General features: G+C 59.8%; 119 protein-coding genes, 1 tRNA gene and 1 rRNA gene (1 of these 121 only partly in view). 31 read left to right on the top strand and 90 right to left on the bottom strand.

Annotation, left to right across the window (positions count from 1 at the left end):
* The 17 genes from DK870_RS20965 to DK870_RS20890 form a co-directional block, all read right to left on the bottom strand.
* Positions 1-702, bottom strand: the 5' portion of a protein-coding gene (locus tag DK870_RS20965; RefSeq protein WP_161549569.1) for a baseplate J/gp47 family protein. It extends 471 nt beyond the left edge of the window; the window shows 702 of its 1,173 coding nt (coding positions 1-702); the start codon lies at positions 700-702; the stop codon falls past the left edge of the window.
* Positions 699-1,016: a DUF2590 family protein gene (locus tag DK870_RS20960; protein WP_161549568.1), complete on the bottom strand. Its 318-nt coding sequence runs from the start codon at positions 1,014-1,016 to the stop codon at positions 699-701. The genes DK870_RS20965 and DK870_RS20960 overlap by 4 nt, the downstream gene beginning before the upstream one ends.
* On the bottom strand, positions 1,013-3,331 hold the full coding sequence (locus DK870_RS20955) for a phage tail tape measure protein (RefSeq protein WP_161549567.1): 2,319 nt from the start codon (positions 3,329-3,331) through the stop codon (positions 1,013-1,015). Before DK870_RS20955 ends, DK870_RS20960 begins: the two co-directional genes overlap by 4 nt.
* Positions 3,332-3,337: 6 nt before the next feature.
* On the bottom strand, positions 3,338-3,481 hold the full coding sequence (locus tag DK870_RS29405; RefSeq protein WP_032862709.1) for a hypothetical protein: 144 nt from the start codon (positions 3,479-3,481) through the stop codon (positions 3,338-3,340).
* A gap of 20 nt (positions 3,482-3,501) precedes the next feature.
* Complete coding sequence (locus DK870_RS20950) at positions 3,502-3,789, bottom strand: putative phage tail assembly chaperone (RefSeq protein ID WP_161549566.1); 288 nt, start codon at positions 3,787-3,789, stop codon at positions 3,502-3,504.
* Positions 3,790-3,820: 31 nt separating this feature from the next.
* Positions 3,821-4,279: a lysis system i-spanin subunit Rz gene (locus DK870_RS20945; protein WP_161549565.1), complete on the bottom strand. Its 459-nt coding sequence runs from the start codon at positions 4,277-4,279 to the stop codon at positions 3,821-3,823.
* Complete coding sequence (locus tag DK870_RS20940) at positions 4,279-4,812, bottom strand: lysozyme (RefSeq protein WP_161549564.1); 534 nt, start codon at positions 4,810-4,812, stop codon at positions 4,279-4,281. Before DK870_RS20940 ends, DK870_RS20945 begins: the two co-directional genes overlap by 1 nt.
* The gene (locus DK870_RS20935) at positions 4,809-5,015 is read right to left on the bottom strand and encodes a hypothetical protein (protein WP_090369211.1); all 207 of its coding nucleotides are present in this window, start codon (positions 5,013-5,015) and stop codon (positions 4,809-4,811) included. Before DK870_RS20935 ends, DK870_RS20940 begins: the two co-directional genes overlap by 4 nt.
* On the bottom strand, positions 5,012-5,230 hold the full coding sequence (locus DK870_RS20930) for a TraR/DksA C4-type zinc finger protein (protein WP_161549563.1): 219 nt from the start codon (positions 5,228-5,230) through the stop codon (positions 5,012-5,014). The genes DK870_RS20935 and DK870_RS20930 overlap by 4 nt, the downstream gene beginning before the upstream one ends.
* Positions 5,230-5,679 (bottom strand): phage protein, encoded by a 450-nt coding sequence (locus DK870_RS20925; RefSeq protein WP_090369206.1) that lies wholly within the window; start codon positions 5,677-5,679, stop codon positions 5,230-5,232. The genes DK870_RS20930 and DK870_RS20925 overlap by 1 nt, the downstream gene beginning before the upstream one ends.
* 6 nt (positions 5,680-5,685) lie before the next feature.
* Positions 5,686-6,807 carry a DUF2586 domain-containing protein gene (locus DK870_RS20920; RefSeq protein ID WP_161549562.1) on the bottom strand — a complete coding sequence of 374 codons (1,122 nt, stop codon included), beginning with the start codon at positions 6,805-6,807 and terminating at the stop codon, positions 5,686-5,688.
* An 11-nt stretch (positions 6,808-6,818) separates the two neighbouring features.
* Positions 6,819-7,499, bottom strand: a complete 681-nt coding sequence (locus DK870_RS20915) for a virion morphogenesis protein (protein ID WP_161549561.1) — start codon at positions 7,497-7,499, stop codon at positions 6,819-6,821.
* Positions 7,489-7,938, bottom strand: a complete 450-nt coding sequence (locus DK870_RS20910; protein ID WP_161549560.1) for a phage tail protein — start codon at positions 7,936-7,938, stop codon at positions 7,489-7,491. Before DK870_RS20910 ends, DK870_RS20915 begins: the two co-directional genes overlap by 11 nt.
* On the bottom strand, positions 7,935-8,405 hold the full coding sequence (locus DK870_RS20905; RefSeq protein ID WP_134657046.1) for a head completion/stabilization protein: 471 nt from the start codon (positions 8,403-8,405) through the stop codon (positions 7,935-7,937). The genes DK870_RS20910 and DK870_RS20905 overlap by 4 nt, the downstream gene beginning before the upstream one ends.
* Before the next feature lie 99 nt (positions 8,406-8,504).
* On the bottom strand, positions 8,505-9,230 hold the full coding sequence (gene gpM, locus DK870_RS20900; RefSeq protein WP_161549559.1) for a phage terminase small subunit: 726 nt from the start codon (positions 9,228-9,230) through the stop codon (positions 8,505-8,507).
* Complete coding sequence (locus DK870_RS20895) at positions 9,227-10,246, bottom strand: phage major capsid protein, P2 family (RefSeq protein ID WP_161549558.1); 1,020 nt, start codon at positions 10,244-10,246, stop codon at positions 9,227-9,229. The genes gpM and DK870_RS20895 overlap by 4 nt, the downstream gene beginning before the upstream one ends.
* Position 10,247: 1 nt before the next feature.
* Positions 10,248-11,168: a GPO family capsid scaffolding protein gene (locus tag DK870_RS20890; protein WP_161549557.1), complete on the bottom strand. Its 921-nt coding sequence runs from the start codon at positions 11,166-11,168 to the stop codon at positions 10,248-10,250.
* A 161-nt stretch (positions 11,169-11,329) separates the two neighbouring features.
* On the opposite strand from DK870_RS20890, the gene DK870_RS20885 reads away from it, so the two are divergent.
* From DK870_RS20885 to DK870_RS20875, 3 genes are all read left to right on the top strand, one after another.
* Positions 11,330-13,381 carry a terminase large subunit domain-containing protein gene (locus tag DK870_RS20885; RefSeq protein ID WP_161549556.1) on the top strand — a complete coding sequence of 684 codons (2,052 nt, stop codon included), beginning with the start codon at positions 11,330-11,332 and terminating at the stop codon, positions 13,379-13,381.
* A complete protein-coding gene (locus DK870_RS20880) occupies positions 13,293-14,171 on the top strand; it encodes a phage portal protein (RefSeq protein ID WP_178126891.1) in 879 nt (292 codons plus the stop codon). Before DK870_RS20885 ends, DK870_RS20880 begins: the two co-directional genes overlap by 89 nt.
* Before the next feature lie 65 nt (positions 14,172-14,236).
* Entirely contained in the window at positions 14,237-14,485 is a 249-nt protein-coding gene (locus tag DK870_RS20875; RefSeq protein WP_161549554.1) for an ogr/Delta-like zinc finger family protein, read from the top strand.
* A 61-nt stretch (positions 14,486-14,546) separates the two neighbouring features.
* On the opposite strand, the gene DK870_RS29400 is transcribed toward DK870_RS20875, so the two are convergent.
* The gene (locus DK870_RS29400; RefSeq protein ID WP_178126888.1) at positions 14,547-14,723 is read right to left on the bottom strand and encodes a hypothetical protein; all 177 of its coding nucleotides are present in this window, start codon (positions 14,721-14,723) and stop codon (positions 14,547-14,549) included.
* Positions 14,724-14,823: 100 nt separating this feature from the next.
* On the bottom strand, positions 14,824-15,171 hold the full coding sequence (locus DK870_RS20870) for a helix-turn-helix domain-containing protein (RefSeq protein ID WP_161549609.1): 348 nt from the start codon (positions 15,169-15,171) through the stop codon (positions 14,824-14,826).
* A gap of 92 nt (positions 15,172-15,263) precedes the next feature.
* Between DK870_RS20870 and DK870_RS20865 the strand changes: the two genes are divergently transcribed.
* From DK870_RS20865 to DK870_RS20830, 9 genes are all read left to right on the top strand, one after another.
* The gene (locus DK870_RS20865) at positions 15,264-15,464 is read left to right on the top strand and encodes a DNA-binding protein (protein ID WP_161549608.1); all 201 of its coding nucleotides are present in this window, start codon (positions 15,264-15,266) and stop codon (positions 15,462-15,464) included.
* Between the two features lie 29 nt (positions 15,465-15,493).
* A complete protein-coding gene (locus tag DK870_RS20860) occupies positions 15,494-15,973 on the top strand; it encodes a YmfL family putative regulatory protein (protein ID WP_305987605.1) in 480 nt (159 codons plus the stop codon).
* The gene (locus DK870_RS20855; RefSeq protein ID WP_161549552.1) at positions 15,970-16,206 is read left to right on the top strand and encodes a hypothetical protein; all 237 of its coding nucleotides are present in this window, start codon (positions 15,970-15,972) and stop codon (positions 16,204-16,206) included. Before DK870_RS20860 ends, DK870_RS20855 begins: the two co-directional genes overlap by 4 nt.
* A gap of 74 nt (positions 16,207-16,280) precedes the next feature.
* On the top strand, positions 16,281-16,514 hold the full coding sequence (locus DK870_RS20850) for a hypothetical protein (RefSeq protein ID WP_038451200.1): 234 nt from the start codon (positions 16,281-16,283) through the stop codon (positions 16,512-16,514).
* Between the two features lie 4 nt (positions 16,515-16,518).
* Positions 16,519-19,317: a toprim domain-containing protein gene (locus DK870_RS20845; RefSeq protein WP_161549551.1), complete on the top strand. Its 2,799-nt coding sequence runs from the start codon at positions 16,519-16,521 to the stop codon at positions 19,315-19,317.
* Positions 19,318-19,332: 15 nt separating this feature from the next.
* On the top strand, positions 19,333-19,626 hold the full coding sequence (locus DK870_RS20840; RefSeq protein ID WP_161549550.1) for a hypothetical protein: 294 nt from the start codon (positions 19,333-19,335) through the stop codon (positions 19,624-19,626).
* A gap of 65 nt (positions 19,627-19,691) precedes the next feature.
* Positions 19,692-19,940 carry a hypothetical protein gene (locus DK870_RS20835; protein WP_104994561.1) on the top strand — a complete coding sequence of 83 codons (249 nt, stop codon included), beginning with the start codon at positions 19,692-19,694 and terminating at the stop codon, positions 19,938-19,940.
* Positions 19,933-20,103: a hypothetical protein gene (locus DK870_RS29395; RefSeq protein WP_178126887.1), complete on the top strand. Its 171-nt coding sequence runs from the start codon at positions 19,933-19,935 to the stop codon at positions 20,101-20,103. Before DK870_RS20835 ends, DK870_RS29395 begins: the two co-directional genes overlap by 8 nt.
* 106 nt (positions 20,104-20,209) lie before the next feature.
* Positions 20,210-21,373, top strand: a complete 1,164-nt coding sequence (locus DK870_RS20830) for an Arm DNA-binding domain-containing protein (RefSeq protein ID WP_161549549.1) — start codon at positions 20,210-20,212, stop codon at positions 21,371-21,373.
* 409 nt (positions 21,374-21,782) lie between these two features.
* On the opposite strand, the gene DK870_RS20825 is transcribed toward DK870_RS20830, so the two are convergent.
* Positions 21,783-22,112, bottom strand: coding sequence for a hypothetical protein (locus tag DK870_RS20825; RefSeq protein WP_161549548.1), 330 nt, complete (start codon positions 22,110-22,112; stop codon positions 21,783-21,785).
* Positions 22,113-22,962: 850 nt separating this feature from the next.
* Positions 22,963-23,052 (bottom strand) — tRNA-Ser (locus tag DK870_RS20820).
* A 336-nt stretch (positions 23,053-23,388) separates the two neighbouring features.
* On the opposite strand from DK870_RS20820, the gene DK870_RS20815 reads away from it, so the two are divergent.
* From DK870_RS20815 to DK870_RS20805, 3 genes are all read left to right on the top strand, one after another.
* Positions 23,389-24,075 (top strand): crotonase/enoyl-CoA hydratase family protein, encoded by a 687-nt coding sequence (locus tag DK870_RS20815; RefSeq protein WP_161549547.1) that lies wholly within the window; start codon positions 23,389-23,391, stop codon positions 24,073-24,075.
* A 217-nt stretch (positions 24,076-24,292) separates the two neighbouring features.
* Positions 24,293-25,015, top strand: coding sequence for a 1-acylglycerol-3-phosphate O-acyltransferase (locus tag DK870_RS20810; RefSeq protein ID WP_090369161.1), 723 nt, complete (start codon positions 24,293-24,295; stop codon positions 25,013-25,015).
* Positions 25,016-25,157: 142 nt separating this feature from the next.
* Complete coding sequence (locus tag DK870_RS20805; RefSeq protein WP_060756258.1) at positions 25,158-26,129, top strand: magnesium and cobalt transport protein CorA; 972 nt, start codon at positions 25,158-25,160, stop codon at positions 26,127-26,129.
* On the opposite strand, the gene DK870_RS20800 is transcribed toward DK870_RS20805, so the two are convergent.
* The 3 genes from DK870_RS20800 to DK870_RS20790 all read right to left on the bottom strand — a co-directional run bounded on the left by DK870_RS20800 (position 26,126) and on the right by DK870_RS20790 (position 30,395).
* Positions 26,126-26,851 carry an amidotransferase gene (locus DK870_RS20800; protein ID WP_161549546.1) on the bottom strand — a complete coding sequence of 242 codons (726 nt, stop codon included), beginning with the start codon at positions 26,849-26,851 and terminating at the stop codon, positions 26,126-26,128. The two genes, DK870_RS20805 and DK870_RS20800, sit on opposite strands and share 4 nt — an antisense overlap.
* 171 nt (positions 26,852-27,022) lie before the next feature.
* Positions 27,023-29,170 (bottom strand): 3-hydroxyacyl-CoA dehydrogenase NAD-binding domain-containing protein, encoded by a 2,148-nt coding sequence (locus DK870_RS20795; protein WP_161549545.1) that lies wholly within the window; start codon positions 29,168-29,170, stop codon positions 27,023-27,025.
* 16 nt (positions 29,171-29,186) lie between these two features.
* Positions 29,187-30,395, bottom strand: a complete 1,209-nt coding sequence (locus tag DK870_RS20790) for an acetyl-CoA C-acetyltransferase (RefSeq protein ID WP_060756261.1) — start codon at positions 30,393-30,395, stop codon at positions 29,187-29,189.
* A 646-nt stretch (positions 30,396-31,041) separates the two neighbouring features.
* Between DK870_RS20790 and DK870_RS20785 the strand changes: the two genes are divergently transcribed.
* Complete coding sequence (locus DK870_RS20785) at positions 31,042-31,848, top strand: cytochrome c (RefSeq protein ID WP_161549544.1); 807 nt, start codon at positions 31,042-31,044, stop codon at positions 31,846-31,848.
* A 111-nt stretch (positions 31,849-31,959) separates the two neighbouring features.
* On the opposite strand, the gene DK870_RS20780 is transcribed toward DK870_RS20785, so the two are convergent.
* The 14 genes from DK870_RS20780 to DK870_RS20715 all read right to left on the bottom strand — a co-directional run bounded on the left by DK870_RS20780 (position 31,960) and on the right by DK870_RS20715 (position 43,443).
* A complete protein-coding gene (locus DK870_RS20780; RefSeq protein ID WP_060756263.1) occupies positions 31,960-32,766 on the bottom strand; it encodes a transglutaminase family protein in 807 nt (268 codons plus the stop codon).
* Positions 32,763-33,713 (bottom strand): alpha-E domain-containing protein, encoded by a 951-nt coding sequence (locus DK870_RS20775; RefSeq protein ID WP_104994570.1) that lies wholly within the window; start codon positions 33,711-33,713, stop codon positions 32,763-32,765. Before DK870_RS20775 ends, DK870_RS20780 begins: the two co-directional genes overlap by 4 nt.
* Positions 33,714-33,717: 4 nt before the next feature.
* Positions 33,718-35,127, bottom strand: coding sequence for a circularly permuted type 2 ATP-grasp protein (locus DK870_RS20770; protein WP_060756265.1), 1,410 nt, complete (start codon positions 35,125-35,127; stop codon positions 33,718-33,720).
* A 394-nt stretch (positions 35,128-35,521) separates the two neighbouring features.
* On the bottom strand, positions 35,522-35,863 hold the full coding sequence (locus tag DK870_RS20765) for a ribonuclease E inhibitor RraB (protein WP_060756266.1): 342 nt from the start codon (positions 35,861-35,863) through the stop codon (positions 35,522-35,524).
* Between the two features lie 213 nt (positions 35,864-36,076).
* The gene (locus tag DK870_RS20760; protein ID WP_060756338.1) at positions 36,077-36,313 is read right to left on the bottom strand and encodes a hypothetical protein; all 237 of its coding nucleotides are present in this window, start codon (positions 36,311-36,313) and stop codon (positions 36,077-36,079) included.
* Positions 36,314-36,416: 103 nt separating this feature from the next.
* Positions 36,417-37,022 carry an START domain-containing protein gene (locus DK870_RS20755; RefSeq protein WP_060756267.1) on the bottom strand — a complete coding sequence of 202 codons (606 nt, stop codon included), beginning with the start codon at positions 37,020-37,022 and terminating at the stop codon, positions 36,417-36,419.
* 41 nt (positions 37,023-37,063) lie between these two features.
* Complete coding sequence (locus tag DK870_RS20750) at positions 37,064-37,318, bottom strand: YkgJ family cysteine cluster protein (RefSeq protein ID WP_060756268.1); 255 nt, start codon at positions 37,316-37,318, stop codon at positions 37,064-37,066.
* Between the two features lie 162 nt (positions 37,319-37,480).
* Entirely contained in the window at positions 37,481-37,954 is a 474-nt protein-coding gene (locus DK870_RS20745) for a translation initiation factor 2 (RefSeq protein ID WP_161549543.1), read from the bottom strand.
* Between the two features lie 104 nt (positions 37,955-38,058).
* Positions 38,059-39,498 (bottom strand): PLP-dependent aminotransferase family protein, encoded by a 1,440-nt coding sequence (locus DK870_RS20740; RefSeq protein ID WP_060756270.1) that lies wholly within the window; start codon positions 39,496-39,498, stop codon positions 38,059-38,061.
* Between the two features lie 184 nt (positions 39,499-39,682).
* Entirely contained in the window at positions 39,683-40,495 is an 813-nt protein-coding gene (locus tag DK870_RS20735; RefSeq protein WP_090369149.1) for an OmpA family protein, read from the bottom strand.
* Entirely contained in the window at positions 40,492-40,854 is a 363-nt protein-coding gene (locus DK870_RS20730) for a DUF4398 domain-containing protein (RefSeq protein WP_104994573.1), read from the bottom strand. The genes DK870_RS20735 and DK870_RS20730 overlap by 4 nt, the downstream gene beginning before the upstream one ends.
* 9 nt (positions 40,855-40,863) lie before the next feature.
* Complete coding sequence (locus DK870_RS20725) at positions 40,864-41,688, bottom strand: ABC transporter substrate-binding protein (protein WP_161549542.1); 825 nt, start codon at positions 41,686-41,688, stop codon at positions 40,864-40,866.
* Between the two features lie 73 nt (positions 41,689-41,761).
* Entirely contained in the window at positions 41,762-42,691 is a 930-nt protein-coding gene (locus tag DK870_RS20720) for an electron transfer flavoprotein subunit alpha/FixB family protein (protein ID WP_161549541.1), read from the bottom strand.
* Positions 42,692-42,693: 2 nt separating this feature from the next.
* Positions 42,694-43,443: an electron transfer flavoprotein subunit beta/FixA family protein gene (locus DK870_RS20715; protein ID WP_014719538.1), complete on the bottom strand. Its 750-nt coding sequence runs from the start codon at positions 43,441-43,443 to the stop codon at positions 42,694-42,696.
* 506 nt (positions 43,444-43,949) lie between these two features.
* Here DK870_RS20715 and DK870_RS20710 point away from each other — a divergent pair.
* The gene (locus DK870_RS20710) at positions 43,950-45,614 is read left to right on the top strand and encodes an electron transfer flavoprotein-ubiquinone oxidoreductase (protein WP_060756274.1); all 1,665 of its coding nucleotides are present in this window, start codon (positions 43,950-43,952) and stop codon (positions 45,612-45,614) included.
* Between the two features lie 63 nt (positions 45,615-45,677).
* Here DK870_RS20710 and glyA read toward each other — a convergent pair whose 3' ends face one another.
* The 5 genes from glyA to DK870_RS20685 all read right to left on the bottom strand — a co-directional run bounded on the left by glyA (position 45,678) and on the right by DK870_RS20685 (position 51,105).
* Complete coding sequence (gene glyA, locus DK870_RS20705; protein ID WP_090369146.1) at positions 45,678-46,916, bottom strand: serine hydroxymethyltransferase; 1,239 nt, start codon at positions 46,914-46,916, stop codon at positions 45,678-45,680.
* A gap of 11 nt (positions 46,917-46,927) precedes the next feature.
* Positions 46,928-48,181 carry a threonine synthase gene (thrC, locus tag DK870_RS20700; protein WP_161549540.1) on the bottom strand — a complete coding sequence of 418 codons (1,254 nt, stop codon included), beginning with the start codon at positions 48,179-48,181 and terminating at the stop codon, positions 46,928-46,930.
* An 88-nt stretch (positions 48,182-48,269) separates the two neighbouring features.
* Positions 48,270-48,701, bottom strand: a complete 432-nt coding sequence (locus DK870_RS20695; RefSeq protein WP_090369141.1) for a Rid family detoxifying hydrolase — start codon at positions 48,699-48,701, stop codon at positions 48,270-48,272.
* 29 nt (positions 48,702-48,730) lie between these two features.
* Complete coding sequence (locus tag DK870_RS20690; protein WP_161549539.1) at positions 48,731-49,903, bottom strand: FAD-binding oxidoreductase; 1,173 nt, start codon at positions 49,901-49,903, stop codon at positions 48,731-48,733.
* Positions 49,900-51,105 (bottom strand): benzoate/H(+) symporter BenE family transporter, encoded by a 1,206-nt coding sequence (locus DK870_RS20685; protein ID WP_161549538.1) that lies wholly within the window; start codon positions 51,103-51,105, stop codon positions 49,900-49,902. The genes DK870_RS20690 and DK870_RS20685 overlap by 4 nt, the downstream gene beginning before the upstream one ends.
* Before the next feature lie 350 nt (positions 51,106-51,455).
* Between DK870_RS20685 and DK870_RS20680 the strand changes: the two genes are divergently transcribed.
* The gene (locus tag DK870_RS20680; RefSeq protein ID WP_090369135.1) at positions 51,456-52,844 is read left to right on the top strand and encodes a PLP-dependent aminotransferase family protein; all 1,389 of its coding nucleotides are present in this window, start codon (positions 51,456-51,458) and stop codon (positions 52,842-52,844) included.
* On the opposite strand, the gene DK870_RS20675 is transcribed toward DK870_RS20680, so the two are convergent.
* Positions 52,841-53,734: an AraC family transcriptional regulator gene (locus DK870_RS20675; protein WP_060756281.1), complete on the bottom strand. Its 894-nt coding sequence runs from the start codon at positions 53,732-53,734 to the stop codon at positions 52,841-52,843. The two genes, DK870_RS20680 and DK870_RS20675, sit on opposite strands and share 4 nt — an antisense overlap.
* Positions 53,735-53,956: 222 nt before the next feature.
* Between DK870_RS20675 and DK870_RS20670 the strand changes: the two genes are divergently transcribed.
* On the top strand, positions 53,957-55,009 hold the full coding sequence (locus DK870_RS20670) for an NAD(P)-dependent alcohol dehydrogenase (RefSeq protein WP_161549537.1): 1,053 nt from the start codon (positions 53,957-53,959) through the stop codon (positions 55,007-55,009).
* Here the strand turns inward: DK870_RS20670 and DK870_RS20665 are convergent, their stop codons facing one another.
* From DK870_RS20665 to DK870_RS20640, 6 genes are all read right to left on the bottom strand, one after another.
* Positions 55,010-55,807 carry an IclR family transcriptional regulator gene (locus DK870_RS20665; protein WP_161549607.1) on the bottom strand — a complete coding sequence of 266 codons (798 nt, stop codon included), beginning with the start codon at positions 55,805-55,807 and terminating at the stop codon, positions 55,010-55,012. It lies immediately after the preceding gene.
* A gap of 96 nt (positions 55,808-55,903) precedes the next feature.
* Positions 55,904-56,869 (bottom strand): L-arabinose ABC transporter permease AraH, encoded by a 966-nt coding sequence (araH, locus tag DK870_RS20660; RefSeq protein ID WP_060756340.1) that lies wholly within the window; start codon positions 56,867-56,869, stop codon positions 55,904-55,906.
* A 17-nt stretch (positions 56,870-56,886) separates the two neighbouring features.
* Positions 56,887-58,386, bottom strand: coding sequence for an L-arabinose ABC transporter ATP-binding protein AraG (araG, locus tag DK870_RS20655; RefSeq protein WP_161549606.1), 1,500 nt, complete (start codon positions 58,384-58,386; stop codon positions 56,887-56,889).
* Positions 58,383-59,363 carry a substrate-binding domain-containing protein gene (locus DK870_RS20650; RefSeq protein ID WP_161549536.1) on the bottom strand — a complete coding sequence of 327 codons (981 nt, stop codon included), beginning with the start codon at positions 59,361-59,363 and terminating at the stop codon, positions 58,383-58,385. The genes araG and DK870_RS20650 overlap by 4 nt, the downstream gene beginning before the upstream one ends.
* A 32-nt stretch (positions 59,364-59,395) precedes the next feature.
* Positions 59,396-60,217 (bottom strand): SDR family oxidoreductase, encoded by an 822-nt coding sequence (locus DK870_RS20645; RefSeq protein ID WP_161549535.1) that lies wholly within the window; start codon positions 60,215-60,217, stop codon positions 59,396-59,398.
* 344 nt (positions 60,218-60,561) lie between these two features.
* Positions 60,562-61,041: a GNAT family N-acetyltransferase gene (locus DK870_RS20640; protein WP_060756287.1), complete on the bottom strand. Its 480-nt coding sequence runs from the start codon at positions 61,039-61,041 to the stop codon at positions 60,562-60,564.
* 188 nt (positions 61,042-61,229) lie between these two features.
* Between DK870_RS20640 and DK870_RS20635 the strand changes: the two genes are divergently transcribed.
* The 3 genes from DK870_RS20635 to DK870_RS20625 are packed head-to-tail and all read left to right on the top strand — an operon-like array spanning position 61,230 to position 62,309.
* Positions 61,230-61,562: a hypothetical protein gene (locus tag DK870_RS20635; protein ID WP_060756288.1), complete on the top strand. Its 333-nt coding sequence runs from the start codon at positions 61,230-61,232 to the stop codon at positions 61,560-61,562.
* A 49-nt stretch (positions 61,563-61,611) separates the two neighbouring features.
* A complete protein-coding gene (locus tag DK870_RS20630) occupies positions 61,612-61,878 on the top strand; it encodes a hypothetical protein (protein ID WP_161549534.1) in 267 nt (88 codons plus the stop codon).
* A 50-nt stretch (positions 61,879-61,928) separates the two neighbouring features.
* On the top strand, positions 61,929-62,309 hold the full coding sequence (locus tag DK870_RS20625) for a Rho termination factor N-terminal domain-containing protein (RefSeq protein ID WP_161549533.1): 381 nt from the start codon (positions 61,929-61,931) through the stop codon (positions 62,307-62,309).
* A 52-nt stretch (positions 62,310-62,361) separates the two neighbouring features.
* On the opposite strand, the gene DK870_RS20620 is transcribed toward DK870_RS20625, so the two are convergent.
* From DK870_RS20620 to DK870_RS20525, 20 genes are all read right to left on the bottom strand, one after another.
* A complete protein-coding gene (locus tag DK870_RS20620; RefSeq protein WP_161549532.1) occupies positions 62,362-63,279 on the bottom strand; it encodes a PfkB family carbohydrate kinase in 918 nt (305 codons plus the stop codon).
* Positions 63,272-64,741, bottom strand: a complete 1,470-nt coding sequence (locus DK870_RS20615) for a cytosine permease (RefSeq protein WP_161549531.1) — start codon at positions 64,739-64,741, stop codon at positions 63,272-63,274. The genes DK870_RS20620 and DK870_RS20615 overlap by 8 nt, the downstream gene beginning before the upstream one ends.
* A gap of 148 nt (positions 64,742-64,889) precedes the next feature.
* Positions 64,890-65,891, bottom strand: coding sequence for an ADP-ribosylglycohydrolase family protein (locus DK870_RS20610; RefSeq protein WP_161549530.1), 1,002 nt, complete (start codon positions 65,889-65,891; stop codon positions 64,890-64,892).
* Entirely contained in the window at positions 65,888-66,601 is a 714-nt protein-coding gene (locus tag DK870_RS20605) for a GntR family transcriptional regulator (RefSeq protein ID WP_090369118.1), read from the bottom strand. The genes DK870_RS20610 and DK870_RS20605 overlap by 4 nt, the downstream gene beginning before the upstream one ends.
* A 70-nt stretch (positions 66,602-66,671) precedes the next feature.
* Positions 66,672-67,232: a DUF1285 domain-containing protein gene (locus DK870_RS20600; protein WP_161549529.1), complete on the bottom strand. Its 561-nt coding sequence runs from the start codon at positions 67,230-67,232 to the stop codon at positions 66,672-66,674.
* Between the two features lie 15 nt (positions 67,233-67,247).
* Positions 67,248-67,853: a DUF4823 domain-containing protein gene (locus tag DK870_RS20595; RefSeq protein WP_060756296.1), complete on the bottom strand. Its 606-nt coding sequence runs from the start codon at positions 67,851-67,853 to the stop codon at positions 67,248-67,250.
* Positions 67,854-68,072: 219 nt separating this feature from the next.
* Positions 68,073-69,041 carry a GTP 3',8-cyclase MoaA gene (locus tag DK870_RS20590; RefSeq protein WP_060756297.1) on the bottom strand — a complete coding sequence of 323 codons (969 nt, stop codon included), beginning with the start codon at positions 69,039-69,041 and terminating at the stop codon, positions 68,073-68,075.
* Positions 69,042-69,155: 114 nt separating this feature from the next.
* Entirely contained in the window at positions 69,156-69,797 is a 642-nt protein-coding gene (locus DK870_RS20585) for a TetR/AcrR family transcriptional regulator (RefSeq protein ID WP_090369111.1), read from the bottom strand.
* A gap of 443 nt (positions 69,798-70,240) precedes the next feature.
* Positions 70,241-71,026, bottom strand: a complete 786-nt coding sequence (locus DK870_RS20580) for a TatD family hydrolase (RefSeq protein ID WP_161549528.1) — start codon at positions 71,024-71,026, stop codon at positions 70,241-70,243.
* A gap of 63 nt (positions 71,027-71,089) precedes the next feature.
* Positions 71,090-72,079, bottom strand: coding sequence for a DNA polymerase III subunit delta' (locus DK870_RS20575; RefSeq protein WP_104994591.1), 990 nt, complete (start codon positions 72,077-72,079; stop codon positions 71,090-71,092).
* Positions 72,072-72,704 carry a dTMP kinase gene (tmk, locus tag DK870_RS20570; RefSeq protein WP_104994592.1) on the bottom strand — a complete coding sequence of 211 codons (633 nt, stop codon included), beginning with the start codon at positions 72,702-72,704 and terminating at the stop codon, positions 72,072-72,074. The genes DK870_RS20575 and tmk overlap by 8 nt, the downstream gene beginning before the upstream one ends.
* A 19-nt stretch (positions 72,705-72,723) precedes the next feature.
* Positions 72,724-73,845: an endolytic transglycosylase MltG gene (gene mltG, locus DK870_RS20565; protein ID WP_060756302.1), complete on the bottom strand. Its 1,122-nt coding sequence runs from the start codon at positions 73,843-73,845 to the stop codon at positions 72,724-72,726.
* A gap of 1 nt (position 73,846) precedes the next feature.
* Positions 73,847-74,662, bottom strand: a complete 816-nt coding sequence (gene pabC, locus DK870_RS20560) for an aminodeoxychorismate lyase (protein ID WP_104994594.1) — start codon at positions 74,660-74,662, stop codon at positions 73,847-73,849.
* Entirely contained in the window at positions 74,662-75,906 is a 1,245-nt protein-coding gene (gene fabF, locus DK870_RS20555) for a beta-ketoacyl-ACP synthase II (protein ID WP_060756304.1), read from the bottom strand. The genes pabC and fabF overlap by 1 nt, the downstream gene beginning before the upstream one ends.
* A gap of 128 nt (positions 75,907-76,034) precedes the next feature.
* Positions 76,035-76,271 carry an acyl carrier protein gene (acpP, locus tag DK870_RS20550; protein WP_007987170.1) on the bottom strand — a complete coding sequence of 79 codons (237 nt, stop codon included), beginning with the start codon at positions 76,269-76,271 and terminating at the stop codon, positions 76,035-76,037.
* Positions 76,272-76,462: 191 nt separating this feature from the next.
* A complete protein-coding gene (gene fabG / locus DK870_RS20545) occupies positions 76,463-77,206 on the bottom strand; it encodes a 3-oxoacyl-ACP reductase FabG (protein WP_060756305.1) in 744 nt (247 codons plus the stop codon).
* 24 nt (positions 77,207-77,230) lie between these two features.
* Entirely contained in the window at positions 77,231-78,169 is a 939-nt protein-coding gene (gene fabD / locus DK870_RS20540; protein WP_060756306.1) for an ACP S-malonyltransferase, read from the bottom strand.
* Between the two features lie 127 nt (positions 78,170-78,296).
* A complete protein-coding gene (gene plsX / locus DK870_RS20535) occupies positions 78,297-79,307 on the bottom strand; it encodes a phosphate acyltransferase PlsX (RefSeq protein WP_161549527.1) in 1,011 nt (336 codons plus the stop codon).
* 4 nt (positions 79,308-79,311) lie between these two features.
* A complete protein-coding gene (gene rpmF / locus DK870_RS20530) occupies positions 79,312-79,494 on the bottom strand; it encodes a 50S ribosomal protein L32 (RefSeq protein WP_003179396.1) in 183 nt (60 codons plus the stop codon).
* A 13-nt stretch (positions 79,495-79,507) separates the two neighbouring features.
* Entirely contained in the window at positions 79,508-80,038 is a 531-nt protein-coding gene (locus DK870_RS20525; RefSeq protein ID WP_090369098.1) for a YceD family protein, read from the bottom strand.
* A 105-nt stretch (positions 80,039-80,143) separates the two neighbouring features.
* Between DK870_RS20525 and DK870_RS20520 the strand changes: the two genes are divergently transcribed.
* Positions 80,144-80,722 (top strand): nucleoside triphosphate pyrophosphatase, encoded by a 579-nt coding sequence (locus DK870_RS20520; protein WP_060756309.1) that lies wholly within the window; start codon positions 80,144-80,146, stop codon positions 80,720-80,722.
* A 132-nt stretch (positions 80,723-80,854) separates the two neighbouring features.
* Here DK870_RS20520 and DK870_RS20515 read toward each other — a convergent pair whose 3' ends face one another.
* The 3 genes from DK870_RS20515 to rluC are packed head-to-tail and all read right to left on the bottom strand — an operon-like array spanning position 80,855 to position 83,468.
* Positions 80,855-81,838 (bottom strand): S49 family peptidase, encoded by a 984-nt coding sequence (locus DK870_RS20515; RefSeq protein ID WP_060756310.1) that lies wholly within the window; start codon positions 81,836-81,838, stop codon positions 80,855-80,857.
* Between the two features lie 21 nt (positions 81,839-81,859).
* Positions 81,860-82,522, bottom strand: a complete 663-nt coding sequence (locus DK870_RS20510) for an HAD-IA family hydrolase (protein ID WP_161549526.1) — start codon at positions 82,520-82,522, stop codon at positions 81,860-81,862.
* A complete protein-coding gene (gene rluC, locus DK870_RS20505; protein WP_060756312.1) occupies positions 82,509-83,468 on the bottom strand; it encodes a 23S rRNA pseudouridine(955/2504/2580) synthase RluC in 960 nt (319 codons plus the stop codon). The genes DK870_RS20510 and rluC overlap by 14 nt, the downstream gene beginning before the upstream one ends.
* A 768-nt stretch (positions 83,469-84,236) precedes the next feature.
* Here rluC and rne point away from each other — a divergent pair.
* On the top strand, positions 84,237-87,401 hold the full coding sequence (gene rne, locus DK870_RS20500; RefSeq protein ID WP_178126886.1) for a ribonuclease E: 3,165 nt from the start codon (positions 84,237-84,239) through the stop codon (positions 87,399-87,401).
* 244 nt (positions 87,402-87,645) lie between these two features.
* Here rne and DK870_RS20495 read toward each other — a convergent pair whose 3' ends face one another.
* The 3 genes from DK870_RS20495 to DK870_RS20485 form a co-directional block, all read right to left on the bottom strand.
* Positions 87,646-88,236, bottom strand: a complete 591-nt coding sequence (locus tag DK870_RS20495) for an NTP transferase domain-containing protein (RefSeq protein ID WP_161549524.1) — start codon at positions 88,234-88,236, stop codon at positions 87,646-87,648.
* Entirely contained in the window at positions 88,233-89,219 is a 987-nt protein-coding gene (locus tag DK870_RS20490) for an XdhC family protein (protein WP_090369088.1), read from the bottom strand. Before DK870_RS20490 ends, DK870_RS20495 begins: the two co-directional genes overlap by 4 nt.
* Positions 89,220-89,364: 145 nt before the next feature.
* Positions 89,365-90,696 (bottom strand): dicarboxylate/amino acid:cation symporter, encoded by a 1,332-nt coding sequence (locus tag DK870_RS20485; protein ID WP_060756317.1) that lies wholly within the window; start codon positions 90,694-90,696, stop codon positions 89,365-89,367.
* Positions 90,697-91,036: 340 nt separating this feature from the next.
* Here DK870_RS20485 and DK870_RS20480 point away from each other — a divergent pair, with 340 nt between their 5' ends.
* Positions 91,037-92,035, top strand: coding sequence for an AraC family transcriptional regulator (locus DK870_RS20480; protein WP_060756318.1), 999 nt, complete (start codon positions 91,037-91,039; stop codon positions 92,033-92,035).
* A 117-nt stretch (positions 92,036-92,152) separates the two neighbouring features.
* Here DK870_RS20480 and DK870_RS20475 read toward each other — a convergent pair whose 3' ends face one another.
* The 3 genes from DK870_RS20475 to DK870_RS20465 are packed head-to-tail and all read right to left on the bottom strand — an operon-like array spanning position 92,153 to position 94,500.
* Positions 92,153-93,499, bottom strand: a complete 1,347-nt coding sequence (locus DK870_RS20475) for an ATP-binding protein (protein ID WP_060756319.1) — start codon at positions 93,497-93,499, stop codon at positions 92,153-92,155.
* A complete protein-coding gene (locus tag DK870_RS20470; protein ID WP_060756320.1) occupies positions 93,496-94,173 on the bottom strand; it encodes a response regulator transcription factor in 678 nt (225 codons plus the stop codon). Before DK870_RS20470 ends, DK870_RS20475 begins: the two co-directional genes overlap by 4 nt.
* 18 nt (positions 94,174-94,191) lie before the next feature.
* The gene (locus tag DK870_RS20465; RefSeq protein WP_060756321.1) at positions 94,192-94,500 is read right to left on the bottom strand and encodes a hypothetical protein; all 309 of its coding nucleotides are present in this window, start codon (positions 94,498-94,500) and stop codon (positions 94,192-94,194) included.
* A 136-nt stretch (positions 94,501-94,636) separates the two neighbouring features.
* Here DK870_RS20465 and DK870_RS20460 point away from each other — a divergent pair, with 136 nt between their 5' ends.
* Positions 94,637-95,353, top strand: coding sequence for a 4'-phosphopantetheinyl transferase (locus tag DK870_RS20460; protein ID WP_060756322.1), 717 nt, complete (start codon positions 94,637-94,639; stop codon positions 95,351-95,353).
* Between the two features lie 46 nt (positions 95,354-95,399).
* On the opposite strand, the gene DK870_RS20455 is transcribed toward DK870_RS20460, so the two are convergent.
* The gene (locus DK870_RS20455) at positions 95,400-97,010 is read right to left on the bottom strand and encodes an ATP-binding protein (RefSeq protein WP_060756323.1); all 1,611 of its coding nucleotides are present in this window, start codon (positions 97,008-97,010) and stop codon (positions 95,400-95,402) included.
* The gene (locus tag DK870_RS20450) at positions 97,007-97,732 is read right to left on the bottom strand and encodes a response regulator (protein ID WP_090369081.1); all 726 of its coding nucleotides are present in this window, start codon (positions 97,730-97,732) and stop codon (positions 97,007-97,009) included. The genes DK870_RS20455 and DK870_RS20450 overlap by 4 nt, the downstream gene beginning before the upstream one ends.
* Positions 97,733-98,405: 673 nt before the next feature.
* On the opposite strand from DK870_RS20450, the gene DK870_RS20445 reads away from it, so the two are divergent.
* Positions 98,406-101,300 carry a ribonucleoside-diphosphate reductase subunit alpha gene (locus DK870_RS20445; RefSeq protein ID WP_090369079.1) on the top strand — a complete coding sequence of 965 codons (2,895 nt, stop codon included), beginning with the start codon at positions 98,406-98,408 and terminating at the stop codon, positions 101,298-101,300.
* A gap of 117 nt (positions 101,301-101,417) precedes the next feature.
* On the opposite strand, the gene DK870_RS20440 is transcribed toward DK870_RS20445, so the two are convergent.
* The 7 genes from DK870_RS20440 to DK870_RS20410 form a co-directional block, all read right to left on the bottom strand.
* Positions 101,418-102,434 carry a hypothetical protein gene (locus DK870_RS20440; protein ID WP_372241687.1) on the bottom strand — a complete coding sequence of 339 codons (1,017 nt, stop codon included), beginning with the start codon at positions 102,432-102,434 and terminating at the stop codon, positions 101,418-101,420.
* Positions 102,435-102,608: 174 nt separating this feature from the next.
* A complete protein-coding gene (gene flgE / locus DK870_RS20435; RefSeq protein WP_060756326.1) occupies positions 102,609-103,919 on the bottom strand; it encodes a flagellar hook protein FlgE in 1,311 nt (436 codons plus the stop codon).
* Between the two features lie 31 nt (positions 103,920-103,950).
* A complete protein-coding gene (gene flgD / locus DK870_RS20430; RefSeq protein ID WP_060756327.1) occupies positions 103,951-104,682 on the bottom strand; it encodes a flagellar hook assembly protein FlgD in 732 nt (243 codons plus the stop codon).
* 16 nt (positions 104,683-104,698) lie between these two features.
* A complete protein-coding gene (gene flgC, locus DK870_RS20425) occupies positions 104,699-105,142 on the bottom strand; it encodes a flagellar basal body rod protein FlgC (protein ID WP_060756328.1) in 444 nt (147 codons plus the stop codon).
* Between the two features lie 3 nt (positions 105,143-105,145).
* A complete protein-coding gene (gene flgB / locus DK870_RS20420; RefSeq protein ID WP_060756329.1) occupies positions 105,146-105,553 on the bottom strand; it encodes a flagellar basal body rod protein FlgB in 408 nt (135 codons plus the stop codon).
* Positions 105,554-105,787: 234 nt separating this feature from the next.
* Positions 105,788-106,615, bottom strand: coding sequence for a protein-glutamate O-methyltransferase CheR (gene cheR, locus DK870_RS20415; RefSeq protein WP_060756330.1), 828 nt, complete (start codon positions 106,613-106,615; stop codon positions 105,788-105,790).
* 41 nt (positions 106,616-106,656) lie between these two features.
* The gene (locus DK870_RS20410; RefSeq protein WP_161549523.1) at positions 106,657-107,589 is read right to left on the bottom strand and encodes a chemotaxis protein CheV; all 933 of its coding nucleotides are present in this window, start codon (positions 107,587-107,589) and stop codon (positions 106,657-106,659) included.
* A 91-nt stretch (positions 107,590-107,680) separates the two neighbouring features.
* On the opposite strand from DK870_RS20410, the gene flgA reads away from it, so the two are divergent.
* From flgA to DK870_RS20390, 4 genes are all read left to right on the top strand, one after another.
* Positions 107,681-108,442 carry a flagellar basal body P-ring formation chaperone FlgA gene (gene flgA / locus DK870_RS20405; RefSeq protein ID WP_060756332.1) on the top strand — a complete coding sequence of 254 codons (762 nt, stop codon included), beginning with the start codon at positions 107,681-107,683 and terminating at the stop codon, positions 108,440-108,442.
* A 143-nt stretch (positions 108,443-108,585) separates the two neighbouring features.
* Positions 108,586-108,909, top strand: coding sequence for a flagellar biosynthesis anti-sigma factor FlgM (gene flgM, locus DK870_RS20400; RefSeq protein ID WP_090369072.1), 324 nt, complete (start codon positions 108,586-108,588; stop codon positions 108,907-108,909).
* Positions 108,910-108,957: 48 nt separating this feature from the next.
* A complete protein-coding gene (locus DK870_RS20395; protein ID WP_060756334.1) occupies positions 108,958-109,428 on the top strand; it encodes a flagellar protein FlgN in 471 nt (156 codons plus the stop codon).
* Positions 109,429-109,523: 95 nt separating this feature from the next.
* Entirely contained in the window at positions 109,524-110,273 is a 750-nt protein-coding gene (locus DK870_RS20390) for a flagellar brake protein (RefSeq protein WP_060756335.1), read from the top strand.
* Positions 110,274-110,332: 59 nt separating this feature from the next.
* On the opposite strand, the gene DK870_RS20385 is transcribed toward DK870_RS20390, so the two are convergent.
* Positions 110,333-111,718 (bottom strand): MFS transporter, encoded by a 1,386-nt coding sequence (locus tag DK870_RS20385; protein ID WP_161549522.1) that lies wholly within the window; start codon positions 111,716-111,718, stop codon positions 110,333-110,335.
* Between the two features lie 344 nt (positions 111,719-112,062).
* Positions 112,063-112,178, bottom strand: a 5S ribosomal RNA gene (rrf, locus tag DK870_RS20380).
* Positions 112,179-112,380: the final 202 nt, after the last annotated feature.

The following is a 112,380-nucleotide window of genomic DNA, read 5'->3' as shown; positions in this document are numbered from 1 at the left end:
CCGAACACCTGGGAAGGCGGAAATCATGGCGCGGTATACCGAGTCGGTGTGCCACTGGTTGACCGCCGAGAATTGGTTACGCGTACGCAAACGCAGCTGATCGTCCGGCTCAGGATCTGCACCTGGTGCAATCAACCAGCCGTCCGCGTTGACCACTTGAACGATGCCGGCAATGGGCACGGGGAGGATCGCGTAGTAACCCGGGGCCAGGTTGTAGCCGCTGCCAACTTCTTGGGCTTCCACCGGGACTTCCAGCTGCAGCACGCCGTCCGCAAAGGTGACGGCCTGGGTGCTGATCAACTGATAGACATGCCCATTGATCGCCGCGGACTGCACCACAACGCCGGCGGGCAATTCCAAAGCACCGCCCGGTACATCACGGGTAAACAGCAGCACGCCTTTGGCCTTGGTCGCGCCTTTACGCTCGACGTTGACCGCCCAGGCCAGCATGTCCAGCCATTTGCCAACGGCGGTTTTCACAAAGAAGTTGGGCAGGATCGTGCCGCTGACAAAGTTGATCAGCCACAGCACCGGCTTGGTCACCAGGGCGGTAATCACCCGCCAAAAGGGCGAATAGGCGCTGGTGTTGCTCATCTTGCTGCCCTGGGCCGCAACTTCCTTTTCCCATGCCTGGCGCAAGCCTTCCTCGGTGATCGGAATTCCGCCGTCAACCAGGGCCTGTTTGAAATCTACGTCGCTCACAGAGTCACCTCGATATCGCCAAATTTCAGCGTTTTCGCCGTGACCAGGTACTGTCCAGACACCACTTGTTTAATCAGTGCCGTGCCCGGTACCAGGCGCTCGTCGGCCTCTACCAGCAGCTCTAATTGCTGGATGCAGTCGCGCTGACGCAGGCGGCTGCGCTCGGCCACCAACGTGACCAGCAAACCGCTCTCGCGGATCATGTGCGCGATGTCCTGGGCGATGCTGGCCCGGTCCTCGATCAGCAGCGGCTGACGCGAAGGGTCCAGCACCAGGTCGTTGTCCATGATCAGGAGATCGATGTATTCGCTCATCCGCCCACCGCCATGGCCAACATGCCTTCCAGCTCCAGCGGGTTCATCGGTTTACCGGTGTGAATGTTGACGTTCTCCACATGCGTGCCCTTGTTTTGGGTTTGGTTGTTGTTTTGGATGCTGGCTAGGAAACCGCCCCTGGGCACAGCGTCCGGCCGTTTGGGTGAAAGGTTGGTAACCGCGCTATTGATACGCTGCTGGCTTTGTTCGGCCTGCTCGGTCGGCTTCGACGCCGTTACCAGGGCCGGCGGCTGTAAAGGCTGCGGGACGTTGAGCTGCGGCCCGATCGGCGACGGCGTTTTCAATGCCGGCACGGCCACCAGTGCTGGCACCGTGCGTGGGACTTCGGGAGCGCTCACCGGCTGGGCGATCGGCGCGGGGGCTTTCGGCACCGGTGCGAGCACCAGGGCGGGGGCTTGGGCTTGGGCTTGCGGTTGCAGTGCGTTGAGGGTTGGCATGGCCGGCGCCGGTGCTTTCGGCGTAGCAGCCATGACGAGGGGCGGCGCCTGGATGGGTTGCTGGGGAGCGCTCACCAACTGCGGCAGCAACGGCGCCTCGACCTGAGGCGCACTGATGGTCGGCAATTCCGGCGTTACCGGCATGTCACCAAACGCCGCCTCAATGTTCACACCGGGGATCTTGTTCAGCATTTCGATCAAGCCATTGATGGCCGATTTAAAGATGCTGACGATGCCGTCCCACGCGGCGCTGGCCATTCCCGACCAGCCGCCCATCGAACCGAACCAGTCAGACAACGCGGTCAGTTGCCCGCTGACCCACTGGAACGCCTCGCTGTTGAGTAGTGCGCTGGTCCATTCGTCCCAGTAGATGATCGCAGCCGCCACGGCGGCAACCAGGGCAACAATGCCGACCACGATCCAAGTCACCGGGTTGGCCAACAATGCGGTGTTAACCAGCCAGATCGCGCCCTGCCACAGCAACATCGCGCCTTTGACCAGCCCCATCCAAGCGACCATCAGCACCAGGCCGGCCACAAACCCGACCACCATCACGGTGTGGTAGAGGAACATGGCGATACTGCGATAACCCGACCAGGTGAGCGCGTTCCACACGACAACGGCACCGAGCCACGCCATTTTCGACAGGCCCACCGTGAGAGTGAGCAACGACATAGCGGCCGTGATCGCCAAGAACGATAGCGTGACAATCCCCATCAAGCGGGTGATGTTCGGGAACAACTGAGTCCAGCGGGTCAGCGTGCCGGCAATACCCACCAGGCGATCCATCAACGGTGTCAGGATGGGAATCAACGACTGGCCAAAGGCAATACGCAGGGCCTGCACGGCGGCGCTGAACTGCTGCCACGGATCCACCATGTTTTTGGCCATACGCTCGGCATTTTCCAGGCCGCGCACATTGCCCAGCTGTTCCATACCGTTCTTCAACCGCTCGGTGTCGCCCATCAAAGTGGTGATCAACCGCGCCGCTTCGCCGCCAAAGGCGTCGCGCAGCTTCTTGCCATTGGCCTCGATTGTCAGATCCCCGAACTTGCCTTTGAACTTGTCCAGGACATCCATGATCGGCAGTAACTTGCCCTTTTGGTCCACAAAGGACATGCCCAGCTTTTCCGATGCACCGCTGACGTTCTCAAAGAACGACTTGTAGAGACCACCGGCCTCCCCGCCGTCCATGGTGTTGCCAAGGGCGCCCAGTACGGCCATTTGTTCGGCCAGGCTCACACCGGCGGTGCTGGCCAAGCCACCGGCAGCTTTGAAGGCTTCGCCAATTTGCTCGCCACTGGTGCGAAACAGCTGCACAGCCGTGGCAGTTTGGCCTGTCAGGGTTTCGACCCACTGACCTTTGCCCATGGCGTCAGCCTGGCCCTTGAATAGGTTGTACATGGTGCCAACGTAGGTGCCCATGGTGCTGGCGTCGGACTTGGTGGCCTTGGCCAACAGGTTGCTGGCATTGGTGAAGGTGGCCAGCTGACTGCCCGCGAGCCCCTTAATAGCGCCCTCGATGTGATACGCCGAGGCAACAAAGTCCTTAGCGTTCTCGCCGTAGGCCACGGAAAACTCCAGGGACTTGCGATTCAGTGCATTCAGCGCGTCTTCGGCCACGTTCAGCGATCGGACTTCGCCCAGGGCGCGGTTCATCTCCAGCGCCGGCTCCATTGATTGAGTGATACCGACATACGCGCCCGTAATGCCCGCCAGGCCGAACCCCATGGTCTTAATGTGCTTTTCGCTCTGTTCAGCCAGATCAGAAAAGCCCATTTTTACCTTGCCCATAGGGGCGGTGACCTTATCGGTCAGGCTCAAAATGAAGGCCAGGCGGGCACTTTTGTCAGCCATCAATGTTCATCCGTTCAGTGCGTAGGCGATGCCGTTGGCAATGGCGATTTCCATACGGCGCCAGTGCTCGTCCTCCAACCACTTGGCCGTGCCCATCACCTCGGCGGTGGGCTCGGCACCAGGTAGCCAGCGGCTTGCCAAGGCCACCAGTTGGCCAAGGCCGTTTTCGGTCAGTCGTTCGGCGTGGTCGAGGGCTTTTTTACGGTGATTTCAACGTCCGGGCCGTACTCTTCCAGCAGCGCACCGGCCAGTTGCATGACCAGCACCGGGTTGCCCAACTGGGCCTTGAGGGTGGCGCGTTGTTCCTGCTTGACGGTTGTCACCAGCAGGTTGTTGGCTGGCGACACCTTGTTGGCCTGGGTCACGGCGTTGAAGTACTTGGTCACGTCTTGCGGGGTCAGTGCGAAGGTGAATTCCTTTTCGCCTACTTCCAGGGTGATATCGCGTGTATCGGTCATGGTGTAACTCCGTTCAGAGGTTGGGTGTCAGTTATGGTTGGCGCGGGCAAACCCGCAGGGCGTGGTCTTGCAAGCCCAGGATCATTTGCCGACTGAGGGCAAGCTGATCTCTGAGGGTGAAATAACCCTGTCGAGCGTCTGCTGTGAGTTCGGCGGTGGCTGCATCAGCCACGCCGCCGGCGCCGGCACTGGCGGGCATTGGGGCGCTGCAGGTGGCGTTGAGGCGCAGCCGCTTACGGCCAGCAACAACGTCAAGGCGCAGAGCATCGTTTTCAGCACGTTCATGGTTCAGTTCCAGGGTTCGTTGAAGATCGATCGCGTCACGCTCGGCCAGCATCTCGCCGCTGATACGCGCCGCTTCACGCAGGCCGCTGGCTTCGAATAGCGCGGCGTCACGCTCGGTACGTGCGGTGTCGCGCTGCAGCTGCAGCAGGTCGAAGCCGAAAAAGGCCACCAGGCACAGCACCAGGACAAAAATGCCTTCGCGCATCACAGGCCCGCCTCACACATCGCGGCTTCTGCCAGGCGACGAGCGTGCAGCCCCGGGACAAACACCTTCTTGCCCTGGGCGGTGGTGGTGAAGGCCCATACGGGCGTCTTGCCGTCCGGCGCCCAGGCCAGGGCCTTGCAGCCGTCTTTGATGCGGCCCGCATTGATCAGGCCCACGGCGCGACTGGCGCAGGTGCTGGGCGTGCCGAAGTTGTGGCCATGGCTGCTCAGTGCGTCGAAGGTGTTCTGGCCCACGTCCTGGTTGGTGATGCAGTCGGCCAGCTGCAGTTGGCCTTTGCTGATCACCAACTGCTCCACCTCGTTGCAGCGGGCGTCTGACCAGTAGTCCCCTACAACCACCGGGTAGGGGCTGGTATGGCGGGTGATGCCCTTGCACACGGTTGGCAACCCACGGGCCAGCTTGTCGGCGTAGACGGTGTTTTGGCCGTTGCCTTCCCAGGTGCCCAGGAACACCACCAGCGTGGAGCTGCAAAGCGCAATGGCGCCGGCAGCGATCTTGCCGCGCAGGCTCATGGCTTCACCTTCCAGTCGCGCAACATCTGGCGATACTTGGGCACCAACAGCAGGATCTGCAGCACCATGTAGAGGGCTGTCAGCATGTAGGCGACAGCCGACCAGTCGACGGCCCCTGTCGCTCCAGTGGCCGCTACACCGATCGCAGGCGACGCCTTTGCCAGTGCGATGGCGGTGTCCTGGGCCGCCTGATTCGTGCTCATCGCTGCATTCCTTTTTCGAAAAAAGACTGGCATGGGACGCAACGGGTCTTGCCGCCCAGCGCCTGGCGCGCAGCGGGAATCTCGTTATCACAGTCCTGGCAGTGGGTAAGGCTTGGGCCCGCTGACTCACGCCGGGCCTGGGCCAACTGGGCGTTGATAGCCTGGTCCCGCTGACGTAGTTCCAAGGCTTGGGCGCGATCGAACGGGCAAACCATCAGCTGATACCCTCGATCTCGGTGGCATCCAGGTAAGGCACGCCATTGATGCGGATAAAGTCCGGGCTGGTGACCTCGAAAGGCACCTTGTGCTTGGTCTTCTCGCCGCCCTTGGGATCGATACTCAGCAGGCTGGACACCTTCAACTTGCAGCCGAAGGCTTCAATGCGCAGCTCGTCGTCGCCAGCCTTGGCGAAGAACACCACGTCGAATGCCGCCAGCTTGCGAAAGCTACCGGCAGTTCGCGCCGCCTCAACGACCAGGTTGAAGTTGGTGGCGTCCAACTCCATTTCACCGGCGCCGGCCACATCGCCGTCGACGTAACCATCAGGCACGCCCCGGGTTTGCGCGGTCTTGCTGTTGTCGGTGATATCCAGGGTGCAGCTCTCGACGTGGACCTGCAGGTCGCCCAGGTTCACGTCAAAGTTCTTGCCGCCAATACGTGACATGGGGGGTTACTCCGAAGCGTCGTTGGAAAGGTCCAGGGCGATGTTCGCCGTGAGGTCTTTCGGGCAGTTGTGGGGCTTGAGCTTGATGTACGCCTCAACGGCGGTTTTGCTCTTCCAGACCAGGACGATGTCGCCGTCCTTGGGCGTTTCGATCTCGCCCGGGAATACCTCGCCGGCGAACTTGACCGACTTGGCCATGCGGCGCAGGGGGGCCATCAGCGCATTGGTGTTTACAGCCATGCTGTTGGGGGTGCTGTTCAAGCGGCGATCGGCCACGCGGCGGATCAACAATGGCCGCACCTGGCGCGCTGCCTTGTCGGCAAGGCGTAGGTATTCAATGACCTGGTAGTCGCTACCTGGTGCATCCAGCATGTTGCCGTCGCCCCAGTACACGCCCGGGTAATCGGAATAGGTCTGCGAAACCGAGAAGCGTGCCTTGTCCAATTCCGAGCGGATCGAGGACGGCAACGGCACACCTTCGGAGTCGACAGGTACGGGGCCAAGTCCCAGCACCGCACCGGTGGCCACACGCATGGGGCTGTCAGCGATGCTGACCGCCGCGTTGGCCAGCCTTCCGCCCAGCACGCCCAGGTCGTTACCGTGCAACTGCGGCACCACCAGGACACGCGGCGCGGATACGCCGGCGGTGATCGCTTTTTGGGCCACCAGGTACTCGGCCCAGCTTTGGAACGGACTCAGCGACAGGCCGGCCGTGGCGGCCATGACAAAGGCGCGGCGGCCGTAGGTGTCATTCATCGACACGGCCGCGTCGTGCATGGCCGACAGTTCAGCACCGGTGGCCACCGGTTTGGTGATCACCACCGCCTCGACGGAAAAGCCCTGCTGCTGGGACATTTCCAGCGCTTTGCTCCAGTCGCCATCCGCCGCGATCGGCGCCGCAAGGCACGCCCAGCGATCACCACCGTTCAAACGCGCTGCAGTGATCTGAGTTTTCAGGTCGCTGACGGTGACGCCCAGTTGGGCGTCCAGATCGCTGTCGGTGTTGAGGGCGATCAATTTGCCGGTGTTTTTCGGGCCGGGACCGATGAAGAGAAAATAGCGCTCGATCTCAGTCACGGCGCCTTGGCCCAGATTGAGATTGTTAACGCTGACTTTGCCAAGTGCCATGCTGTGCCTCGTTAGCGGGGTGAATTAAGGATTTGTTGGAACACCTGGTTAACCAGGTCGCGGGTTTCGCCGCTGGTTTCCACGCCGAGGAATTGGCGTTTAGGCAGGGTGATGTCCCAGCTCTGTGCGCCGGTCGTCTCCGTGCGTTCGTCGTTCAAAATGCGGATCAGCAAGCCGGCCTTGGCGTAGTTCACATGCTCTTGAATCCATACCACTGACGGCCTGGCCAGCGCCTTTTTGCCCTTCTGCCGAACACGAAAGCCCAGCCGGCGCAGGCGCTTGGCCTGTTTGTCGGTGCATGCAATACCTTGTGGGACTTTGTTCCAGCGGCGCATCTGTGCAGCGGTGCGCCGCTCGCTGACGCCGTTGTGCTGCTGGGCGGCGACCCAACGGGTCAGGGCGTTTTTCCAACCCAACTCAGCTTCTTCCGAGCTGACGCGGGTCACCTGCAGCAGCTTGGCCAGGCCGGTTTCCATCTTCTTTTTGCCCTTGGCACTGCCCTTGCGCTCAGCGAAGGGGGTGCCGTCGGTGTTCCGCTGCTCACGTACGCGTTTGCGGCTCATCGTCCGCACACGTGTGGTCACTCTGTTCAGCAAACGCCGGCGCAGTTGGGGCGGTAGCTCAAGCAACGCCAACTGGGCATCGACATCGAGCAAGCCCCTGACATCGAGGTCGAGCGGGTTAGCGGCCATTGCTGCCCACCTCGCCATGCTCGGCAACCCACAGATCGAACGGAACGAACGCCCAGCTCTTGCCGAACGCCTCGATCTCGCCGCCAGGGTCTTCTGCCAGGTATTGCGGCTCGACAAATTCAAGCGACAGCTCCACGTCGAAGCTGTCCTGGTCGAGAGGCTCTACGGTAAACATCGGCTCCGGCAGCTCGTGGCGATCGCGGTTGGTGTCGTGGGTCTCCAACCAACTGCCCACCAGGGCCATCAGTCGTGCCGGGTGATCGGTGAAACGCTCGAGGGAGAGCACAGCGCGGTAGCGCATATCGGCCATGTGCAGGCCGTCGCGGTCGGGCTTCCAAATCAGTTGAAGGCTGACCTGCTCCGTCCAACTGTCGAACTGCTCAGGTGCCACCAGGTTGCGGGCCATCAGGTAGGCGGTCAGCGCCTGCAGCTGGATCATTGCAGCGACGCCGTGATGCGGCCACGGCCCTGCAACGCACGGACGGCCTGTTGGCTGAAAGCCAGGAAGGTTTCTGCGCGCTCGGGCGCTTCCTTGCCGGTGTTTTCGGCGCTCTCGCGACGGGTAACAGTGGCGAACTGTGGCAGCGAATTACCCTTGGCGCGGCTGTAAACAGCGCGTTTGTAGAGCGTGATTTTGTGGGAGTAGGCCCATTCGGCCGGGGTGGCCAAGCCTGCCGCTGCCTGCAGGTTCGATACACCTGCCGCCTGCAGCTTGGTCTTCACACGGGCCAGGTCGGTGTTCACATCGAACATGGCGCTTTTCAGTGTGTCGGCCAGCAGCTCCACCAGGTACTCCGCCGGCAGGCGTTGTTCCTTTTGAAACTCAGACAGAGAGAGGTCAGGCCAGAAGCCGTCATTCTCGATTGTCAGTTCCACAAAGGTGGTGGGCTTCCCGGAAAAGCTCATTGCTGGCCGCTCAAATAGGGCGGGAAGCCTGTTTTCAGTGGGACGATCCATAAATGGGCGGCTCACTTCCACAGGTTCCCGCTGGGGGGGGGTAGTCGGTTATTCGGTGGCCGGGGTAGCGGCCGCTTGTTTTGCCAGGGCCTTGCGGACCTTTTTGATGCGCGTGTCGTTGCCTGCCTGGGCGTAAAGCTCAGTGGAGCGCTCCAAATGCTTGAGCGCGGTTTGCCACTGCTCGGCCTCCATGGCGCGCATGCCGATCAACTTGTGGTACTTGCTCGGGATCTGCTCCGTCAGTTGCCATTCGCCATCTACACGGGGCAGCAGGTCGGACAAATAAGGCTCAGGACTGCGGCCGGCGTTGTACTCGGCATAAGCCCACTCGCACACGGCGTCGGCCACAAAGGTCTGGATGTCGCGGCGCTTGAAGCGCTCCGGCATCTGTTGGCCCTGCTCCATCAGGAAGTCGGCCAGCTCCAGTGCGTCATCAAACTGGACGGTATCGAACAGCCAGACCATGACCTGCACTGCAACGCGATTAGGGAAGTTCAGGCCCGATTCGCAGTAGCGTTGGACGTATTCCTGATACTTGGGCAGCAGCTCTTCGCGCTTGAGGACCTGACGCCCCGCCAAGCCATTGATGGCGCTGATTCGCTCCAGGTCCTGGTCCAACGCCGCTTCCTGCAACAGCAAGTGCTTGCGCGCATTCGCGGGGCTGCTCAGGGCCTCGGCCGGGGAGTACGGCAGGGATGCGGCAGATGCCGCCGCCACTACCGTTGCACCACCCAGCGCCAAGGTGCGGCGCTTATGCGCGAGAGCCAGGCTCACTTCACCAGCTCCACATTTTCAGTCATGGCGAACTTTTCCAACTGCTCGATCACGTAACCTTCGTTGCGGCTGTTGTAGTCCTCAACACGGGAGCGCTTCGGGTTGTCGATGGTCTGTTTGCGCCAGCTGGAGTCCTGGTAGTAGATCGACAGGTTGTCGAAGCTGGTAACCACCACCCCGTTGACGGGGAAGAAAGGCACGCTGAACGCTGGCAGGCCACCGTAGGTCGCGATCACCTGGGCGTCTTCGATACGCTCTTTCTCAGTCGGCACGTCGCCTTGCTTCGCGTACAGCTTCGCTTTGTCAGCGGCCAACAGGTCGGTGCCGATGATCGCGATCAGGTCGCCGGCATCACGCAGGCGTTCGTCCACCAGTTGCTTGGTGTCGTGCACCAGGGCATCAAGATTGGCGTAGTCGCCGCCGGCGCCGAGGGTGACTTTGCCGACAACCTTGCCTTCCTTGAGTACCTGGGCCGGGATCTGCTCACGCGCCTGTTGCAGCCAGCCCTTGTTCACGTCCTGCAGCATTGGGTACTTGGTGATGTCGGTCTGCTGGGCAGCGTGGGTGCCGTGGAAACCCACCATGATGCGGTCCAGGGCGATCTGCTTTTGTACGGCTGCCGAATAGCGCTGATGGAAGTCCGGGAACTTGGCCCAGGCATCGATCTTGGCGTATGGCATGCCCACATCGGATTCGGTCGACGACAGTTCGTAGGTCGACTGATCCAGCGCGGAGGCGTCTTTGGCTTCACGATCGGTGGTTTTGGTGTTGGTTCGTCCGGTGACTGGACCCGACACGCCAATGAAGACTTTCTGGCCCTTGATCTCGCTGACCGGAATGATGTTGATCCGCTCCAGGAAATCGGCCTTCGCGGTAATCGCGTCGTTCAGTTCCTGGGCAATGGTCGGATCGACGCTAAAGTGCCTGCTGGCCAGCTCCACGCCATAGCTTTCGGCGATGGCCAGTTGCAGTTCGGCGTACATCTTGGCGCCGTAGGCGCTCAGTGAATGGGCCATGTCAGAGTATCCGCTTCTTGTCAGGGGCTACTGGGCCGGTATTGCGCGGAAGGTGGCGACCGGCCGATTTGTTTTGCAGCGCGCTGAATTGCTTCTGCAGATCCGTCAGTGCCGCGAGAACGGCCTTGTTCGAACCGCCGCTACGGCGGAACTCGCGTTCTTCCTCGGCTGTAGTGACGATCTCGTCTACGGCCACGCTCACATCGTCGATGGGCGCCTGGTCGGGTTCTGGTGCCTCTGCGGCGGCGGGTTCAATCACAGCTTGAATGCCGGCAGCGACGACAAGCAGCTGCTCCAGCAGGGCTTTGAGGGCCGTTGCGGTAGCTTCATCCATTGGGGGTTTGCTCTCTGTTTGGGGTGGAGTGGTTTCGGCGGGTAACGCATCAGCGGCGAAACGCTTGAAGAAGCTGGTCAAGGCATGAATCAGCCCCGTTTCGGCGGTGCTGGGGCTGTCGTCCTGCAGGCGGCCGAGTTCGACCGAGGCGGCGTAGTAAGAGGCGCGGTTGTTCTTGTGCGAAAAGTAGAGTTCTTGGGTGCCCACGCTGGCGGGCTCGTCGGTAACGCCCATCCCGGTTAGGTAGGCTTTGCCCTTACCTCGGAAGTCAGGGGTGATCTCAATGCTGGTGAACAGCTTCTGGCCCTGATCATTCAGGTACAGCAAGCGATCGTTGGGCTTCAATTGCGCTTCCAGCGCCACTTCACCCGGCTCCAGGTCTTCGGCTTCTTCAACCAGGCGTACGGCGTAGACGGTGCCGTGGGAACCTGGCCAGCGCTCGTGATCGCACCAGATCACTGCTGTGTAAAAAGACGGTTTGTAGGTTTCAGCGATATCGCGCAGTTCCTGGGGAAGGATCACGCGCCCATCAACGGTGGCTCCGCTGGTGGCGACACGTTTCCAGAACGAAACAAGGGAACGGGGCATGGGTTTGACTGCGCTCAATCACTGAATGAGCCGCCACGATAGGGAGCCGCCACCCCTCGAACAAACGGTTCAAATGCGCGTTTCTCCTATATCCGCCATATAGGTGAATCGCGGAATTTAACCCCGCGTTCCCAGCGTTTTCGCCGCATAGACTGCGGCCCATGTACTACTCGACCGAAGTTAAAGAAGCCGCCAAACGCCTGTTTCTGCGCCGCTGTAAGGCCAAGGAAATTCAGGCGCAGCTCAACCTGCCCAACATCCGCATCGTCTACTACTGGATACGCCAGGGCGGGTGGGAGGACATGCTGTCGGACGAGGAACCGCTGACTGCTGTCGGCCGGCGAATCACCCTGCTCCTGGACAAAGCCAGCAGTCTGACCAAGGACGAACTCAACGAGCTGGACCGGCTGACGACTGTGCGCGAACGCCTGTTAAAGCAAGCGATCAAACCGTCGCCGGCTACTGCCGGAGAATCAGCCGGCGAGCCCCAGGAACGCCGCCAGGGCGGGCGTAGCGAACGTTCGGGTCGTGGCGATAGCGCAGGGAAGAAACGCGAGAAGAAAGCCAAGAACAACATCAGCGGGCTAACCGAAGTCGACTTCCTGGATAAGTTCATCAGCAAGATGTACCGCTATCAGCAAGAGCTGTTCGCGGCCAAGCAAAACCCGCTGACGTGCCGAATCCGCAACATCCTGAAAAGCCGCCAGGTGGGCCTGACGTACTACTTCGCCGGCGAAGCGTTCATGGATGCGGTACTGACTGGCGACAACCAGGTGTTCCTGTCCGCCAGTCGCTCGCAGTCGGAGATTTTCCGCAGCTACATCATCCAGTTTGCGAAGCAGTGGTTCGACATCGAGCTGACCGGCAACCCGATCACGCTCAGCAACGGCGCCGAGCTGCGCTTTCTCAGCACCAACAGCAGCACCGCTCAGGGCTACCACGGCCACGTCTATGTCGATGAGTACTTCTGGATACGTGACTTCGAAAAACTCAGCACCGTGGCCAGCGCCATGGGCACCCACAAGAAGTGGCGCAAAACTTACTTCTCGACGCCCAGCGCGGTGTCACACCAGGCGTACCCGTTCTGGTCGGGCGAGGAATTCCGCAACAGCAAACGCGGCAAGAAAGCCGGCGGCGTTTGGCCTACCGAGGCGTCCTATACCCAGGGCGCGCTATGCCCTGACGGTCAGTGGCGCAAGACGATTACCCTGGACGACGCCATCGCCGGCGGCTGCGATCTATTCGATCTGGAACAGCTGCAGCTGGAGTACGACGAAGACAAATTCCAGCAGCTGTTCTACTGCAAGTTCATTGACAGCAGCCAGAGCGCGTTCGGCCTCAAGGATCTGGAGCGGTGTTATTCCGACCTATCATTGTGGGAGGACTACAACCCGGAACTGGATCGACCGTTCGGCAACAGTCCGGTATGGCTTGGCTACGATCCGAGCCGTACCCGCGACGACGCCACCTGTGTGGTGGTCGCCCCGCCACTAGAACCCGGGGCGAAATTCCGCATCCTGGAGAAGCACAGCTGGCGTGGGCATTCGTTCACCTTCCAAGCAGCCCAGGTCAAAAAGCTTACCGAGCGATTCAACGTGCAACACATCGGCATCGATATCACCGGTGTGGGCTATGGCGTATTCGACCTGGTGCGCGACTTCTACGCGAAAGCCACGCCGATCCATTACAGCCTGGAGACCAAAAATACATTGGTGCTCAAGGCCCAGGACACGATCCAGGGCAGTCGCATCGAGTGGGACGCGGGCTGGACCGATATCGCTCAGGCATTCCTGACCATCAAGCGCGGCACCACCACGAGCGGCCAGGTCACCTATAGCGCATCGCGCACCAACGCCACCGGCCACGCCGACATCGCCTGGGCGGTCATGCACGCCCTGGCCAATGAACCCCTCAACACCAACAAGCGGCGCCGTAGCCGCTACGTCACGAGCGGAAACAATGCCCAAGCCACGACACAGAAAGCCCCAAGCCAACCAGCAGACACGACAGCAGCAGCCCATGCGAGCGTTCACCTTCGGGGAGCCGGAACAGGTGCTGTCTGGCAACATCGGCGAGTACCTGGGGGTATTTCTCAGCGACGACGGCGAAATCTACAAGCCTCCAGTGTCGCGGGCGGGCCTGGCCAAGTTGTTACGCGCCAACGCGCACCACGGCGCCATTCCCAAGTTCAAACGCAACCTGCTGTTGCGTGAGTTCATCCCGTCCGAAGGCTGCAGCACGCAGACCATGGGCCGGGCGAGTCTGGATTACATGGTGTTTGGCGAGGCGTATTTCTATCGCGATACCAATGCCTTTGGCGAAGTGCTCGAGATGCAGCACCTCCCCGCTATCAACATGCGTGTGAAGGTCGACGGCGGGTTCAGGATGCTGCTGCCAGACAGTAAGTACATGGACTTTCACCAGGACGAAATCGAACACGTCCTGGACTACGACGTGGAACAGAACATCTACGGCGTGCCCGACTACCTGGGCGGCCTGCAAGCGCTGTTGCTCAACGAAGCCGCCACCCTCTTCCGCCGCCGCTACTACAGCAACGGCGCGCATGCGGGTTACATCTTCTACACCAACGACCCAGACCTGACTGAGGAAGACGAAGAGAACCTACGTGCACAAATCAGCGCCAGCAAAGGCGTGGGTAACTTCCGATCGATGTTCGTCAACATCCCCAACGGGAAGGAAAACGCGATTCAGATCATTCCCGTGGGGGACTTTCAGGCCAAGGACGAACTGGAGAAGGTGAAGAACATCACGCGCAATGACGTAATCGCGGCGTGGCGTATGAACCCAGCCCTAGCCGGGATCATCCCGGAAAACAACGGCGGGTTTGGGGATATCGAGAAGATCGATCGCGTTTACACAAGCAACGAGATTCGGCCGATTTGTCAGTTGTTCGATCAACTGAATGCAACGCTTCGAAGCGACAGGAAAATAAACTGGTTAAAGGCAAAAGATACAGCAGATAACACTCAGATAAAAAGCTAAAGCAGCTATTACCACTGAAAAATATGGCAAAATAATGGCTATTGGCTGCCCTGGGGAGGGACACAATGAGAGTTGTATGCAAATGCGGAAATAAGGGCCGGATTGTTTCTCGAGAAGAGTTATCGCGGGATTTCGCAAAGCTTTATTGCCAGTGCCTCGACGCAACGTGCGGGCACACATGGGTAGCGAATTTGACGTTTTCGCACACGCTCAGCCCATCCGCTCAATCCTACGAAAAAATGCTGTTTGATCGTTTGAGGGATATGCCTAGGGCGAAACAGAGGGAGCTATTCGAACAACTTGGCGCTGCTTGATAAATATGGAAGCGCCAGCCACATAGGGTCGGCGCATGCTTTCGGCGTTATGCCAAATTTCTTATTCGACGTTAGAGGGCTCAGCGAGATAACCGGCAATTCGTCGCACTTGTTTACGGTCTTTTTCTGATATTTGTCGGTATAGCTTGATAAGGCGCACCTCCAATGCCGTCAGCTCCAGCCATTCACGACCAACCGAGTCGCGATAACTGTTTTCCAATTTCTTGCGATCCAACATGCGTACTGCTCCGTTATTGCGTTTGCTGAGTCGACGGTATTGGGCAGTTATCCCAAACGTGACGCAGCAATTTCCTCGGAGATACGCAAATTGTTACAAGTTAATGGCGATGTTCATCCGCCTCCGCAGCCATGGACTTAACGATTCGACGCACAGTTTTTTGATCATCCGGGGGCAACCGCCTGAACTGCTCGACCAGGTCAGCTTCTGCTGGATCAAGGCCCTGACTAGGTGGCGGAGATCTATGTCCAGAAAGAACGTAGCCCGCGTCAACCTTGTGCTCCGTCAATGCAGAAACATAGCGCAGGTCCAGTGAATTGGCGCCTAACTCATAATTTTTTTGAGTTCCACGGCTGACTCCTAACAACGTCCCAAAATCCGTTTGATTCAAACCTAAGCGCTCGCGCTCTTCTCTTAGGCGATCACTTACTCCATCAGCTATGAGCATTTTTTTATTCACCACACTTTACCTGATCAATTTTTTGACCAAGAATCGCCACAGACAAACAGAAACAACCACAAACAAACAGAGTAGACATGATGCCCGCCACCATTACACCCGAGCAAGCCCGGGCCGCTCTTGATCACAGGGGAGTGAGCATCGCGGAGTTCAGCCGTCAGCACGGATTGAATAAAAATTTAGTCAGCGACCTATTGAACGGTCGGATCAAAGGTCGCCGGGGGGAGGCACATCGCGCCGCCGTGTTACTCGGTATCAAAGACGGCGTAATTGCACAGTAATGGTCAGGTCTCTGAGGGAACAGCAGAAGATGAAAAATCAGGTTCTAAAAACACGCAGGGAAGTCGTCAGTGCAATTATTTGCACCTTCGAAGGTGGCCGCGAACGCGCCGCTGCTCACATCGGCCTGCCACTCAAAAAGTTTGATAACCACGCTTACGAGAACAACAACTGCCGCCCGCTGACGGACTTGCAGATTTTCGACCTGGAACAAGTCACGGGCACGCAGCACCTGGCCAATTACGTTGCCGCAATGTACGGCGGTATGTTTGTACCAATCGTCCATCCAGAAAACTTGGACAACGTTGAGATGTATGCACGCGCAGTGCAGACCTCAGCCAGGCGGGGCACAGTGGATCAGATCATTGCCCAGGCGCTTGATGACGGAGTGATCACCGAGGCTGAAGCCGAACGGATCCTGAACGCTCATATCTTGCACATGGCCGCACGCACTACCGAAGTCCACGCCGCTATCGATCTGTACTGCGCCAAATCAGGGAAAGGCCAATGAACACTCAACCCAACACCCTGGACTACCAACAATGCGTACAGAACGCTGCACTGGCATTTCTTGAGCGCCATCAAGCCGAACACCTGGGCGACACACGGGCACTACACCGCCGTGTAATCGATCACTTGATTGACCGCTTCAACGTGTCCGAACTAGTGGCAGACAAACTGACCGCACTCGCCTACACCGAGCTGGTGGACATCGCACGCTGTAAGCGCCCCGCCAATCCGTAACACCTAACCCAACCAATCGCCGCCCCCACGTGCAGTGGGTTTGGGTGAGCTGCGCCCGAAATTGAGGTTTAACGATGACAAACGCCGTAATTGTCACCACACAACTGCCCCCAGCCGAGGCCGAAGCGTTGCTGGCCAACCTGCGTGAACAGTATCGCTTGAGCCTCAACGAACACTGGTACGACGACCAATTCCGCCTCGTAGCGGCCGGTCTGCGTCACGGCGCGATTCTCGCTCACATTCCGGTTATGGCTGCGCAAAAACGCCTTATGGCAGCCCTGTCCCACAGCCTTAAAGCAGTGAAGTAACCCCATGAAAGAAGATCTTCGTCACGACGTGCTGCAACGCCTGCAGGCCGACTTCGGGCTCAAGCACCGCACGGGCACAGACTATATGCGCGGCGGCACCTGCCCGAAGTGCAAAAAGAAGGAGCTGTATTCACGGTTTGATACGCCATGGATGGTGATTTGTGGTCGCCCTGAAAAGTGTGGCCATACCCTGCACGTAAAAGAGCTTTACGACGATCTGTTCGAAGACTGGAGCAAGCGAGCGCCGGCGACAGACCAGCATCCCAACGCAACAGCACGCGCCTATCTAGAGTTCGCCCGAGGCTTTCGGTTTGAGCTGATCCAGGGTTGGTTCACCCAGGAAACGTTCTATTCCGTTGAACACAACGCCGGCAGTGCCACTGTTCGCTTCGCCCTGGAGAAAGGTGGCTGGTGGGAACGCCTGATTGATCAGCCTCACCGCTTTGGAAAGATGAAAGCCCGCTTCAAGTCCAAGGACAGCTATCGCGGCGTTTGGTGGTGCCCGCCCTGCGTCGACCTGCTTGAAGCCAAGGAAATCTGGATTGTTGAAGGCATCTTCGACGCCATCGCCCTGGTGCACAACGACATCGCCGCCGTGTCGGCCATGTCTTCCAATGCGTTCCCCGGGGACTCACTCAAGGCACTGATTAACATCCGCGAGGGCGGGAAGTTGCCGAAGCTGGTTTGGGCGCTTGATAACGAGCCCGGCGCCAACGCCTACACCCGACGTTGGGTACGCGACGCCCGTGCCCTGGGCTTTGTGTGTGAGTCTGCGCAGATCCCGCAACGCGACGGCCGCAAAGCGGACTGGAACGACCTTCACCAACGCTGGAGCTTCATTCAGGACGACACTAAACGCGCTGATCAAATCGCCACCGACCTCAAACAAGCCCGACACCTGGGCGCCCTGCTGCTGGCTGAAAGCGCGGCGGAAAAAGCATTGCTCATGTACGACTGGAACAAGCGAGGGGAATTTCACCTGGGCTTTGGGAACCGCCTGTACTGGTTCAAATTGGACATGGAGAAATTCAACCGAGCCATGTCCGACATCGAGGACAGCGAGAACCACGACGACCAACTGCTTAACCAAGCTCAACAGCGCGAAAAGGCGCTGCAGCAGTCCGGCAGCGTTGTGGAGATTGCCAATTGCTACCCACAAGCCCTGTATTTCCAGCGTAACGAGGTAACGGACGAGTCCTGGTACTACCTGCGCGTGGACTTCCCCCACGACTCTGAAAGCGTGAAAAACACCTTCACCAGCGGCCAGCTGTCGGCCGCCAGCGAATTTAAAAAGCGCCTGCTCGGCATGGCAGCGGGAGCGATGTTTACCGGCAGCGGCCAACAGCTCGACAAGCTTATGAAAGATCAGCTGTTCGGCATCAAAACCGTCTCGACCATCGACTACGTGGGCTACAGCAAGGAATACGCTTGCTACGTCTACGGCGATATCGCGATCAAGGACGGCATTACCTACAAGGTCAACAGTGAGGACTATTTCGAGTTCGGCAAGCTACGCCTAAAAACCCTCCAGAAAGGCGTTCCCATCAAGCTGCAGCGCGACGCAAAGGGCTTTGATGAAAAGTGGGTGCAGTTGCTGTGGACTTGCTTTGGCGCTCAAGGCTTTGTCGCCCTGGTGTTCTTCTTCGGTTCGCTGTTCTGCGAGCAGATCCGTGCTCGCTACCAGTCTTTCCCGTTCCTGGAGGCCACCGGTGAAGCCGGCGCTGGCAAAACAACCCTGCTGAACCTCCTTTGGAAACTCCTCGGCCGCGAAGGCTATGAAGGCTTCGATCCGATGAAATCGACCAAGGCCGGTCGCTCTCGACTGATGGGCCAGGTCTCCGGCATGCCGGTTGTATTCCTGGAAGCCGATCGCCACAGCGATGATCGGGCACACGCTAAAACCTTCGAATGGGACGAGCTGAAAGACTTCTTCGGCGGGGGAACCTTGGCGACCAAGGGCGTCAAGACAGCCGGTAACGAGACGTACGAACCGCCGTTCCGGGGGACGATCGCTATCAGCCAAAACGCGGCCGTAGTGGCCCACGAAGCGATCATGACTCGCATTGTAAAACTGCACTTTGTACGCCCGACCGTGACCCTGGAAAGCCGTGCTGCAGCTGACCAGTTGAACGCACTGGATGGCGGCACCCTTAGCCATTTCCTATTGCGGGCCGTGGGCAAAGAATCCGCGGTGCTTGAGCTGTTCGCTCAGCGTATGCCACAACACGAAGCCAAGCTGCGCCGCCTGCATACCCATTGCTTCGCCTGTGGCACCACCTACAACAGCGACGCGGGCAACTGCAACAGCTGCGGCTATGACTTGCGTGGCTATATCCGCGTCGAGCGCATCAGCAAGAACCACGCGCAACTGCTATCGCTGCTGGATAGCCTGCGCCTGGTGCTGAAATTGAGTGATCCCCAAGTCGCTGCCACCCAACGCCAGATCGTGCGGATGGCTATCGAGCGTCAGACCTCGATCAGTTCCGACCATTCAGCCGTGGCCGAGTTTTGGGAGGTCTACGACTACCTCGAATCCTTAAGCGAAGACCCAGTGGTCGACCATAGCAGCGACCCCACCGTGATCGCTATCAACCTCAACGAATTCTGCGAGCGCGCCGCCGAACACAAACAGAAGTTGGCAGACGTGGCCACGTTGCGCGATCTGCTCAAGGAGTCCCGTTCCCGCAAGTTTCTGGACAGCAACAAGGCGGTGCACAGCGCTGTTCGTGCTGCTTTCAACAACCGCAATCCGTGTTCACAACCCCGGCCGACCACAGTTAAGTGCTGGACATTCAAGGCGTAAAGGAGAGCAAGACCGATGCAAATCCAAGTGTTTATGGGCAGTGCCAGCGAAGGAAAAACCAGCAAGCTCCAGTCAGTTCAGGACCGTCTGGACTTTACGGGAGAAAGCGCGCCGATCATCCGGGCTGAGGCTTATGGGGAAGATGGCTTGCTGGAGATTTTGGAGGTCCGCGCAGCCGGTGGCCAGCGCGAAATATTGGTGGACGACTGCAGCCGGCAACAGATTCTGAGGGTGCTGGAATGGCAATCATGTGTCGAGCATGAGCCAAATTTTGGTGACCTGGTGATCCACCTGGCCCGCAAGGACTGACCTTTAAAAAACAGTGCCGAGGAGTTGCAGCTCCTCGACACCCAACCGCAACAAAGGGCTATACCATGCAAGCACAGAACCTAAGCAGCGGCGCCGCGAAGGCTACCACACCGGCGCGGCACCTGGTGGCCACCGCGATTATCGGCGCGGCAGTCATCGGCTACCTGGTGCACAAAACCCCGGAATCACGCACCCGCCTTGAAAGCCTGAGCCAGATGGCCAACACCCTGGGCGAACTGAGCGAAACGGATGCGGCAGTCGTCGCTCAACTGCTCGCCAACAACGCATCCCGGGGGGCGGCGCGCCATGCCTAAGCAACCCCATTCGACCCGCGCACGACGTTTCCCCTGGAACATCGACTACACCAGCATGTGCGACCAGTGCGATCGGTGGCGTGCGCAGGGCAACCACGAGCAATGCAGCCGGCAACGCCAACGGCTGAATGCCCATCTACACAATCACAAGCCTAAGCGTTAAGCCGCGTCCACCAGAAGACGCGCTTCTAAATACTTGGCCCGGAAACGGGCCTTTTTGTTTCCGATCGTCAGACTGTCGCTATACGAGTACAGCGTTAGGGGTTTACATGAGTGGGGTCGAAGCTCGCGGTAATTCCGTGAGAATCTATTTTCAATACGACGGCGAAAAATGCCGCGAATCGTTACCTGGAGGAAACACACCGGCGAACGTTGCCCAGGCCAAGCGCTTGCTCGCCATCATCGAATACGAAATCCAAGCAGGCACCTTTGACTACGCACGCCACTTCCCCAATTCAACACGGCTGGTAGAAAACACCTTCGGCCATTACCTGGACATCTGGTTGCGGATCAAAGCCAACAGCGTCGCGGCATCGAGTTACCGAGGTTATGCCAACAAGGCCGAAGTACATGTACGACCGCGCTGGGGCAAAGTGCAGATCAACGCGATCGATCACCTGGACCTGCAGGAGTGGATACAGGGGAAGCTGTCCAAAACCCTAAAAAACAAGACCATTCGCGACATCATCAGCAACGTGCGCCAAGTGTTCAGGCTCTACCGTACGCGCATGAAAGTCGCGCACGATCCTACCGAAGGCTTGATGGTGCGCCTGCCCGATCCCGAAGCACCGGACCCGTTCACTCGTGCGGAAATCAAACAGATCCTCGACACACCGACCACTCGTACGCTTGAGTTACTGATGGTGCAGTTCATGATTTGGGCCGGTCCTCGGGTGTCTGAAACCATCGCCCTAGCATGGGAAGACGTCGACCTGGAACAAGGGATGGTGACCTTTCGTCGATCGAAGGTACGCGGCGCCTATCGAGTGACGAAGACCCGGCGCTCGATGCGCAAGGTTCGCCTGTTGACGCCGGCGTGGGAGGCGTTGCGGAAGGTCGATGCACTGACCCGCAAAAGAACAGCCGAAACCGTTGAAATCGTAGAACGGGACAATAAAACCATACGCCGGCACACGCTGCATTTTGTGTTTTTGAACACCAAAAGCGGTTTGCCGCACGCCAACGATTTTGTCGTGCGTGACCGTTTTTTTAAAGCTCACTTGCTCGCGGCCGGGGTCCGCTATCGTGGTCCTGGGCAATGCCGGCACACCTACGCCAGTCAGTTGCTCACGACGGGTATTGCCTCAATCGATTGGATCGCTGAACAGATGGGGCACACCAACGGCAACATGATCCGCCAGCACTACGGAACGTGGATCAATGAGGACGGGCCAGATGTGGTCGGGATGCTGCAGCTAGCGTTGAGGCTCTAGCCTTCAGAGTTCAACGCTAAAGCCTTTAAGACCGATGCTGTCGGCAAAACGGCCAATGGCAGTCAGGCTGGTCCAAACACGTACTGGCTCACGCCGGGAACGCACAACCATTAAACGCGATGCAGGGTGCCCCAGTCGAATTGAGAGGGTCCACATCGCGTTATCGCCGTTAAGTCGACCGACGATGACGTCCCGTATCGCGTGGTGGCTGACCAAGGCTTTCAGTGTGTCGGATTGGATCGCACCAGCGCTCATGTTTCTAAGCCTAGAAAACGCACTGCGTGTGCATCATCGGTGGCCAAGCGGGTTACCAATAAATTTTTAGCTCTAACGAGCAGCACAATTAGCTCGCTGGTGAGCGAACGAATTACGTTTGGCAGGCTGGGCCTAACCGGTGATTCCAAAATGCTCATTTTGGCTTGCTGCTTAGTTCCGCATGCATCATCAATTCTGCCTTGCTGATCAACGCTGTCATCGCTTGGTATCCCCGAATGGTGATTATGTCGCCGGCCAGCAAGCCTAGTGCAAAGCCACGCGCGACGCTGGCAGTATGCACTAACATCTTTTGATTAGGCGCACGTTCAATTGACTGCAGCACCTTTTTCCACTCTCGGCGTAGCAATGTCGTAGCCAATTCGACTTGCAGCACCGCGACGTGGTTCGCGTCATCTACCGGTTCGGAGTCATAAAAATACACGATAATATTTTCCGATTGCGGGAGGAAGAAGCCCAGCGTCATACCACACAGCCGGACTAAGGCATACCAGTCTACGGGGTTCTGGTTTCCACAAGCAAATAGAAAAGCCCCCGCACCTAGTCAAAGTGTGGGGGCTTTTTTCACATAAGCGGCGTTATTAATAACGGTAATTCGTCGGAAGCCCCTTAAATAAAATAAACATGGATGGGAACACTATATACTTTTAATAATACCTAAATTTGTGAGATTCCAATGACAGCCCAAGACGATGTAATTGAGTGGAACAGCCGGTGGCAAATATCTAATGGCGTCATCTCCTGCAGAAGATGTCATGCAGAACAAATCGAGAATGTAACCGCGGAGGTGTTCCAGCACGCCACGACCTGCTGGCTGCATGGGCAGCAACACAGGCCATGGGAGGAGCTAAAGGCCATCGCGAAATCACTTCAATCCTCTTAACTTAGGATGGCTACCGCCACTTCCGTAGTGATTTGCGATGCAATTCACTAGCTATATGATGAATTGGCGCGCATCCAGCGGCAAAGATTGTACAGAACGCAGGTTTGTTTCTTCAGGACTCAGCAGAGCTGCCACTTCGGCAAATGCAACACGTCGACCCTGACTATCGCCTACTGAGCAGAGCATCAGCTCGGGCTCCCTTCCCGCTTTAATATCTGGATTGCACATCCGACCAGATCCCGCCAATAACGAATCTGCAAAGTAGATGGGAGGTTGTTTGCGCCGTGTCAAATAGCTTGCCTCAAATGATGCAATTCTGCACCAAAACAGCGCACCAGTCCCATGGCGGTCCCATGGCGCCTTTTTTTGAACGCCAAAAACCACAAACCCCCGACTTTCTCTAGGAAAATCAGGGGCTTGCGTTTTCGTAATTTGGCGGTGAAGGAGAGATTCGAACTCTCGATACAATTTCTTGTATACACACTTTCCAGGCGTGCTCCTTAAGCCACTCGGACACTTCACCGTATCTCGTCAAACCAGTTCAGTCTGTCGAGGCGCGCTAATGTAGTCGAAAGCCTTTCCGATGGCAAAGGTTTTTTTCAGAATTTTCATGCGGTTAGACGGTTATGTCATAACCCGCCTGGTCAGGGGCGGTGATTCTGCCATTCTTGGGCATGGGTAGCGTGAGCCTGGGACGCTCGGTGCGCCCTGCTCCGGGCCGTCTAAGCTTGGGTGTGGCGTAAAAGCCTGACTGGGTAGTCAGTCACGGCGCTTTACCGGGGCGGGCGTGGTGGGTAACGTCTGCGTATGCATTTCTATCCATAGCTTCTCTATAACAAGTCTTACAAGGAACCGCGTCATGAGTGAGTTGATTGCCTACCACCTCGAAGACGGTATCGCGACCCTGACCTTGAGCAACGGCAAGGTGAATGCCATTTCTCCGGCGGTGGTCAGTGAGTTCAATGCGGCGCTGGATCAGGCCGAGAAAGACCGGGCCGTGGTGGTGATCACCGGGACGCCGGGGATACTGTCGGGGGGTTATGATCTGAAGGTGATGACCGCCGGCCCCAAAGAGGCGATCAGCCTGGTGACGTCGGGCTCGACGTTGGCGCGTCGTCTGTTGTCCCACCCGTTTCCGGTGATCGTCGCTTGCCCTGGGCATGCGGTGGCCAAGGGCGCGTTCCTGTTGTTGTCGGCCGATTATCGGATTGGTGTGGAAGGCCCGTTCAGCATCGGCCTGAATGAAGTGGCGATCGGCATGACCATGCACCACGCCGGTATCGAATTGGCGCGGGATCGCCTGCGTAAGTCGGCGTTCCAGCGTTCGGTGATCAACGCCGAGATGTTCGACCCGCAGGGCGCCTTGCATGCCGGCTTCCTGGATAAGGTCGTCGCCCCCGAAGAGTTGCACGCAGCGGCCCTGGAAGCGGCGCGTCAGTTGAAGAAGATCAATATGAACGCCCACAAGCACACAAAGCTGAAAGTGCGCAAAGCACTGCTGGAGGCGTTGGATGACGCAATCATTCAGGATCAGGGCATGTCCTGAGCTAAGTCCTCACAACTGCAGCATCAGAGCCCGACCTTGAGTCGGGCTTTTTCTTACAGATAAATCAGAATCATCTCTAGGCGCTCTAGTCGGGCGATGTCGGCGCATATTGAAACATGTGCTTAAACATCGCCTATCTCCCACGTCTGCAGGGGCAATTGCCGAACCCAGTGCACACCCGTACACTGCGCCACCCTTGTACCGATGGACCGTGTCGATGCTTTTTCTGCTACGTATGCTGTTGATGGGCCTGCACTTTATCGTCGCCGGTGTGCTGGGCGTAGTGTTGGGCCTTTGCCGTCCGTTCAACCCGGACAACAGCCGCCTGTGCGCCCGCCTCTATGCGCTGCCGGCCATGTGGCTCTTGGGGCTGAACGTGAAAGCGCAGGTCGACTCGCTGCGCAACAAGCCCGGCACCTGCGTGATCATCGCCAACCACCAGTCCAACTATGACCTGTTTGTGTTCGGCACCGTGGTGCCTCACCGCACGGTGTGCATCGCCAAGAAGAGCCTGAAATGGGTGCCGCTGTTCGGCCAGTTGTTCTGGCTGGCAGGCAATGTGCTGATCGACCGAGGCAATGCCTACAAGGCACGCCGGGCAATGCTTACCACCACCCATACGTTGCAACATGAGAACACCTCGATCTGGGTGTTCCCGGAGGGCACACGCAACCTGGGCAAAGGCCTGTTGCCGTTCAAGAAAGGCGCATTCCATATGGCGATTGCGGCCGGAGTGCCGATCGTGCAGGTGTGCGTCAGCAACTACATCACCCATATGCAGCTCAATCGCTGGAACAGTGGGGATGTGCTCATACGGTCGTTGCCGCCGATTCCTACGGTTGGGCTGACTTCGGATGACATCCCCCGGTTGATGCAAAGTTGCCAGGTGCAGATGGATGAATGCATCGCGCAGATGGATCGCGAGTTGCGAGCTGCTTGAACACCGCATGGGGGGTGCTTCGCCCCCCAGCGCGAGCAAGCTCGCTCGCCACAGAAAGCTCGTCGCAATGACAGCTACGACGGAACGTCATTCAGGCTAAGCTGCCCAACATCTGTCATCCCAATAAGAAGCGATCAGCACCATGGGTAGAGTTGTTGCGGCTGCCGTCTACAGCGCCGGCAAGAAAGTCACCGATATCACCCTCGACGAAGGCGCCGCCTGGGCCGCCAAACCTGACCACTTTGTATGGATCGGCCTGGAAGCACCCAACGCTCAAGAGCTGGCCAACCTGCAACGCCAGTTCAACCTGCATGAACTGGCCATCGAAGATGCCCTGGAAAAGCACAGCCGCCCGAAGCTGGAAACCTTCGGCGATGCACTGTTTATCGTCACCTACTCACCGGTGCGCGAGAACGGCAAGCTGGTGTTTATCGAAACCCACATCTTCGCCGGCAACGGCTACATCATCACTGCGCGCAATGGCCACTCGGCGTCCTACGGGCTTGTGCGCCAGCGCTGTGAGGCGCGGCCACTGTTGCTGGAGCATGGGGAAGATTTCGTACTCTATGCGCTGCTGGATTTCGTCACCGAGAATTACCAACCGGTGAGCGAGGCGATCCATGCCGAGATCGATGAACTGGAACGCAACGTATTGTGCAGCTCGCTGAATGAGCGTGATATCCAGAACTTGCACGGCTTGCGCCGCGATGTGCTGCGGCTCAAGCGCTACGTCGCGCCGATGGTGGAGATCAGCCAGGAGCTGCAGAAGCTGAGCTTCCCGTTCATCGACAAGAACATGCGCCCGTATTTCCGCGATGTGCAGATCCATGTGACACGGCAAATGGAAGACCTCACCACCCTGCGCGATATCGCCAGCCAGACCATCGAGATCGGTGTCTTGCTGGAGGCTTCGCGCCAAAGCGTGGTGCAGCGCAAGTTCGCCGCATGGGCGGCGATTCTCGCCTTCCCCACAGCGGTGGCGGGGATCTACGGGATGAACTTCCAGAATATGCCCGAGCTGCAATGGCACTACGGCTATTTTGCAGTGCTCGGGTTTATCGCGGTGGGCTGTACCGGTTTGTGGGCCAGCTTCAAGCGTTCGGGCTGGCTTTAACGCTTGGCCTCGGATTGGTGGGCCACGAAACGCATCATCCATTCCGCCACGGTGACGCCGTGGTGGTCGCGCTCCAGGCTGGCGACGCCATGGTTGTAGACCTTCTCGCCCAAGGTCGTCTGAAGAATCTCCAACAGCTCGCGGGAATAGTCATGGACAAATTCCGGGTGGCCCTGGAAGCACAGCACCTGATCGCCAATGTGGTACGCCGCAAACGGGCAAAACGCGCTGGAAGCAATCACCGTGGCGTTTTTCGGTAGCGTGGTGACCTGGTCCTGATGGCTGATCAATAGCGTCAGTTCTTCCACTTCAGGGCTCATCCACGGCGCCTTGGCATCGAGCTTGTAATCGTGGATGCCCATGCCCCAGCCCTGGCCCGCGCGCTCGGTCTTGCCGCCCAGCAGCAGCGCCAGCAATTGGTGGCCGAAACAGATACCCAGCAGTTTGTCGCCGCGCTCGTAACGCTCGAGCAGATAGGTCTTGAGAGTCTGGATCCAAGGGTCGGTGCCAAAGGAGTCGGCCTTGCTGCCAGTGACCAGGTAGGCATCAAACACTTCATCTTCCGGCGGGTATTCGCCCTGCACAACGTTGTAGACAACGAATTCGGCGGCAATCGGCTGCTTGGAGAACAGGCGCTTGAACATCTGCCCGTACCCTTGGTATTGATCGATCAAGCCTGGACGCAGGATATCGGTTTCCAGGATACAGACGCGTAGCGACATAAAAAATACCTGACACGGTGATGGGAATAATGCACACCCCAGAGCCTGCCCTGAAACACCCTCCAAGGCAAGCCCTTGTGGGAGGGGGCTTGCTCCCGATAGCGGTGGCACAGTTACTGACTCGTCAGCTGATACATCGCCATCGGGAGCAAGTCACCTCCCACATTCAGATCACCGAAATATTTCGCCTTGTGCAGCCTTTTCCAGCAACAACGCCGGAGGAGAGAACCTTTCCCCATATTGCTCCGCCAGGTAGCGCGCCCGGGCGATGAAGTCGTTCAACCCATACTGGTTGATAAACTGCAACGCACCGCCACTCCACGCGGCAAAGCCAATGCCGAAGATCGAGCCCACATTGGCATCCGCCGTGGACATCAACACCCCCTCCTCCACACACCGCACGGTTTCGATGGCCTGGATAAACAGCAGGCGGTCACGTACATCCTGTGGCGAAATTTGTTTACCCGGCTGTTCGAAACGGGCTTTCAGTTCCGGCCACAGGTGTTTCTGCCCGCCTGCCGGATAGTCATAGAACCCACCACCCGCTGCCTTGCCGGCGCGTTTGTACTCATTCACCAGCAGGTCGATCACCCGCGTTGCCGGATGCGTCGGCATCTCCTTACCTTCGGCCTGCAGATCCTTGGCCGTTTGCTGTCGGATATGGCTCATCAAGCTGAGCGACACCTCATCGGACACCGCCAACGGCCCCACGGGCATGCCGGCCTTGCGCGCTTCGGTCTCGATCATCGGTGCGGCCACGCCTTCACCGAGCATAGCGATGCCTTCATTGGTGAAGGTGCCGAACACCCGCGAGGTGAAGAAGCCACGACTGTCGTTGACTACAATCGGGGTTTTCTTGATCTGCAGTACGAAATCAAAACCTCGGGCCAGGGTTTCGTCGCTGGTGTGCGTGCCCTTGATAATTTCCACCAACGGCATCTTGTCCACCGGGCTGAAGAAATGCAGGCCCAGGAACTTGCCTGGATCGGGCACGGCGTTGGCCAGGCCGCTGATGGGCAAGGTGGAGGTATTGGAGGCGATCACCGCGTCGGCGCCGACGACGCTTTGGGCGGCGGCCGAAACCTGGGCCTTGAGCTCGCGGTTTTCAAATACGGCCTCGATGATCAGGTCGCAACCGGCCAGATCGGCATCAGAGGCCGTAGGATGAATACGCGCCAAGGTGGTATCGCGCTGCTCGGCGGTCAATTGCCCACGCCCCACCTTCTTGTCCAACAGCGCGGCTGAGTGCGCCTTGCCTTTCTCGGCGGCGGCGAGGTTGATGTCCTTGAGCACCACGTCGATGCCCGCACTGGCACTGACATAAGCGATCCCCGCGCCCATCATCCCGGCACCGAGCACGCCGACTTTGCGTGTCACGTAAGGGGCAAAGCCTTGGGGGCGCGAGCCACCGGCGTTGATTTCGTTGAGCTGGAACCAGAAGGTGCCGATCATGTTCTTCGCCACCTGGCCGGTGACCAGTTCGGTGAAGTAACGGGTTTCGATCAGGTGGGCCGTGTCGAAATCCACCTGCGCACCTTCCACGGCGGCGCAAAGGATTTTTTCCGGAGCCGGAAAGCAGCCGTTGGTTTTGCTGCGCAACATCGATGGTGCAATCGCCAGCATCTGTGCAACCTTGGGGTTCGACGGCGTACCGCCGGGGATTTGATACGCCTTGTTGTCCCAAGGCTGCCTGGCCTCGGGGTTGGCGAGAATCCAGGCGCGAGACTTGGCCAGCAGTTCATCACGGCTCAAGGCCAGCTCATTGATCAAGCCGGCTTGCAGCGCCTGTTGCGGCCGCAGTTTTTTACCTTCCAACAAATACGGCAGGGCCTTTTCCAGCCCCAGCAGGCGCACCATGCGCACGACCCCACCACCGCCCGGCAACAGGCCCAAGGTGACTTCCGGCAAGCCGAGCTGGGTGGATTTATCGTCCAGTGCGACGCGGTAATGGCATGCCAGGCAAATCTCCCAGCCACCGCCCAGGGCCGCGCCATTGATCGCGGCCACGACCGGTTTGCCGAGGGTTTCCAGGCGGCGCAACTGGGCCTTGAGCACGCGCACACCGTCGTAGAAATCCTTGGCGTGGTGCTTGTCGACCTGGATCAGCTCATTGAGGTCGCCACCGGCAAAAAACGTCTTCTTGGCCGAGGTGATGATCACACCGGCAAGGCTGTCCTTTTCCGCTTCCAGGCGCGTGACCGCGGCCGCCATGGCCTCGCGGTACGCGGCGTTCATGGTGTTGGCACTCTGGCCGGGCATGTCGAGGGTCAGTACCACAATCTGGTCCTGGCCTTTTTCGTAACGAATAGCGTCGCTCATGACGGGTTCCTTCGGCTCAGAGACGTTCGATGATGGTCGCGATGCCCATGCCACCGCCGACACACAGGGTGGCCAGGCCGTAGCGCTGGCGGCGTACTTCCAACTCGTCGAGCAAGGTGCCGAGGATCGCGCAGCCCGTGGCGCCCAACGGATGGCCCATGGCGATGGAGCCGCCGTTGACGTTGACCCGAGCGGGATCGATGCGCATGTCCTTGATGAACTTGAGCACTACAGAGGCGAAAGCTTCGTTGACCTCGAACAGGTCAATGTCTTCTACGCGCAGCCCGGCCTTGGCCAGGGCCTTGCGTGTGGCCGGGGCCGGGCCGGTAAGCATGATGGTCGGGTCGGTACTGGTGACGGCAGTGGCGACGATACGGGCCCGAGGTTGCAGCCCCAGTTCGCGGCCTTTGACCTCGGAGCCGATCAACATCAAGGCGGCCCCATCGACGATACCGGAGCTGTTGCCCGGCGTGTGCACATGGTGGATGCGCTCCACATGGCTGTAGACCCGCAGCGCAGTGGCATCGAAGCCCATTTGCCCGATCATTTCGAAGCTGGGCTTGAGTTTGCCCAGGCCATCTAAGGTGGAGTCGCCGCGGATGAACTCGTCATGGTCCAGCAGCACGATGCCATTCTGGTCCTGCACTGAAATCAACGATTTGCTGAAGGAGCCGTCTGCACGCGCCCTCGCCGCTTTCTGCTGGGACTGCAGGGCGAAGGTATCGACGTCCTCGCGACTGAAGCCTTCCAGGGTTGCGATCAAATCTGCACCGATGCCCTGGGGCGTGAAATGACTGTGCATATTGGTTTGCGGATCGAGTACCCAGGCTCCCCCATCGCTGCCCATCGGCACCCGCGACATGGACTCGACGCCGCCGACCACCACCAGGTCTTCGAAGCCTGAGCGCACTTTCATCGCGCCCAGGTTCACCGCTTCCAGGCCCGAGGCGCAGAAGCGGTTGATCTGCACGCCGGCAACGCTGATGTCCCAGTCCGCCACCAGCGCGGCAGTCTTGGCGATGTCGGCGCCCTGGTCGCCCACCGGGGTGACGCAGCCGAGGACGATATCATCCACCTGATGCGTATCAAGATCGGCGCGTTGCGCCAGCGCCGTAAGCAAGCCGGCCACCAGGTTTACCGGCTTGACGCTGTGCAGGGCACCCTCGGCTTTGCCTTTGCCCCGGGGCGTACGTATCGCATCAAAGATCAAAGCTTGTTGGGTCATGACGTCCTCGAACCGCTGTGCGTGTGTGCCTACCTTAGGCCCGATTGACACGGTTTCAATGACGGATGCGCTCATTGCTTTTGACCCCCTCGCTCGGACGAACGGTAGGTACCTAAGGGAAACCGCTGATTAATCGTTTTAGCGGTCTAGCCCTAGGGCTGGCGCGAAGATGGCGATTAGCCTCATGCCGTTTTAAGCTCAAATACTGCTTAGTTGATATGAAATGGATCTAAGCCGCGCAGAACAGGGGCTCTAAGGTTGAATCTGTAAGAGGCTGCTGCCGGGTTTTGCTGGAGCAGCTGTAAGAAAAGCGACACGTCATATCGGCATAGTGAAATTTTCCGGCACGCATTTGACGCTCAGGAATAACAACAAAAGGCAGTCAGCCATGTTCAAACATTCGAAAGTACGTCAGGCGGGACTCATTCTTTTCGCCACCACACTGATTCTGATCTTGCCCAATCTCACCAAGATTATCGGGTGACGGTTCAACCCTCGCATTCAGTGCACACGCAGCATCACGACTGCAGTTTTTGGCGGCACCTGCCGGGACATTGCGTATAGCGGTCCTGTGCAGGCGCTGCCGTTTTGCGTGCGATTTTCCGCTATTGTTGGGTGTCTTTGCCCATCACATCGAGCCCATATCGTGAAAACGATCGTCGCCCTATTCATTGCATTACTGACTCTGCCCGTCTCTGCAGCGCAATTGACCATCGAACTGGACCACACCAGCAAGACTTGGCAGACCGCCGAATTGCTCAAGCGCCCGGATGTACAGACGGTGCAGATCGTCGATGACGTTTCCTACAAACGCAATATGACCTACCGCGCAGTGCCACTAGCCGCCCTCCTACCGGGACTGAAAGCGGAAAACCATCTGCAAGCCGTCGCCCTCGATGGCTTCGCTGCCGAACTTGCCGCCGCGCCGCTTCTGCAAAACCACGGCGCCCGCGCCTGGCTCGCCATTGAGGACCCCGCCCACCCTTGGCCGGCGCTGGCGCAAGATAAACCGAGTGCCGGGCCGTTTTATCTGGTGTGGACCGATCCGCAAGCCGGCTCCATCAGCCCTGAGCAGTGGCCGTTCCAGATCTCCGGGATCAAGCAATTGAAGACCGTCGCCGAACGCTTTCCCGCCTTGCTGCCCGATCCGCAGCTGGCGGCGAATGACCCCGTGAACCAAGGCTTTGCGTTGTTCCAGGAAAACTGCCTGGCCTGTCACCGGCTCAATGGCGCCGGCGACGCCCAAGTGGGGCCGGATCTGAATATTCCCTACAACCCCACCGAATATTTCAGCGGGGATTTCCTCAAGCGCTATATCCGCGATCCCCAGAGCTTGCGGCATTGGCCACAGGCGAAGATGCCGGCTTTTGCAGCCAGTGTATTGCCCGATACTGAGCTGGATTTGCTGGTGGGGTATTTGAGGCATATGGCGGGGCGTAAACAACACCCCTGAACTTCGCGACAATGCCTATGTGGGAGGGGGCTTGCTCCCGATAGCGGTGGGTCAGCTAACAATAACTGACTGGCAACCGCCTATCGGGAGCAAGCCCCCTCCCACATTGCATTATTGCTGCTGGACAGCGATCACCGGGGCCGGCGCCATGCATAACACCTTGGCATGCATCTGTTCATGCCCGCCGCCCCGACGCATGCCGCGTACCGGGCAGGCATCCAGATAATCCAGGCCCACGGCCAGTTTCAAATGCCGCTCCGGCCGCGCCAGTTGGTTGGTCACGTCAAAGCTGTACCAGGCGTCATCCAGCCAGGCTTCAGCCCAGGCGTGGCTGGCCAGGTGCGTGCTGTCTTCGGTGTACAGATACCCCGACACATATCGCGCCGCAATCCCCAGGCTGCGTGCGCAGGCCAGGAACGCGTGGGTATGGTCCTGGCATACGCCTGCCCGCCCGGCGAAAGCCTCGGCGGCACTGGTGTCGACTGCGGTTGCACCCGGCGTGTAGACCATCGACTGGTTGAGCGCGTGCATCAGGTCGATCAACGCGCTGCGGTCGCGACGTTGCCGACAGTGCTGCTCGGCAAAGCTGCGCAACGCTTCGTCGGGTTCGGTCAGGCGCGTGCTGCGCAGGAACGGGAAAGCCGACTGGCTCTCGTGTTCAGCCTCGCGTAACTCATCGATATCCACCTGGCCACGGGCGCCGATGATGACCGCGTCGTGGGGTTCGTCCAGCGTCAACACATGCAGGATATTGCCGAACGGATCGACCTGTGCCCGCACCGGGCGTGGCAGGTCGAGCTGCCAACTGATGACGTGCTGGCGCTCGCTGTCATGGGGCGTGAGGCGCAGGTACTGGATACTGGCGCGCACCGGGTCTTCATAGTGGTAGGTGGTTTCGTGGCTGAGGGAGAGTCTCATGCGGCCTCCAGGTAGGAGCTGTAGATGGCGTCGCCCAACTGGCGGACCAAAGGGATAAAGTCGGTCAGCCAGGCGTGCAGGCCTTCCTCAAGGATTTCGTCGATGGCGGTAAAGCGCAGGCGTGCGTCCATTTCGGCGGCCAGGCGCTGGGCCGGTCGCCCGTTGAGGCCGGGCAGGCTGGCGAGGATCTGGTCGATCTCTTCGCTGCAGGCGCGCAGCGAGCGTGGGACATCAGCGCGTAACAGCAACAACTCGGCCACTTGCCGGGCGCCGGGCGCGTCGCGATAGATCTCGGTGTAGGCCTCGAACGACGATAACGCGCGCAGCAAGGCGCTCCACTGGTAGTAGGCGTGGGCTGTGCCGTCGCTGACGGCGGCGGCCTGGTCGCCGGCCATTTCATAACGTGCGTCCAGCAGGCGCAGGGTGTTGTCGGCACGCTCGATGAAGGTGCCCAGGCGGATAAAGCGAAAGGCGTCGTTACGCATGATGGTGCCGTAAGTGGCGCCCCGGAACAGGTGCGAACGCTCCTTGACCCACTCGCAAAACCGGCTCATGCCGTAATGGCTCAAGCCTTGCTGGGCGATGTCGCGGATATCCAGCCAGGTGGCGTTGATGTTTTCCCACATGTCGGCGGTAATTCGCCCACGAACCGCATGGGCGCTGGCCCGCGCGGCGCCGAGACAACTGTAGATGCTGGCCGGGTTGGCCGCGTCCAGCGCGAAGAAGTGCAGCAGGTGTTCGGCATGCAGTTCGCCGTGGCGTTCACGGTAGTCATCCAGGGTGCCGGTGATCAGCAACGGCATGGCCAGTTCATGCAGACCGTCACCGTGCCCGTCTTGAGGCATCAGCGACAGCGAATAGCTGACGTCGAGCATGCGTGCGAGGTTTTCCGCACGTTCCAGATAGCGCGACATCCAGTACAAATCCGAGGCAGTTCTACTCAACATGGCATCAGTCCTCGACCACCCAGGTGTCTTTGGTGCCGCCGCCCTGGGACGAGTTGACCACCAGCGAACCTTCACGCAGCGCCACACGGGTCAAGCCGCCGGGCACCACGCGGGTTTCCTTGCCGGATAACACGAAGGGACGCAGGTCGATATGGCGCGGTGCGATACCGTTTTCGACAAAGGTCGGGCACGTGGATAAACACAGCGTTGGTTGGGCGATATAGGCGTGGGGCTTGGCTTTGATGCGGGCGCGAAAGGCTTCGATTTCCGCCGCGGTAGACGCCGGGCCGACCAGCATGCCGTAGCCGCCGGAGCCTTGGGTTTCCTTCACCACCAAGTCCGGCAGGTTGGCCAGCACGTGGGATAGTTCGTCAGGCTTACGACACTGGTACGTCGGAACATTCTTCAGGATGGGTTCTTCATCCAGATAAAAACGGATCATCTCGGTGACGAAGGGGTACACCGACTTGTCATCCGCCACCCCCGTGCCGATGGCATTGGCCAGAACCACGTTGCCCGAACGATAGGCGGCGAGCAGGCCGGGCACACCCAGCATGGACTCGGGGTTGAACGCCAACGGGTCGAGGAATGCGTCGTCGAGGCGGCGGTAGATCACATCCACCGCCTTGGGGCCGTCGGTGGTGCGCATGAACACGCGATCATCGCGCACAAACAGGTCGGCCCCCTCCACCAGTTCCACGCCCATCTCGCGGGCCAGGAACGCATGTTCGAAGAATGCGCTGTTGAAACGCCCTGGCGTCAGCACCACCACGCTCGGGTTATCCAGCGGGCTTGAGCTTTTGAGGGTATCGAGCAGCAGGTTCGGATAATGATCGATCGGAGCAATGCGCTGGGCCGCGAACAGTTCGGGGAACAGGCGCATCATCATCTTGCGATCTTCGAGCATGTAGCTGACACCGCTCGGGGTACGCAGGTTGTCTTCCAACACGTAGTAAGTACCGTCGCCATCGCGTACGAGGTCGACGCCGGAGATGTGGGAATACAGATCGCGGTGCAGGTTCAGCCCCTGCATCGCCAGTTGGTATTGCTCGTTGGCCAATACCTGTTCAGCGGGAATGATCCCGGCCTTGATGATGCGTTGGTCGTGATACAGATCGGCGAGGAACATGTTCAGCGCCTTGACCCGCTGGATGCAGCCGCGCTCGACCGTGCGCCACTCGCTTGCCGGTATGCTGCGCGGGATTGTATCGAAGGGAATCAGGCGTTCGGTGCCCTGCTCGTCCCCATACAGGGTGAACGTGATCCCGGCGCGGTGAAACAGCAAATCGGCCTCACGCCGGCGCTGGGCCAACAGCTCGGCGGGTGTTTCAGCCAACCAGCGGGCGAATTCGCGGTAATGGGGACGGACCTGCCCTGCCCCATCGTACATCTCGTCGTAATAAGTGCGGATCATGCCGTACTCCTTGTCCCCCGGACGCAAGAACCTTCGCAAGGCCCGTGCCATCGGCATAAACACTTATAAATCAGTGAGTTGGATAAGCAGCGGAATCTAACCGCACCGTCCTGGTGCGCAGAATGCCCGCCGCCTTGCGTCACGCTTCATCCCAATGCGGGCTTTGGCTATCAACAGCATAGCCAGAGTTGATTTCATTGCCCGGCTGCCCCCAGGGATAATCGCCCCATCTGCTGAACTGCCTTCAGCGCTCCGCTCTTCCCTTTAGGCCACCCTTGTCGGGTGGCTTTTTTTTGAAGCTGAGAAAGTACCGCGCAAGTTCCACACATTTTCAGACGGCACAAACAAAATCGGCCGACCCGAAGGTCAGCCGATACGCTGAGACTCTATGCAGCTACATGGGTAATCCACGCACCTCCTGCTTCACGCCCCATCCCTCGATGATCCCGCCCAGCGGCTCGACCACCGCTTCAAAGTCTTGTTCGAAGTCTCCTATGCCGTCGTAGGTTGCGGACATGATTTTGCTCAGTTCCAAGTACCACGCGCCATCGTCGCGCGCGCTGACCTGGGCATTCAGCGATTCCCCACGAAATCGACCCGCAGCCCGGCGCGCCCGTTCCTCATCCGGGAAAATGGCGTAGAACTCGATGGGGTGAAAACGCGAGAAGTCAAAGCCGCCTTCTTTCATGCGGCGCAGAACATGGGTGCTGATATCTTCTTGATAGGCTGTGCTCATGAAACGTCCTCCTCAAACCGATGGATAGACTTTCCGTGCTTCCCGAAGCCTGCGCCCTACTGGCGCAGGTACTACGGCAATAACAACACCGCTGGAAAACAAGCATGTAGCTGACAAGACCAGACCTTAGCGATTCATTCGCTGATCTCGTTTGCAGAGTAGCGCGAAGCTATCACCTCTACCAGAGGGGGTTGAATGAGTTACAGGGATTGTTCAGGCAGCCGGAGAGATGTCGAGGATCTGGATGCTGTTCTGGTCTTTGAGGATCTTGACCGTAGGCTCAGGCTGGCGTCCTTCAAGGTCATTGAGGTCGAGCTCGGCGGCTACCGGCACCAGCTTGCTGCGAATCATGTGCGCCGCCTCTTCGAGGCTGGGCTTTTGCGTGCAATCGAACTGCTCTACGGACTTCACGCCGTGGTCATCAACAAAGGTAATCTGCCACTTTTGCATCGGTGCTTCCTCGATAAAACCCAAGTGTGGGCTCACATCCATCTGGACCTTGAGGGCTTGGCAAATGTTCCACTCAAGGTCGCAGGCACCTGATCGGCTGTGCTTATTTTTCAGCGTGTTCTTTCAAGGCTTTCAAGGTCTTGAACGGGGCGTCCACCACGAACTTGTTGGCCAGCCACGACGGCACGCTGCCGCCAGGCTCGGTGTGCACCTGGTAGGTCACTTCGGTCTGGTTGTCACCTTTGGGAACGAGCTTCCAGAAGCCATCGACCTGGGCGACTCGAACGTAGCCTTTTTCTTCAGGCTTGTAGGTTGGCACACCTTCCAGTTTACGTGTCAGCGTGCCGTCGGCCGCCTTGGTCGTCGTGATATGCAGGTAGGAATCGCGGTCAGTCACCGGGAACGGGGCCTTGAATTGGGTGTAGGTCCAGCTTTCGTCACCTTTCTTATCGACCAGCTTCTGCGATTTGCACTCATGGATCCATGAGCAGGCGCCCGCCACGTCTTCTTGCAGAGCCTGGATCTTGGCGACTGGGGCCTTGATCACGGTGACACCGCGATAAGCCTTGTACTTGGAGCCGGCAATTTCGCTCAAGGACACTTTGATACCGTCTTCGTCCTTGGCAACCTGCCAGTCTTCCGCCTGGGCAGTGGCAGCGAACAACACTGTAAAACCGCACAACACAGCCATTCGTTTCAGTGAACCCATTGTTGTATTCCTTATTGTTGAAGTTCCAATAGTAAAGCCCATCAAGCCGCCGTCATCTGCTCCCACCAGCCAATCAGCCGGATCGCATCGGCCTGGTCGTTGCCGCAGACTTCGATATCCGCCTTGAAATCACTGCACACCGCCGGGCGCTCCGGGCGGCCGAACAGCAGGCATAGCTGTTCGACCGACAAGTGCACACAGCGTTCTCCCGCAGGTTTGCCGTTGGGCATTCCCGGCAGCGGTGAACTGATGGAGGGGGCGATGCAGCAAGCGCCACAGCCTTCACGGCATTTCATGACCAACAGGTCCTCGACGGCTCAATAGGGATGGCCGGGCTAGATTACGCCCTAAAACAGCCGTTTTAAAATGGTCCAACAGGGGTTTTTCGCGCAAAACAAAAGTGACTGACCAGTCTGCGACAGATGGTCGAGGGCAAGCGTCACGTGCGAGGGAAAAGTTTACTGCTTGAATTCGAAATCCAGCGCTGCGCCTTCCACTTCACGCCGCTCTTCATTGCGCAATTGCAGCTTCATCTCGTTGCTGAGCAAGCGGCCGTTGATCTGGAACGCGCTGTTATCGGTTGGCTTTTCGCCAAACATCGGTGGCAACAATGGCACGCTCTTGGGCTTGGGCATGGTGCCGATCGGCTGCAAGTGCCGCACCATATCCGTAGGTAAAGACAGGTCCAACTGTGCCGGTGGCAACTTGGTCTGGGCCACTTCGTGGGCCGACTTGGATTTGCTGGCGATCGGCGCACGCTTCTTCACGGGCGCGGCTTTCTTTTTGGCGGGGGTCGTTTTTTTCGCTTGAGTCTTCTGCTGTGCCTGGGCGGCGGGCCTGGTTTCAGTCACGGGCGACGCGGCCAGCACGGCGCCGACGTTACACAGGATCAACAAGCCAATCATCCAGACAGCGCGAAAAATAGAGGTCATATCGCCAACAGCATTAACGGCAGAAAGCCATATGCTCGCTTGTTGTGCATTGCATGACAAGCGCGGTGATCAGCCATGCAGGCGAACTGTCCCCTTTCTACGCCTCAAAAGCCTGCCGCCGTTTCCTGGCATAACTGGCTGGCAAGCATGCCAAGGGTCATCAGTGCCCGCTCGGCCTCGCGATTCCACGGCGTCCCACAGTTGAGGCGAATACAGTGGTTGAACTGTTCCGTATTACTGAAAATCACCCCAGGTGCAATGCTGATGCCCTGTTGCAAGGCACGCACGTGCAGTTCCTGGGTATTGACCCGCCCCGGCAAACTGACCCACAGGATAAAGCCGCCGGTTGGGCGGGTCATTTGCGTGCCTTCAGGGAAATACTGCTGCACGGCCAGCTGGAACGCGCTGAGATTCTTACGGTATTCCTGGCGGATGTAGCGCAGATGCCGGTCGTAACCACCGTTCTCCAGGTAAGCGGCAACGCCCATCTGGGTGACGCTGCAGGCGGAATGGGTGCTGAACATCTGCAGGCGCTGGATTTCCTGCTGGTACTTGCCGGCGATCATCCAGCCGATTCGCACACCGGGCGATAATGTCTTGGAAAAACTTGAGCAGTAGATCACTCGATCCAGGCGGTCATAGGCTTTGAGGGCCTTGGTGCGACCGACCTCGAACATCAGTTCGCCGTAGATATCGTCTTCGACAATCTGGATATCGAAATCCGAGGCCAGGCGCAGTAACTGCTTCTGCCGCTCTTCCGGCATGGTCGCGCCCAAGGGGTTGCTCAGGCGGGTGGTCAATACCAGGGCCTTGATCGACCATTGGTTCGCCGCCAGTTGCAGGGCTTCCAGGCTCATGCCGGTGGCGGGGTCGCTGGGGATCTCGATGACCTTGAGGCCCAGCAGATCGGCCAGTTGCAGCAACCCATAATAAGTGGGCGATTCAGCCGCGATCAGGTCGCCGGGCCGCGTGAGCACACGCAATGACATCTGCAAGGCATCCACACAGCCGTGGGTGATCACCACTTCGGAGGGGTCCACCACGACGCCGGCGTCGCGCATGCGAATCGCCACCTGGCGGCGCAGCGGTTCGAAACCGGGGCTGAACATGTAGCTGAACGCCCGCGGGCTCTGGAAGCGCGTGACCTTGGCCAACTGCTGGTGCAGTGCGCGTACCGGCAGGTAGTCGACGCTCGGCACCGCAGCGCCCAACGGGAATACACCTTCGCGGCGCGACTCGACCAATACCTGCTGAATGATGCTGCTGCGGGTGACCAACCCTGGGCGCTCGACCCGTGCGATGTCCGGCGTAGGCGCCGTCAGCGCAGGTGTCTGGTGCACGTAGTAGCCCGACTGCGGCCGCGCGCGGATCAGCCCCTGGTCTTCCAGGTTGGCGTAAGCCTGCAACACGGTGGCATGGCTGACGTTGAGCTGGGAGCTCATCTTGCGCACCGACGGCACGCGCTCTCCCGGCTGATAAACACCGCGCCGGATGTCCTCAGCCAGTTGCTGGGCAATACGTTGGTAAAGCAACAGATTGGTCATGACGCAGCACTCGATTTCACGGGTATTTTATTTTTGTGTGAAACATACCGGCACAGTTTAGAAGTGTACGGGGACAGTTGCCACAATAGTCGAGCGCAGGCGGGAGTGACAGCAAAAACTGTAGGGGGGTGTCGCGTGTAGGAGCGAGCAAGCTCGCTCCTACAGTTTCATTGGAGGCGAGTTCTCAGCGAGCGGCGCCCAGTTGGCCCTTTTCGTCCGAAAATACAATTTCCACCCGGCGGTTCAGCGCGCGGCCACGCTCGGATGCATTGGCTTCCACCGGGTACTGGTCGCCGTAACCCTCGACCTCGATACGGTTGTCATCGATACCCAGGTCAATCAACAGGTCTGCCACCGATTGGGCACGGTCGCGGGACAGTTTCAGGTTCTCCTGCTCGCCCCCGGTGTTGTCGGTGTAGCCCTCGACGCGCACCCGACGCTTGGGGTTCAGTTGCAGGAACTGCACAATTTTCAGCACTGTACGGCTGGCCGAGTTCTGCAGTTCAGCTTCGCCGGTATCAAACAGCACATCCCCCAGGGTCATCACCAGGCCCCGGTCCGTCTGGGTGGTGAGGCTGGCGATCTGTGCTTCAACCCACTTGCCCTGCTGCTGCACGCTGGCCAGTTTATTTTCCCGCAGGGCCAATTGCAGGCGCTGGCGTTCCAGTTCGAGCTTGGTGCCGCGCTCGGCGTTGAGACCCTGCTCGGCATGCTCACGGGCGATCGCGCTGTAGCGTTGGCTCAGGTAAGCGTAGTGCACCACGTCGGCACCGCTGCCCCAATAACTGGACAGGCGGTCGGCGCGAGCCAGGGACTCACCAGCACGAATCACGTCTTTAGGCGCGAAACGCAGCACATTGGCGTCTTCCTTGACCTTCTGGAAGTCACTGCCGGCCTGCTGCAACGCCTGCTCGCTGTTAGGCTGGCTGGCACAACCACCCAAGGCGGCACTGCCCAGCAACAGAGCACAACTCAAACCACGGATGATCGGGCTCATTGGGCTTCTCCCAACTGCAATTGCTTGCGCAGGCGAGTGATGCGGGTGTTGAGCACGTTCAGTTGCTCCTGGCTTTTGCGAGTCAGAATCCGCGCTTCGGCGAGGCGCGCGTCCAGCTCGGCCTGTTCGGCCTGCATGCGCGCATCCTTATAGGATTGGCCAGCCATATCAGCCTTGGCCTTGGCGAATTTGTCTTCAGCCAGTTTCAGGTCAGGTGATTCATCGGTATTGGCACCCACGGCGCTGGCTTGTTCCAAGGCTTGCTGGGTGAGGCGAATCTGTTCATTCGGCGCAGGATCAGCGGCACATCCCGCCAAAGCGACAACGGCAAGGGCCGCGAAAAAAGGTCGAAGAGTCACGGTAAATCCTTACTTTGCTGAGGTGCCGACGGGTTGCTGCAGTTGCGCTTTCCAGCGCTCAAGATTGCGCTGCAGCGCGGTGTGCGCGGTGTGCGCGACGTCGGACGTGGGCAATTCTGTCATCTTTTTGGCCAGCTGTCCGCGCAGCCACGGATCATTGCAGGCCGAGTTATGGGAAACCGCCAAGTACAATCCGGGCTGGTCGACCGGGGTTTCGCGTGCAACCAGATCGTTGCTCATGCCCAGACTCTGGGCCATGGCCATCCCGGAATAGCGCCCGGCAATGACGTAGTCCACTTCTCCGAGCAGCAACTTCTGGAAGGCCGGCGTCAGGCTGGGCAAGCGTTGCAGGTTCAACTGCTGGCCCGCGAACGTTTCCAGGCCTGCACTCAGGCGGGCACGTTCCGACACCGCGCCTTTATAGCCGTGCAGGTCGGCGGCCGAGGTGTAGACCAGGGGCGAGTCCTTGCGGGTCCAGACCAGGTAATCGATCTGCACCAACGCCGGGTGGATGTAATCAAGGGTTTCCAACTCGCCCAGGTTCAGCGGCGCATCGGCAAGCAGGTCCATGCGCCCGCTGCGCACCTCATCCAGGGCCAGGGAGCGTTTGCCGCCGTAGAGCAGGTCGATTTTCAGGCCAAGGTCCTTGCCGACTTGTTGCAGCACGTCGGCGGTGGCGCCGATCAGGTGCGTCGGGTCCTGGGGATCGCGCCACAACAAGGGCGGTGCGTCCGGGCTGCCAGTAATCACCAGACGCTCACACTTGCCGGCGGCCAGCGCCAGGCTTGGCAGCAGCGTGAGGCCCAGCAGTACCACCCAGGGGCGCAGTTGCATGGCGAAGCTCTCCGAATAGTCAAAAAAAAGCCCGGTCACAAGGACCGGGCTCTTTATAAGTGAAGCCGCTGGATTAGACCAGCTTCTCCAGCTCAGGCACTGCTTCGAACAAGTCCGCCACCAGGCCGTAATCAGCCACCTGGAAGATCGGGGCTTCTTCGTCCTTGTTGATCGCAACGATCACTTTGGAGTCTTTCATACCCGCCAAGTGCTGGATCGCACCGGAGATACCGACGGCGATGTACAGCTGCGGCGCAACGATCTTGCCGGTCTGGCCGACCTGCATGTCGTTGGGTACGAAACCTGCGTCGACGGCAGCGCGGGAAGCGCCGACCGCCGCGCCCAGCTTGTCGGCCAGGGCGTACAGGTGCTTGAAGTTGTCACCGTTCTGCATGCCACGGCCGCCCGAAACGACGATCTTGGCAGCGGTCAGCTCAGGACGGTCCGACTTGGCCAGCTCTTCGCCAACAAAGCCGGAAGTGCCGGCGTCGTGGGCAGCGGCAACGGCTTCAATCGCAGCCGAGCCCCCTTCTGCGGCAACCGGGTCGAAACCGGTGGCACGCACGGTGATGACCTTGACCGAGGCGTTGGACTGTACGGTCGCGATAGCGTTACCGGCGTAGATCGGGCGCTTGAACGTGTCAGCGCTTTCTACCGAGATGATCTCGGAGATCTGGTCAACGTCCAGCTGCGCGGCAACGCGTGGCAGGATGTTTTTGCCGTTGGAGGTCGCGGCAGCCAGGATGTGGCTGTAGCCCTTGCCCAGTTCTGCGACCAGCGGAGCAACGTTTTCCGGCAGCTGATGCGCGTAGGCGGCATTGTCAGCGTTCAGGACTTTGCTCACGCCCGCGATTTTCGCGGCGGCTTCAGCTACGGCACCAGCGCCCTGGCCTGCGACCAGTACGTGGATATCACCACCGATTTTCGCAGCGGCAGCCACGGTGTTCAGAGTGGCCGGGGCCAGCACTTTGTTGTCGTGTTCAGCGATTACCAAGATAGTCATGATTAGATTACCTTCGCTTCGTTTTTCAGTTTCTCGACCAGTTCAGCCACCGACTTGACCTTGATGCCCGCGCTGCGTGCAGCCGGTGCTTCGACTTTGACAGTCTTGTTGGTGGAGGCGGTGGAAACGCCCAAAGCATCCGGAGTCAGCGTTTCAAGCGGCTTCTTCTTGGCTTTCATGATGTTTGGCAGCGACGCGTAGCGCGGCTCGTTCAAACGCAGGTCGGTAGTGACGATGGCCGGCAGTTTCAGGGAAACCGTCTGTGCACCGCCGTCGATTTCACGGGTGACCGCTACGCTGTCGCCGCTCACTTCGACTTTGGAGGCGAAGGTGCCCTGGCCGTAACCGGTCAGTGCAGCCAGCATCTGGCCAGTTTGGTTGTTGTCGCTGTCGATGGCCTGTTTGCCAAGGATCACCAATTGAGGCTGTTCCTTGTCGACAACGGCCTTGAGCAACTTGGCAACGGCCAGGGAAGTCAGCTCTTCAGCGGACTCGACCAGGATGGCGCGGTCGGCGCCCAGTGCCAGGGCAGTACGCAACTGCTCTTGAGCAGTGGTCGGGCCGATGGAAACCACCACGATTTCAGTCGCCACGCCTTTCTCTTTCAGGCGCACGGCTTCTTCCACGGCGATTTCGCAGAAAGGGTTCATCGACATTTTGACGTTAGCGAGGTCGACGCCGGAATTGTCCGCCTTGACGCGAACTTTCACGTTGTAATCGACAACGCGTTTGACAGCTACAAGAACCTTCATGGATTCCTCGTTACTCTCCGGTGAAAAGAAAGTCGCCTAGGCGAACCTGGCGGTTGATGCTCATCGGCACACAAGGGCACCTCCAAAGACGGCAGAGATGGCACGACAATGGGATAGCGATGACCGTTCGTCAGTGGTGACCGGGAGGTCATTCTTTATCGCAGCGTGTAAACTGCGCGCCATCGCTGAGGCACGCTTCACCTTTCCTGCCTTTGGACGTGCTCTTGAAACCTGCAGTCTGCCTACGGTAAGCGCAAAACCGACCGTATATTGACCGGAACGCCTATTCTGGTCAATACGCCAAAATAGCCTGTCATAAGCCGCGTTGCTTTGATTTACCTAGCTTCCAAGCAATTCAAACAAACGTTTGTATTGGACGCTGACAGTGGTCTATATATAATGCGCCACCTAGAGAGCAAGGTGGGTCAGGCCTAGGCGCCAGACGTCACCGAAACCTCCACCCATTAGAAAAAAAAGCCTGTTGAGCCTTGAGTAGGAGATAGCCTGTGGAACGCGAATACATGGAATTCGACGTGGTCATCGTCGGCGCCGGCCCGGCGGGCCTGTCTGCCGCCTGCCGACTGAAGCAGAAGGCCACCGAAGCCGGTAAAGAAATCAGCGTCTGCGTGGTCGAGAAAGGCTCCGAAGTCGGCGCCCACATCCTCTCCGGTGCCGTGTTCGAACCACGTGCCCTGAACGAACTGTTCCCGGACTGGAAGGAACTCGGTGCCCCGCTCAACACCCCCGTGGTGCGCGATGACATCTATGTACTGCGCAGCCCCGAAACCTCCACCAAGGTGCCCGACTTCTTTGTGCCCAAGACCATGCACAACGAAGGCAACTACATCATCTCCCTGGGCAACCTGTGCCGCTGGCTGGCCCAGCAGGCCGAGAACCTGGGCGTTGAAGTCTACCCAGGCTTCGCCGCCCAGGAAGCGCTGTTCGACGAAAATGGCGTGGTCCGCGGGATCATCACCGGCGACCTCGGCGTCGACCGCGAAGGCCATCCGAAAGAAGGCGTGTACACCCCAGGCATGGAACTGCGTGGCAAGTACACGCTGTTCGCCGAGGGTTGCCGTGGCCACATCGGCAAGCAACTGATCAAGCGCTTCAACCTGGACAGCGATGCCGACGCGCAGCACTACGGCATCGGCCTGAAGGAAATCTGGGAAATCGACCCAGCCAAGCATCAACCTGGCCTCGTGGTGCACACCGCCGGTTGGCCGCTGGACATCATGAGCGCCGAAAACACTGGCGGCTCGTTCCTCTATCACCTGGAGAACAACCAGGTGGTTGTCGGCCTGATTGTCGACCTGTCCTACAGCAACACCTTCCTGTCGCCCTTCGATGAATTCCAGCGCCTCAAGCACCACCCGGTGCTGGCCCAATACCTCGAAGGCGGCAAGCGCATCAGCTACGGCGCCCGTGCCATCTGCAAAGGCGGCTTGAACTCGCTGCCGAAGATGGTCTTCAAAGGTGGCGCGCTGATCGGTTGCGACCTCGGCACCCTGAACTTCGCCAAGATCAAAGGCAGCCACACCGCGATGAAGTCCGGCATGCTCGCCGCCGACGCCGTGGCCGACCGTCTGTTCGCCGAATCCGAAGGCGGCGATGAACTGACCGCTTACGTCGACAGCTTCAAGTCCAGCTGGCTCTACGAAGAATTGTTCGCCAGCCGCAATTTCGGCCCGGCGATGCACAAGTTCGGCCCGATCCTCGGTGCCGGCTTCAACTGGTTCGACCAGAACATCCTGGGCGGCAAAATGCCGTTCACCCTGCACGACACCAAGCCGGACTACGCCTGCCTCAAGCTCGCCAAGGACAGCAAGAAAATCGACTACCCGAAACCCGACGGCAAGCTGAGCTTCGACAAGCTGAGCTCGGTGTTCATCTCCGGTACCAACCACGAAGAAGAGCAACCGTGCCACTTGAAGCTCAAGGACCCGAGCATCCCGATCGGCACCAACCTGCCGCTCTACGATGAACCGGCGCAACGCTACTGCCCGGCGGGCGTGTATGAAGTGATCACCCAGGAAGACGGTGAGAAGCGCTTCCAGATCAACGCCCAGAACTGCGTGCACTGCAAGACCTGTGACATCAAGGACCCTTCGCAGAACATCACATGGGTAACGCCGGAAGGCGCGGGTGGGCCGACTTACCCGAATATGTAAGCCAGCCGCATAAAAAAGCCAACGCCCTTCGGCGTTGGCTTTTTTTATCAGCGCAACAAAGTATCAGCGCAACAGATACACCGGAAAACATTCACACAAATGCATCACCCGGCGCCGAGTCTTATCCAGCAGCGCCGCGTTATTGGGCTGCTCCAGCAAGTCAGCGATAAGGTTCGCCACTTCGGCGCACTCCGCTTCGCCAAAGCCCCGAGTGGTCAGCGCCGGCGTGCCGATGCGAATGCCGCTGGTGACCGCCGGTTTCTGCGGGTCATCAGGGATCGCATTCTTGTTCAGTGTGATGTGGGCGCTCTCCAGCAACGCCTCGGCATCTTTGCCGGTGATGTTCATCGAGCGCAGATCGAGCAGGAACATATGGCAATCGGTGCCACCGGACACCACGCGCAAACCACGGCGCGTGAGAATGCCGGCCATGGTGCGGGCGTTGTCGATCACCCGTTGCTGGTAGTGCCTGAACCCATCGCTCAACGCCTCATTGAACGCCACGGCCTTGGCGGCGATGACATGCATCAGCGGCCCGCCCTGATAAACGGGAAAAATGGTCTTGTCGAGCAGCGCCGCGTATTGCGCCTTTGCCAGGATCAAGCCGCCGCGCGGACCACGCAAGGTCTTGTGGGTGGTGGAGGTGATGAAATCGGCGATACCGACGGGCGATGGGTACACCCCTGCCGCGATCAACCCGGCGTAGTGCGCCATATCCACCATCAAGTAGGCGCCGACTTCGTCGCAGATCTTGCGAAAACGCTGGAAATCGATGGTTCGCGAATAGGCAGAAGCCCCGGCGATGATCAACTTCGGTTTGTGTTCTCGGGCCAGCGCTTCCATCTCGGCGTAGTCGAGAGTCTCGGTTTCACGCTCCAGGCCGTAGGAAAACGCCCGGTAGAACTTGCCCGAAAAATTCACCGAGGCGCCGTGCGTCAAGTGACCGCCATGGGCCAGGGACATCCCCAGGATAGCGTCGCCCGGTTCAAGCACCGCCAGAAACACGGCCTGGTTCGCCTGGGACCCGGAGTGCGGCTGGACGTTGACGTACTCGCAATTGAACAGTTTGCGGGCGCGCTCTATGGCCAGGTTTTCGATCTCGTCGACAACGCCGCATCCGCCGTAATAACGCCTGCCCGGGTAGCCCTCGGCATATTTATTGGTGAGCACCGAGCCCTGGGCCTGGAGCACTTCGTCGCTGACGTAGTTTTCTGACGCAATCAATTCCAGGTGGGTTTCCTGACGGTTGCGCTCACGCTCGATCAGGCGGGCTACGGCGGGGTCAAAATTTTGCAGGCTCATGCTGTGATTCCTCAGGTGAACTCGTCGGCCAGTGCCGCAGGTACGGAATGCGACTGCGCCCGTGACGGGGTTCTGGCCGAGTCGGATAGAAAAATGGAGGTGTCTTTCAAGCCGCTGCCGGTGATCAGGATCACGGCAGTTTGCGCAGTGCCGGGATTCTCCTCGGCATATTTGAGCAACCCGGCGAACGCGCTGGCGGCGCCCGCTTCGGGAAACACCCCGGTACTGGCGGCTAGCCGGGAAGCGGCGGCAACAATGCTCGGGTCACTGACGCAAATGAACTCACCCTCGCTGGCGGTTACCGCACGCAGGGCTTTGAGACGGTCGCGCGGCAGGGCTACGTTGATGCTGCTGGCCAGGCTGGTGGGGGGAATGCGTTCTACCTGCTGCATGGGCTGGCCACTGCGCCAGGCGCGGTACATGAAATTACTGTGCTCGGCCTGCACGCCGATCAGGCGTGGAATACGCTCAATCCAGCCCAACTGCAGCAAGTCGAAAAAACCCTTGTAGACCGAGCCGAGAATGCAGCCATTACCCACCGGCACGAACACCAGGTCCGGGACTTGCCAGTTGAGCTGTTCGCACAGCTCGAACGCTACGGTTTTCTTGCCTTCGCTCATGTACGAATTGATTCCGGTGGTGCGGTTGTACCAGCCGTGGGTTTCGCAGGCGTCAAGGCATTGCTCGAAGGCTTCGTCGTATTGGCCGTCCACCAGCACAATCTCGGCGCCGTAGCCTTGCATCTGCGCGAGCTTTTCCCGGGGTGCAGTCTTGGGCAGATAAATCACATTGCGCAGGCCCAGGCTGGCGCTCATTCCGGCCAGGGCCGAAGCGGCGTTGCCGGTACTTGCCACCGCGATGGTGCGTGCGCCGGATTGCATGGCGTGGGCCACAGCCAGGGCACTGGCGCGATCCTTCAGCGACCCGGTGGGCTGGCGGGATTCATCCTTGATAAAGACTTTGATCCGCGACCCCTTGCCGAGCAGCTCCGGGCGCGAATACAGCGGCGTGTTCCCCACCAGTAACGGCGGAATGAATTGCGTCGAACTCAATGGCATCAACCGGTCATAGCGCCACATGCCACGGGCATGATCGTGGGCCAGACGGCCCCTGGACCATTCGCGTTTGAGCGTCGGGTAGTCGTAAAGCGCATCGAGCGCCCCTTCAGTCTTGCAATGAGGGCAGTAATAGCTGACCTCATGCGGCTGGTAGCTGCGATCACACACCAGGCACTGCAACACATACTCTCTACACGAATGATTCATAGCCCCCTCCTGAAAGTATGACGTGCGGGTGGTTCCCGCCGAAGCCGGCCCCTTTGGGCCGGCGGGCACTTCACGGACGCAAGGTGTTTCAGACCACCATGATCGCGTCGATGGCAACCAGGGTATTGCGTGCCAGGGCACTGGCGCCGGCAGTCGTACGGGCTGGATACGGTTTGGTGAAGTACTCCTCCATCACCCGGTTGAGCGTCGGAAATTCGCTCAGGTCAGTGATGAACGCCGTGACCTTGACCACATTCGCCAAGGTGCCACCCGCCGCTTCGGCCATTTGCTGCAAGTTGTCCAGGGTCTGGCGCAACTGGCCTTCGAAGTCCTTGGCCAGCACCTCATTGTTCAACGCCGAGACCGGGGTCTGCGCCGAGAGGTAAATGGTTTGCCCTTGACTGACCTTGATACCCTGGGAATACGTCCCCAGTGGCAGCGGCGCCTTGTCAGTGAAAATCACGTTGTCTTCGCCCAGGAAAGGCTTGGCGACAGGCTGGAGCTGAGCATTTGTCTGCATGGTGACGTTCCTTGTTAAGCGGGTTGGGGTTAGTGCAAATCGGCAACCTGTGTGACGGCCAGGCCTGAAAAATCCTCGTCACGGCAGCGAGACGGGGAAAAATGCTGGTAGTTGAGTTTCAGCGCCGCGAGGTCCGCCGGCATGGCGATGCCCAGCGCTGCGTGGCTGCACAACCGGGCAATGGCCGGCGCAGCTTGAATGCCGTAGCCACCCAGCGCGGCCAGCCAGATAAAGCTTTCTTGCTGCGGGTCTTGGCCGAGTACCGGGGAGCGGTCAGCGACAAAAGTGCGCAGGCCCGCCCACTTGTTGATGATCGAGCGTGGACGCAAACGCGTTGTGCTTTGCAGGCGGTCCATCGTGATGGCCAGGTCCAGTTCTTCCGGCAACGCATCGCAAGGCAGCGAGGGGCTTTCATCACAGGGCGAAACGATCAGACGCCCGGCTTCGGGCTTGATGAAAATATCTTCGTCAATGGTGCCCAGGTAAGGCGTGTGGTGCACGTCACAGTGCGGGTCAACGGCCAGCACCGTGCGACGCAGCGGCCGCACACCGACCTTTTCCATACCGCAGCGCTCGGCGAGCTCATCCGCCCAGGCGCCGGCGGCGTTGACCACGACGGCCGCTTCCAACCGTTGGCCGTCAGCGGTATGCAGGGCCCAATGACCGTTACGATGTTCGCCGCGCACCATCTCGGCCTCACGCTTGATCACACCGCCGCGAGCCCGAAAGCCACCGAGGTAGGCGCCGTGAATGCCATGCACATCCAGATCGAAAGCGCTGGGTTCGTAGATACCGGCGCTCCAGACGCCTTCGGCGAGGTACGGCGCCAGCTCCAGCACCTGCTTATCGTCAAGGAGCCTGGCGCTCGGAACCTGCTCGAGCACGGCACGCAAACGCGCCGTCAGTGCCTCCACTCGCGTGGCCTGCGCCACGATCAACGCGCCGCGTGGCGACCATAACGGGTGTTCGACCAGACCTTCGGGCGGGCTCTCGAAAAAACGCCGGGAAGCACAGGTCAGCGAGCGGATCTGCTGGTTGCCATAGCTTTCCATGGAAATGGCCGCCGAGCGGCCGGTGGTGTGATAGGCCAACTGCTGTTCGCGCTCGAGCAGGCAGACACTGCCATGGGCCGCCAGCTCATACGCCGCAGACACACCGGCGATGCCACCGCCCACCACAATAAAGTCATAACAGGCGCTCATGGTCGGCTGCCCTCGGCCAATGCGGCAGCTTTGCTTTCCCGGGTGTACGTCAACACGAAGTGCGCCACCAAGCCAAAAATCAGGCCCCAGAACGCTGCGGCCAGACCGAGGAAACTCATGCCCGACGCCGTCACCAGGAAGGTAATCAATGCCGCCTCCCGTTGTTTCTCGTCCGCCATGGCACCGGTGAGCCCGGCACTGATTGCACCGAACAGCGCCAGGCCGGCCAGCGACGCAATCAACTCTTTGGGCAGTGCGGAAAACACGGAGGCCAGGGTCGCACCAAAGGTCCCCATCAGGATGTAGAACACCCCGCATGCGATCCCCGCGATGTAGCGTTTATCGCGGTTTTCATGGGCTTCGCGGCCGGTGCAGATGGCGGCGGTAATCGCAGCGAGGTTGAAGCCGTGGGAGCCGAACGGTGCCATCAGGACCGAACCGATGGCCGTGACCGAGATGATCGAACGCGCCGGGGTGTTGTAGCCCGAAGTGCGCAACACGGCCATGCCCGGCACGTATTGGCCGGTCAGTGTCACCAGCGCCAGCGGCAGGCCGATGTTGATGATCGCGTGCCAGTTCCACTCCGGCGCAATAAACACCGGATGTGCCACGGCGATGGTGATTGCACCGCTGTTGAGCTCGCCAAACGAGGCGGCTACGGCACACCCGATAATCAACACCGACAGAATGGCGTAGCGCGGCGAAAAGCGTTTGAACATCAAGTAGGCCGCGATCATCGACAGCACCAGCGCCGGCTGCAGCCTGATCGAGGTAAACAGTTCAGCGCCAAAGCGAAACAGAATGCCCGCCAGCATGGCGGCAGCGATCGCTTTGGGCAGGCGACTCATCAGCTTGTCGAACGCGCCGGACAAACCGACGAGCGCAATGATCACCGACGCCACCACGTACGCACCGATAGCCTGCGGCAGGGTCACAGTGGGCAGCATCGACACCAGCAGCGCCGCCCCCGGTGTTGACCATGCAGTAATGACCGGTACCCGCAGGCGCCAGCTCAGGAACAGACCGGTGATGCCGCTACCGATGGAAATCGCCCAGATCCATGAAGACACCACGTCATTGGGCAGGTGCGCTTCCTTGGCCGCCTGAAACACGATGATCAAGGGGCCGGCATACGAAATGATCACGGCGATGAAGCCCGCGATGACGGCTGACAGGGATAGATCCTTTCTGAGTGTGTCCATGATGTCTCGACTTGGCGCGGCGGAGTCGCGCAGTGACCAGCGGATTGATTGAGTCGATTGATTCGATTCGAGACGAGTGTATTTGAATGAATTGAATTGATTCAATAGGCAGCGAGGTTGTTACGAGATGTTTTTTTGCTGACGATCTTGATTTTCGCTCAATAAACATAATAACAAATTGATTTAATTAGTTATTTTCTTACAAAAAAATATCACCATTGCTGAATCCCCTTCGACTCAATCACGATATCAATCGACTCAATCAACAGATTAGCTCGATTTATCAGTTGTCTAACCTCCATGTGATATGCTCGGATATTCATCATTTCTACGATGGGCAGTGATCATTCATGTGGGTTCCCCAGCTAAGCGAGTTCAACCAGCCGATGTATTTGTCGATTGCCGATGCGTTGGCGCGCGATATCAATAACGGCGTGTTGAGCGAGGGTGACCGTCTTCCGACCTTGCGGGAGCTGGCCACGACGCTGAATGTCACACCGGGCACCATCAGCCGGGCCTATAGCGAAGCCCATCGGCGTAAGCTGGTACAGGGGGAAGTGGGGCGCGGCACGTATGTGCTCAATCAAAAACAGCTGGAGCTGCCCGCCAGTAACAGCGCCGCAACACTGAACCTGGGTCAGTCCGAACTGCTCGATCTTTCGATCATCAAGCCCTCCAGCGAAACCCTGGAATACTGGCTGCGCGACGCACTTGTAGGTTTGGCCAAGAGCACCGATTTCGCCCGAGCCCTGGATTACGCGCCAGACGGTGGGCACCCGGCACACCGTGAGGCGGGGGCGCAGTGGCTGCGGCATTCGTTGCCCGACGCACAATGGCAGCAGGTGATCATCACCGCCGGCGCCCAGCACGGCTTGATGGTCGCAATGAGTGCCCTGACCAACGCCGGCGACTTGGTGCTGTGCGAAGAACTCTGCTATCCCGGCATCATTTCCCTGGCCCACGGCCTTGAACGCCGCCTGCGTGGCGTGCCGATGGACGATGAAGGGATCATTCCCGAGGCGTTGCGCGAGCTGTGCCAGCGCGAAAAACCCGCCATGCTGGTGTGCGTGGCGACCTGTCAGAACCCGACGGCGGCGATCATGTCGCAACGACGCCGGGCACAAATCGCGGCGCTGGCGGAGGAGTTCGACTTCATCATTCTCGACGATGACATCTATGGTTTTCTCGCCACCGACCCGTCAATCAAACCCCTGTCGGCGTTTGCCCCGGATCGCTCGGTGTACCTCACCAGTCTGTCGAAGTCGGTGATGCCCGCGCTGCGCATCGGCTATCTCTATAGCCCGCCAAAACTACTTTCACGCCTCACGTCGATGGTGCGCAGCAGCGTATGGATGCCATCGCCGCTGACCGCGCAACTGGCCAGCAATGTCATCACCGAAGGCCTGGACAAAAAACTGATGCGCATCCAGCGCAACGAAGCCGCCGGAAGGCAGGCGATTGCCCAGGAGATCTTCGCCAACTTCGAGCTCAAGACCCAGCCGTACTCCTACCATGTCTGGCTGACACTGCCGGAGCCTTGGACCAGCGACGAATTCACCATGCTGGCGCGCGCCAATGGGGTGCTGGTACTCAGTGGTACGCAGTTCCAGGCCGAACGTTCCGGGGTCACGCGCAGCGTGCGACTGGTGCTGATGTCACCCACCAGCCAGGACGAATTGCGCTTTGCCCTGACCAAATTGGCCAGCCTGATCGAGTCCGACCCGCGACGTTATTACTAGGCCGCTCGCTCTTCGCCCGGATTGCGCAAAAAGTAGCGTTTGTATTCCCGGCTGAACTGCGACGTGCTCTGGTACCCCACACTGTGCGCCGCCTGCGCCACGCCCATGCCCTCCACCAACAGTAACTGCTGGGCCTTGAGCAAACGCAGACGCTTCAGATACTGCACCGGCGACAACAAGGTGCAGCGCTTGAAGTGCTCATGAAACGTCGACGCACTCATGTGCGCATAGCCCGCCAGGGTCTCGATATTCAGCGGCTCGGCGTAATGGGCATGCAGGTGATTGAGCGAGGTGGCAATCCGTGAAAACTGCCCCTGCTGCTCCACCAGTGCGCGCAGTACATCGGCCTGCGGCCCGCGCAACGCAGTGAATAATAACTCGCGCACCCGCGCCGGCCCCAGGATCCGGCTTTCCAGCGGATCGTGCAGGCACTCCAGCAGCCGCTCGACACACCCGCGCATGGCATCATCCAACACCACCGAACTCATCGACTCCAGCGTCTGCGCCGTCGGCGGCGGCCCGGCCTGAATGCCCATGGCCATGACCAACTCGCCCAGCACGACGCGGTCAATACCCACCGTCACACCCAGCAGCGGCGCATCCGCAGCCATGGCGAACGTCTCGCACTCGAACGGCACCGGCATCGCCTGGATCAAGTAGTGCCCGGCGCCGTACTCCAACGTGCGCGGCCCAAGGTAGGCGACCTTGCTGCCTTGGGCAACGAACATCAGGCTCGGTTCATAGATCTGCGGCCCGCGCGCCACATCACAACTGGCGCGCAGAAGCTGCACGCCAGGCAAATGAGTGGGCGAAAAACCGTCGCGGGGCGCCAGCCCCTCAATCAAGGCAACCAACGTCGCGTTGGCATCGAGATGGCGAGTCAACAACATAAAAGCAGCTCTCGGAAAAATCACGTCTTGGTGCAGGCTAGCTAGCTTCAAGCCGCAAGCTGCAAGAAGTACGCAGTTTATAGCTTGCCGCTGGCAGCTTGCCGCTTTTAGCTGCTCCTCCGGAGCTTTAGGCATGAGACTCGGAGCATTTGCCATGTTCGCTCCCAAGGTCGGCGCGCAGAATGCGCCACCTCCCTGTTCATTCCTTTTGCGAGGTTCACCATGTACACCGCCATCGGTTATGCCGCCCAGTCGGCCACCACTCCCCTCGCCCCCATGTCGTTCCAGCGCCGCAGCCCGCGCGCCGATGACGTGGCCATCGAGATTCTCTACTGCGGCGTCTGCCACTCCGACATCCACCAGGCCCGCAACGAATGGGGCATCGCCGTGTACCCGCTGATGCCGGGCCACGAGATCGTCGGCAAGGTCACCGCCATCGGCGCCAACGTCACCGCGCATAAAGTCGGCGACCTGGTCGGCGTGGGCTGCATGGTCGACTCGTGCCGCCACTGCGAGGCGTGCCAATCCGACCTGGAGCAATACTGCCTGGAAGGTCCGACCATGACCTATGCCACCCCGGACCGCGTAGACGGCAGCAACACGATGGGCGGCTACTCGGACAGCATCGTGGTCAGCGAGCACTTTGTGGTGAAGATCCCGGCCACGCTCGACCTGGCCAGCGCCGCGCCGATCCTCTGCGCCGGCATCACCACCTACTCGCCGCTCAAGCATTACGGCGTGAAGGCCGGCGATAAAGTCGGCGTGCTCGGCATGGGTGGCCTGGGCCATATGGGCATCAAGTTCGCCAAGGCCATGGGCGCTGAAGTGACCCTGTTTACCCGCTCGGCGAGCAAGGCCGAAGAAGGCCGTCGCCAGGGCGCCGATCACGTGATCGTGTCCACCGATGCCGAGCAGATGAAAGCCGCCGCCGGCAGCTTCGACTTCCTGCTCGACACCATCCCCGTGCAGCACGACCTGAACCCCTACCTCGACGTCCTGCGCTTTGACGGCCTGCACATCCTGGTCGGCCTGATCGAGCCGGTGGACCCGCCGGTGAATGCGGCCAAGCTGGTGCTGGGGCGCAAGGTGCTGGCCGGTTCGTTGATCGGCGGCATTGCCGAAACCCAGGAAGTGCTGGATTTCTGCGCAGAGCACAACATCACGTGCGATATCGAAATGCTCGACATCCGCCAGATCAACGAGGCTTACACCCGCATGATCGCCGGTGATGTGAAGTACCGCTTTGTCATCGACATGGCGACCCTGAAAGCCTGATCAGGCTTTCGCGCCCAACTCTGCCGACAGCCGGGCTGCGACCTGTTTGACCACAGGGATCAGCTCGGCCATTTTTTCCAGCGGCATGTAGGGCACGGTACTGGCGATGCTGATGCCGGCGACGATTCGCCGGCTGGCGTCGCGCACCGGGGCCGCCACACAACGGATCGACGGTTCGTTGTCTTCCAGATCGAACGCATACCCCCCCACCACATATTCCCGCATGCGCTGCTCGAACTGCGCCCAGGATTGCTCCGGGTGTTGCGGCCATGCCAGGCTTTTACCACTGGCCGGCAAGCTGACTTCGTACAGGCGCTGCCACTCCTCTACGCTGTCATCCAACAGCAGCGCCTTGCCGATACCGGTACGCGCCAACGGCATGCGATGGCCGACCCGCGAGCGCATTTCCGGGCCATTGCGGCCGGGGTTCTTATGCAGGTAGAGCACGTCGTCGTATTCACGAATCGCCAGGTGGATGGTGTCTCCGGTCAGGGCCGACAGCTCGTCCAGATACGGCACGGCCAGGGTCACCAACGGCAACTCTTCGCGGGCCTGGAACCCCAGTTCAATCAACTTCGGCCCCAGCAGATAACCGACTTGCGGCACCACGCGCAGGTAACGCTCCTCCACCAGGCAACTGGCCAGGCGGTGGGTGGTACTGCGGGTGGTGCCAATGCGCTTGGCGATTTCCTTCAAGTCGCGCGCACCGGCCGCCACCGCCTGCACCACGCCCAGGCCACGCAGCAGGGTCTGGGTGCCGGTTGGGGCGGCGTCACGGGTGTGGGCGTTTTCCTGCATATCGGGCCTATGTGGTGGTACGAAAACGAGCGGCATTATGGCAAATACCGGGCGTCAATACAGTGCAGATCCCATGTGGCAGATCCAGTGAAGGGGTCAGCGTTGTTTCAGGCGGTCAATGATCACCGCCAGCAACAGGATCGAACCGCGGATCACGTATTGGTAGAAAGTGTCGATGTTTTTCAGGTTCATCGCATTCTCAATGATCGCCAGAATCAACACCCCGGCAATCACATGCCGGATCATGCCGATACCGCCACTCAACGACACCCCACCCAGCACGCAGGCGGAGATCACCGTCAGCTCGAAACCCTGGCCGATCATCGGTTGGCCCGAGGTCATGCGCGAAGCCAGGATCACCCCGGCCAGGGCACCGATCAGACCGTGCACGGCAAAGATGATGATCTTGGTCCGATCGACGTTCACCCCGGCCAGCAACGCCGCTTCCTGGTTGCCACCGATGGCCATGGTGTTGCGCCCGTAAGTGGTGTAGTTGAGCAGCCAGCCGAAGAACACAAAACACACCACGGTGATGATGATCGGCACCGGCACGCCCATCAGTTGGCCGTTGCCGAACACGAAGAAGCCTTCATCCATCACCCCCACCGCCTTGCCGTTGGAGAAGATGTAGGCCAGGCCGCGCACGATCTGCATGGTCGCCAGCGTCGTGATCAACGCGTTGATGCGCAACTTGGCAATGACGATGCCATTGATCAACCCGACGATCAGCCCCATCAACAAGGCCGCGCCGATGCCCAGCATCACGCTGTCGGTATCGCGCATGACGATGGCCGCCACCACTCCGGCGCAGGCGATCACCGAACCCACCGACAAGTCGAAGTGCCCCGACGCCAGGCAGAACAGCATGGTGCACGCCGCAATGCCCACGGTGGAAATCGCCAGGCCCAGGCCACGCATATTCAGGGGCGAGAGGAAGTTGTCGATAAACAGCGCACTGAGCACAAAGATGCCCAGCGCCGCCAACAGCATCACCCAGTCATCGAGGAACTTGCGCTGGTTGAAGCCCGGCCAGAAGCCTTTTGCAGTTTTTACTTCGGACATCATTCACCTCGCATTCTTCAAGCCCGCGAGCGCGGGAGAGCCAGTTGCAACAGCCGTGCTTCATCCGCCTGCTCGCGGGGCAATGCGCCGGTCAGGGCGCCTTCGCTCATCACCAGGATGCGGTCGCTGATGCCCATCACTTCCATCAAGTCGCTGGACACCACGATCACCGCAATACCGCTCGCCGCCAGGTTATGGATGATCTGGTAAATCTCCGACTTGGCGCCGATATCGATGCCGCGCGTGGGCTCATCCAGCAGCAGCACTTTCATCGGCATCGACAGCCAGCGGCCCAGGATCGCCTTCTGCTGGTTGCCGCCGGAGAGGTACAGGATCTTCTGCTCGGCATTCGGCGTCTTGACCTTCATCGCCTTGATCTGCTGGTCGGCGTTGCCTTTTTCCCAACCCTCGCGCAACAACCAGCCAAACCTCGAATGCGCACCACGGGCACTGATGTTGATGTTCTCGGCCACACTGGACAGCGGGATGATCCCTTCTTTCTTGCGGTCTTCCGGGCACAGCAACACCCCGGCGGCAATCGCGTCGCGAGGTGAATGCAATTGCAGTGTTTCCCCGCACAGCGCCAGGCGCCCGGCGCTACTGCGGGTCAAACCGCTGAGCAAGCGCAGCAGCTCGGTGCGCCCTGCCCCGACCAGCCCGAACAGGCCGAGGATCTCGCCCTGATGCACCTGGAAACTGACCGGCTCACGCAAGCCGGGGCCAAGCAGCTCATCGACCTTGAGCGCCACCTGGCCCTGCTCACGCGGGCGATAATCGTAGATGTCCTGGATGTCCCGCCCGACCATGCAGGTCACCAACTGGTCATGGGTCAGCGCCCGCATGTCATCAAACGTGCGCACGAAGCGGCCGTCCTTGAACACCGTCACCGCGTCGCAAATACGGAAGACCTCTTCCATGCGGTGCGACACGTACAGCACCACTTTGCCCTCATCACGCAGGCGCGTGATGATCGCCATCAAGCGGTCAATCTCCCGCGCCGACAAGCTGCTGGTCGGCTCGTCGAAGGCAATCACATGAGCCCCACGGGACAATGCCTTGGCGATTTCCACCAGTTGGCGCTGGCCCAGGGATAACCGCCCCAGTTTCTCGTCCGGGTCGATCTCATCGGCCAGGCCCTTGAGGCACGCCAGCGCCTGCTTGCGCAGCTGGCTTCGATTGACCACGCCAAAGCGCGTCGGCAAATGCCCCAGGAACAGGTTCTCGGCCACGCTCATTTCCGGCACCAGGTGCAACTCCTGGTGGATCACCGCGACACCACTGGCAATGCTGTCGGCGGCGCATTTGAAGGCCATGGTCTGCTCGCCGATCTGCACCGTGCCGCTGCTGGGGATGTAGGCACCGCCCAAGATCTTCAACAGCGTCGACTTGCCCGCGCCGTTCTCGCCCATCAGCGCGTGAACCGCGTGCGGCCGCGCTTCAAAGCTGATCTGCGCCAGGGCCTTGACCCCGGGAAACTCCTTGCCGATGCCATTGAAGCGCAAGGCCGCGCCGGTCATTTCCACAGACCGATCTTGGTCAGTTCCTGCTGGAAGTTGGCGCGGGTGATCAACGTCACTTCATCCATGGCCGTGTACTTTGCCGGTTCTTTACCCGTCGTGACCCACTCGTACATCGCCAGCGCCGTGTTGTAGCCCTCGATATGCGGGCTGGGCAGCATGGAACCGAAGAAGCCGCTGTCGGGCTTTTTCAGCTCGCCAATGGCGTCGGTGCCATTGATGCCGATACCGATCACGTTGGCCGCCTTGAAGCCGGCGCTTTCGGTGGCGCGCACGCCGCCGAGCACGGTGTTGTCGTTCATGCCCCCGATGATCAGGTTCTTCGCGCCGCTGGGCAACTTGACCAGGGCCGAGTTGGTGGCGTCCATGCTGCCGGGAACGTCGAGCGTCTTGAGCGCGGCGGTGAGGATGTGGTCCTTGGGAATGCCCGCCTCTTCCAGGGATTTGATCGAACCGTCAGTGCGTTTCTTGCCGGTATCGAGTTCGTTATAGGTGTTGATGACCGCGTACGTCTCCTTCCAGTCCCAGCCGCGTTTTTTCGCTTCGGCGGCCATTGCGGCGCCCTGCTTCTGGCCCACTTCAAAGGCGGCCATGCCCAGGTACGGCACGTCTTCCATGAAGTTGCCCTTGGCGTCGACAAAACGATCATCCACGGCCATCACTTTCAAGCCATTGACCTTGGCCTTGCTGACGATAGCCGGCCCAAGCGACACATCCGGCGGGCAAATCACAAAGCCCTTGGCGCCGTTGGCGGCCAGGCTGTCGATGGCCGAGAGGGTTTTCTCGCCGTCCGGCACGGCAATCTTGATCACGGTAAAACCGTGCTCCTTGCCGGCCTTCTCGGCAAACGCCCATTCGGTCTGGAACCAGGGTTCTTCGGCCTGCTTGACCAAGAAGCCGATCTTCACTTCTTCGGCCGATACAAAGCCGCTGAAAGCGACGGCGAGCGCCAGCGTGCCGAGTGTTTTCTTAAGCATGAACCACCTCCTTCTTATTCTTGGGAAACGCTTTAGTCGTGGTACATCACAGAACGCCCGCCATCGATCATCAGGCAGGTTGCATTGATAAAGGGCGCTTCGTCAGTCGCCAGGAACAGCGCGGTCATCGCCACCTCGATGGGCTGGCCGATGCGCTTGGGCGGGTGCAGGTCGAAGGCGCGCTGGCGCTCGGCCTGGGGGTCGGGGAAACCGTTCCAGTAGTCGACGTTGAGTTGGGTTTCGATATAGCCCGGGGCGATGGCATTGACGCGGATGCCCTTGGGCGCATATTCGATGCCCAGCGCACGGGTCAGACCGAGCAGGCCGTGCTTGGCCACAGGATAAGGAAAGCAACCGGGAATAATGTGGCTGGAATGGGTGGAGGCGATATTGATGATGTTGCCGATGCCCTGCTCGATCATGTGCGGCAACACGGCGCGACAACCGAACCAGGCACCGTCGAGGTCGATGGCGAAGCAGCGGCGCCAGTCCTCGTCGGTCATCTGCAGTGGGTCACGGAACACATTGACCCCGGCGCAGTTGACCAGCACATCGACGCGACCGAAACGCTCGATGGCCACATTGACCAGTGCCTGCCACTGCTCTTTGGAAGTGATATCGACCGGCTGCGCGACGATTTGCGCGCCACGCTCACGCCAGTGGGCGGCGACTTGCTCGACCTTTTCGGCCTGCACATCGGCAATGACCAGGCGCGCCTGCTGGGCCTGGAAGCAGGCCACGATCGCCTCGCCAATGCCTTGGGCGGCCCCGGTGACGATCACCACTTTGTTGTTCAGGCGCTCGCCATAGGTAGGCTCGGGCACCGCAGGCAATGACAACGGTTGGGACTGCATCGCTTCACCTATTTTATTTTTGGTAGTGAGTGCTGATGCAGGCGACTATAAACCCATCTTTCGAAACATCTCAATATATAAATTTACATCCCATATAGTGAGAAAAACCAAAAATAATGTGAGAGGAGGCAAGCCCTAATGCCAGTCAGTTAAGGCTTAACGCTGTCACTGTGGGAGGGGGCTTGCTCCCGATAGCGGTGTGTCAGTCACGGTTTCTGAACCTGACACACCGCTATCGGGAGCAAGTCGAATCGTGGCACCGCCCCTCCCACAATTTATCCATCGCTCGCTTTATCGCTTAACTGACAGGCATTAGGGCAAGCCCCCTCTCACATTCGGTCGGGTCAGCCCTGGGCGAAGTCGCGCAGAGCGTCGCCTTCCATGCGGTAGCGCACCCATTCTTCCTGCGGTTGGGCGCCGATGGATTTATAGAAGGCGATGGCCGGTTCGTTCCAGTCCAACACGCTCCACTCGAAACGCCCACAACCGTTGTCGCAGGCGATCTTCGCCAAGTGGCGCAACAACTTCTTGCCGGCTCCGCCACCGCGCTGTTCGGGATTGATGTACAGGTCTTCGAGGTACAGGCAGTTGCTGCCAAGCCAGGTGGAGTAGCTGAAGAAGAACACCGCAAAGCCGATCGGCAAGCCGTCGCGCAGGCACATCAAGCCATGGGCCGTGGCGCCCTCGCTGAACAGGCTGCGCTCGATATCCGCGACGCTGGCGATGACTTCATGCCGGGCCTTTTCGTATTCGGCAAGCTCGGTGATAAACGTCAGGATCTGCGCAGCATCGCTGGGCACGGCGGGGCGAATCTCGATGGTCATGGGCAGGCCTTGGACAATTTCAAAGCACACATACTAAGGGGCTTTGATGACTGATTGCAGGGCAATTGGCGGCCTGCCACACAAAATTTTACAGGTGCCCCGCTACCGCTCGTCGTCAGCAAGGCACGATCCACAAACCGGGGCGGACCAATAAGAGGTAAGGACATTAACTCTATGGAGACATCCCCATGAAGCATTCCAAGTTTGCCGCCCTTGCCCTCACCGGCCTGCTGTCTGCCACTGCGCTGAGCGCGTTTGCCGCGACCTCCTCCACAGGGCCGACCAACCCGGCCACCAGCGAATCGCAAAAATCCATGGGCACCGGCATGGACACCAACGGCGGCGCGATCATCGATAACGGCGCCGGTGCCGACCCACGTACCCAGGGCAACGATACCCAGCGCCAGGCGCCGCCTGCCGTGGGCAATGGCAAGATGGGCCCGGGTGTGAATGCCGAACCCAAAGTGAACAAAGGCGACGACAGCAATATTCCTGGCGCACCGAAACAGCCTGCGCCTTGACCCCGCGAGCATGACGAACACCCGATCATTCCCCAGTGAAGAGGTACACATGAACGTCGATAGAAACCTTGAGAAAGAAGTCCTCACCCGCCTGCTGCACGCTCACCCGAACGGTCTGGGCAAGGAGGTGCTGGATAACTACCGCGGCGAAAAGGAGGTGGCCAGTGTCCTGGCCTTCCTGCAGGAGCGCGGGTTTATCAAGGATGGGCATGTGACCACCGACGATGCCGGTGAATATTCGTTGAACCTGCCGATCAAGCTGACCGCTTCTGGCGTTGATGAAGCGCGCAAGCTCGACGGTAACCGCCCGCAGTAATTCATTTTGTCTGGTCTGGCCCCGCTGCCGGGGCCAGGAGGAGTATCGCAATGCCTCTTGGAAGCAAAGCCAAATACACCGCCGCACAAAAGCGTAAAGCCACGCGTATCGAGGAGAGTTATGAGCACAAGGGCCTGTCCAAGGAAGAGGCTGAAGCCCGCGCCTGGGCCACTGTGAACAAGCAGTCCGGCGGTGGCGAAAAGGCGGGCGGGTCGGGCCGGCGCAAGCCCTCTGCCCAGAAAGCCGAGGACCGGCATGAGTCGGCCAAGCGCGCCGCCGCCTCGCGTCAGGGGCACCCGCGCAGCAGCCGTGCTTCGCTGGAAACCCAGACCAAGGAGAGCTTGTTGAAGGAAGCGCGGGCCAAGGATATTCCTGGTCGGTCGAGCATGCGCAAGGATCAATTGATCGAAGCGCTGCGTAAAGCGGGCTGAGCGCAGTTCTAAAGCCGTTCCAAATAAGGGAGGGGCATGCCCCCTCCCCCATTTATTGCGCGACTAACGCGTCGACTTCAGCGGTGCCGGGAGACGTCGCCGGCCCCCAGCGCGTTACCGCCAATGCCGCCGCCGCATTCGCCCGTCGTGCCGCCGAAACAGGATTCAAGCCATTGGCCAAGCAGGCAATCAACACGCCCGCATGCGCATCCCCGGCGCCGTTACTGTCCACGGCCTGCACTTTAAAACCGGGCACCTGCTCCACTGCTCCCGAGCGCCCGACCCAGCATCCATTCGGCCCATCGCGTACCACCAGCAATGCTCCGGCAGGCAGGAGTCGGCTCAGCTGTGGCAATGCGCCTGCAATCTGCGGCGCACCGGTAAATGCCAGGGCTTCGGGACCATTGCTGGTCCAGATATCGATACGCGGCAACAGTGCACGCATCGGGGCCGAGTCTCGCGTCTTTACCAGCGGGCCAGGGTCAAACACCACCGTGATCGCCCGGGGCAGCGCCAGCAACCAGTCCACCAGCGGCTGCGCCTTGCCCTCCAGCAACAAGCTGTAGCCGCTGACGTACACGTAGTCGTCCAGCTGCGGTTGAACCCTGGCCAAGTCCTCGGCGCTCAATTCGCCCTCGACGCCGATATGGGAGATGAAGGTGCGCTCGGTGGTGGCTTCGGTCAGGCACACGCACAAACCGGTGTCCTTGCCCGCACTGGCCGCAAGGGCCATCTCAATGCCCTCGGCCTGCATCGCCGCACGGGCCAAGTCGCCAAAACGTCCGTCACCGTGTCGGCCCAGATAGACCGCCGCCATCCCATTACGTCGAGCGGCGGCCATGACATTGAAGCCACCACCGGTTTCAAAGCTGGCCGATTGCGCCAAGACATCGCCGCCCGTGGCCGGCAAGGTATCCAACGCCATGACCAGATCGACGATGACCTGGCCGGTGTGCAGCAATCTAGACATTGTGGTTCTCGACAAGTAACGCGGGACGACGGTCGGCCGCGCCGCCCAGTACCGCATAGATCCCGCCGGCCACCAGGAAGGTGACGATCCAGCCCAGGCCGTTATGGCCCAGCCAGGAGTCGGACAACGGCCCGGCGAACCAGATGTTTTCGGCGGTGGTACCGATAGTGGTGAAGCTGAAGCCCAGCACAATCGCCACGGCCCAGGCGCCGAACGCACGCCACTCCACGCCACCGCGATACCAGTAGGCACTGCTTGGGCTCACGTCCAGCAAGTCTTTGGCGCTGTAGTAGTGACGGTGGATCAAGTCCACCACGAAAATCCCGACCCACGCGGTAGTCGGCACCGCCAGCAGCGAGATGAAGGTGATGAACGGGCCATAGAAACTGTCGGCGATCAGCATGAAGTAAATCGAGCCGGCGAAGATCGCCACGATGTCGACGATCACCGCATGCACGCGCTTGACCTTGAGGCCGAGGGTCAAGGTGGTGAGCCCGGCCGAGTACACCGAGAGGTTGTTCGACAGCAGCAGCCCACCAAAGGCGGTGATCAGGTAGGGCACGGCCATCCAGGTCGGCAACATGTCGCGGATCGCAATGATCGGGTCGGTGGCCGAGGCCAGGTCATGATTACCCACCGACAACAGCCCCCCGAGGGTGATCAACAGCACCAGCGGAATCCCCGCGCCAAACGCGGCGGACGCCACCAGGCGCGCGGCCTTGACGCTGCGATGCTGGTAGCGCGACATGTCGGCCCCCGCGTTGGCCCAACCGATCCCGGTACCGGCGGCCATGGTGCCGACGCCAATGATCATCGCGCTCAGCGGTGCCGGCGTGGCATTGAATACCGCGCTCCAGTCGATGGTGGCGCAGAGGAAGCCACCCACCAGAATGTTCAAGGCGCCAAACACGTAGGTGGCCCACTTCTGGATCACCAGCAACGTCGCATGCCCGAGGCCGGAAACCGACAAGGTCAGCAACACGAAAATCGCGATGAAGATCAAGGTCAGCACGGGTGCGCTTTTCGCTTCGACCGGCGACTGGAACAGGATCGAACACAACGACAGCAACACAAAGGCCGCCGTGGTGGTGTTGACGGTTTCCCAGCCCAGGCGCGACATCAGCGACACCACCGTAGGGCCGATATTGCCGCGCACGCCGAAGATGGCGCGGGACAAGGTCAGGCTGGGCGCCCGGCCACGACGCCCGGCGATCGAGATAATGCCCACGACCGCAAAGGAACCGGCAGCGCCGAGGATGGCGACAATGATCGCCTGCCAGATGGACAAGCCACGGAACGCCACCAGGGTCGCCCCAAGCGGCAAGCCGAGGATGCTGATATTGGCCGCGAACCAGACCCAGAACAGTTGCAGCGGATGGCCGTTGCACTCGCTTTCAGGGACGGGCTCGATGCCGCGTGTTTCCAGTTGCCCGGCGCTCTGGCCGGAAGAAGTGCTGCTCATGGGGAGCTCCTGGTGCCGGTATTGTTATGGTTGTTTTATTCATGTGGGAGGGGGCTTGCTCCCGATGGTGGTGGGTCAGCCACCTGATGTATCAACTGACCCACCGCTATCGGGAGCAAGCCCCCTCCCACAGGTTTGCCTGCGGCGCTTAGCGCATGGCGAGCAAGGCTGTGACCAACGGCTGTAGATCCAGACGATTGACGACCTTCACCTGTTCGATCATCGCCTCAGGCCAACACTGCAGCCCCAGGCACGCGCCGAGCATGGCGCCGAGCATCGCGGCGATGGTGTCGGTGTCGCCGCCGAGGCTGGCGGCCAGGCACAGCGCTTCGAATGCGCTCATATCACCCACCGCCACTTGCTGGGCCAGGGCGAACGACACCACTACCGATTCCTGGGACGCCACGGAGGTGCCGATCAACTCATAAAGCAGGTCGGCGAACAGCGCCTTGTCGCCACTGCCCACGCTCAAGGTGCGCGCCCAACTGATCCGCGTGGAAATGCGTCCGCCAGCCACCCAACAGCCATGGTCCTGCGCTTGCTGGGCGATCTGGACGCCGATATTCAAGGCTTCACCCAAGTCCACGCCGTTGATGCCGGCCGACACCACCGCCGCCACCGCCGCCGCACTGGAGATGCCCAGCGTGGTGTTATGGGTGACCTGGCACGCCTGGATCACCGCCTGGATAAACTGCGCCGGGTCGCGGATGTCGGCGGCAATGCCCACCGGCGTAATACGCATGGCCGCACCATTGGTGGTGCCGTAGCGTCCGGACTCTTGCGGCGTGTGGCCGGCGAGGATCATCTCGATCGCGCGCTTGGTCGACGGGCCGAGCAAATCCTGGGAGCCCTTGGCGCGCATGGCTGCTTCCCAGTCGATCAGGCGTTGGGCGAGCACCTGGGGGTCGATCTTGCCCTGGCCTTCGACCAGTAACTCACCGACCAGGATCGCTTGCTCGGTGTCATCCGTAATCGAACCGGCCGGCATGTTCGGGGCGATAGGCTGGTCGGCGTGAGCATCTTGCAGAGCGGTGATTGCACCAAATTGCGTGCGCACTTGCTCGCGGCTCAGGGACTGGGTGGGCATCCCCAAGGCATCGCCCAGGGCCAAGCCGTAGAAGGCGCCAAGCGCGCGGTCTTGCGGGCTCATTTCGACGCTCCAAACTGCAGGTGCAGACGAAAATGCAGAGGGTCCAGCCAGCTTTCGACATATTCCATGAAACGCTCGCGACGGTCGTAAGTGGTACGCGCGGCTTTGAGAAACACGCAGCCGGCGGGTCGCCCGAGCAACTCGGCATCGTCGTCACTCAAGGCTTCGGCGCCGATCCATTGGTCGCCGTTGGCGCCTATGTAGCCAAAGGCTGCCAAGGTGATGGTCAGTGAGTTATCGATCAGGCCGACACTGGGCAAGCTTTCCAAACCACCGCAAGCGGGCATCAGCGAGCGCTCCAGGGACACCGCGACACCATCGGGGGTGCGGCGCAGGCGGTCGAGCGCAATGAACTGGTCGCTGCCGAAACGGCTGAGCAGGTCAGGACGGGTTACGGCTTCCAGGCGCAGGATATCGGTGGTCACCTGCGCGCCCGTATCGGCCAAGGCCTGGGCCCACCCGCTGCGTTGGTCGAGCGCCATGCCGTCAAAGGTGACGATGGAGCCGACACCGCTCTGAGTGGCGATGTAGTTGCGCCGCTTGAGTTCGGCCAGTGCTTCGCGCAGGGTGCCGCGGCTGACCGCGAACTCTTCGGCCAACTGGTGCTCGCCGGGGAGCAGGAAACCATCGGCCATTACTCCAGCCTCGATCCGGCGGATGAGTTCGTCGACGACGCGTTTTTTCTTATCAAATCGAACATGTTTAATCATGTACAAATTGATAGCCGAAAGCGCCGGTTTCCCGCAAGCAAATTATTTAAGGGAGATGAAAAAACGCGCCTCAGGGTTCCAGGCCAATGGGGAAAAACTCCCCGCCGCTCCAGACTCCCAGCCAGTTCTGACCGTTGATCGGGCGGCTGACCGCCAGCTCGACCAATTGATAGAACGCGTTGCGATGCACGAGGGCCTCCAGGTTGGTACGTACCCGCAGATAGGGGGCCGGTTCCTGGGTGACCGGATCGATCACCACCCGCAACGGGTGGTCGAGGCCGGCGTCGATCTGCTCGTCGACATTGGTCGTAAAGCGCAGCACCTGGTCTTCGCCCTGCCCTTGCACCTCCAGGGCCAACGCGACAAACGGCGCGTCATCGACGCGGATGCCGACCTTTTCCACGGGCGTGACCAGAAAGTACTCGTCACCGTCACGGCGGATGATGTTGGAGAACAACTTGACCATCGGCTTACGCCCAATCGGCGTGCCCTGATAAAACCAGGTGCCGTCGCGGGCGATGCGCATGTCGATGTGGCCGCAGAAATCCGGATTCCACAGGTGCACTGGCGCCGGTCCCTTACCCTTGGGCAGTTGGGCCAACAGATCATTGGCCGTGGCGGAATCGGTCATCGGGTTCTCCTGCTCTTACTGATTGCTCATACCCAGCAAGCCTCGGGCGTACTGCGCCAGCGGGCGGGCAATCAGATCTTCTGGCTTGTTGTCGTGGAACGTCAGTAAACCGCCACGACTGCGAATGCGTGCAGTATCAATCAAATACTGGGTGCTGGTCTCGATCAACATGATCTGGATCACCCCGCTGTCCAGGCCCAGCCGGTCCAGGGCCTGCTGATCGGTCCACTCATCGGCGTTGCCGATACGGTCATCGGCTGCCGCAAAGCGGCAATACAACAGGTAATGCGCCCCTGCGGCCCGCGCCTCAGCCATGGCTTGTTCGAGCCCTTCCGGCTTGCGGGCGCGGCGCACCATGGGGAAATACTCGACGAAGCCATTGAAGGCTTCCTCGGCCACCACGTTGGGGCGCGGGTAGGCGCTGCCCGGCGGCACAAAGGCGCCCTGGGCGATAAAGACAAAGGAGTCCGGCTGTATACGAACCGAGGCCGTACGGCGTGTATCACTGTGGTCCAGCAACCCGGCGTCGCTCATCTGATAACGGGTGCCTTCGGCCATATCGCTGACGGTCATGCAACCACTCAGCGTCAACGACGCCAGCAACAAAACCAGACTACGCATCCTAATCCTCCAGAAGCCGGTGACGGAAAACCGGCGAATGGGGGTCAGATGCAGGTTTTGCGCCATTTGGTAGCAACACATAACAAATGTGGGAGGGGGCTTGCTCCCGATGGACTGCGTAGCAGGCCCATTTTTGAGGCCGCTGCGCGGCCTATCGGGAGCAAGTCGAATCGTCGCACCGCCCCTCCCACATTGGGTGTTGGGTTGCCCTGGGGTGGGTTAGCCGCCAATGATCTTCATGATCGTCGCGCCGCCGGAAAAGGCGACTGCCTGTTTGTCACCCAGGGCTTTCATCAACAAGCCTTGCAGGGCCGGCAAAGCCTGGTGGCGCGGCTTGTCCAGCAGGTCACCGATGTAATGCCGGTTACTCGACGACAGGCAACCATGCAACCAACCGGTAGAGGACAGCCGCAGTCGCGAACACGTGCGGCAAAACGGTACGCTTTCATTGGCGATCACACCGAAGAAGCCTTTGCCCGGCACCTCATAACGCACCGCCGTAGCATCCACGGGGGCATCGGCCTGCAGATAGTCGTGATGTTCGCCGATCAGGCTGAGCAGTTGCTGCAGGCTGACAAATTGCTGCAGGAACGCGTTGGAGTCCTTGGCCAGGTGGCCCATGCGCATCAGCTCGATAAAGCGCAGCTCGTAGCCACGCTCCAGGCAGTAGTCGAGCAGCGGCATGACCTGGTCCAGGTTCTGCCCGCGCAGTGGCACCATGTTGACCTTGATCTTGATCCCGGCCGCACGGGCCTGGTCCATACCGGCGAGCACGCTGGCCAGGTCGCCGCCACGGGCAATGCCGCGAAAGGCGTCGGCGTCCAGGGTATCGAGGGAGACGTTGATGCGCCGGATACCGGCATCCAGCAACAGCGGCAGTTTGCGCGCGAGCAACTGGCCGTTGGTGGTCAGGCTGATGTCACTCAGGCCCATCTGCCCTACCGCGCCCATGAAGGCTTCCAGCTTGGGGCTGACCAACGGCTCGCCGCCGGTGATACGCAGGCGGTCGATGCCCGCCGCTTCGATCAGGTAGGCTACGCCACGCGCCATCGCCTCAGCCGAGAGTTCATCCTGGGCAGCCACCAATCGCTTGCCATTGGGCACGCAATAGGTACATGCATAATTGCAGGCTGAAGTCAGGCTGATCCGCAAATTGCGAAACCGCCTGCCTTGACGATCAACGATCATGGATCACTCCGGCAGAGGATAATGTGGGCGCGCTAGAAGCTGACTCAATAATCAGCTTTTAGCAAGATCCCTGCCTGAGTATATTCCCGGGATACCGCGCCAGGCAGAAAATCATCAGGGTGCGGGCGGCAGGTCCGTCGAGTGTTTGCGCTTGTTGCCCATGCGCACGCCGATGTCCATCAGGAACTGGAAAAAACCTTCCTGGTCTTCCAGCACATTACTCCAGAACGGCGAGTGGTACAGCGCCACGGCGCCGTGTACCAACGCCCAGGCGGCGCAGTAGTGGAAATAGGGCGGCACATCTTCAAGCTTGCCTTCGCTGATGCGGCCCTTGATCAGCAAGGTCAGGCGTTCGAAGTTCGAGGCACGGATCTTGTGCAGCTCCTCGACCATTTCCGGCACCTGATGCCCCTTGACTACCTTTTCTTCCAGGCGGTCGAACAGGCGATAACGCTGCGGGTCGCGCATGCGGAACTCGAAGTAGGCCCGGGACAGGGCTTCCTTGTCCTTGTCCACGTCGGCCGAGTGCAACAGCTCGTTCAAGTCGCGCTCGTAGTCGAGCATCAGGCGCAGGTAAATCTCGGCCTTGGACTTGAAGTGCTTGTAGATGGTGCCTTTGCCGATACCCACGGCATCCGCAATCATCTCGACGGTGACGCTGTCTTCACCTTGTTCGAGGAACAGCTTGAGTGCGGTGTCGAGAATTTCCTGCTCGCGGCGGCGAAACTCACGGACCTTACGGGGTTCTTTTTGCATGAGGAAAAGGTCTGCAGAGTGAATAGGTGAAGGGTTGCGCAGGGCCAGGGATACCTGGCGATACGATTTACCCGGTTCGAGGGATTATCCCGACTGAACGGTCGTTGGGCAACGCCTATGTGAACCCGCTCCGCACTAAACTTTCAGCACGCCAACGTTTTTACCGATATCAGTCAGAAATAATACGCAACATCTGCACCTGCCCATCAACCCAATGAGAACTCAAGGGAAGCGCGTGTATTCCAAATCTGTTTAAAAAACGATCAGATCCGACTGGACTGAATAGGATAGTGATCAATACTTCAACTGTCGGCGTGGCATCTCCCCCAAGTGGCGCGTCGACCCGGGTACCGACGGACTGCGTACCCTTGTTTACTCCTAATGGTCTTAGCCCGGATTCACCCCCCAGAACCCGGGTTTTTTTTGCCTGCCGTTTAAGCCTCTTACACAGCGACGTGAGCCAACGGAAACAGGCGCCGGAAATTCTCGGTAGTCTGTTCGGCAAAACGCTCGTAGGACTCGCCGCGCAGCATCGCCAGATAATCCGCCACGTCGCGCACATACTCCGGCAGGTTCGGTTTGCCACGATGGGGAATCGGCGCCAGGTACGGCGAATCGGTCTCCACCAGCAGGCGGTCGGCCGGCACTTGGCGCGCCACGTCACGCAAAGCGTCAGCATTGCGGAAGGTGACGATGCCTGACAGGGAGATGTAGAAACCCAGGTCCAGAGCGGCCTTGGCCATGTCCCAATCTTCAGTGAAGCAATGCAGCACACCCGCCTGGGGCAATGCGGCTTCGCGCAGCAAGGCCAGGGTGTCGGCGCGGGCGCCACGGGTATGGACAATCACCGGCTTGGCGGTTTGCCGGGCGGCTTGCAGGTGCAGGCGGAACGACGCTTGCTGCAATTCGGCCGCTTCAGGCTCGTAGTGGTAATCCAGCCCGGTCTCGCCGATGGCCACCACGCGCGGGTGGTTGAGTTCACTCAGCAACCAATCGAGGGCCGGCGCTTCGCCGGGCTTGAGGTCCAGCGGGTGGATACCCACCGAGCAATCCACATCGGCGTAACGCTCGGCCAGGGCCTTGACGTCGGCGGCGTTATCGGCGCTGACGCCAATACACAGGAAGTGCCCTACCCCGCGCTGGCGCGCCGCTTCAAGGGCAGCGTCAAGGGAGCCGCCGTGCTGGGCAAGGTCGAGTCGATCAAGGTGGCAATGGGAATCTACGAGCATAGGAAGTTACAACTTGAGTCACGATAAGTGTCTGGCCAACGATACACCCGTCAGCCACGGAAATTAACGACGGCCGAGCAGACCGGCCCATTGCACCAGCAGCGCTTCGAGCAACAGCACACGGTTGAGGTTGGCCTTGCCGAGGACCTTCTGGCGCTGAGCGAGAATCCAGTCCTGGATATTCAGTACCTTGTCCTGCGCACTTTTCTGCGCGAGGTACTGCACAACTTTGCGCATATCGGGCAGCCCCAGGCCGCTTTCATCCTGGGTCAACTGGTAGCGCAGGATCAGGCTCGACCAGTCGCAGAACCAGTCGAACAGCAGCAGCAGGGGAACATCCTTCCAGGCGCTTTCAGCCAGCTGGGTGGCCGAGAGTTCCTGCTTGAGCAGTTTCTTCACCCCATCCACCACCAGCGCCCGCTGCTCACGCACGCCCTGGGCCTGCAGCTTGACGGCGGCCAAAGGGGAACCGGCGGCCAGGGTCAACAGCTCGACCCGCTCATCCGCGGAACAGTCCGGCAGTGCCTGCGCCAGCCACTCAAGGCTCATCGCCTCACTCGGCAATGGGCATGCCTGCTGCACGCAACGACTGCGAATGGTCGGCAGCAAACGGCTGGACTGATGGCTGACCAACAGCAGTACCGTATCGCCGGACGGTTCTTCCAGGCTCTTGAGCAAGGCGTTGGCGGCGTTGATGTTCATGGCCTCCACCGGCTCGATCAAGACCACCTTGCGCCCGCCCATCTGTGCGGTCTGCACCACGAAGCTGACGAGGTCGCGCACCTGGTCGACCTTGATCGCCTTGTCGGCTTCCTCGGGTTCCAGCAGGTAGTTATCCGGGTGGCTGCCTGCCTTTAGCAACAGGCAGGACTTGCATACGCCGCAGGCGTCCAGGTTGACCGGTTGCTGGCACAACAGGCTCGCCATCAAACGCTCGGCCAGATCACGCTTGCCGATACCTGCCGGCCCGTGCAGCAGGTAGGCGTGGGCGTGCTGGGCACGACCGGCCAATTGCTGCCAGAGGCTATCCTGCCAGGGGTAGGCTTCAGCCACGGGTGCGCTCCAGCAATGCAGGCAACAGCGCATCGATGGCGTGTTGCACTTGAGTCAGGGGCTGCGCCGCGTCCAGCAAATAGTAACGCGCAGGCTCGGCGGCGGCGCGCTTGAGGAACGCCGTGCGCACGGCATCAAAAAAGGTGCGGCCTTCCAGTTCGAAACGGTCCAGGCGACCACGGGCACTGGCCCGCGCCAGGCCGACTTCAACCGGCAGGTCGAACACCAGGGTCAGGTCAGGGCGCAAATCGCCTTGCACGAACGTTTCCAACGTGGCGATGCGCTCCACCGACAAACCCCGGCCGCCGCCCTGATAGGCATAGGTGGAGTCGGTGAAACGGTCGCAGATCACCACGGCACCGCGTGCCAGCGCCGGGCGAATCACTTCGGCCAGGTGCTGGGCACGGGCGGCGAATACCAGCAGTAGCTCGGTGTCCGGGTTCATCTGTTCTTCACCCGGCGCCAATAACACTTCACGAATGCGTTCGGCCAGCGGCGTGCCCCCTGGCTCACGGGTCAGCACAACCTCGATGCCCTCTGCGCGCAGCCGTTCGGCCAGGTAATCGCGATTGGTGCTTTTGCCGGCACCTTCCGGGCCTTCCAGGGTAATAAACAAGCCAGTCACAGGCAGTCCTTAGTCAGAGTCATTGCAGGCTTTGCGGCGCGGCGGTGTCCGGCGCGGGCTCAGTGGGCGCATCGGCCGGTGGCGTTGTGTCTTGCGGCGGCTTGACCACCGGCGCCGGGCTGGAGCGATAGTCGGCACGGCGCTTGAGTTGAAACTCACGCACGGCCGCATTATGCGCATCCAGGTCATCGGAAAAAATATGGCTGCCATCGCCACGCGCAACAAAATACAGGCTGCTACCCGGCACCGGGTTCAACGCCGCGTGGATGGCCTCGCGGCCGACCATGGCGATCGGCGTCGGCGGCAGGCCGGCGACCATGTAGGTGTTGTACGGGTTGGCCTCCTTGAGATGCGCCCGCGTCAGCTTGCCGGTGTAGCGTTCGCCCAGGCCGTAGATCACCGTCGGGTCGGTCTGCAGCAGCATGCCCATCTTCATGCGCCGCACGAACACCCCGGCAATCTGCCCCCGCTCCTCCGGCACCCCGGTCTCTTTCTCCACCAGCGAGGCCATGATCAGCGCTTGATAGGGATCGGTGTAAGGTGCATCGGCAGCCCGCTTGCTCCACTCCTGGGCGAGTACATCGTCCAGGCGGTTGTAGGCTTTTTTCAGGAATTCGACGTCGGTCATGCCGCGCACGAAGCGATAGGTGTCCGGGAAGAAGCGCCCTTCTGGAAACACGTCCGGGTGGCCGAGTTTTTCCATCACTTCCTTGTCGCTCAGGCCGGACAGGGTCTGCACAATTTTTTCGTGCTTGGCCAACGCCGCACGCACCTGGCGGAAATTCCAGCCTTCGACCAGCGTCAGGCTGTATTGCACCACTTCGCCACGCTGCCATAGACCGATCAAGCCTTCAGCAGTCAGGCCAGGGGTCATGCGGTATTCGCCGCTGTGCAGTGGCTGGCCGTCAAGGTTGAAACGCCAGTACAGGCGCAGCCAGAAGGCACCGTCAAGCACACCCTCGGCCTCCAGGCGATTGAAGGTGCCCGTCGGGGTTGCCCCGGCCGGTACATCCAGCAATTGCTCCTGGCTCAGCTTCAGGGGTTGTTTCAGGGCAGAATCGAGCTTCCAGGCCGAAAAGCCCAGCACAATGCCTGCCGAGACCAAGCCTATCAGCAGCAATAAAAGCAGTTTTCGTATCAACTCAAATATCCAATAGTGCGCGAACAATGCCCTGCAGTTTACGGGTGAGCGGCCCAACCGACCAGCTCATCGCAGCGCAGCCACGCACCGGCCAAATGCCATAAACGCTGTTGCACACAAACACTTCGTCAGCCTGCCGCAACTGCTCCAGGCTGATGTCGGCCACGGTAACCGGGAGGCCCAGTACCTGCGCCTGGGCCAAAACCTCAGCGCGCATGACCCCGGCAACCCCGCAACGATTCAGATCAGCGGTCAGCAACCCGCCGTCGCATACCAGGAACAGGTTGCTGAACACGCCTTCGATCACGCGACCGGACATATCCAGCATCAAACCTTCGGCATGCTCGGCGTCCTGCCACTCGGCGCGAGCGATCACCTGCTCCAGGCGGTTGAGGTGCTTGAGCCCTGCCAGTAATGGCTGTTCGGCCAAGCGGGTGGCGCACGGAAACAGGCGGACACCTTCAAGTCCATGGGCCGGGGGATAGGATGCGGGCGGACTGCCCTGCAAGATACGGCGCACGGGAGCACCAGGGTTGATGCCGTAACCGCGCAGGCTGTCGCCGCGGGTAAGGATCAACTTGAGAACGCCGTCGCCGAGGGCGGCGGCATACGCCAGCACTTCGCTGCGGATCAGTGACTGATCCGCAACCAGCGCCAACCGCCTGCACCCCTCATCCAGGCGTTGCAGGTGGCGGTCGAGCAACGCAGGTTGACCGGCCCTGACGGCGATGGTCTCGAACAGCCCGTCGCCATACGCCAGGCCGCGATCTTTCAGAGGCACGCTGCCCGCTGGCTGACCGTCGACCCAGCTGTGCATCACTCGGCGAACCGGCGGAACACCAGGGAACCGTTGGTGCCACCAAAACCGAACGAGTTGGAGATCGCCACATCGATCGGCATGGGTTGCGCTTCGTGGGGCACGAAGTTCAGGTCGCAACCTTCGTCCGGCTCATCGAGGTTGATGGTCGGCGGCGCGACCTGATCCTTGATGGCCATTACGCTGAAGATCGCCTCAACCGCGCCCGCCGCACCCAACAGGTGGCCGGTCATGGACTTGGTCGAGCTGACTGCCAGCTTGTAGGCGTGTTCGCCAAACACCGACTTGATCGCCTCGGCTTCCGCCAGGTCACCCGTCGGAGTCGAAGTGCCATGGGCATTGATGTACTGCACCTGGTTGGCATTGACCTTCGCGTCACGCAGGGCATTGGCGATGCAGCGGGCAGCACCGGCACCGTCGGACGGTGGCGAGGTCATGTGGTAGGCGTCACCGCTCATGCCGAAGCCGATCAGCTCGGCATAGATGGTGGCACCGCGCGCCTTGGCGTGCTCCAGCTCTTCCAGTACCAGGGCACCGGCGCCGTCGGACAGTACGAAACCGTCACGGCCCTTGTCCCACGGACGGCTGGCACGGGTCGGTTCGTCATTGCGGGTCGACAGTGCGCGAGACGCGCCAAAGCCGCCCATGCCCAGGCCGCAGGCCGCCATTTCGGCGCCGCCGGCGATCATCACGTCGGCTTCGTCATAGGCGATGTTGCGCGCCGCCATGCCGATGCAGTGCGTGCCGGTGGTGCACGCCGTGGCGATGGCGTAGTTAGGCCCCTGTGCCCCCAGATGGATGGACAGGAAACCGGAAATCATATTGATGATCGAGCCCGGCACGAAGAACGGTGAAATTCGACGAGGGCCGGAATCGTGCAATGTGCGGCTGGTTTCTTCGATATTGGTCAAACCGCCAATACCCGACCCCATGGCCACGCCGATGCGGTCACGGTTGGCGTCGGTGACTTCCAGGCCGGCGTTACGCACTGCCTGAAAACCGGCTGCCAGGCCGTATTGAATGAACAGGTCGAGCTTGCGGGATTCCTTGACCGAGAGGTACTCCTCGACATTGAAACCCTTTACCGAGCCGCCAAAACGGGTGGAATAGGCAGAAAGGTCCGTGTGTTCGATCAGACCAATACCACTGCGGCCAGCCAGAATGCCCTGCCAACTGCTCGGCACATCCGTGCCCAGTGGCGACAACATACCCATACCGGTGACTACGACGCGTCTACGCGACACAGCACTCTCCTTTTTCTAATGACGACACTTTTGCTTCATCGCTTACTTTTCATCAGAGCTAAAGAAAAAACCGCACGCCGTTACAGCAGTGCGGTTTTTCCCTGACAGCAAGCGACGACTACAAACTATTACGCCTGGTGGGCAGTAACGTAGTCGATAGCAGCTTGAACAGTAGTGATTTTTTCAGCTTCTTCGTCCGGGATTTCGGTCTCGAATTCCTCTTCCAGAGCCATCACCAGCTCAACGGTGTCAAGGGAATCGGCACCCAGGTCTTCTACGAAGGAAGCAGTGTTGACCACTTCTTCTTCCTTAACGCCCAGTTGCTCGGCGACGATTTTCTTGACGCGCTCTTCGATGGTGCTCATACCTTGTTTAACTCCTAATGGACAAATTCAGGCAGCTGGCCAGTGGGTAAGTGTATAGAAAGCCATTTCAGCTTTTCAACTGAAAGCTTCACCCTGTACCCAGTCGGCCACCTGCCTATAAATTAAGTTGCAGCTTTATAACGGATTTTAGACAGCTCGTATGACATTTTTTTGAAGCGATCCGTCACAATTTAACTCATGTACATCCCGCCGTTCACCGGGATTGTAGCCCCAGTCACGTATGCCGCACCGTCGGATGCCAGGAAAGAGACCACATTCGCGATCTCTTGAGCCTGGCCCAGACGGCCCAGCGGAATCTGCGTCAGCAAGGCTTCACGCTGCGCCTCAGGCAGTTCACGGGTCATATCGGTGTCGATGAACCCAGGGGCCACCGAGTTGACCGTAATCGACCGCGAACCGACCTCACGCGCCAGTGCACGGCTGAAACCTTCCAGGCCGGCCTTGGCGGAGGCATAGTTTACTTGGCCTGCGTTGCCCATGGCACCCACTACGGAGCCAATATTGATAATTCGGCCCCAACGCGCCTTGGTCATGCCGCGCAAAACGCCCTTGGACAAGCGAAACAGACTGTTCAAGTTGGTGTCGACCACGTCGTACCACTCGTCGTCTTTCATGCGCATCATCAGGTTGTCGCGGGTGATGCCGGCGTTGTTTACCAGGATCGACGGAGCGCCGAACTGTGCAGTGATTTCAGCCAGTACGGCAGCCACGGACTCATCGCTGGTCACGTTCAGCTCAAGGCCAGTGCCCTGAACGCCGTTTTCCTTCAGGGTCGCGGCGATACGCTCGGCGCCCGAAGCGGAAGTGGCGGTGCCGATCACGACCGCGCCCTGACGGCCCAATTCCAGGGCGATCGCCTGGCCAATGCCACGGCTTGCGCCGGTGACCAGTGCAACTTTACCTTGCAGACTCATGCAGGCTTCTCCTAAGTGTGGGGATCAGGCCAGTGCCGCGCGCGCGGCAGCGAAGGCATCCGGGGTATTCAGGTTGGCAGTCGACACGCCGTCGGCACAGCGCTTGTTGAGGCCGGCCAGGACTTTGCCCGGGCCACACTCGACCAACTCGGTGGCGCCGTTGGCAGCCAGAGCCTGGACCGATTCAACCCAACGCACAGGCTTATAGAGCTGCTCCAGCAGGTCGCGCTTGAGGGTGCCGAGGTCGGCAGCCACGGCGGCGCTGACGTTCTGTACCAGCGGAATCTGCGGCGCCTGCCAGTCGATCGCATTGATGGACTCGGCAAAACGCTCGGCGGCCGGGCGCATCAGCTCGCAGTGGGACGGCACGCTCACCGGCAAGGGTAGCGCACGCTTGGCGCCACGGGCCTTGCAACCTTCGATGGCGCGCTCAACGGCAGCCTTGGCGCCGGCGATCACCACCTGGCCCGGGGAGTTGAAGTTGACCGCACTGACCACTTCGCCCTGGGCGGCTTCGGCGCAAGCCTCGATCACCACAGCATCGTCCAGGCCCAGGATCGCGGCCATGCCGCCCTGCCCGGCCGGAACGGCTTCTTGCATCAACTGCCCCCGACGCTCGACCAACTTGACCGCTTCGGCCAGGGTCAAGCTGCCCGCGGCAACCAATGCACTGTATTCACCCAGGCTGTGGCCGGCAACGAATGCCGGGCGCGCGCCACCTTCTGCCAACCACAAGCGCCACAGGGCGATCGAAGCGGTCAGGATGGCCGGCTGGGTTTTGTCGGTTTGATTGAGTTGCTCTTCCGGCCCTTGCTGGGTCAGTGCCCACAGGTCGTAACCCAGGGCATCGGAAGCTTCCTTGAAGGTTTCCAGAACCAGCGGATATTGCGCGCCCAGCTCGGCCAACATGCCGAGGGACTGCGAACCCTGCCCTGGAAAGACGAATGCGAGGGATGTAGACATGTAACAAGCCCCTAATGATCTGGTCGTCAAAAAATGGTCGCTCCTACGGTGGGAGCGAACGAAACTGACAGATTGGATGGTCAATTGAACTGGCCGGTCACATTTAAGCATTCCCGGGCCGATTCGCCTAAGACAACAAATCCTCAAGCCGGCCGTGCAAACGCTGCGGCAGGTTTTCCTGGATTTCGATCACCGCACGCGCAATCGCACTTTGAAAGCCTTCCACCCCCGCCGAGCCATGGCTTTTCACCACGATGCCCTGCAAACCGAGAAAGCTGGCGCCATTGTGCCGTGCCGGGGCCAGGTCAGCCTGCAAGCGGCGCATCAACGGCAACGCCAGGGCGCCGACCACACGCGACGCCAGGTTTCGCCTGAACAACGCTTCAATACGCGTGGCGATCATGGTCGCCAGGCCTTCGCTGGATTTAAGCAGGATATTGCCAACAAACCCATCGCATACCACTACATCCGCTTCGCCCCGGTACAAACCATCACCTTCGACAAAGCCGATGTAATTCAAGCCCCGCGCGCCCTGCAGCAACGTAGCCGCCAACTTGACCTGCTGGTTGCCCTTGATGTCTTCGGTGCCAATGTTCAGCAGGGCCACCCGCGGCCGGGCCACGCCCAGCGCTTCGGCGGCCACCGCGCCCATCACGGCGAACTGGAACAGGTGCTCGGCGCTGCAATCGACGTTCGCGCCCAGGTCCAGCAACTGGCAATAGCCCTTCTGCGTCGGAATTGCCGCCACCATCGCCGGCCGATCAATACCGGGCAGCGTCTTGAGCACATAGCGCGACAACGCCATCAAGGCCCCGGTGTTCCCCGCACTGACACAGGCTTGCACCTTGCCATCGCGTAACAGCTCCAGGGCCACCCGCATCGAGGAATCAGGTTTGCCACGCAAGGCGGTCGCAGGCTTTTCATCCATGCCGATGGTTTCGCTGGCCGGCGTAATCGTCAGGCGCGCGCGATCCACTGCCAGATGGCCAGCAATCAGTTCTTCAAGTAAGGAGGGTTGACCGACGAGGGTCAGGTGCAGCGAGGGCGTAGCAGACAGGCTGGCAATGCAAGCCTGAACAATGCTGCGGGGACCGAAGTCCCCGCCCATTGCGTCAATCGCGATGACTTGAGCAGACAAGTGATTACTCGTCAGCGCCCTTGTCGATCACTTTACGGCCACGGTAAACGCCTTCTGGCGATACGTGGTGACGCAGGTGAACTTCACCGGTGGTCTTTTCTACGGACAGGGTGCTTGCCTCGAGAGCGTCGTGCGAACGGCGCATGTCACGGGCGGAGCGGGATTTTTTGTTCTGCTGAACAGCCATAATTGATTAACTCCTAAACGTTTGGGTCACGCTTTAACTGCGCCAATACACTGAACGGGTTGGACCGCGTTACCTCGTCCTCGCTCGGTTCGGGCTCGTCATCGAGGCCCGCCGGCTGCTGGCATTCTTCCGGATGATGAGCAGGCACAATGGGCAAGGCGAGCAAAAGCTCCTCCTCGATCAGTGCATGCAGATCCAAAGGATCTTCGCCCAGTTCCAGCACGTCATAACCTTTCGGCAACGACTGGGTATTCGCACCCTCCTTCACCACAGCATAACTGCACTCGCTGTGGATCGGCAGGGTGACCAGCTCAAGACAACGCTGGCAAACCATTTTGACTTCGGTGTCGATAAAACTGTGGATTACCACAGCCTTACGCTCATCTCGTTCAAAAACGAATTTGGCCTGCACCGTACCGACAGTGTCGGAAAGCGGGTCGCAGAGTCTCTCCAAATCGGCCAGCGGCAATTCACCTTGAAGGGAAGTGCCACGATCTGCCAATTTGCGCGGGTCAACGTGAGGTGGAATCGGGTCATTCAACATAGGCGCAGCATTATAGGGATGCACCCAGCCATGTCAAAGGAAATTCAGCCCTGTGCGTCAGCCGGTCGCCCCGCTAGAATCGGCGACTGCCTTGAGGAGACGTCCATGCTGCCTTTATTACTCGCATCCAGCTCGGTTTATCGCCGGGAATTGCTGAGCCGACTGCACCTGCCGTTCATCTGCAGCTCGCCGGATATCGACGAAACCCCTCACGCAAATGAGTCCGCCGTGGCGCTGGTCAAGCGCCTGGCCGAAGACAAGGCCCGCGCCCTCGCCACTACCCACACAGGGCACCTGATCATCGGTTCGGACCAGGTAGCCGCGCTTGACGGCCAGATCATCGGCAAACCGCACACCTTCGAGAAGGCTCGCGAACAGTTGCTGGCGGCCAGCGGCAAGCGCGTCAGCTTCCTCACCGGCCTGGCGCTGCTCAACAGCCAAACCGGGCAGTGCCAGGTGGATTGCGTGCCGTTTACCGTGCACATGCGTGTCCTGGACGCGGAGCGCATCGAACGCTACCTGCGGATCGAGCAGCCGTATGATTGCGCAGGCAGCTTCAAAGCCGAGGGTTTGGGCGTGAGTTTGTTTCAGAGCACAGAAGGGCCGGATGCGACGAGCTTAGTGGGCCTGCCGCTGATCCGACTGGTGGACATGCTGCTGGCCGAAGGCGTACAGATCCCCTGACAACACCACAAAACCACTGTGGGAGGGGGCTTGCTCCCGATTGCAGTGGGTCAGCTACAAATAAAGTGACTGATACACCGCTATCGGGAGCAAGCCCCCTCCCACATTTTAAGCTGCATACACCTGGAGGTATCAGCGCAAAGTCGGACCCTGGAAGCCCATATACAAGGCCAGCTTCTCCGCCACACTGGCACCGAGCTTCTTGGAGAACCGATCGAACGGTGATTCCTCAACCGTAAAATCTACCAACTCCTTCTCACCCACCACATCCCGCGCCACCGAACTGGCACTGCCCAACCCATCGATCAAGCCCAGCGGCAATGCCTGCTCGCCAGACCACACCAACCCGGAGAACAGCTCCGGATGGTCCTTATCCTTCAGGCGATCACCACGCCCCTGCTTCACACTGGCAATGAACTGACGATGAGTGGTGTCGAGCACGCCCTGCCAGAACTGGGTTTCATCGGCTTTTTGCGGCTGAAACGGGTCCAGAAACGCCTTGTGCTCACCCGAGGTATAGGTGCGACGCTCCACACCCAGCTTCTCCATGGTGCCGACAAAGCCGTAACCGGCAGCCGTCACACCAATGGAACCGACCAGACTGGCCTTATCGGCGTAGATCTGATCAGCGGCGCTGGCGATGTAATAAGCCCCCGAGGCGCCCAGGTCGGCGATCACTGCGTACAGCTTGGTATCCGGATGCAGCGTGCGCAGGCGGCGAATCTCGTCATACACGTAGCCTGATTGCACAGGGCTGCCGCCCGGGCTGTTGATGCGCAGGATCACGGCCTTGACCTTGGGATCTTCGAACGCAGCGCGCAGGCTGCTGACAATGTTGTCGGCGCTGGCCGACTCCTTGTCGGCTATCACCCCACGCACTTCGATCAGCGCAGTGTAGTGACTGCCACGGGTAGCGCTCTTTTCCACGTCCATCAAAGGACTGAACAGCGCCAGCATGGCGAGCAGGTAAACAAAGGTCAGCAATTTGAAGAAAATACCCCAACGCCTTGAACGACGCTGCTCCTGAACACTGGCCAGCAGCGTCTTCTCCAACAGCTTCCAGCTTTTATCGTCGCTGCTTTCGGCCTTTTCGGGCGCTTTCCACTCGTCACTCATGCCATCAACCCCAGCAAAGACTTATCGGGCCTGACCGAGCCAGGCCTGCAATTCAGAAAAATGATCAATCATCAGCCTCGGCTCGTAGGGCTGCAAGGCCTCGGCCGACTGGGCACCATAGCTGACGGCCACACTGTCCATCCCGGCATTGCGCGCCATCATCAAGTCAAAGGATGCATCACCCACCATCAACGCCTGGCGCGGCGCTACACCACAGTGAGCCAGGATCTGCTCCAGCATCAGAGGGTGAGGCTTGCTGGCAGTTTCATCCGCAGCGCGGGTGATATCGAAATAATCCTCAAAGCCATGGGCCTTGAGCACACGATCGAGCCCGCGCCGGGCCTTGCCGGTCGCCACGGCGAGGTGATAGCCCTCGGCGCGAAAGGTCTCGAGGGATTGCCGCACGCCATCAAATAGCGGCGAAGGCTGCGCCTCCAAGGCAATATAATGATCGGCGTAGTGCTGGCGAAACGCGATCAGTTCTTGATCGTCGATCTCCGGATACAACGTGCGTATTGCCTCAGGCAAGCCCAGGCCGATGATGCCCTTGACCGCCAGGTCGCTGCACAGCGCAAAGCCGGAACGGGTCGAGGCCATGTGCATGGACTCGACAATGCGGCCAATGGAGTCAGCCAGCGTGCCATCCCAATCAAAGATCAGCAGCTTGTAGTCAGGGTGCGGCACTCAAACGCTCCACGGTCTGGGCCCACATCTCGTCGACCGGCGCCTGCAACTTCAGCTCGCCACCGTCCGGCAGCGGCACGGTCAGCATGTAGGCGTGCAGGAACAGGCGCTTGCCGCCCAGGTCGCGGATTTCCTTGGAGAAATCTTCGTCCCCGTACTTGGTGTCACCCGCAATACAGTGGCCCGCGTGCAAGGTATGCACGCGAATCTGGTGGGTACGCCCGGTCACCGGCTTGGCCTCGACCATGGTGGCGAAGTCGCCGAAACGGCGTAGCACCTTGAACAGAGTCAGCGCCTCCTTGCCCTCCTCGTCCACTTCGACCATCCGTTCGCCGGAGCGCAGATTGCTCTTCTGCAACGGCGCCCGGACGCTCTTGAGGGAGCTGGCCCAGTGGCCGCGCACCAGCGCCATATAGCGCTTGTCCACACCGTCACCCCGCAGGGCGGTGTGCAAGTGACGCAACATGCTGCGTTTCTTGGCGATCATCAGCAGGCCGGAGGTGTCACGGTCCAGGCGATGAACCAGTTCCAGTTCCTTGGCATCCGGGCGCAACTGACGAAAGGCTTCGATGACCCCGAAATTCAGGCCGCTGCCACCGTGGACCGCAATGCCACACGGCTTGTTGATCACGATCAGCTTGTTGTCTTCGAAGACAATCGAGGCTTCCAGGCGCTGCAACAAACCCTGGGCCAACGGCACAGGTTCGTCACGCTCCGGCACGCGAACCGGCGGCACACGGACGATATCGCCCGCCTGCAGCTTGTACTCGGGCTTGATCCGGCCCTTGTTCACGCGCACTTCACCTTTTCGCAAGATGCGGTAAATCAAGGTCTTGGGCACGCCTTTGAGCCTGGCCAGGAGAAAATTGTCGATGCGTTGGCCGGCATATTCCGGCGAGACCTCAAGCAGCTGGACGCTGGGGGTCTGGGGGGCGGTAGTCGTCATGGCGGCGATGATAACAATTTTTTATGGAATTGAAGCACTTAATCATTACTGCTATAGTCGCGAACGCCGCCAAAAGCGGCCTGGCCAGAGGACTTGCGGCAAACTGCCGGCCCTGACCATCGCAATTCATCAGGACGCGAGGCCGTCCTACGGGGCTTTCGCCACGTTGGAAGACTCGGGATTGTAACAAGCGCAGGTGACATGAGGCCTGAAGCGAGTGCAGAAAGCAGAGTGAATACTCGCGTTTTGCGCCGATATTTACGGCCAGTTCACAAAGTGCAGTCAGTCTTGAGCCAGACCATGGCGAATGCTTCGGAAATAACGCCTGTTAAGAGCTGAGTGAGAGCGCAATCGCCCACACCCAGTCCTGTTTAGCCATGAGCGTGAACTCCCCATTGGAGAACACGGTAAATGCCAACCCGCTGCGGATTCTGCGCGCGGCAGCACCCGAATTATCAGGGATACGTGTAGGGTGGAGATGCACAACCGTCGGACCGTGTAGCACTAGGCTTATATTTAGACGCTTCATCTCGTCCACAGTCGCCGGTTGATTCCTCCTCCTGACCTTAGCTTTTGTTGAAGTGGTGCCTTTGTCACCACCGCTAACAAGCAGGACGCGTCCGTCGCGATACCGGCCCAATTGGCTGGTGTTTGCTGGACACTGGAGTGGCCAACCACTCTTGACGCACCTGACACCGACCGTGAGAAGTCGTGTGTGCCGAACGCCGTTTCCGGCAGCCCGGAAACCGACGGTACAACATGAAAAGAATGCTGATTAACGCAACTCAACCCGAAGAGTTGCGTGTTGCACTGGTAGATGGCCAACGCCTCTACGACCTGGACATCGAATCCGGTGCACGCGAGCAAAAGAAGGCCAACATCTATAAAGGCCGTATTACTCGCATCGAACCAAGCCTTGAGGCTGCCTTTGTCGACTTCGGCTCCGAGCGCCACGGCTTCCTGCCCCTCAAGGAAATCTCCCGCGAATACTTCAAGAAAGCTCCTGAAGGCCGCGTGAACATCAAGGACGTCCTGAGCGAAGGCCAGGAAGTCATCGTCCAGGTCGAGAAAGAAGAACGTGGCAACAAGGGCGCCGCCCTGACCACCTTCATCAGCCTGGCCGGCCGTTACCTGGTCCTGATGCCGAACAACCCACGTGCCGGCGGCATTTCCCGTCGCATCGAAGGCGAAGAGCGCAACGAACTGCGTGAAGCGCTGAACGGCCTGATCGCCCCGGCCGACATGGGCCTGATCGTGCGCACTGCCGGCCTGGGCCGCAGCAGCGAAGAAATGCAGTGGGACCTCGACTACCTGCTGCAACTGTGGACCGCCATCAAAGAAGCGTCCCTGGATCGTTCCGCGCCGTTCCTGATCTACCAGGAAAGCAACGTGATCATCCGCGCCATCCGCGATTACCTGCGCCAGGACATCGGCGAAGTGCTGATCGACAGCGTTGAAGCCCAGGACGAAGCCCTGACCTTCATCCGCCAGGTGATGCCGCAGTACGCCAGCAAGATCAAGCTGTACGAAGACAGCGTGCCGCTGTTCAACCGTTTCCAGATCGAAAGCCAGATCGAGACCGCCTTCCAGCGCGTGGTCGAACTGCCTTCCGGCGGCTCCATCGTGATCGACCCGACCGAAGCCCTGGTGTCCATCGACATCAACTCGGCGCGCGCCACGAAAGGTAGCGACATCGAAGAAACCGCCCTGCAGACCAACCTGGAAGCGGCTGAAGAAATCGCCCGCCAGTTGCGCCTGCGTGATATCGGCGGCCTGATCGTGATCGACTTCATCGACATGACCCCCGCCAAGAACCAGCGCGCCGTGGAAGAGAAAGTCCGCGAATGCCTGGAAGCTGACCGCGCCCGCGTACAGGTCGGCCGCATCTCGCGCTTCGGCCTGCTGGAAATGTCCCGTCAGCGCCTGCGTCCGTCCCTGGGCGAAAGCAGCGGCATCGTCTGCCCGCGCTGCAACGGCACCGGCATCATCCGTGACGTTGAATCGCTGTCCCTGGCGATCCTGCGCCTGATCGAAGAAGAAGCCCTGAAAGACCGCACCGCCGAAGTCCGCGCCCAGGTGCCGATCCCGGTCGCCGCATTCCTGCTCAATGAAAAACGCAACTCGATCACCAAGATCGAACTGCGCACCCGTGCCCGTATCGTGATCCTGCCGAACGATCACCTGGAAACGCCGCACTTCGAAGTGCAGCGCCTGCGTGACGACAGCCCGGAAGCCCACAACAACCAGTCCAGCTACGAAATCGCGGCTGCCGCTGCCGAAGTGGAAGAAGTCCAGCCGGCTGCCGCGACGCGCACCCTGGTTCGCCAGGAAGCTGCCGTGAAGACTGCACCGGCGCGTGCCAATGCACCGGTTCCGACTGAAGCGGCTGCCCCGGTTGCTGCTCCAGCCGCCCTGCCTGAGCCGAGCCTGTTCAAAGGCCTGGTGAAATCGCTGGTCAGCCTGTTCGCCACCAAGGAAGAGCCTGCTGCTCCGGTTGTGGTTGAAAAACCGGCCACCGAACGTCCGGCGCGCAACGAAGAACGTCGCAACGGCCGCCAGCAGAGCCGTAACCGCAACGGTCGTCGTGATGAAGAGCGCAAGCCACGCGAAGAACGTGCACCGCGTGAAGAACGCGCGCCACGTGAAGAGCGTGCACCTCGCGAAGCCCGTGAAGAAACCCCGACCGTAGCCCGCGAAGAACGCGCACCGCGTGAAGAGCGTGCACCGCGCACGCCACGTGCACCGCGTGAAGATCGCAAGCCACGTGGCGAGCGTGAAGAACGCGTGCGTGAACTGCGCGAACCGCTGGACGCAGCGCCAGCCGCTGCCGCTGCCGGTGCTGCGGTTGTCGCCGAAGAGCGCCCGGCTCGCCAGCCACGTGAAGAGCGTGCGCCTCGTGAGGAGCGCCAACCACGCCCACCGCGTGAAGAGCGTCAACCACGTGCCGAACAAGCCGCTGCCGCCAGCGAAGAAGAAGTCCTGAACGGCGAAGAGCAACTGCAGGAAGACGGCCAGGACAACGCCGAAGGCGATCGTCCACGCCGCCGCTCCCGTGGCCAGCGTCGTCGCAGCAACCGTCGTGAGCGTCAACGCGATGCCAATGGCAATGTGATCGAAGGCTCGGAAGAAGCCGGCGAGAACGCCGAAGCCGCTACCAGCGAGCCGACGGGCGCCGAACTGGCTGCCGGCCTGGCCGTGACTGCCGCCGTGGCCAGCTCGGTCATCAGCGCACCTGCTGAAGCCCAGGCTCACGAACAGGCTGAACGCGCAACTGCTGCTGTTGAAGAAACTGCCGTTGTTGAAGCACCTGCTGCCCAGACCTCAGTGGTTGAAGCGCCGGTTGTTGAAGCACCTGTTGCTGAAGCACCTGTCGTAGAAGCACCAGTAGTCGAAGCCACTACCCCAATCGAAGCTCCGGTTGTTCCGGAAGTGGAAGTTGCCCAGGCTCCTGAAGCCCAGCCAGAAGCAGAAGTGGCGGCTGTTGAGCCGACACCTGTAGCTGAGCCTGAGCCAGTGGTCGAGGCTGCTGTTGAAGCTCCAGTTGTTGAAGCGGCTCCGGAAGTACGAGAAGTTCGCGAAGAACAGACCGCCTTCCAATGGACTGCCGAGCCAACTGCTCCGGTTGAAGCGCCAACGCCTGCCCCTGCGGTAGAAGAAGCGTCGGAACCGGTTGCCGAAGTCGTGGCTGCCGAGCCAGCCCCAGTGGTTCAGCCTGCTCCGGTCGTAGAACCTGCAGCAGTGGTTGAGGCGCCGGTAGCTGCCGAAGTGGCTGCCCCTGTGGTTGAAGCCGCACCGGTCAGCGCCCTGACCGAAAACGGCCGTGCACCGAACGACCCACGTGAAGTGCGCCGTCGTCGCAAGGAAGCTGAAGCCGCGGCAGCAGCTGCTGCCGCAGCACAGGAAGCAGAGCACGAGAGCAAACCTCTCGCCTGATTCCAGCCGCCACAAGAAAGCCCCGCCTGAGTGATCAGGCGGGGCTTTTTTATGTGATCTGTCCCGTCCTGAATAAGGCTTAACGCGGTCATTGTGGGAGGGGGCTTGCTCCCGATGGACTGCGTAGCAGGCCCATTTTTGAGGCCGCTGCGCGGCCTATCGGGAGCAAGCCCCCTCCCACAGGTTATTCATCGTCTGCTCTATCGCTTAACTGACAGGCATTAGAGCTTGCCCCCTCCCACACTCAGATCGGCTTGAAGTTCAAGGATTGCGGAACATCGACATCCCAGAGCACTCCCGGGTCTTCAACCGCCACTTCGCTGACCAACGCGTGCGCAAACAATGATCGTCCTCCACGATCACCGGTCAATGCCATCAGCTCAAGCCCAAATGCCTGGCCAAACGCTACAGGATGCCCATACCGCCCATCCTGCACCGGCACACGGATACCGCCCGCCTCCAGCCCCTCGATCACCCGCTCAATGCTCGAGGAGCGAATAAACGGCATATCTCCCAGCACCACCAGCCAGCCATCCGCCGCACCGCTGGCCGCAACCGCCGCGGCAATGCTGTCGCCCATGCCCGCCGATTCCAGCAACACGACTTTGCAACCCTGCGCCTTGGCCAACCGAATGACCTCCAGGCGCTCCGGCGAGGTCACCACCCAACGCTCAACGAGCGTCGCCGGCAGGTTCACCAGCACCTGCTCGAGTACCGGCCGCGTCACGCCATCCAATCCGCTGCAATCGGCCAGCAGCTTGTCCTGGTCGGCACCGGCTTCGGCACGGAAACGACTGCCCTGCCCTGCCGCCAGTACAATCGCCGTCACCGTCACTCGGCGACCACCGGCAGCGGCTTTTTCTGCATCGGCGCCACACCGTTCTTGATTGCGACGACTTCAGCCATCAGCGACAAGGCAATTTCAGCAGGCGTGTGGCTACCGATGTGCAAGCCGATCGGCCCATGCAAGCGCGCAATCGCCTCGGCCGTAAGCCCGAGCGCCGCCAGGGTTTCCCGGCGCTTCTGGGTATTGACCCGCGAGCCCAGCGCGCCGACGTAGAAGGCATCGGAATTCAATGCCGTCAGCAACGCCATATCATCCAGGCGCGGGTCGTGGGTCAGGCAGACGATGGCTGTGCGCTCGTCGGTCTGAATGTTCAGTACCGCCTCATCCGGCATGCCCGGCACAAAGCGACCATGCTGCTCTTCCCAGCCGTAGACGAACTCTTCACGCGGGTCGCAGACCAACACTTCGAAATCCAGCAAGCGCGCCATTTGCGCCACGTAGCGCGACAACTGCCCGGCACCGATCAACAGCAGGCGCCAGCGCGGGCCATAAATGGCGCGCAGGCGTTCCCCATCAAATGTCACCACATCCGTTTTGCTTGCGCTGCCGAGGGTCACAGTACCTGTGGCCAGGTCCAGCTCCCGGGCGACAATCTGATGGTCCTCACAACGCGCCAGCAGCTGTGCGACCCATTGCCAGTCGCCTACCCGCTCTTCGGTCAGGCGCAACGTGCCACCGCACGGCAGGCCGAAGCGCGCCGCCTCATCACGGGTGACCCCGTATGTCACCAACTGCACGGGTGGGCCATCTTCCGCCAGGCGACCATCTTGCAGGCGCGCAATCAGATCATCCTCAATGCAACCGCCGGACACCGAGCCGATCACGACCCCGTCGCCCCGCAATGCCAACATCGCCCCGGGCGGACGCGGTGCACTGCCCCAGGTCTGGACCACGCTGTACAACACCACCCGCTGCCCGGCGCGACGCCATTCGAGCACACTGCGCAGGACATTCAGATCCACGCTATCCATCCAACCTCCTGCCGACCTTACAACGATTACTCACCCAATCACTGTAAAGCAAAAGCCTCCAGAGTGGCCGGCCACAAACGCAAACGCCCCGAAACAGTCGGGGCGTTTGTGGAGGGCTTCGGCGTCAGTTCACGCCAGCAGCGAATTACTTGATGACAGGAGCAGGGCCTTCGGCCACACCCAGGTCATCTTCCGGACGGGTATCGGAGATACCGGTACCACCGGACGCCAGCTCGCTCTGCAGCTTGTCGGTGTCCAGCTCCTTGACCCACTTGGCGACAACGATAGTGGCAACGGCGTTACCGACCAGGTTGGTCAGGGCGCGCGCTTCGGACATGAAGCGGTCGATACCCAGGATCAGTGCCAGGCCGGCAACCGGCAAGTGGCCGACGGCCGACAGGGTGGCAGCCAGTACGATAAAGCCCGAACCGGTCACGCCCGCAGCGCCTTTGGAGGACAGCAACAGCACCAGCAGCAGGGTGATCTGGTGGGTGATGTCCATGTGGGTGTCAGTCGCCTGGGCGATGAACACGGCAGCCATGGTCAGGTAGATCGAAGTACCGTCGAGGTTGAAGGAGTAGCCGGTCGGGATCACCAGGCCGACTACGGATTTCTTCGCGCCCAGGCGCTCCATCTTGATCAGCATGCGTGGCAGCGCGGATTCGGAAGAGGAAGTGCCCAGTACGATCAGCAGTTCTTCACGGATGTAGCGCACCAGCTTCAACACGCTGAAACCGTGGGCGCGGCAGATGGCACCCAGCACCACTACCACGAACAGGACGCAGGTGATGTAGAAGCAGATCATCAGCTGACCCAGTTGCACCAGGGAACCTACACCGTAGGCACCGATGGTGAACGCCATGGCACCCAGGGCACCAATTGGCGCGAGCTTCATGATCATGTTGATGATGTTGAACATGACGTGGGCGAAGCGATCGATGAAGTCCAGCACCGGCTTGCCGTAGGCACCCAGGCGATGCAGGGCAAAACCGAAGATCACCGAGAACATCAGCACTTGCAGGATGTCACCGTTGGCAAAGGCGCCGACGATGGTGTTCGGAATCACATTGAGGATAAAGCCAACCACGCTCTGGTCTGCACCGGCAGTCACGTAGGCCGCGACTTTCGAGGCGTCCAGGGTAGCCACGTCGATGTGCATACCGGCGCCCGGTTGCACAACGTTGACCACGACCAGGCCGATCAGCAGGGCGATGGTGGAAACGATTTCGAAGTACAGCAGCGCGTAGCCGCCGGTTTTGCCGACCGATTTCATGCTTTGCATGCCAGCGATACCGCTGACAACGGTGCAGAAGATGATCGGGGCGATGACCATTTTGATCAGCTTGATAAAGCCGTCACCCAGTGGCTTGAGCGCCACGCCGGTCTGCGGGTAGAAATGACCGAGCAAAATACCGATAACGATTGCAACGATCACCTGGAAATACAGGGATTTGTACAGTGGCTGACGAGTCGTCATTGCAAAGTTCCTCAATCGTCCCGTGTAGCAAATATCCGCCATTGCCCACGACACTTGAATTGCGAACCCTCCTGCACTGGAGGGATTTGTTGTTTGCGAGGCTGGTAGAACCAGGCCTGCGCTGCCATCTCTTATCGCAAACGCCGTGCCACTTTCTGCAAATCCGCTGAAGGCCTTTAGACATCAGGCCTGGGCGCGCTCAACCTTCCTTCACGCGCCCTGAACAAGTGGCGGGTTTCCGCCATGCAGCCAAATCCCGTCCTACAATTTGGCGGATATCCGCCTTGTCGCACCACCCAGTGATGGCTAACATCCGCCACTCCATGGACGAGGCCCTCACATGCGTGAACGCACCATCGCCAGTCACTACGCCCGAGCGGCCCTGGTCGGTGCCCGTCGGGCGGGCTATGACTACTCGGCCCTGCTGCAACAGGTGGGCATTACCCCTGAGTTGCTGACCGAGCCCCGCGCCCGCATTGCGCCTGAACAATTTACCCGGCTGTTGCAGATGCTCTGGCTGGAGCTCGACGACGAGTACCTGGGGTTCGCTGAAGGTTCGAGTAAACGCGGCACCTTCGCCATGATGTGCCACGCGCTGATTCACTGCCGCACCCTGGAGAAGGCTCTGGAACGCGGTTTATTATTTTATAGCTTATTCCCACAGGGTCCGCGCTGGCATCTGACAAGAGAAGGCGACATGGCTCGTCTGAGCCTGGATGACTCACAGCTGTGGGACCCGGATCACTTCCTGAGCGAATGCCTGCTGGTGATCTGGCATCGCCTGGGCAGTTGGTTGATCGGCCAGCGAATCCGGTTGCATCAGGCGACGTTCCACTACCCGATGCCGGCCCATGCAGGCGAATATGACTTGCTCTTCCCCTGCCCTCAGGTATTCAACGCACCGAGCAGTAGCCTGGTATTCCCCTGCCGCTATTTGAGCCTGCCCTTGCTGCAGGACGAACGTACGCTCAAGCATTTTCTGCAGCGCTCGCCCGCAGACTTGCTGTCACGACCGGACGAAGGCGACAGCTTGAGCAGCCAATTACGCCGCTTGTTAAGCCGTGACCGCACGCCTTGGCCGGACCTGGAGGCCGTGGCGCAGCACCTGCACATCAGCCCGCAGACCCTGCGCCGACACCTGCGCGAGGAAGGCACCAGTTTCCAGGCACTCAAAGATGAATTGCGGCGAGACATCGCCATTTATCACTTGGGGCGGGCCAATCTGTCGCTGCAGGAAATCGCCGAGCAGTTGGGGTTCTCCGAACCGTCGGCGTTTCATCGGGCGTTCAAGAAGTGGACGGGGCTCACGCCAGGCGCCTACCGGGCGCAGGAAAATTAAGGTGGCGCCAGTACTGACGCCATCGGGACCAAGCCCCCTCCTACCCTTGAATGTGTTCACAAATCAAAATGTGGGAGGGGGCTTGCCCCCGATGAGGCCAGTTCGGCCACCAAAAAATCACACAGCCGGGAAGTGAATCTTGAACGCCGCGCCACCCAGCGCCGAATCACCCAAAGTCAGGCGTGCGCCGTAACTTTCGATAATGTCCTTGACCACCGCCAGCCCAATGCCCTGCCCCGGATGCTGACGGTCCAGCCGTTCGCCCCGTTGCAGAATCCGTGCGCGCTGATCCGGTGGCACACCGGGGCCATCGTCCTCGATACACAGCTCAGTGCCGGCAAGATTTTCTACCAGGCTGATACGCACTTCGCTCAGGCACAGGCGATAGGCGTTTTCCAGCAGGTTACCGAGCATTTCGAGCAGGGCGCCTTTCTCGATGGGCACATAACCCTCGTCCGGCAAGTCGAAGGACACGGTAACGCGCTTGTCGCGGTACACCTTGCCCAGTGTGTCGCAGAGGCTTTGCAGCACCGGCGCAAGATGCACCTGGTGGCGCACCAGGCCACTTTTGCGCAGGCTGGCACGTTGCAGCTGGTAGCCGATCTGCTGGCTCATACGTTCAATCTGCGATTGTAGAACCATGGCCTGGCCACGTTCTTCGGGACGCTGCGCCATGTCTTCACTCACGCCCTGCAATACCGCCAGCGGGGTTTTCAGGCTATGGGCGAGGTCGTCGAGGGAATCGCGGTAGCGGGTACGCTGCTCACGCTCGCTGTGCAGCAACCGATTGAGGGAGCCGGTGAGGCGCAACAGTTCGCGTGGGTGTTCTTCGGTGAGGCTTTCGCGCGTGCCACTTTCAATCTGGTCCAGCTCCTGGCTCAGGCGTCGCAGGGCTTGCAGCCCCCACGTCAAGCCCAGCCAGAGCAAGGTCAACAGCACCAGCAAGGCCGCGCCGAAGCCCAGGTAGAGGTTTTCCCGCAGCCCCTCAAGGGTCAGTTGATATTCGCGTACCGGTTGCAACGCGACGATGCTGAACGCGGCACTTTTGCCTCCCAGCAGCTTGACCTCGACGTCATACACGAAGAACTCCTGGCCACCGGCTTCGCGGATACGCGCAAATTCGTTGCCACGCCCATCGTAACGCGGCCGGTAGTTGATGTTTTCTTCCTGGGTTGCCCGCGACCGCCACACCAGATGACCTTCGCGGTCATAGATATAGCCCAGCAGCCGGCTGTCGGTGAGGTTGAAACGCTCGTCAGGCAACTGCGCGGGCATCAGCAAGCGGTTGTTTTCGACGCGTGCAGCAGAAATCAGGGTGGTCACATCCGACGCCAGGCGCTGCTCGATGGAATCCTGCAACGCCAGGCTGAAAGCGCCTTGCATGGCGGGCAACAAGCCCAACATAAACAGCACGGCCAGGGTCGCGGCCGCCAGCATCAAGCGCACACGTAGCGAGCGAATCAACGGCAGCGCTCATTGAACAGGTAACCCAAGCCGCGCACGGTATCGATCGGCTTGAACCCCGCCGGGCCTTCCAGCTTGCGACGCAGGCGGCCCACCAACACTTCGATAACGTTCGGATCACGCTCGTCATCATCGGGATAGAGCTGCTCCATCAGGCGATCCTTGGCGACCACCTGCTGATGGTGGCGCATCAAGTACTCGAGAATACGGTACTCATAGGCGGTCAACGCCAGGGGTTGCTCATCCAGGGAAGCCTGTTTGCGGTTGAGGTCCAGCAACAGCGGCCCCGCCACGATCGTGGACTGGGTGAACCCACTGGAGCGGCGCAACAGGGCATTCATGCGCGCCTCCAGTTCTTCGAACTGGAATGGCTTGACCACATAGTCGTCGGCACCGGCGGCCAGGCCTTCGACCTTGTCCTGCCAGTTGCCCCGGGCCGTGAGGATCAGGATCGGGAAACTCTTGGCCTGGGTGCGCAATTGGCGGATCAGGTCCAGGCCGCCCATGCCGGGCAGGCCGAGGTCGATGATGGCCAGGTCGTGATTGAACTGGCCAGTCTGGTACAAGGCTTCTTCGGCATTGGCCACGGCTTCGACCACATGCCCACTGTCGGTCAGGCGGGTCAACAGGTGATGACGCAACAGCGCCTCATCTTCCACCACCAGCAATTTCATAAGGCTCTCCAAGGCGATTCAACTGTCCGACAGAGGGATATCATAGCGGCCCTGCAGGTCTTGCGGGCGCAGTTTAATGCCATTGTATTGGCCCGTCAGGTGTTCGTAGCCGGTGCGGTAACCCGGCTGCGGGGCAGTCTGCCCCAGCGACTGACCCCACGGCGCAGCCTGGCTGCCTGCATCGTCGAAACTGACACGGTGGATCAGGTTGCCGGACTTCTTGGTTTTCTCGCCGCCGAACGCGGCAAAGGAGCCGTCCGCAGCCTGCACTCCGGCAGTGGCGCTGAGCATGGTTAAGGCCAACAGCAGCTGTTTGATCGCAGTCATGGGGTTACCTCTACGCATTTGGCTATGGGTGCCAGACTACGCAGGCGCCCCTGAACTCCCCCTGAACGGGCTCTGAACCGCACCTGAACCGTTGCGGGCTATCCACTGGTGTGCCAACTGAAGCAAAATACCGTCCATGACGCCCCTACCCGCTTGCTGCACCCCGCTCGATGCACATTGGCCCCTACCCGAACCCTTGCCGGATACGGTGTTTCTCAGCACCCGCTTCGACCCCACCTTATTAAAGGCCGGCGACTTCCAGCGCAGCGCCGTGCCGCCACCGGCCAGCATCCAGCGCTCGGTGGCCAAGCGCCAGGCCGAGTTCCTTGCCGGCCGGCTGTGCGCGCGTACGGCGTTGCAACAACTTGATCAGCTCGATTGCGTCCCGGCCATCGGCGAAGACCGGGCGCCGGTGTGGCCAGGGCATATCAGCGGCTCCATCACCCACAGCACTGGACATGCCGCTGCCATCGTCGGGTACAAGACGCAATGGCGCGGACTGGGGATGGACCTGGAGAACCTGCTGAGCCTGGAGCGGGCCGAGCGCCTGGCCGGGGAAATTCTCACCGCCGATGAACTGCAACGCATGGCCGCCCTGCCGCGTGAGCAGATCGCCCGGTTGGTGACGCTGACGTTCTCGCTCAAGGAAAGCCTGTTCAAGGCGCTCTACCCGATTGTGCAGCAGCGTTTCTACTTTGAGCATGCCGAGGTGCTGGAGTGGTCCGAAGCCGGCCATGTGCGCTTGCGCCTGCTGACGGACCTGTCGGCCGAGTGGTGCCACGGCAAGGTATTGGAGGGGCAGTATGCGGTGGATGGGGATCAGTTATTGAGCCTGGTGGCTATCGGCGCTTGATAGGGCGCTATCGGGAGCAAGCCCCCTCCCACAGGAGATCGCGGTTTCAGGATTTCTCCTGATCCCTGGGCCAACTCAGACTGAAGCATGCCCCGCCCAGGTTGTTGCTCTTGCTGATCAAGGCGCGCCCGCCGTGCCAATAGATGATCCGCCGTACGATCGATAAACCCAGGCCGTGCCCACCCGAGGCCCGGGTGCGACTGTCATCCAGGCGCAGAAAGGGTGTGAAGATCCGCTCCCATGCACTTTCCGGCACGCCCGGGCCGTCATCTTCCACATCGATACGGCAGCGCACCTGCCCCACCTGATAGCTGATCAACACTCGGCCCTGAGCATGGCGCATGGCATTGCTCACCAGGTTCTGCAAAGCCCGATGCAGGTAACGCGGTTCGGCGTCGACCCAAGCGTCGTCCCAATGCGCCGAGGACAGGCAGGCCCCCCGACTCACGCTGATCTGCGGGCGCAGTGGCGACAATTCGCCGATGACCTGATCGAGCAACGCGCTGAGGTCGATCCGCTGGAAACTCAGTTGCGGCGCACCTTGCTCCAGGCGTGCATAGGTGAGCATTTCGTCCACCAGGCCATCGAGGTCCTGGATATCACTGTCCATTCCGTCCATGTACTTGCGCCGCGCCTCGGGGGTGGCGGCGTCACCGATCATCTCCAGGCCAAAGCGCAGGCGCGCCACCGGGGTACGTAGTTCGTGGGACACCGCGCGCACCAGTTCGCGCTGGATCGCCAGCAACTGCTGCAGATGCTCGGCCATGCCATTGAAGGCTGCCGCCAGACGCCCGACCGAGTCCGCCCCGCGGGCCGGCACACGCACCTCCAGGCTGCCTTTGGCAATACGCGTGGCCGCCGCTTCCAGCCCGCGCAGGCGCTGCTCGAGCTGGCGCACCAGGAAATACACGATCAAGCCGATCAGGGTCAGGCTGACCAACGCGATCAGGATCAGCCACTGCGCCGGGTAAGGGTTCATTTGATACAGCGGGCCGAGTTCCAGGACCCATGGCGTACCGACCATACCGGCGAACACGCGAATCGAATCACCGCCTTTACCCAGCGCCATCACCGTATCGCCTTCCGACACACGACGGCGCTGATCCTCATCCATATCAGCCTGATCGAGGGTCATCAGGTGCATTTCGAAGCCAAAGCCCTTGGCTTCCTTTAGGTCGGCCAAACGCTGCGGCTGCTCCGCCACCGGGTAACGCACCAGTTCATCGGCCAACAGGTAGATCGTTGCACGCGCCAGCTGCTCGCTGATCTGCTGCACTTCGCCGGTCAGCACCAACGACTCTTTCTCACTGACCAAACGCAGTACCCGCGCGGCATGCGGCCCGGTCTGCTGCACCAGGACCTGGCCGCGTTGCAGGCGATTGCGCTGGGCAAGGTCCAGCTGCGCATCGCTGAGGCTGCGCAGTTCCAGGGGGATGCCCAACAAACGCTCCCACACCGCCAGGGCACGCTGACGCTCGATGGCGCTCATGGGTTGCAGGTTGTCCCCCATCAACGCGAAGGTGCCGTGGGCCAGGCGCTCGCGGTATTGCCCGCTGCGCACCTCGTTGAGCAGGTGCAGCGCCAGCACGCTCAGCAGCGCCACCAGAATCAGCGCCGCACACATGCCGCCGTAGATGCGCAGGAAGATCGAGTTCACAGCGGCATATCGGCAGCGGCTTCGGGGACGAACAGGTAGCCTTTGCTGCGGATGGTCTTGATCAGCCGTGGGTGGATCGGGTCGTCGCCTATTTTCGGGCGAATACGCGAGATACGCACATCAATGGAGCGGTCCTGGCCGTCGTAGCCGATGCCGCGCAGGGCAATGAAGATTTCTTCGCGGGACAAGATACGCCCGGCATTCGCCACCAGCAGCCATAAAAGGTCGAACTCGGCACTGGTCAGTTCGATGCCGCCGTCATGCAGCCAGGCTTCGCGCAGGGCGTTGTCCACGACCAAGGGACCAAACTGCAAGCGACGCTGGTTCTCCACAACGCCGGCTTCCGTCGGCTCGCTGCGCCGCAGCAGGGCTTGAATGCGCGCCAGCAGCAAGCGTGGGCGCACGGGTTTGCACACATAGTCATCCGCCCCCAAGTCCAGTCCCTGCACCTGATCCATGTCATCGGTACGGGCGGTCAGCATCAGGATCACCCCGTCGTAGCGCGCACGCACCTTGCGACAGATACTCAAGCCGTCTTCGCCGGGCAGCATCAAGTCGAGGATCACCAGGTCCGGCTGTTCGTCGATAATACGCGCCGCAGCCCGGGCGCCATCGCCCTCCACCGACACCCGCAGGCCGTTGCTCTGCAGGTAATCACGGGTCAACTCGGCCAATCGCTCGTCGTCCTCGACAATCAGTATTTGCCAGGCCTCTTGCTCCACGGGTGATCCTCGTCGCGATAGAGAGTCGTTATGACAATGCGGCCGGATAGGGGAGCAAGCGTGTCTATCTCCCACATGCTTCTCTCACATGCTTCTCTCACATGCTTCTCCCACATGCTTCTCCCACATGCTGATCTTCGCCGGCCACACCTTATTTGTAATGTTTAGAGGGCATAACAGAGGCCGATTGTAGCCACGGGCCTGCCCTTGCGCACAAGCCCGGAAATCCACTCGGTGATCGCATTTTTTTGTGATAGGGTTCGCGCCCTTCGAAAAAGGCTCGGTTGTTTTGCACCCGAAACATTTAATGACAAACGGTGCAATCCAGCAGTAACGCGGCCTACACGGGCATTCGACCTTTCTTACACATTTTACTCACAACCTTATCCACAGGTTACTCCGTTGCTAACCCCTCAAAAACGCATTATCTTGTACCTCGAGGACAAACGAGACCCTACATGTAGGGTTTTCGAGCAAAGTGCCTAACCACACAAGTGGCTCGAAACTCAAGCGCTTTATTTGTTAGCGCGACGTGGAACCAACAGATTTTCAGTAGACCAAACCGCTCACGCGGATGGCATCTGTTCTCCATCCCCGACATGGAAAACGGTACGGGTGTTGCAGGAAAAGCCTGGCACTCGCAATCAAATATAGAACGTGGAGACAACCCCCCATGCAAACCGACACAACTCGCGAGAACCCGCAAGGCTCCGTGCCGCAGGCCGCTGATTCAAACCTGGATCTGTCCGCCACTGCACCCGGCCAACTGCGTGTGATCAAGCGTAACGGCACTGTCGTTCCTTACACCGATGACAAAATCACCGTCGCCATCACCAAAGCGTTTCTTGCAGTTGAAGGCGGCACCGCTGCTGCCTCGTCGCGCATCCACGATACCGTTGCCCGCCTGACCGAACAGGTCACCGCGACTTTCAAACGTCGCATGCCTTCGGGCGGCACCATCCACATCGAAGAAATCCAGGACCAGGTCGAGCTGGCCCTGATGCGTGCCGGCGAGCAGAAAGTCGCTCGCGACTACGTGATCTACCGTGACTCGCGCGCCAAGGAACGTGCCGTGCGCTCCCCCGCTGAAGAAGCTGCGGTGCAAGCTCACCCGTCGATCCGCATCACCCTGGCCGACGGTTCGTTTGCACCGTTGGACCTGGGCCGCCTGAACACTATCATCACCGAAGCCTGTGAAGGCCTGGAAGAAGTCGACGGCGACCTGATCCAGCGCGAAACCCTGAAGAACCTGTACGACGGCGTGGCCCTGACCGACGTCAACACCGCCCTGGTGATGACCGCCCGTACCCTGGTCGAGCGTGAGCCGAACTACTCGTTCGTGACCGCGCGCCTGCTGATGGACACCCTGCGCGCCGAAGGCCTGGGCTTCCTGGGCGTGGCCGACAGCGCCACCCACCACGAGATGGCCGACCTGTACGCCAAGGCCCTGCCGGCCTACATCGCCAAGGGTATCGAATTCGAATTGCTGAACCCGGTCCTGGCCTCCTTCGACCTGGAAAAACTCGGCAAGGCGATCAATCACGAGCGTGACCAGCAGTTCACCTACCTGGGCCTGCAAACCCTGTACGACCGTTACTTCATCCACAAGGACGGTGTGCGCTTCGAACTGCCGCAAGTGTTCTTCATGCGCGTGGCCATGGGCCTGGCGATCGAAGAGAAGCACAAAGAAGACCGTGCGATCGAGTTCTACAACCTGCTGTCGTCGTTCGACTACATGTCGTCGACACCGACCCTGTTCAACGCCGGTACCCTGCGTCCACAGCTGTCCAGCTGCTACCTGACCACCGTGCCGGATGACCTGTCGGGCATCTACCACGCGATCCACGACAACGCCATGCTGTCCAAATTCGCTGGCGGCCTGGGTAACGACTGGACGCCGGTGCGCGCACTGGGTTCGTACATCAAGGGCACCAACGGCAAGTCCCAGGGCGTTGTACCGTTCCTGAAAGTCGTGAACGACACCGCCGTCGCGGTCAACCAGGGTGGCAAGCGCAAAGGCGCTGTGTGTGCCTACCTGGAAACCTGGCACATGGACATTGAAGAGTTCATCGAGCTGCGCAAGAACACCGGTGATGACCGTCGTCGTACCCACGACATGAACACGGCCAACTGGATCCCTGACCTGTTCATGAAGCGCGTCTTCGATGACGGCAAATGGACCCTGTTCTCGCCATCCGAAGTACCGGACCTGCACGACCTGACCGGCAAAGCCTTCGAAGAGCGCTACGAGTACTACGAAGCCCTCACCGAGTATCCAGGCAAGGTCAAGCTGTTCAAGACCATCCAGGCCAAAGACCTGTGGCGCAAAATGCTGTCGATGCTGTTCGAAACCGGCCACCCATGGCTGACATTCAAGGACCCATGCAACCTGCGCAGCCCGCAGCAGCACGTCGGCGTGGTCCACAGTTCGAACCTGTGCACCGAGATCACCTTGAACACCAACAAGGACGAGATCGCCGTTTGCAACCTGGGCTCGATCAACCTGCCGAACCACATCGTCAACGGCAAGCTGGATACCGCCAAGCTGGAACGTACCGTCAACACTGCCGTTCGCATGCTCGATAACGTTATCGACATCAACTACTACTCGGTACCACAGGCGCAGAACTCCAACTTCAAGCACCGTCCAGTGGGCCTGGGCATCATGGGCTTCCAGGACGCGCTGTACCTGCAGCACATTCCGTACGGTTCGGATGCCGCGGTCGAGTTCGCCGACAAGTCCATGGAAGCGGTCAGCTACTACGCGATCCAGGCGTCCTGCGACCTGGCCGACGAGCGCGGTGCATACGAGACGTTCCAGGGTTCGCTGTGGTCCAAGGGCATCCTGCCGCTGGACTCGCAACAGATCCTGATCGAAGCCCGTGGCCAGAAGTACATCGACGTTGACCTGAAAGAAACCCTGGACTGGGCACCGGTACGTGCTCGTGTACAGAAAGGCATTCGTAACTCCAACATCATGGCCATCGCACCGACTGCAACCATCGCCAACATCACCGGCGTGTCGCAGTCGATCGAACCGACCTACCAGAACCTGTATGTGAAATCGAACCTGTCGGGCGAATTCACCGTGATCAACCCGTACCTGGTTCGCGACCTCAAGGCCCGCGGCCTGTGGGACTCGGTCATGATCAACGACCTGAAGTACTACGACGGTTCCGTGCAGCAGATCGAGCGTATCCCGCAAGAACTCAAAGAGCTCTACGCGACCGCCTTCGAAGTGGACACCAAGTGGATCGTTGACGCCGCCAGCCGTCGTCAGAAGTGGATCGACCAGGCGCAGTCGCTGAACCTGTACATTGCCGGTGCATCGGGCAAGAAGCTGGACGTGACCTACCGCATGGCTTGGTACCGTGGCCTGAAAACCACTTACTACCTCCGTGCCCTGGCCGCGACCAGCACCGAGAAGTCGACCATCAACACCGGCAAGCTGAACGCTGTTTCCAGCGGTAACCACGGTGATGATTCGGTTCTCGCAGCGCCAGCCGGCCCGGCCCCCGTGCCAAAGGCCTGCGCGATCGACGAGCCGGATTGCGAAGCTTGCCAATAAGCTGAACCGGTCCCGGGCTTGAACAGCCGGGATTGAAAAACCCCCGATAGACCCTGGCTGCAATGGGGTTTATCGGGGGTTTTCTTTTCGGGGGTTTTCTTTAGTCGGACAGGCCGCTTAGAACAAGACGGTCGCCAGCCCCGACCTGGGTGCCCCACCTCGCTCACCCCATAGCTCGATCCGGCCATTGATCACGGCCATCGAATGACCTTTATACTCCACCGTGCCCACCTTGCTGCTTCTCAGGTCCGCGTCAGTCGCTGGCCTGTAACGTCCTCTGAGTCCCAAACGATCCAAGCCTTCCCGGCTGCCCTCCCCATCCATCAAGCTATTCAAGGCAGCCCGGTAACTGCGCCCGGCAGTGCCATCATTGTTCTCCATTTGAGCCCGCTTTGCGCTCACGGCATACATGAAGTTTGCGTCGGTCATCATTTGCGGGTCATCCCCCTTGAAGCGTGCCTCCCGCGCTGCAAGCTGCAACTCGCCCTTGGACAAATGCAGTTTGAAGCCATCGCGCATGGTCACGTCATAACCGTCGCCACTCTCCTTGACCTCTTTGTACACATCGGTGGGCTTCTGGCCGTACTGCATCATCGCCGCCTTTATCGCGGAAACCGTGATGCAATTGCCATCCGCCCCCTGACTGAACCCACTCCAGATGTTGTCCGGTTTCTTCCCCGGATTACTGTAGTCCGGTTTGTAGTTGAAATGTTTCGCCCCTTCGGTAATGGGCTTGTTGCTCATGGATTCACTGGGGCCGAAATCGCTTCTAGGCACGCCAGGACCACGACCACCACTGCCTGGCAACACCGGTGGTGGGCTGGGCGAGGCATCATCCGCATCCGGAAACCATTCCTTCAACAGTCGCTTGAGAAACTCACGAAACTGCGCGGAAGCCTCTGCGATCAGTTCGTCAATCAGCGCCTTGAATTTCTCGTCGCCCAGCTTCTCGCGCAGCGCATTGAGTTTGTCGCGCACGTCCCGGGCCGTCTGGGACTTGGAACCTTGCTCGGCGTCAAACAGCTCGTTGAGCAGCTTCTTGATCGCACCCGCTTCATCAACAGGCGCGACAGGTGGCGACGGTGCTGGCACTACACCCGGCGTGGAACCCACGCGCCCATATTCGAACCCCACTACACCTGAATTCCACATTCCCAAGCCTCTCCATTGAGTCACTGGCCTACTCAGTGGCGATTCAGGACTCAGGCGTTCCACAGCATTCCTTTACTCCTCAGCGGGCGTTTTCCCACGCAAAAAAAAGCCCCTCAAACGAGGGGCCTGTTCAGACTGCATGCCAACCCAGATGCATCAGGTCATCTGGATAATGGTTTGCATGATCGTGCTCTGGGTGGAGATGGTCTTGGCGTTCGCCTGATAGTTGCTCTGGGCCTTGATCAGGTCCACCAGCTCGTTGGTCAGGTTGACGTTGGAGCTCTCCAGGGATTTGGATACGATCGAACCCAGGGTACCGGCTTGCGGGTTGTCATAACCCGGCTGGCCCGAGGCGAAGGTCTCTTTCCAGGTGGTGCTGCCGGCCGGCTGCAGGCCTTGCTCGTTGTTGAAGCTGGCCAAGGAGAGCTGGCCGATCGCCTTGCTCTGCTGGTTGCTGAATGTTGCGAACAGCACGCCGCTACCATCAATGTTCAAGCCGGTAATCTGGCCGGTGGCGTAACCATCGGTGACCGGTGGGTTACGGTAGGTGGCCGAGTTGTACTGGGTGATGTTAGCCATGTTGATGGCGATACCGGTCGGGTTGGCCGTCGCGCCGTTTGGCGTCCACACACCATTGGTCACTGTACCTGGGGTCCAGTTGGCAATGGTCAGCGTAGTGCTGGACGCGCCACCAGTAACGATCCCGGTGAGTTTGCCTGCGCCGTCAAAGCTCAAGGTCGAAGCAACCGGCGGTGTGGAGCCCGTGCCCGTCGGCGCAGTACCATCAGGGTTGCGGCCATCGATCAGGGTGTAGGAATTCCACGTATTGCCACCCGTCTTGACCAGGTACTGCACCATCGAATGTGCGTTGCCCTGATTATCATACAAGGTGGTGTTGTATTGGGTCGTGAAGGTTTCGGACTTGGTGGGATCGAACGGTGTGGCCGTCTGGTCGATCACCGGCGACGATGAGTTCAGGTTGCTTTGGGAGTCCACTTTGGTGGAGGCCTTGGGCGGCAGGTTCGACAGGTTCAATTGCAAGTCGGTCAGGGCGCCCTTGATAATGTTGCCATTGGCATCCGCCGCGTAGCCTTGCAAGCGCGAGGTACCGGTGTTGTTGACGATGAAGCCGTCTTTATCCGAGTGGAAGGAACCGTTACGGGTGTATTCCAGCGACCCGTCACTGCCCTTCTGGACGAAGAAGCCGCCCCCCTGGATCGCCATATCCAACAGGCCGCCGCTGCCGACGACATCACCCTGGGTGAATTGCTGGGACACGGCTGCCAGGCTCACACCGCTGCCGACACTGTTCTGGCCAGTACCCAGCTTGGAAGCTGCGTAGATGTCGGCGAATTCTGCACGCGACGTTTTGAAGCCGGTGGTCGCAACGTTGGCGATGTTGTTACCGGTCACGTCCAGCTGTTTGTTGGCCGCATAGAGGCCGCTAAGGCCGATATTAAAAGACATGTTTCTCTCCCTCTGCCGTATTTAGCCGGCTCTATGTACCGATAGTCTGAATTTGCGACAGCTTGACGCTGCCCATGCCACCTGCAAGGTTGAGCAGCATCTCGCCGCCGGTCTTGCTCAATGTCACGCTGGTCACCGTGGCGGGCAGCGAAGTCAACAGGGCAGCAGAGTCGCCCTTGTCATTCTTGTAGGTGGCGTTGAAGGTGTAGGTGCCCGTTGGAGCGACTTCACCCTTGTCGTTCTTGCCGTCCCAGATAAAGCTGCTATTACCGGCACTCTGGGCGCCCATATCGATGGTGCGCACCACGTTCCCATCCTTGTCGGTGATCTTGACGGAGACGTTACCCGTCGCTGCCGTCACCGCCACCGAGCCGGTCATGCTCTTGCTGGTATCGACCAACGCTTTGTCGGTCTGGGTGATGATCGAGCGCCCGACCAACGACGAGGCTTGCAGCGCCTGCGACGAGCTGAAGTTGCTGGAGATCGCATTCACCGAGTCATTCAGGGTGTTGATGCCTTCCAGGCTGCTGAACTGGGCCAGTTGCGCCACGAACGCGCCGTTATCCTGGGGCGACAGCGGGTTCTGGTTTTTCAGTTGGGTCACCAGCAGTTGCATGAACGCATCCTTGCCCAGTGCCTGGTTACCCGTGGCGGCCTTGGCAGCGTTATTGAGACTGCTGTTGTCTGTCGCCGTCTTGACCTTGGTATTGAACAGGTCCTGAACCGGCGTGTTGGCTGGATTAGTGGTATCAACAATGGCCATTATTTGGCGCCCCTTATCACTGACCCAGGGTCAGGACCTTCTGCATCATGGTTTTGGCGGTGTTCATCATTTCCGCATTGGTCTGGAACGAGCGGCTGGCGGAGATCATGTCAGCCATTTCCTCGACCACGTTGACGTTGGGGTAGTACACGTAGCCCTTTTCGTTCGCAGCAGGGTGGTTGGGCTCGTAGCGGGCCTCAAGGTTGCTCTGGTCTTCGACCACACCCAACACCTGCACGCCGGAGCCTGCGGCATCCTGATTCTGGAACAGCGAATCGCTGCCGTTGCCCTGGCCACCTTGGAACATGGTGGCGAACACCGGGTGACGGGCGCGGTAGGTCTGGTCGATGCTCGAAGACACGGTCTCGGCGTTGGCGATGTTACTGGCGACGGTGTTCAAACGCGTGGTCTGCGCGCTCATGCCACTGCCGGCAATATTGAAAACACTGGACAGGGACATGGCTTACTCTCCACGCAGGGCTGACATCAGCCCTTTGAATTTACTGTTGAGCAGGGTGAAGCTGGCCTGAAAGTTCACCGAGTTCTCGGCATAGGCCGATTGCTCCAGCTGGGCGTCGACGGTGTTCTGGTCGATCGACGGTTGCATCGGCGTGCGATACAACAACGCCTCATCACCACTGCTCAGGCCCTGTGCTTCGATATGCCGGCTATTGGTCATATTCAAGGCAAAGGTGCCGTTCTTGGTCTTGTCCTGCTGCGCCGCGAGCACAGCGGAGAAATCCAGATCCCGAGCCTTGTAGTTCGGGGTGTCGGCGTTGGTAATGTTGTTGGCCAGGACTTCGGCACGCTGGGCGCGGAAGCCCAGGGCTTGTTCGTGGATACCGAGCGCTTTATCGAAGCTGATGCTCATGGCGGAAACCTTTAGGCTGACCTGCTTTTCGTATCTGGGTTATAGCAAGGCTCATGCCAATTCTTCGAAGGCCCGTATTTCAAGGGTTTGCTGGATGCTGTTAAGCGGCAATGCCAGAAAAGCGGCAATGGACTTCCGCGTGAAGCCAGTAAAGCGGCAATGCATGTTGCCGCTTTGAGGCGAAAAAAATGGGAGGCCTGTGTGGGGCCTCCCATTTTTTTGTTCAAGGGTGCATCACTTCGCCTGGTAGATGATCCCAGGGCTGCATTGCACCATCTGGTAATGATCCGGCAAACCGTTCAACGCTTCTGAAGCCCCCAGGAACAGGTAGCCGCCACGCTTGAGGGTGCCGTGGATGCGCAACAGGATGTCTTTCTTCACTTCGGCCGAGAAATAGATCAGCACGTTGCGGCAAAACACCATGTCAAACTTGCCCAGACTGGCATAGCTGTCGAGCAGGTTGAACGAGCGAAACTCCACGCGATTCTTGATCGGCGCCTTGACCGCCCATCGCCCTGCCCCTTTAGGCTCAAAGTAACGCTGCAGGCGCTCCTGGGAAAGCCCACGCCCCAGAGCAAGGCTGTCGTATTCGCCGGTCTTGCAATTGGTCAGCATGGTGCCGGACAAGTCGGTGGCAACAATTTGTGCCCCCGCCTTCAGCTGGCCCATGTTGGTTCGCTCAAACTCATCGATAGACATCGAGATCGAATACGGTTCCTGCCCCGAAGAGCACGCCGCCGACCAGATGCGCAGGCGCTGGCCCGGGCTGGCCTTGATAGCCTCCGGCAGCACTTTGCTCTTGAGCACCTCAAAGGGGTAGGTGTCGCGAAACCATAGGGTCTCGTTGGTGGTCATCGCATCGACCACCATTTCCTTGAGCCCACTGCGCGGCTGTCCCTGGATGCGCTGAACCAACTCGCCCAGCGACTTGATACCCTGCTGCTCCATCAGCTTGTTGAGACGGCTGGATACCAGGTACTGCTTGTTTTCACCGAGCAATATGCCACAGGCCTTTTCCAGGAAGACCCGGAACTGTTCGAAATCCAAATTACCCGTAGACAATGATACCGCCTCTTAAATCGTGTGATCGCCAGGGAAATCCCCTAGCCGTGATCTGCAGCCTTGATCCGGTCGACTACCCGGGATGCCAGGTCATCAGGGCGGAATTTGGCCAGGAAGTCATCAGCGCCGACCTTCTTGACCATTGCCTGATTGAATACACCCGACAATGAAGTATGCAGGATGATATGCAATTTTTGCATGCGTGGATCGCTGCGTATTTCGGCCGTGAGGGTATAACCATCCATTTCCGGCATCTCGATGTCGGAAATCATCATCAAGAACTCCTCTTCCGGCTTCTTGCCCTCATCGACCAGGTTACGCAGGTAATCCAGCGCCTGGCGACCATCATTAAGAGCCACCACGTCCACGCCAACGGTTTGCAGACAACGCGTGACCTGCTTGCGAGCGACCGAGGAGTCATCCACGGTCAGTACGCGCAGGGATACCGCCTTGTGCGCGGTTTCCGCATCGACCACGCCCACCGAGATAGACTCCGAGGTCGGCGCCACTTCGGCGAGGATCTTCTCCACGTCGATGATTTCAACCAACTGGTTATCAACCCGCGTCACCGCCGTGAGGTAATGATCGCGCCCAGTGCCCTTGGGTGGCGGATGGATCTCTTCCCAGTTCATGTTGACGATACGTTCCACCGAGCGCACCAGGAAACCCTGGGTCTTGGTGTTGTACTCCGTGATGATCACGAACGGGCTTCCGCGGTCCTGCAAACCGGCGGAACCTGTGGCCAGTGCCAGGTCAAGAATCGGGATGGTCGCACCACGGATGTTGGCTACACCACACACCACAGGGCTGGATTTGGGCATGATCGTCAATTTGGGACACTGCAACACTTCCCGAACTTTAAACACGTTGATGCCATATAGCTGGCTGCCGTCCAGGCGAAAAAGCAACAACTCCAGGCGATTCTGCCCTACCAGCTGTGTACGCTGGTTTACTGAATCCATTACACCTGCCATGCCTGCACTCCTACGCTAAAACCTTGGGCCATACCTACAAGGCGGCGCGCGCCCTAACACGAAACGGCACGAGCTTTGCTATTTATTGGCCATGGACATTAAAACGACAGTTTCCCGACACCCCCGCCCTCGCTACCGCAGACTGCTCTGCGCCACGATGGTTTTGCTTGCCTTGACGGCAGGCGCTACGACCCGTGCCGACAACGTCACATTGCCTGATCTACTTATCGGCGTCACTCAGGGCTTTCTTGAGTTCACTGTAGAAGATTATCTGACAACCACACAAACGCCGGGACGCTACGAGATCCAAGTCAACCAGTTAGACCCTCGCCTGCGCATGCCAATGTGCGACAAGGAATTGACTGCCACCTTGGAAAGCCCTGCCCAGCCTATTGGTCGCGTCACGGTCAAAGTCCGTTGTGAAGGCGCTTCGCCCTGGACGGTGTTCGTGCCCGCTCAAGTCAAATTGTTCCGCGATGTCGTGGTGGTGACACGCCCGCTGAAGCGCACCGGCATCATCGGTTTCGAAGATGTTGCCCTGCGCGAACGTGATATCAGCCAGATCAACCAGGGCTATCTCACATCAGTGGACCAAGCCATCGGGCAGAAATTGACCCGACCAATGGTTACCGATCAAGTCATCACGCTGGTCCATCTGGAACAGGCCGAGGTGATTCGCAAGGGGGATCAGGTGGTGATTTCCGCCAGTAGCGGCGCATTGACAGTAAAAATGCCGGGGGAGGCACTGTCCAACGGCGGTATGAGCGAACAGATTCGCGTCAAGAACCTCAACTCCAACCGTGTGATCAAGGCGCAGGTGACCGCACCGGGACAAGTCGAGGTGGCGTTATAGACTCCACTGGCATAGGACGCTGGCTTTTCCTACACTGTGGGCTGAACATCTGCGCATTCAGGTTTATTCTCAATCGCGCCTAAAGTTTATCCGGGTATGGCCGAAAACATGGCAAGCGTCCAAATACCCAGAGGTTTTTTAACATGGTCATTGATTTCAGTCGTTTGAATAACGCCCCGGCTTTGCCCGGTTCTACGCGCACCGGTGGTGCCAAGGACAGTGTAGAAGCCAAGTCCCAGCCTGCGCCTACCAAGGCAGAACCGGCCGGTGTCAGCCAGAGCGGGGAATCGGTACACCTGAGCAATGAGGCTCAACAGTTGCAGAAGGTCACTGACTCGCTGCGCGATCAACCGGTTGTCAATAAAGCCCGTGTGGCCGAGTTGAAACAGGCTATCGCCGATGGCAGCTATAAAGTCGACAGCAACCGTGTAGCCAGCAAGCTGCTTAACTTCGAAGCCGAGCGCTAGGCAAAGGCCTGCGCTGGGCTTTTGGACGCTTAAAACCCAAGGCCAGCCATGCACCACGACGAACATTTGCTCCAACTGATCATTGATGATCTGGCGCCGACGCAACATTTGCTCGAGTTGCTCAAAGAAGAATCCCTGGCCCTGTATGGCCGGGATATGCGTTTGCTGGAAGAAATCCTGGCACGCAAACAGTCGCTGATTGTGCTGCTCGAACAACACGGCAAGAAGCGCAGCGAAATTCTCATCAGCCTGGGCCTGCCGGCTGATCACGACGGCCTTGCCCAACTGGCCAGCCATTCCTCGGTTGGTGATCAACTACTGACCCAGAGTAGCGCGCTCAATCAATTGCTCGCCCAGTGCCAGGAAGCCAACCTGCTCAACGGTCAGTCGATCCAGCTTCAGCAAGCCACGACCGCCAACCAGTTGCGCATACTCCACGGCGGAGAACCTCCGGCCCTCTACAACGCCCAAGGCTCGACCTCGCGCCTGGTCAAACCAAGCACCCGCAGCCAAGCCTGACGCCGGTTCACCGCGCGCCTATCCAAGGCACGCTACATACTGGCAAAATGCCCCTTCTTGCGTGTAGTCGTATTTTGTCTGGAGATGGAAGAACCGTGTTCAACGCCCTTAATGCGGAAGATGCCCCGCAGCCACCAAAGGTCCTCACCACGCCTCTGGAAATCGCCAGTACTTTGCGAATGCTGCAGGAAAGCCATGATCCACTGATCATCACTTTCCACGAGCGCAGCCAGCGCTTTCAGAGCTACCTGGTAGACGTTGACCGGGACAGCAAGACGCTGGCCTTGGACGAAATGATTCCCCGCGATGGCGAACGCTACCTCGAGAATGGCGAGTCCTTCCGCATTGAAGGCTTTCATGAGGGTGTGCGGGTTGCCTGGGAAAGCAACGGTACGCTGGCCATCAGCGAGAAAGATGGGCACCGCATTTACACCGGCAGCATACCTGGCGAAGTGGTCTACCATCAGCGACGCAATGCCTTCCGCGCTGCGTTGAAGCTGGCACAGCTGGTGAACATCGAGCTGGGCGGCGAAAAGCTCAAGGCCCCCATCAGTGGCAAGCTACTGGATATTTCCGCTACCGGCTGCAAGCTGCGCTTTGAAGGCGACATATCCGAGCGCCTGCAACTGGGTCAGGTGTATGACCGCTTTATCGCTGCCCTGCCCTTTGGCAGCATGAGCACGTCCGTCGAACTGCGTTATCTGCATTTCGAAGACAAGATCAATACCACCTTCGCCGGCGTGCGCTTTCATAACATGAGCGGCCTGGTGCAGCGCCAGGTAGAACGGTTTGTGTATCAGCTGCAGCGTGAAGCGCGACGCTTCGACAAGGATGACGATTTTTAAGGCGTGAAACTCGCGTCAAAAAACGGGCAGATCCTGATGGGATCTGCCCGTTTTTATATTCAGGGGCGTGCCTTGCTCAGGTCATGAGGATGATTATCCGGGTCTGGATGCTCGGGTGGAGTATCCAGTGCATCCCCCTCGGTCGGTGCTTGCGGATTAGCGTCGGCCCCAGGCTCAGCTACGGTGGTTTGCATCTGCTCCTGCACCACCGCCTCATCGACACGAGGATCGAGCGCAGCCACCAAGGGTGAACTGGACATGCTGTCGGGCATCGCTACGTGGTGCAGCGGAGCATCATCAACCTGATGCAGGTTAGTCACGGCTTTCGGACGGATACGCCAGACCAGAATCAGCGCGCACAGGCTGAAAAACGCGTACAGCATATGGCTGCCAAACAACTTCATCACCACGCCCGCCAACAGCGGCCCGACACTGGCGCCGATACCGTAGGTCACCAGCAGCATGGCAGTCAGCGATACCCGACGGTCCCCTTCGACATGGTCATTGGAAAACGCCACGGCCAGTGGGTAAAGGCAGAACTGCACCAACGAACACAGGAAACCCGCGACAAACAGCACCTCCAATGGCACCTGGGTCAGGATCGCCAGGGGCAGAGCTGCCACTGCCAGGCACAAAGCGAAACAGCGAATCAATAATGCGCGGTCATAACGATCAGACAACCAACCCAAAGGCCACTGCACCACCAAACCTGCAAAAATGCAGCACCCCATGAACACACCGACCTGTTCAGTCGTCAACCCCTGCTGGGACGCGTACAGCGGCGCCAAACCGTAAAAGGAGCCCACAATCAGCCCGGCCCCCAGCACCGTACTCAACGACTGCGGCACACGCTTGATAAAGAATCGCGGTTCCATCGGTGCCGGATGTAGCGGTGCAGGGTGAATGCGCCGGGTCATGGCTACCGGCACCAGGCACAAGGCAAAACAGACCGCCACCAACATCAACAGCTCCAGGCCAAGCTGAGGATGCAACACGAGAATCAACTGGCCTAATACCAGGCCCAGATAGGAGGCGATCATATAGCCACTGAACACTAAGCCGCGCTGCTTGGCGTCTGCCTGCTCGTTCAGCCAACTTTCGATAACCATGTACTGACACATCATCCCCAGGCCTACGATTATCCGCAGCACGATCCAGGCCGGCAACCAGTTGACCAGCCCGTGACCCAGCACGGCGGCCCCGACAATTCCGGCACAAGTGGCATACGCACGGATGTGTCCGACGCGGGCGATCAGGCGATGCCCGATCTTGCCACCCAGCACCAGGCCAAAATAGTTGGCCGCCATCAATGCCCCCACCCACAAGCTGTCAACATGGTCTGCTGCCAGGCGTAATGCCAGGTAAGTACTGAGCAGGCCGGAGCCGATCAGCATCATCAAGGAAGCGAAATAAAGGGCTCGAAAAGATTTCCAGATCTGGCGCATCGGCGTTCCGAGCGGCTCCTTGTAGTGAGGGACAGGGTTATCGGCATGATAGTCCTGGGTGACTGTGTCCGGACAGGCGATATGAGCTGTTTCCGGGGATTATTTTGCTAAACACTCAGACGCCGCATCGCAGTCTGAAAGGTACACAACGATAGCGATATATACGCGGCGCACTATCTGATCGCAGCCCAGCCGCCAAAACCTGGTGAGGTATTTGGGCTCTGTGGGTACAGCCGTAGAAGCGGCCAGACTTGATACAGGTTGAATGTGGACAACTGCCGGAAGTTTTCGATCGCCCAAAACAAAACCCCATCTGCTTTCGCAAATGGGGTTTCGGAATTTAATCTTGACGATGACCTACTCTCACATGGGGAAACCCCACACTACCATCGGCGATGCATCGTTTCACTGCTGAGTTCGGGATGGGATCAGGTGGTTCCAATGCTCTATGGTCGTCAAGAAATTCGGGTACTGAGTCGCAGCCAGTCGGCTTCGCTTCAGCAAATTGGGTACGTAATAGAAGTCGGTGTCTTGTGAGCGTCGAACTTTCGGTTCATAGCGTCTTCACACACCGCAATCTGGCCCTTCGACTCAAATTGCTTGGGTGTTATATGGTCAAGCCTCACGGGCAATTAGTATTGGTTAGCTCAACGCCTCACAGC

This window comes from Pseudomonas sp. Q1, from assembly GCF_009935975.1.
In the GTDB taxonomy this organism is placed as follows: domain Bacteria; phylum Pseudomonadota; class Gammaproteobacteria; order Pseudomonadales; family Pseudomonadaceae; genus Aquipseudomonas; species Aquipseudomonas palleroniana.
This window is presented reverse-complemented; position numbering and strand designations above follow the sequence as displayed.

Bases quoted from the DNA above. Each gene is read 5' to 3' on its own strand.
- DK870_RS20960 (WP_161549568.1), bottom strand. From the start codon at position 1,016: ATGAGCGAATACATCGATCTCCTGATCATGGACAACGACCTGGTGCTG.
- DK870_RS20860 (WP_305987605.1), top strand. From the start codon at position 15,494: ATGAAAAATCAGGTTCTAAAAACACGCAGGGAAGTCGTCAGTGCAATT.
- DK870_RS20840 (WP_161549550.1), top strand. From the start codon at position 19,333: ATGCAAATCCAAGTGTTTATGGGCAGTGCCAGCGAAGGAAAAACCAGC.
- flgD (WP_060756327.1), bottom strand. From the start codon at position 104,682: ATGGCCATTGTTGATACCACTAATCCAGCCAACACGCCGGTTCAGGAC.
- pabC (WP_104994594.1), bottom strand. From the start codon at position 74,662: ATGCACAGCTGGGTCGACGGTCAGCCAGCGGGCAGCGTGCCTCTGAAA.
- DK870_RS20610 (WP_161549530.1), bottom strand. From the start codon at position 65,891: ATGAGCCCGCAAGACCGCGCGCTTGGCGCCTTCTACGGCTTGGCCCTG.
- DK870_RS20720 (WP_161549541.1), bottom strand. From the start codon at position 42,691: ATGACTATCTTGGTAATCGCTGAACACGACAACAAAGTGCTGGCCCCG.
- DK870_RS20650 (WP_161549536.1), bottom strand. From the start codon at position 59,363: ATGCTTAAGAAAACACTCGGCACGCTGGCGCTCGCCGTCGCTTTCAGC.
- DK870_RS20750 (WP_060756268.1), bottom strand. From the start codon at position 37,318: ATGAAATGCCGTGAAGGCTGTGGCGCTTGCTGCATCGCCCCCTCCATC.
- DK870_RS20905 (WP_134657046.1), bottom strand. From the start codon at position 8,405: ATGAGCTTTTCCGGGAAGCCCACCACCTTTGTGGAACTGACAATCGAG.
- DK870_RS29395 (WP_178126887.1), top strand. From the start codon at position 19,933: ATGCCTAAGCAACCCCATTCGACCCGCGCACGACGTTTCCCCTGGAAC.
- DK870_RS20595 (WP_060756296.1), bottom strand. From the start codon at position 67,853: ATGCGTAGTCTGGTTTTGTTGCTGGCGTCGTTGACGCTGAGTGGTTGC.
- DK870_RS20620 (WP_161549532.1), bottom strand. From the start codon at position 63,279: ATGTCTAGATTGCTGCACACCGGCCAGGTCATCGTCGATCTGGTCATG.
- DK870_RS20800 (WP_161549546.1), bottom strand. From the start codon at position 26,851: ATGTCGCTACGCGTCTGTATCCTGGAAACCGATATCCTGCGTCCAGGC.
- DK870_RS20625 (WP_161549533.1), top strand. From the start codon at position 61,929: ATGCCTCTTGGAAGCAAAGCCAAATACACCGCCGCACAAAAGCGTAAA.
- DK870_RS20490 (WP_090369088.1), bottom strand. From the start codon at position 89,219: ATGGATAGCGTGGATCTGAATGTCCTGCGCAGTGTGCTCGAATGGCGT.
- DK870_RS20770 (WP_060756265.1), bottom strand. From the start codon at position 35,127: ATGATCCGCACTTATTACGACGAGATGTACGATGGGGCAGGGCAGGTC.
- DK870_RS20465 (WP_060756321.1), bottom strand. From the start codon at position 94,500: ATGACTGCGATCAAACAGCTGCTGTTGGCCTTAACCATGCTCAGCGCC.
- DK870_RS20585 (WP_090369111.1), bottom strand. From the start codon at position 69,797: ATGCAAAAAGAACCCCGTAAGGTCCGTGAGTTTCGCCGCCGCGAGCAG.
- DK870_RS20835 (WP_104994561.1), top strand. From the start codon at position 19,692: ATGCAAGCACAGAACCTAAGCAGCGGCGCCGCGAAGGCTACCACACCG.
- thrC (WP_161549540.1), bottom strand. From the start codon at position 48,181: ATGAATCATTCGTGTAGAGAGTATGTGTTGCAGTGCCTGGTGTGTGAT.
- DK870_RS20445 (WP_090369079.1), top strand. From the start codon at position 98,406: ATGCAAACCGACACAACTCGCGAGAACCCGCAAGGCTCCGTGCCGCAG.
- DK870_RS20460 (WP_060756322.1), top strand. From the start codon at position 94,637: ATGACGCCCCTACCCGCTTGCTGCACCCCGCTCGATGCACATTGGCCC.
- DK870_RS20735 (WP_090369149.1), bottom strand. From the start codon at position 40,495: ATGAGCCCGATCATCCGTGGTTTGAGTTGTGCTCTGTTGCTGGGCAGT.
- DK870_RS20870 (WP_161549609.1), bottom strand. From the start codon at position 15,171: ATGCTCATAGCTGATGGAGTAAGTGATCGCCTAAGAGAAGAGCGCGAG.
- DK870_RS20935 (WP_090369211.1), bottom strand. From the start codon at position 5,015: ATGAGCACGAATCAGGCGGCCCAGGACACCGCCATCGCACTGGCAAAG.
- acpP (WP_007987170.1), bottom strand. From the start codon at position 76,271: ATGAGCACCATCGAAGAGCGCGTCAAGAAAATCGTCGCCGAGCAACTG.
- DK870_RS20600 (WP_161549529.1), bottom strand. From the start codon at position 67,232: ATGACCGATTCCGCCACGGCCAATGATCTGTTGGCCCAACTGCCCAAG.
- DK870_RS20480 (WP_060756318.1), top strand. From the start codon at position 91,037: ATGCGTGAACGCACCATCGCCAGTCACTACGCCCGAGCGGCCCTGGTC.
- DK870_RS20920 (WP_161549562.1), bottom strand. From the start codon at position 6,807: ATGGCACTTGGCAAAGTCAGCGTTAACAATCTCAATCTGGGCCAAGGC.
- DK870_RS20945 (WP_161549565.1), bottom strand. From the start codon at position 4,279: ATGCGCGAAGGCATTTTTGTCCTGGTGCTGTGCCTGGTGGCCTTTTTC.
- flgM (WP_090369072.1), top strand. From the start codon at position 108,586: ATGGTCATTGATTTCAGTCGTTTGAATAACGCCCCGGCTTTGCCCGGT.
- glyA (WP_090369146.1), bottom strand. From the start codon at position 46,916: ATGAGCCTGCAAAATTTTGACCCCGCCGTAGCCCGCCTGATCGAGCGT.
- DK870_RS20715 (WP_014719538.1), bottom strand. From the start codon at position 43,443: ATGAAGGTTCTTGTAGCTGTCAAACGCGTTGTCGATTACAACGTGAAA.
- DK870_RS20605 (WP_090369118.1), bottom strand. From the start codon at position 66,601: ATGATTAAACATGTTCGATTTGATAAGAAAAAACGCGTCGTCGACGAA.
- fabD (WP_060756306.1), bottom strand. From the start codon at position 78,169: ATGTCTACATCCCTCGCATTCGTCTTTCCAGGGCAGGGTTCGCAGTCC.
- DK870_RS20865 (WP_161549608.1), top strand. From the start codon at position 15,264: ATGCCCGCCACCATTACACCCGAGCAAGCCCGGGCCGCTCTTGATCAC.
- DK870_RS20485 (WP_060756317.1), bottom strand. From the start codon at position 90,696: ATGACGACTCGTCAGCCACTGTACAAATCCCTGTATTTCCAGGTGATC.
- DK870_RS20640 (WP_060756287.1), bottom strand. From the start codon at position 61,041: ATGACCATCGAGATTCGCCCCGCCGTGCCCAGCGATGCTGCGCAGATC.
- DK870_RS20795 (WP_161549545.1), bottom strand. From the start codon at position 29,170: ATGAGCGACGCTATTCGTTACGAAAAAGGCCAGGACCAGATTGTGGTA.
- DK870_RS20695 (WP_090369141.1), bottom strand. From the start codon at position 48,701: ATGCAGACAAATGCTCAGCTCCAGCCTGTCGCCAAGCCTTTCCTGGGC.
- DK870_RS20875 (WP_161549554.1), top strand. From the start codon at position 14,237: ATGAGAGTTGTATGCAAATGCGGAAATAAGGGCCGGATTGTTTCTCGA.
- rluC (WP_060756312.1), bottom strand. From the start codon at position 83,468: ATGACGACTACCGCCCCCCAGACCCCCAGCGTCCAGCTGCTTGAGGTC.
- DK870_RS20645 (WP_161549535.1), bottom strand. From the start codon at position 60,217: ATGCAGTCCCAACCGTTGTCATTGCCTGCGGTGCCCGAGCCTACCTAT.
- DK870_RS20955 (WP_161549567.1), bottom strand. From the start codon at position 3,331: ATGGCTGACAAAAGTGCCCGCCTGGCCTTCATTTTGAGCCTGACCGAT.
- DK870_RS20520 (WP_060756309.1), top strand. From the start codon at position 80,144: ATGCTGCCTTTATTACTCGCATCCAGCTCGGTTTATCGCCGGGAATTG.
- rpmF (WP_003179396.1), bottom strand. From the start codon at position 79,494: ATGGCTGTTCAGCAGAACAAAAAATCCCGCTCCGCCCGTGACATGCGC.
- DK870_RS20680 (WP_090369135.1), top strand. From the start codon at position 51,456: ATGTGGGTTCCCCAGCTAAGCGAGTTCAACCAGCCGATGTATTTGTCG.
- DK870_RS20675 (WP_060756281.1), bottom strand. From the start codon at position 53,734: ATGTTGTTGACTCGCCATCTCGATGCCAACGCGACGTTGGTTGCCTTG.
- DK870_RS20760 (WP_060756338.1), bottom strand. From the start codon at position 36,313: ATGCAAAAGTGGCAGATTACCTTTGTTGATGACCACGGCGTGAAGTCC.
- araH (WP_060756340.1), bottom strand. From the start codon at position 56,869: ATGTCCGAAGTAAAAACTGCAAAAGGCTTCTGGCCGGGCTTCAACCAG.
- DK870_RS20915 (WP_161549561.1), bottom strand. From the start codon at position 7,499: ATGGCCGCTAACCCGCTCGACCTCGATGTCAGGGGCTTGCTCGATGTC.
- rne (WP_178126886.1), top strand. From the start codon at position 84,237: ATGCTGATTAACGCAACTCAACCCGAAGAGTTGCGTGTTGCACTGGTA.
- DK870_RS20950 (WP_161549566.1), bottom strand. From the start codon at position 3,789: ATGACCGATACACGCGATATCACCCTGGAAGTAGGCGAAAAGGAATTC.
- DK870_RS20410 (WP_161549523.1), bottom strand. From the start codon at position 107,589: ATGGCAGGTGTAATGGATTCAGTAAACCAGCGTACACAGCTGGTAGGG.
- DK870_RS20670 (WP_161549537.1), top strand. From the start codon at position 53,957: ATGTACACCGCCATCGGTTATGCCGCCCAGTCGGCCACCACTCCCCTC.
- DK870_RS20850 (WP_038451200.1), top strand. From the start codon at position 16,281: ATGACAAACGCCGTAATTGTCACCACACAACTGCCCCCAGCCGAGGCC.
- DK870_RS20615 (WP_161549531.1), bottom strand. From the start codon at position 64,741: ATGAGCAGCACTTCTTCCGGCCAGAGCGCCGGGCAACTGGAAACACGC.
- DK870_RS20845 (WP_161549551.1), top strand. From the start codon at position 16,519: ATGAAAGAAGATCTTCGTCACGACGTGCTGCAACGCCTGCAGGCCGAC.
- DK870_RS20395 (WP_060756334.1), top strand. From the start codon at position 108,958: ATGCACCACGACGAACATTTGCTCCAACTGATCATTGATGATCTGGCG.
- araG (WP_161549606.1), bottom strand. From the start codon at position 58,386: ATGACCGGCGCGGCCTTGCGCTTCAATGGCATCGGCAAGGAGTTTCCC.
- DK870_RS20725 (WP_161549542.1), bottom strand. From the start codon at position 41,688: ATGCAACTGCGCCCCTGGGTGGTACTGCTGGGCCTCACGCTGCTGCCA.
- DK870_RS20780 (WP_060756263.1), bottom strand. From the start codon at position 32,766: ATGAGACTCTCCCTCAGCCACGAAACCACCTACCACTATGAAGACCCG.
- DK870_RS20690 (WP_161549539.1), bottom strand. From the start codon at position 49,903: ATGAGCGCCTGTTATGACTTTATTGTGGTGGGCGGTGGCATCGCCGGT.
- DK870_RS20810 (WP_090369161.1), top strand. From the start codon at position 24,293: ATGCTTTTTCTGCTACGTATGCTGTTGATGGGCCTGCACTTTATCGTC.
- DK870_RS20525 (WP_090369098.1), bottom strand. From the start codon at position 80,038: ATGTTGAATGACCCGATTCCACCTCACGTTGACCCGCGCAAATTGGCA.
- DK870_RS20910 (WP_161549560.1), bottom strand. From the start codon at position 7,938: ATGATCCAGCTGCAGGCGCTGACCGCCTACCTGATGGCCCGCAACCTG.
- DK870_RS20815 (WP_161549547.1), top strand. From the start codon at position 23,389: ATGAGTGAGTTGATTGCCTACCACCTCGAAGACGGTATCGCGACCCTG.
- DK870_RS20855 (WP_161549552.1), top strand. From the start codon at position 15,970: ATGAACACTCAACCCAACACCCTGGACTACCAACAATGCGTACAGAAC.
- DK870_RS20930 (WP_161549563.1), bottom strand. From the start codon at position 5,230: ATGGTTTGCCCGTTCGATCGCGCCCAAGCCTTGGAACTACGTCAGCGG.
- DK870_RS20470 (WP_060756320.1), bottom strand. From the start codon at position 94,173: ATGAAATTGCTGGTGGTGGAAGATGAGGCGCTGTTGCGTCATCACCTG.
- DK870_RS20830 (WP_161549549.1), top strand. From the start codon at position 20,210: ATGAGTGGGGTCGAAGCTCGCGGTAATTCCGTGAGAATCTATTTTCAA.
- DK870_RS20740 (WP_060756270.1), bottom strand. From the start codon at position 39,498: ATGACCAATCTGTTGCTTTACCAACGTATTGCCCAGCAACTGGCTGAG.
- DK870_RS20825 (WP_161549548.1), bottom strand. From the start codon at position 22,112: ATGACGCTGGGCTTCTTCCTCCCGCAATCGGAAAATATTATCGTGTAT.
- DK870_RS20685 (WP_161549538.1), bottom strand. From the start codon at position 51,105: ATGGACACACTCAGAAAGGATCTATCCCTGTCAGCCGTCATCGCGGGC.
- DK870_RS20755 (WP_060756267.1), bottom strand. From the start codon at position 37,022: ATGGGTTCACTGAAACGAATGGCTGTGTTGTGCGGTTTTACAGTGTTG.
- DK870_RS20805 (WP_060756258.1), top strand. From the start codon at position 25,158: ATGGGTAGAGTTGTTGCGGCTGCCGTCTACAGCGCCGGCAAGAAAGTC.
- DK870_RS20630 (WP_161549534.1), top strand. From the start codon at position 61,612: ATGAACGTCGATAGAAACCTTGAGAAAGAAGTCCTCACCCGCCTGCTG.
- DK870_RS20885 (WP_161549556.1), top strand. From the start codon at position 11,330: ATGTACTACTCGACCGAAGTTAAAGAAGCCGCCAAACGCCTGTTTCTG.
- DK870_RS20890 (WP_161549557.1), bottom strand. From the start codon at position 11,168: ATGCCCCGTTCCCTTGTTTCGTTCTGGAAACGTGTCGCCACCAGCGGA.
- DK870_RS20515 (WP_060756310.1), bottom strand. From the start codon at position 81,838: ATGAGTGACGAGTGGAAAGCGCCCGAAAAGGCCGAAAGCAGCGACGAT.
- fabG (WP_060756305.1), bottom strand. From the start codon at position 77,206: ATGAGTCTGCAAGGTAAAGTTGCACTGGTCACCGGCGCAAGCCGTGGC.
- DK870_RS20385 (WP_161549522.1), bottom strand. From the start codon at position 111,718: ATGCGCCAGATCTGGAAATCTTTTCGAGCCCTTTATTTCGCTTCCTTG.
- DK870_RS29400 (WP_178126888.1), bottom strand. From the start codon at position 14,723: ATGTTGGATCGCAAGAAATTGGAAAACAGTTATCGCGACTCGGTTGGT.
- flgE (WP_060756326.1), bottom strand. From the start codon at position 103,919: ATGTCTTTTAATATCGGCCTTAGCGGCCTCTATGCGGCCAACAAACAG.
- DK870_RS20635 (WP_060756288.1), top strand. From the start codon at position 61,230: ATGAAGCATTCCAAGTTTGCCGCCCTTGCCCTCACCGGCCTGCTGTCT.
- DK870_RS20940 (WP_161549564.1), bottom strand. From the start codon at position 4,812: ATGAGCCTGCGCGGCAAGATCGCTGCCGGCGCCATTGCGCTTTGCAGC.
- DK870_RS20925 (WP_090369206.1), bottom strand. From the start codon at position 5,679: ATGTCACGTATTGGCGGCAAGAACTTTGACGTGAACCTGGGCGACCTG.
- DK870_RS20580 (WP_161549528.1), bottom strand. From the start codon at position 71,026: ATGCTCGTAGATTCCCATTGCCACCTTGATCGACTCGACCTTGCCCAG.
- DK870_RS20665 (WP_161549607.1), bottom strand. From the start codon at position 55,807: ATGCAGGAAAACGCCCACACCCGTGACGCCGCCCCAACCGGCACCCAG.
- flgB (WP_060756329.1), bottom strand. From the start codon at position 105,553: ATGAGCATCAGCTTCGATAAAGCGCTCGGTATCCACGAACAAGCCCTG.
- DK870_RS20765 (WP_060756266.1), bottom strand. From the start codon at position 35,863: ATGAGCACAGCCTATCAAGAAGATATCAGCACCCATGTTCTGCGCCGC.
- DK870_RS20895 (WP_161549558.1), bottom strand. From the start codon at position 10,246: ATGGCCCATTCACTGAGCGCCTACGGCGCCAAGATGTACGCCGAACTG.
- DK870_RS20590 (WP_060756297.1), bottom strand. From the start codon at position 69,041: ATGATCGTTGATCGTCAAGGCAGGCGGTTTCGCAATTTGCGGATCAGC.
- flgA (WP_060756332.1), top strand. From the start codon at position 107,681: ATGGACATTAAAACGACAGTTTCCCGACACCCCCGCCCTCGCTACCGC.
- DK870_RS20745 (WP_161549543.1), bottom strand. From the start codon at position 37,954: ATGACCTCTATTTTTCGCGCTGTCTGGATGATTGGCTTGTTGATCCTG.
- DK870_RS20775 (WP_104994570.1), bottom strand. From the start codon at position 33,713: ATGTTGAGTAGAACTGCCTCGGATTTGTACTGGATGTCGCGCTATCTG.
- DK870_RS20790 (WP_060756261.1), bottom strand. From the start codon at position 30,395: ATGACCCAACAAGCTTTGATCTTTGATGCGATACGTACGCCCCGGGGC.
- flgC (WP_060756328.1), bottom strand. From the start codon at position 105,142: ATGTCCCTGTCCAGTGTTTTCAATATTGCCGGCAGTGGCATGAGCGCG.